The organism is Allorhizobium ampelinum S4 (genome assembly GCF_000016285.1).
Taxonomy (GTDB): Bacteria; Pseudomonadota; Alphaproteobacteria; order Rhizobiales; family Rhizobiaceae; genus Allorhizobium; species Allorhizobium ampelinum.
Window position 1 is genome coordinate 2522822 of sequence record NC_011989.1, and the last position, 113203, is coordinate 2636024.

The following is a 113203-nucleotide window of genomic DNA, read 5'->3' on the forward strand; positions in this document are numbered from 1 at the left end:
ACCACTTCAAGCAGTTGGTCAATCGGGATTTCGAGTGGGACGATGAGTGATTTCATGCCGCGTCACCTCCATCTGGCGGAGGGCGGTGAGACGGTTTCGGGCGGGGCCGAAATAGGATGACCTTCTCGTCCAATACGATTGGCGGTGGCGAGGCTGGGTGTGTTGCCCGTTCAGCCAGTTCCTCAACATCATTCGAAATTTTGGCGATAACTCGGAGGTATTCGGCTATCGTAGCAATGAAGCCCGGATGCATATTGATGCCCAGCGCAACAACCTTTTGAAGCCTTGCTTCCAGCCTTCTTAGGAGTTCTGACGGCTTGCTCGATACGGTCATGACCGCCCCCCAAAATCAGGGCGGATGATCTTGCTATCGGCATCCTTCACCAGCCCGGCGAATTGCTCGGTTGCCAGTCGGTCAACGATCGCACGACCCGCCTTCCCGGCTTCGGCAAGCCGATGAACGGCGACCTCGTCTTCCAGGTTCTTTGCGAGATCGGCCAGAGTGCCAAGCAGCGTGGCGAACTGTTCGAGGTCTCGTAGAGAGATCAGTGTCCGCCCACACATTGCCTGGATAGACGCGCTCACGTTTCGGAGTTCCGTGGAGAGGATCATGCCATGTCCTCCACGTCGCGGTTCTTCCAGGCGGCCTGAATGTCCTTTAAGCCAACCTCGGTCCCTGCCCCAAGCGCCACCATCAAGGCCATGCGCATTGTCTTTTCGATCTGCCGGAAGGCACCGCCCTTCAAGCCGATGCCCATCAGAAACTTGATGCAGGCCGGATCGGTTACATTCCAGGCGGCAATGTAGGTTTGCAAGTCATCCGGATAGGGCTGCACCCGTTGCAGGCGCTTACCGATGCGGCTTTTCAGCTGGGCATAACTCGGCCCCTTTTTGTTGCTGGCAAACCGGCTATAGACCTCCGAGTTGCCAACGACGGCCACACCGCATTTGTACACATCCACGAAATGGCGAAGCTGGTTGAGCGCCTCGTCGTTAAGGTGCTGGCCCTCGTCAACGATCAGCAACGTCCCGTCACCGGTCCGCTTCAACTTGGTCCCGATCGCCCGCGCCAGACGCGCCGGGTTGTTCTCCTGAACCGCGAGCTGCTCGGCCAGCTCCGTCAACATGCCGTGAACCGTCTTGGTGCTCTCAGAAACGGTGGCGTGATAGACATGCGGGCGCGTGTTGGTGAAATACTCACATGTCGCGGTCTTGCCCATGCCAGCGCCCAGCGTGATCATCACCAGATCGGGGCAAATCTGCGCCCACGTCAGCGTTTCCAGCACCTCCGCCGAACCGCGAAGCTTCATGAAGGGCGGCGATTGCGGAATCATCGCCGCAATGCTGGCACTGGCTTCCAAGGCATCCAGCCATTGTTCAATCATGGTGTTGTGACCGTCCAGCCGCCCTTCGTAGCGGCCGGAAAACCACTGGCTAAACGTGCCTTCCTTCATGCCCGACCGGCGGGTAACTTCCGCCTTCGTCCACCGGAACTGCCGGGCAACGGCAATAACGCGGTCAATCAGCTCCCACCACTTTTCGATATCGGCATCACTCTTGTTTGCAGAAACCTCAGGTGCCTGGACGGGGCGCTCCCAGGAAGCGCCGTTAAACTGACTTGTGTTGATGTGCTTGTTCATTTACAGATAGCTCCGTTGAATAGCCCATTCGGGCCAGTTATCGGGCAGTCTTCGGACTGCCCTTCTTTTTTCCGGAACCGTACGCAATACTCTTCGGCTCGTTCTTCCCGGTGTCCGAAACACGCGACACCGGGCTATTCCCTCTCGGGAATTCAATGACCCCACCGCCCTGAACCAGGCCCAGCGCGCGGGAAAAACTGTCTTCGAAATGTTGATCCGAAATCGCATCCACAGGTGCTTCCACCTGCTGGCTGCGGGTGATCAGGCGGGTCACAGCAGGACGGACTGTCTCCGGCACATCTGCTGGCTTTGGTGGTTTGGACCCCTTGTAATAGATCTCGCCCAGCTGCTGGGCCGACAGTGCGGCTTCCGCCTCGGCCTTGGCAGCAACGGCCTTGGTGTGGGTGCTGGCGAGGCGAGAATGCGCACGCGCATCGTCTCTGTTCTTGAAGCCAGCATCATCCACGCACGCTGCCTCGCAGATCAGCCGGTTTTTGAGGTCGTACACTTTGATCGGCTTGTGCAGAAAATCAGGGTCAAACCGGATAATGACCTGCTTCCCGGCCCATTGGTTCAGCTCCCCACTCCAATAGCGATTGCCTTGGAAATGTATCCCACCATTCGATTTCTGGGTCTTGATCGCCTCGGACGCCAGCAACCACAATGCTGCCTGCGCGTTGGATGGAACCCGAACAATTGTCGAGGGTGCCGCCATCGAGGCCGCAAAGGTCTCATCAAAACTACGCCCCTTGCAATTCTCGGCCCGGCGGCCAGCTTGCGCGTTATGCTCAACAATCTGAGCCGCCACATGCATCCGGAAGTCTTCCAGCGGAATAGCCCGCTCCATGTAGTTCCAGGGCTTGGCATCCGGTTTATTACCGCTGTACGCCCCCGCACAAAACGGATGTTTGGCAATGTTTTCCGCCAGATCACGCCATGCACGCTCAATCGGCTTGGACTGGCCCGAATATGGCCGGGTCCAATGCACCTCAACACCCAGCGTGGTCAGCAAGCCGCGCGGATCTTCTGGCTTCACTTTGAAACGGAAACGGTTGACTGTGCCGCCTGTTATCCACTTGCTGGCAAAAGCCCTGCCGTTATCCAGGTAGATGTCTTCAGGAATGCCGAAAGCCTCGACCATGTCACCAATGACCAGTCGCACGGCTTCCCATGTCTCGCTTTCCGATAGTCTCCAGGACAGGATTTTCCCGGAAAACAGATCCTGAATACCGATGATGAACATGCGGGTTGGCTCTTTTTTCCATGGCACGGACACGAACACATCGACTTTGTGTCCATCCATATTGACCATTTGCATCGCGTGCAGGTGCGCGCGGCTACGGCGCTGAGCTGGATAGAGCGCCTTTGCCTTGTCACGGCCCTCGCGCTTAAAGAGCGTCACGGCCTTGCCGACCTCACGCTCAAACCGGCGGCGCAAAGACCGCTCGGAAGGGATCGGAGCCCATTTCTCACGCTTCGCCACCGTCATCATCCGACGATAGCAGGCAGAAAATGCGGGCTTCTCCGGTCTCAGATAATCGGACTTGAGGAACGTCCATGCATCAGGATGGCAATCGGCCACATCGGCAACGACACCATCAACCGCAGGAGAAAACGATGGAGCCAAGGCAGCAAGCCAGTCGTCGCGATCAAGCCCTTCCGTCAGTCCTTTCCATTCGTAGTAGGTGGACTTCTGGACCTCCGCCTCCGACGTGGCGATAGCAATGGCGGCTGCCCTACTGACACCTTTCTGCGCCGCCAGCGTCTCGACCCGGCAAAGCACGCTCAAACGGGCTTTGCAGATGTCTCGATGTTCATTTGAAAGCCGTTCAAACCGCGCCCAAAGTTGATTTTTGCGGGTACGGATCGCGTCCCATTCTTCCGGGGCAACAGCCGACGCCGCCATTTCAATCCGCGTCCGTGCCGGAGCTGGCAACAGAGCGATATGATACAGCCAAACCGGCTTGGTCGGGCCTTTGACTTTTCGCGCATGAGTAGGATGTTCGCGCCAGTTTGCCTCCGTGGCGACCCTATGCAGACCCGCCATGTTATGAGGCAAATCGGGCAGCTGCATTTGCGCCAGTTCAGCAAGAGAGAACCATTCCTTCATCGATGTGCTCCTTTGCGGCTTTCCACAAAGGCGCGAACGGCAGGCTCATTGGTCTGTAACCACCTGAGGGTCTCGATGACCGCGCCGAGTTGCTCCTTGATCAACTGACGTTGCGACGCGCTACTGGCGACAATCGGGAACTGTCCGCAAACAACCGCGTCCACCGCTGCAATCTGGCTCTTGAGTGATACCTTGGCCATTACCGCCCCCTTGACGCGAGCGTGACAGGGCGCGCGCTCTGGCGGCGGATCTCCGCCTCAATGCGCTTGCGCTCCTGGCGAAGCCTGGAAAGCTCCGCAAGCCGGGCTTCGTCGCCGATCAGCACGGTGACGCCCTGTACGGAAGCAACCTCGTCCCAAAGCCAAAGCGCATCGGTGGCATGTACAAAGGCTGTGAACCTGATCAGCGTCACGTCGTGACTGTTGCGGCTTTCCGCCGTGTAGGCATCCAGCGTGGCCTTGCTGATATTCGGCAGGCCCAGATATTGCGCCATGCGGGCTGCAATAGTTGGGCGGTCATAAGCACACTCGCGGATAGCTCGGGCCATCGCCCGCTTGATCTTCACGCGGTAGCGATCGATATCGACATGCTGAGCGCCGTCGCGGACAGGGAAAACCGGCTGCGCGAAAAAGTCGAGCTGGGAAGGGTCTGGCTTGGTCATTCGGCAGCCTCCCGAAGATCATCCATCATGCCGATGGAGATCAGGAAGCGTGACCGGGTGGTATCATCCGCATCCTTCCACGCCTTTTGCAATGTGGTGAGAATGGCAGCCTGCTTGGTCGCCGGATCGGCCTGCACCTTGGGTTCTGCCATGTATGACAAAACCTTTTTGACGTCCGGTTCCGTCTCAAGTGCCTTGGCTATGGCGGCCTGTTCAGTCGGACCTTTCTTGGCAAGCTTCAAAAGCAAAGATTGGTCATCTGCAAAAGGCGTCCCACGGAGTGCCGCCCGCAATGGCGGATAGAGGTTCTGGCCAATGGCAGTCACATATTTATATGTGCGCTCACGAAAGCCGAGGCGTTCCTGCACCTGCTCTGAAAGCTCTTTGCCGGGAGCAAAGATCAAAGGGCAATCATTGCCCTTTGATTTTTTGTCACCACCACGCTGGATTTTGCCGTTTTTCTCTTCCCACAATTCGCGGAATGTCAGCACGAACACAGCACGATCCAGCTTGGATAGTTCGTTGCGGTAAAGGTTTTCAGACAGCTCAATCAACTGGCCTTCTACCGCATCGGCAGCAACGGCAATCGCGTCAATCTCGCTCCATTGGTTAAGCTCTGCTGCCCGCAAACGGTGCCCACCGGCAACCAATGTATAGGGTGTTGCACCCTTGTTGGCCGCAGGCGTCTTGCGCACGGTAATCGGGTTGATCAGCCCGCGCTCGGCCATGGATGCTGCGATAGCGAGGGCATGGTCTTCATCCACCGGGCGGGCACGAGTGCCAATGTGAATGCTGGATAGAGGAATACGGGCAAATTCAGCCATTCTTTTTGTCCTGCAAAAGCCTCGCCAGGGTGACGATGGTCCGCACGTCAGCAATCATCGCTGCTGACGCACGGCGGCCATGACCTTCAGTCAATCGCGACACCGCCTCAGAAAGTGCCTCTTGATCTTCTGTCCAGTGTTCGAAGGGATGCACCGCGTTTGGCATCAAATCGCCAACCGCCTTCCGCAGATCCGCCGCCGCAGCTTCCCGATCTGTGGGCAGACCGTCCGGGCCAAGATAAGTGCCATTACACATCATCAGGCAGCGTCCTCCATGCGGGCATGCAATGAGGCGCGGGCAGCCGCCGCCATTTTGCAGTAGTGCTGTTCAAAACGTGGGGTTTGCAGGCGCGTGTCGATGGTTCTCAGCGCCCGATTGACCGCTTCGCGGGACCGCTCCTGGTGTTCAACCACCCGACGCTTCGGGATCAGGAACACCCGAACCATCAGGTGGATGACGACTTGACGGGCAAGCGCCGCATCGAACCATTCGTGCGGCGGGTCGATAATCGATTGGACGGACAGATGCGGAAAACCATCCCGCACCGCCAGAATGCAGGCGTGATAGGCACCATCGTGCAGGGATGCTTGTGAATGCAGGTTCAGCATGGAAACCATGCCCGCCTCAAAGAGGCTTTCGTGACAATTTCGGTCTGACGTTTTGTCATTGTGGGGCTCGGAAATTTCGGGAATTGTTGGTGTGTGGCGCGGACAGCTGGACTGGACAGCCGGAACGAGAGCACTTCTGAAACGGGGAGCTTTTTGTTCTGCCGGTGAAAACCCGGATGCTAAAGGCTAGAACAGCGTGCCGTCCGCGCCACATCTCAGGCAGCCATCGAGTCGCTACGACGCGAATGGCGATAATTCTCAGCAGGTTGAGGGCTCAAGCGCCGCCCGTCTGCAAAATAGCGCGAGGGCCAGAGCATATGAGGACGTGTCTTGAGGGCAGCGGCAATCGCGCGCTCGCCCGCCAGATGTGGTTCATGAACAGCGTTTCCAGCCGTACCGCTGGGGAGATTGTAATTCTCATCGATCTTGGCAAGCGTCAGCTTGGCGACGATCAACTTGCTTTTAATACGGCCGATCTCTTCCAGGCGTTTGCGCTCGGCACGGCTGGGCTTGCCGGTGATAGGATCACGATGCATAAGTAATTCCTTGATCCAGATGAGGAGGCCCTGGCAGGCCTCCTTTTTTGGGGTGGCGTAATCTGTGAACACAGAAAGGTATAGCCAGAAATGGCCATTATATCAAATGCAAAATGGCCACTTCTGGCTATATCCACGTAAATGACTGAATTATCAGATAGAATTCGCTTGGCCGCTGAAAAGCTTGGAGGGTTAAACAAGCTTGCTCAGGAAATTGGTGTGCCACGACGTACGCTCGGGAACTGGTTGAAGGGTACCAATCCAAAGCCAAGCAACCTCAAACAGATTGCGGATGTGGCAAACGTCAGTCTTGAGTGGCTAATCAGTGGGACTGGCTCCCCTGAGCAAGATGGCCTATCGACGGCGTTGAACCGGCTCGTGGACGCAACCGGAAACCCTCATGGAATGTCAAATGATGAGTGGAATCAGCAGGCAAACGAGTGGTTTTCTGCTGGAATGGCTAACCTCGAACGCCAACCGAAGCCGCACACTTCAGATCCTGCACCATTTCTAGATACTGACCTGATGGAGAGACTCGCTAGGGTAGTTACATCAACTCATCGAGACTTGGGTATATCAATAGCGCCAGAAAAAGTTGTCGTTGAAGTTGCTATTTTAATGAATGACTTAGCTCGTACGGTGAGGATAAACGACCCGGATGCTATAACTCTGGCTCTTCCTGTTATCGAATACCGATTGCGCGAGCGTTTACAGGAGGCAAAGCGGGAACCAGGAACCGGCAAACGTTTGGCTTAATGGTTGTAAGGTGCGCCAACATCGCAACTATCGTCTTGAGTGTATTTACTCCACAGATCAATGGTTGCCGCTTTAAGTATGATGCATTTATTAATTGATTACGGTTTTTCAAATATAGGTATAGGGCAGTTTTATATTAGGGGGAATTGTAATGCAAAATTTGATAATTTTCGTGCTACTAGGCGTTCTGGCTGGATGTCAGAATGTTGACTCTTCATCTACAGCGTACGTAGCCAATTATCCGATCCGGCCTTACGCTATCGACAAAGAAGATGCCGCTGCCATCGAAATTGCTGTAAGGAACGAACTAAAAGACCCGTTAAGTGCCATACTGGGAGAGGCACGCGCAACCATTGACGGGAAAAATGTGGTCCATGTTTGCGGGATGGTAAATGCACGAAATAGCTTTGGTGGATACACTGGATTTGTACTTTATCAGGGCATATTAGCCACTAATGTGTACAACAAGAGAGTTTTCGCTGTGATCGGCATGGGTGGTTCGCCAGGAGATATTCCGAGCCAAAGCATAGCGATTATGTGCAAAAGGAATGGTATAAACTGACGTTGCCTTACTCTCTCTGCGATACGAGGATGAGAAGTATGGAAATCGATTGGAAACAGGCGCCAAAGGCTGCTCGATGGTGGGCTGTCGACGCAAACGGAGATGCACACTGGTTCTGTGCGCCAAATGTAGCCGCCTTCACTGACTTTTGGTTTTCAGAGCCGGTCAAAGCCCCACTATTTGGCTTTACCGGCGACTGGAGGAAAAGCCTTATTGAGCGGCCACCGTTGAAATTATCTAACACGTCATAAAAATCGGTAGAAAATTATATTTTTCAATATCTTATCATAAATACCAGAGATAATTTCAGCGTGAAATTATCTAAATTGGATTTTTGCCTACAATCTGTCGAATATAGGCAGCGCACCGGCAAACCGTGACAATCCCTCCAGCCTTGAGATTTCAATGATTTGAAGGCGCTCAAACCCCTTTTGAGGACACTTTGAGGGCCGACTTGAAGCCATGCCTGTTTTTGGTCTAAATGGCTGCCGAACGGACATCATGATCGTGCCATGCTGTCAAAATAGTGCCAACCGTCTCGCCGCACGATCCGCACCAAGCGCCTGAAAAATAAGGCGTTCCCGCGCATTCCCACATAATCCCGGATATTCCCGTATTTTCCAGATACTGGTGTCAGACAACACTCGCCGCACACTTCCGGAAGTTTGACACCCAAAACCGGAAAAATGAAATTTGAAAAATCGCTTATGGATCGTAAGCTATTGCGGATGATACGCCTCCTGCGAGAACCGCAGCTCCGGATTTCGTTTGCGTAAGTTCCAAAAGCCGAGACTTGGTCATCGACTATTTCATGCGTAACAGGATAACTCTTCGCTAACGCTGACGACTCATCTACCAATAGTTTACAAACAGTTGGTAAAATCGTTGTCGTAGCGGGGGGGGCTTATGACCGATTCACTTTTAGCCGATACTGACATAGAAGAAGGGGTTTCCAAGGCGTATGTTCATGCGGTCGCTGTCGCAGCCGGATACGTAACTTCCCTGAAAGATTTCGACCGTGACGGAGTCGACGTGACTATCGAGGCCGGAAGCGTTTTTCGTCCAAAGATAGACCTACAACTGAAGTCGACCATTAATCTGCCTCTAGTCGATGGTAAATTAGTGCTCCCGTTGAAGGTGCGGAATTATAATCTGCTGACCATTAAGACCCAAACTCCACGCCTTCTCGTGGTGATGCACCTCCCGAAGGAAAAGGTAGACTGGATCAATATGCATCCCGAGCAGTTGGTACTCCGAAATTGCGCATATTGGCACGTACTTGAAGGAATGGCTGAAACTACCAACAGCACGTCTGTCACTGTCTACATTCCGCAAGCCAATCGATTTAATAAAGACACCTTGGTTGAACTCATGGAGAAGTCTCGAAGTGGAAGCCTCCTATGAACGCACCTTTCGTTGACCTTTCGGCTGTTAGGGCTGTATCGCCCACATCATTAAGCGCCTACGTGCGAGCCGAAGGTTGGACCAAGCAGGAGCGGTTTGGCGAACACAGCGATGTTTATGCCCGCGACCTTGCACCTGAACTGATCATACCTGGAACGACAAAATTGGGTGATTATCCCGAAGTCGTATTGGCAATTATTCGCACACTCGCAAAGTTCGAGGGCCGAACGGAGGCCCAAGTATTTAAAGATCTTTCAGTCTCTGACCGCGATGTGGTTCGCATTAGGGCGCCAGAGGCATTCGATGACGGCTCCTTGCAGGTCGATGCCGGCGTGAACATCTTCGCATTCGGTCGCGATCTTCTTCTTTCTGCGGCGTGCTCCGCCATCGAGCCGCGCACTGTGTTTCGTGCAGGAAAGAATAAGGACGCCGTCGAATATATGAATCGTGTTAGGTTGGGGCAGACCGAACAAGGCAGTTTCATCATTACCTTACTCGCTCCGGTTCCACCATTATTGGAACCGGCACAGCCCGACCTGTGGCCAGTCACCGCCGAAGAACCCTACGATCGGATGGTAACTCGGTTCCTCGCTGACGGTGTCGAGGCCGCTAGCCACGCTGCGGAGCAGGTAGCCCGTGGAGACAGCGTTGATGCGTTCAATCGGGCGGTGAAGCATGGGGTCAGTGCCAATCTGTGTGAAGCCCTATCAAGCCTGATAAATATTGGTCATGGTCTTGACGTGTCGGTCACCTGGTCGCGTACCCGCCCAACTCCTGAGCCGCGCCGCACAGTAAGGTTCACGAGAGAGGAAGGCGAGGTCCTCAAAGAAGCCGCCCGAGTTTTACGTACGCAGGAGCCTCGCCTTGACGAGGAACTCCAAGGTTACATCGTCGCAGCAGGACGCAGCCTAGCACAGGTAGATGGACAAGTTACCCTTAAGACATTTGTTGACGGGAAGCCCGTTTCGGTCAAAACAAAAGTTCCAGCCGAAACCTATAGTCTTGCCTTGACTGCGCACGACGATAAAGTGGCGGTAGCTATTACTGGTGATCTTCGCCGTGAAGGCCAGCGCTGGCGGTTAGATAATCCACGCAACTTGGCTCTGATGCCTGACGAAGCTGCTTCGGCCTAGAATTTTACATTCCTCCCAGAGCGTGAAGCTCCCACAGAAAATGGCGCCAGCAGTCGCTTGAAGCAAAGAACGCCACGAGACCAAAAACTCGCTGCGCAGGCTCTTCGCCACGCAAATTGCTGAACTGGGCGTTCAATTTGAAAGTCAAATTTGGCTCTCCGATGACGTGGGGACCCATGACCGCATTACAAGAGAGTGTTGGTTTCCACGCAGAACTGAGCCGGTTAGGCGGATAATTTCCATTGAGAATTGAGCCATGTGAACCTTCCCCCAACGCGGTGAGCGACGGGGGCAACGGAGTGATCCACATGGGACTTTTAAACATCATCCGTCGGATGGCGCTGCGTGAGAAGCAGTCGATCCGCGAGATCAGCCGGCGTACTGGGCTGTCACGTAACACGATCGCAAAGTATTTGAACGCTGGCACGATCGAGCCGACGTTTACGGTACCGGAGCGACCGAGCAAGCTTGATCCTTTCGCCGACAAACTTTCTGGCTGGCTGAAGACCGAGGCAGGGCGGTCGCGCAAGCAGCGCCGAACGCTGAAGCAGCTTCATGCCGATCTTGTGGCTCTCGGCTTTACCGGCTCTTATGGCCGGGTCGCCGCGTTCGCCCGTGAGTGGCAGGCTGAGCAGCAGACGGCGGGCCGCGGCATATTCGTACCGTTATCATTCCGCCCAGGTGAAGCATTCCAATTCGATTGGAGTGAAGATTATGCCGTGATCGCTGGCGAGCGTGTGAAGCTTCAGGTCGCACATATCAAGCTATCGCACAGTCGGGCCTTTCTGGTCAGGGCTTACCTGCTGCAAACGCACGAGATGCTCTTCGATGCTCACTGGCACGGCTTCCGGGTCTTCGGCGGTGTGCCTGCGCGAGGGATTTATGACAATATGCGCACAGCCGTTGATCGGGTCGGCCGTGGCAAGGAGCGGCAGGTCAATATCCGTTTCCTGGCGATGACGAACCACTACGTCTTTGCGCCCGAATTCTGCAATCCAGCGGCCGGTTGGGAAAAGGGTCAGGTCGAGAAGAACGTCCAGGATGCCCGACCACGCTTGTGGCAACAGATGCCAGACTTTCCAAATCTGATGGCGTTGAATGACTGGCTGGAGCAACATTGCCAGGAGCTGTGGCGGGAGACGCTGCATGGCACCTTGTCAGGCACGATCGCGGATGTTTGGGCCGATGAGCGGGCAGCATTGATGGCGCTCCCTGCCATGTTTGACGGCTTCGTCGAGCAGAGCAAGCGCGTCTCACCAACATGCCTGATCACCTTCGAGCGTAATCGTTACAGCGTGCCAGCATCATTTGCGAACCGGCCCGTCAGCCTGCGGATATACCCAGACCGACTGGTTGTTGCGGCCGAGGGAAACATTCTGTGTGAACACGCGCGGATTATTGAGCGCAGCCACAAGCTACCGCGAACGATCTACGACTGGCGGCATTACCTTGCCGTCATCCAACGCAAGCCCGGAGCCCTACGCAATGGCGCACCGTTTTTAGAATTACCGTCTGCCTTTCGACAACTACAGGAGCAGATGCTTCGTCGTCCTGGCGGTGATCGTGAGATGGCCGATATCCTTGCCCTTGTCCTTCATCACGACGAACAGGCCGTACTCCGTGCTGTGGAGTTGGCTCTGGATGCGGGCGTGGCGACCAAGACGCATGTAATGAACCTGCTGCATCGGTTGATTGACGGCAAGACCACCGATGGTCCCGATATCGACACGCCACAGGCGCTAACCTTGTTGCGTGAACCCAAGGCCAATGTCGAACGCTATGACGGTTTACGTGTCCGCATCGTGGGAGGTCGCCATGCGTCATGATCCTGCCAGTGCTGCCGTCGTCATCATGCTGCGTAGTCTGAAGATGTATGGCATGGCCCAGGCCGTCACGGACCTGATCGAGCAAGGTGCTCCGGCTTTCGACGCTGCCGTGCCGATCCTGTCCCAGTTACTGAAAGCCGAGGTGGCCGAGCGTGAGATCCGCTCCATCGCCTATCATATGAAGGTCGCCCGCTTTCCTGCCTACAAGGACCTCTCCGGCTTCGACTTCGCCACCAGCGAAATCGTTGAGGCGACGGTGCGCCAACTGCACCGATGCGACTTCATGGACGGAGCACAGAACATTGTCCTCGTTGGCGGGCCGGGCACAGGCAAAACACACGTCGCGACCGCGCTTGGTGTCCAGGCCATCGAACATCACCGCCGAAAGGTCCGCTTCTTCTCGACCATCGAACTGGTCAATGCGCTTGAGCAGGAGAAAGCAAAGGGCAAGGCAGGTCAGATCGCCGAGACCTTGGTTCGCCTCGATCTGCTGATCCTCGATGAACTCGGATACCTTCCGTTCAGCGCCTCAGGTGGAGCGCTGCTGTTCCACCTGTTGAGCAAGCTTTATGAGCGCACCAGCGTCATCATCACCACCAACCTCAGCTTCAGCGAATGGGCGACCGTCTTCGGCGACGCCAAAATGACGACCGCGTTGCTCGACCGCCTGACCCACCGTTGCCATATCCTGGAAACAGGAAACGACAGCTTCCGCTTCAAGGCCAGTTCGGCCGCAGCAGCACAGAAGAGAGGAGAAAAGACCAGCACCTTGACTAAAGCCTGAGCAGAAAACCATACTCAGAGGTGGCTCACTTCTCGGTGGAAAAACCGGCTCAGTTCCGCGTGGAAACCAACAGTCGAACACATAGAGGAGCGCACCGTCGCGCCGATCGCGCAGCACCGCCCTTGGTCGGCTGAGATGGGCAGGCAACTGCCTGAGTGCCGCCATATCGACAGTCTTGCCTACCCCTGCTTTAGCGTCGCGGATCATATGCAGGGCTGCCTGCTGGGTCAGGGTAATGGCACCCGACTGCGGCGTAAGCCCGCCCTGGGCAAGCGAGGCCAGAACATCTTCCGAGAGAGCACCAACCACGACAATGGAGCGATCGACACGCCCGCCAGCCGTCGCCGCATCGAGCCAGCGGGCAAAGTCATCGCCGAGCGGCCTGATCAGCCAGTCGGGATCCTTGTTGACCTGGGCGGCCATGATCGGCGGCGCATCGATCAGCTTTTCCGCCGCATCAAAGGCCCGAAAGCCAGCCTTGCCGGGATTATGATCCCAGCCTGGATCGATGCCGCGCGGGATCATCCGGATTTCGCCCGTGCGCTTGTTGGTAAACGCCACGAAATCATCATCAGGCGGCGTGAACGTCAATTCACCCCGCATGCGCTCGACATCGCGATCCGACAGGCTTTGCAAGGTGCAGCGGCAATTCCAGCCACATGGTGGCGCCCAGGTGTCCCAATAGGGATGATCGACGGGCAAGCAGAGATTATGCCGCTTGCGATGTTCCGGCCGGGTCCGATCATCGAGAATACAGACATAACGCAGCCACGGCCGGCGCGCCTTGTTGCGCTCGAAGGCCGCCCAATGGCCGGCGGCATAAGAGACACGAAGGTTCGCGTTGAAGATCAGCTGCAGACGGCGAACCGATCCAAGCTGCGCCGGCCCCTGTTTGCCGGTCAGCGGATCAGTCACCTCCTGGACGCCCCACCATCCCTTGGCCTGCAGGATGGGTGTGATGTCCTTGACCGCTTTATCGACGGATATGCCGTCTTCAACGACGGTTTGAATGCCATTGAACAGGTCAGTCAGGATGTCGAAGCCAGCGGATTTGGCAACAGTGAACTGATTGGCATGTTCCTCGCCGTAAGTGTCCTGCCAGGAAAAGGACGGCGAGAGTGTTTCACCGCGTGCCTTCAGCGCCTTGATGGCGTCTTCGGGTTTAAGGGCGGCAATCGTCGCCGTCATGAGAGCGCCTCATCTGCCTCGCCCGAAATCCTGGCTGAGAAAGCGGCGCGCGCGAGCTGCTCGACAAAAGCGTTGACGCCCATGGCGCTCACCTGGGCTGCCAGGAGCGCCTGGGTTTCCTCCAGCGTCGTCACCTTGCTCAAGGCATCGGCCAAACCATCGACGACAGGCGGGGTCATTTCCCTCCAATCCTCGGCCGCGATCTTGGCAGCTGCGACATCGATCGCGTCCCGATCGCCCCCCGCCATCTGACTTTGCGCAGCGACCTTTGGCGGTGGAGCATCTTCCTGGTCGGACGATGGTGCCGGCGTTGCCGCCTTTGGCACGAGCAGCTCCTCGTCCGCGTCCGGATCCGGCAGACCCAGCTTGTCACGCATCGTTGACATGCCAACTTTGAGGCCAAGCGGCACCAACTTGACGACGTTGGCAACGAGATCATTGACGTCGGTTTCATCCGGCCGGCCGATGCGGATCTTCGGGTATTTTTTGCGCGAGCCCAAATTGAGCGCGACCAGCGGAATGACGAGGTCGCGGTTGAGTGTCGAGGCCAGTTGCCGGGCATCGGCCCGCTCGATATCGTCACGCACGCCGTCATGCACCTTGCCGACGGCATAACCGCCAGCCTGCGCATCCGTCGTCGCGGTCTGACCAAGCACGAGCTTGGAGATCTGACGGTCGAGCCAATCGGCGCGCCGCTCATAAAGATCGATGCTGCCGAAGAGCTGAGCCTGTACGAACTCGACCGCCATGCTTTCCGGGATGGTCGCGGCAAAGTCGGCCGCAATGCTGCTGACGGCGCGCAGCAGGACTTCCTTGTCCTTTTCGGAAGCGCTCAAGCCATATTTGCCGAGGCGCAACGGCTGCCCGTAGGCCTCGCAGAAAATCGCCCAATCTGTCGCCGTGAAGGTCTTGAACAGATACGCCCAGGCCGCCGAGCGCGCCAAGCCGCCTCGGATCGGAAGGCCGGACTTGATCTTGGCTTTGTGCACGATCCACTTCGCCGGCCAGAGATCCTCATCGCCTGCGGCACCACGCAGCCGAAGTGTCTCACCATCGTCGCGATCAAACACGAACCAGCGCGGATCGCGCCACTTCAGTGCCTCGATCGTCCACTGGCCCTCGGATGTATCCCAAATGATTTCGGTGGCGGAAAAGCCTTTACCGACCGCATCGAGTATATCGAACAGCTCGTCTTCAAGATCGTCGCGGCCGATGACGTCACGCACCAGATCGGCCGCTGCGACATCATCGGCGCTATCGCTTGCGGCCTCGACCGTAATCTCCAGGCCCGCGACCTGGCGCTTTCGAACGCCAAGCACGCCGGCATAATGCTCGTTGCGTTCCTCCATGTCTTCGGCAAGCTCGAGATAGCGCTCTGGGTCGCCGTCGATCGACTCCCTGAGGATCCGCGCCAGCTTCGGCGGTGTCAGCCCCGGTGCCTGATGATTGCCGACAGGACGGCGAACACCGGTCACCGTAGGTGCCGCCTGCTCTTGTCTGATCTGGCCGCTGCTGATCGGATTGCCGTATTGGTCGAGGATCTGGGCCATCAATAGCCTCCACGTCTGTTGCGCATTGAGGAGACGCGGTAGGGCTCATCGTCACCCTGCTGTTCTGAGAACTTGGATGGTGGTGCCGGCGCTGGCTGATAGGCGTATTCACCCACGATGCCGTCGGCAGCATGGATGCCCAGGAACGCTGCCCAGGTGCGGTCGGCGTGATCGTCATCGCGCTCGGCCACAAAGCGTGGCGCGCCAGTGGCAGACGCCACCTTGCGCAGTTTGTGAAGATCAGCGCGCAGCTTCTGATCGCCCTGGCTGATGCGCACGGTGCGATCCTCGAACCGCTCCTTGCCGCGCGTTGCCATGACCAGCTTGTTCGGGCCGGTAAACAACACGCCTTCAACCCGGCTGCCATAGCGGATCTGTGCGTCTTCCGTGACTTTCTCGCCCATGCCGGTCTGGTCGATACATGCCCGGCCGACGCGGTAGCGGGTCATGACATCATCGAAGGCTTCGTCCATTTCGGCAAAGGTGGCGCGCTTCTGCTCGATCCGCTCACGCTCCCAAAGCACATCGCCGATCTGCTCCCAGACCCAGATGACATGCAGGTCCTCGCGTCGGCCGATATCGCGGCCGACGAAGCAAACATTGCCCTGATAGCCTTCAGGGTCTCCGGCACGCTCATCCTCGCAAGACGAAATCAGATCGTAGGATAGCCAGGCGCTTGCCTCGTCCAACCACTTCAGTTCGAACTCCTGCGCCCAGCTATCCTCATCTGCCAGACCGGCGCGCAGCTCTTCGATGTCGCGCGGCAACCCATCCCGCACCGCCTGATAGATATCAACGACGTGGCGGCTCCAGGGATCATCGATTGGCCCGGTTGCCAGCTCATAGAACTTATTGCTTTTGCCGTTCGGTGTGGACGTGACGCGGATATTCCAGCCCTTGGAAATGACTGGAAACAACGCCCGCCAAATTTGCTGGCTGTCTTTGTGGAAAGCGAATTCATCGAGAAAGACATTGGCGGAAAAGCCGCGTGCCGTGTCCGGATTAGCAGGCAGCGCTGTGATCTTGGAGCCATGAGGCAACGTGACCTCCAGCGCCTTATGGGTGCCGCTCTCGCCTTCCCAATCGAATTCAGCCTCCTGAAACGCCAAGTCATAGGCCTTGCAATGGACCTTGATGCCCTCGTTCATGGCTTCCCGCGCCTGGCGTTCACCACGCGACAGGATCACCCAGCGTTCGCGCTTGCCGGAGACAGCCGCTTCAAAGCAGGTGTCCACGGTCTCCAGCGTCGTCGTAAAGGTCTTGCCGGTCTGGCGGGCAAACATGCCGAGCTTGAAGCGCGAGCGATCGAGCAGCCAGCGCTGCTGATAGCCATAAAGCGGGACGGCAGGCGACTTCATTTCTCAAAAATCCCGTAGATGTCTTCGCGGATCTTGCGCAGAACCTCCTGCCCATCAGGCTTGCCCTGGGCTTCCATCTGGTTGGAAACCGTCGCAAAGACCTTGTCGGCCTTTTGCTTGAAATCAGCCTCGACCTTGCGCCTGCGATCCGAAGACACGGTTTGCGCCTGGGTGGAAGCGCGCAGCGCATTGGCCAGAGCCATCGCGCCCTTCGGATCGATGCCGCTTTCGCCCTTGCTGGTGAGCAGTTCAAAGATCAGTGTCTTGATTGCCTCGGCCGCGATCAAGGTCAGATCGTCGCTGGACTGGGCATCGAACTTGCCGGCAATTGCCGTGGCGATCTCGCGGGTCTCATCCAGCCGTCGGGTCATCGATGCCAGGCGCACGGAGTACCGATTGAAAGAGCTGAATGACGGGATACAGATCTCCAGCTCGCCGCGATATTCCCGATCGAGCGCCTGGAGCTTGGAGACGAACTCCTTATAAAGGTCAGTCTGCGTCCGGTCGCGGTCCTGCAGGGCGTCGGATGCCCAGGCAACGATCGGTCCGCATTCTTCCGGCAACAGTTCGATACCGCTTAAGCGCCCGCGCCCCATGATCAGATCCCCGGCCGGCGCGGGCGCGCAACGCCCTCGATGGTGATTTCACGATCCAGGTGCCGCTTGCCATGGTCGGACAAAGTGGCGAGCTTGATCTCGTCATCGATATCGATGACTGTCAGCGCACCGAGGTTCCGCAGATATTCGATCTGCTGGTTGAGCCAGGGCCGATCCTGATAGATAGCATTCAGGCGCAATGCCGGAGCCAGCAAGGCAGACGAAAGGCTTTCGCTTTGCTGCTTTGCCAGCTCCTGGAGAATGACCAGACGGGCTTTCTCCCTGGTCAGCTTTTCATAATCAACCGCGATGCTGCTCATTCTTTGCTTGCTCCAAAAGGACTTCGTTCAGCCGCTCGCCCATGGCCTGGATGGGGGCTAGTTTTTGCTCCATGGCCGAAAATCGGCCTGCTTGTGCGACTTCGATTGTGTTGAGACGCCCGGCGATTTCCGCCATCGACAGTTCGAGGCGATGGGTCGTGCCGCGATCAGGAAGGTGCTTCAGCTCACTTTCGAGCGACTGGATACGCCGGTCGTATTCAACCAGCTTGGCTTCCGCTTTCACCATGCGCTCTTCGAGCTTCTTCTCGCCGGTCGACATCATGGTGCGAAACTGCGTGAGCAGGTTGATGCTGTTGAGCGCCAACGAGATCAGAACGCCGATGGCTGTCATATCGAGGATCATCGACAGTAGACCTCACGCTCAATCGAAACCTGGCAGTCGAAGCACCGGATGGCGGATGGATAGGCAAACCGGCGCGCCTGCGGAATGGCTCGGCCGCAATCCAGGCATTCCGTTGCACCGGCCTTCTTCAGGTCGGCGCGGGCCGCTGCCACCTTGGCGTCACGCTCTTGTTCGATCCGCTCTTCGGCCAGTTCGAAATGAAGGTTACTGAGCATGGGTTCCCCCCGAAACAGCGGCAGCCCGGCGCGCTTCGCAGGCCCTGAGAGCCGTCCTGTCCTTGCCCCAATAGGATGCGCTTTCCGGCTCGCTCAGCCTTCGATCCGGCAGTGGAACCGGAGGATCGCACGGCAACTTGGCGGCGGCGGGAACGTCACGCTCGACATAAACGGTCTTGACCACGGGCGGGGTCTCAGCGTTGGTTGAGCAGCCGGACGCGGTCGCGGCCAATGCCACCAGTGCCATCATCCGGCAGAGACGCATTCTGTTTCTCCAGTGCATCGGCACGCTGATTGGCGGCCTCGATCTGATCACGGGCGGCGTCCTGCGCTGCCATGGTTTGCTTGAGGGTCTCGGCAATCTTGGCCTGGGCCTGCGCGTTCGATGTCTCGATCTCGCCTTTCCAATAAGCATCGCGCTCGTTGCGGGCAGCGCTGGCGGCCTTATCGATCATGCCGTCGATTGTGCCGATCGCAGCCACTCCGCCCCAGATGATGGCGGCAAGAGCCGCAAGGGCAGCCAGGCCGGCGATAACGTAACGGCTCATGACTGACCTCCGGCGGGAGGCTCAAGGCACGGCGGATCCGGCTTTACACCCCGCGTCATTGCCCGCATGTCCAGAGAGCCGAAGGCACGATGCACACCCAGCAGCGCAACGATCAGGCCGACCATGCTTGGCACTGTGACATTTCCGAACGCCACGGCCTGGTCAGAGCCAAGGCAAGCGGCGATGGTGAGCGCCAGGATGACAGTCCAGGCCAAGGCACCGGAACACCAGAGCCATTGCTTGGACGTGGTGTAGGACGGCTTTTGCATCAGTCGTCACTCCATGTCTGGCTGACCATCCAGGCGAAGGGGATGGCCAGCAAACCGCAGGCAACCGCGTGCAAAAAGCCTGTGCCGATGACCCAGCCTGAAGCGACGGAGACAAACAGGTAGACGGCGACGAACAGCACCGTCATCCCGATCTTGCGTTTGAGGCTGATCTTCATACGATCGCCGCCTGAAAATGCATGCCGTCACGGCGTTGCGGCGACCAGCGTCCACCCCAGATCCAGTTCTCGGCTTCAAAGGCTTCGACAACGCGCGGGTCCATGTCCGGCGTCGGATCGCCAAGCGCATTGTGTGTCGGGTCCATATCGACGGCGCAGCCATAGGCATGCATGGAGAGAGCGGCCTTGCCCCGCATCAGCCGCCAGTTATAGCCACCACCGATCAGATGCAGGTTCTTGGCTTCAATGGTCTTCTGGGACTTGCCGAACACATCCCAGATATTGCCGAGGACGCGACCGAGGCTGCCAGCGACCTTGGTGTGGACGCGGAACGATTTAAGCGGGATGGTTTTGTCCCAGGCCGCTACGGCCCTCCACGGGATTGGAACAAGGACCAGGCTTGCCCTTTCCCAGGCTGGATCAGGTCCGGCAACGCCTTTGGAGATTTTGAGGTTCTTGCCGTAGAAATCGGCAGCGGCAGACTGTTGAGGCCAATTGGTCATGATCGTTCCCAGCATAAGAAAACAGCCGGGCAAGACCGGCTTTGCTGAGGACGATTCTGATCGTTATGGGCGCATCAAAACAGCCGCAAGGGTTTGCGGGTCAGAGGCCGAAAAGGTCGAGTTGAGAGCTTTCGCCGGCTTTAAGCCAGTTGCGAATGGTGACATCGGTGGTGTGAAGTTCCCGGGCGATGTCGTTGGTGGTGAAGCCCTTATTATACTTTAAATGGGCGGCAATAAAGGGCTTTCCGGTCGGGCAGCGGAACCCGCCGGGACCGATATGTCGGGCAAGTTCAGTTGCCGCCACCTTGCCGATCGCCCGCGCCACCGGCGAACGATCCTGCGGGTTTTCCGAGAGATAGACGTAGGACCCGCCGAAGGCCAACAGGAACTGAACGGTCTTTTCGATACCGATCGCCGTCACATAGGGCTGGATATGGGCGGGGACGCGGATCTCAGCCACGGACCTGGTCTCCTCGATCCCGGATGCGCTGGCCCAGTGCATTCATCACCATCTGCCAGTGGCTTGCCTTGAGATCGCCAATCCAGCTCACCTGTTCACCAGCAAGGGAGATAATCTCGGCATCAAAGCCCTGGCGAACCATCAGGCTGCAGCCGGGATGCAGGATCTTCCACTGCGCCCAGGCGATCTTTGCCCCGTCGCTGGCCAGCCAATCATACCCATTGGTATTCCCAAAGCCGACGCCAGCTTCACGGGAGAGCCAACGTTTCAGACCCTCGATGGCCGATTTCGCATCGTCGGCATGGTGCAGGAACCGGACGTGATCCAATCCGGTCTGACGGGTCACAAAGGCGATAAGGGCCGTATCCTCCCGGTTCTCAACAACACCGAGGTTCCAGCCCGCGATCCACAACGCCTGGAGCTTCTTTGCGTACCGGCCAGCAAGCGGCTTGCGCCTGCCTGCTGCGGCCGGAGCCGGAGCAAAACCTTCACCCCGGAACACCTTCAGCACCTTCTGGCGCTCGGCCTCTGTCATGTCTTTGGCGGATGGCTTGCCGGTGATGTTTTTGAGCTTGGCCCGGTAGGTGTCCTCATCCAGGCCGAGCTGCTTCTTGGCGACGTGAATGGCGGCGATGGAGGAGGTCATGCCGCCCCCGCTAAATCCGCTTCCACCATCAAATGGGCCGCCGCGACCTGCGACGGCGTCGGGCATGGCTCGTTAGCGTTGATGACATTGAGGATGCCGCTCACCCCGAAGGTCGCCCCGCATTCATAGCGCACCAACAGCATACGTTCCTGCTGTTCGGTAACGGGCATGGCGGGCTGACCGCAGACCGGGCAAGTCTTTTCACCCTTCAGCTTTGTATAAAGAGCCATCATCGCTATTCTCCTCACACCTTCGCCAGATCGATCGTCACCGCCTGCCAGCCATCGGCCGCACTCTGGCGCGTGTAGAACCGCACATATTCTTTGGACCCGGTCACCGTGATCGAGTTCCGGATCGCCTCCATCGCCCGCTTCCAGCGCTGATCTTCAATGTCGAGGCGCAGAAGCATGAACAGCTCCGATTTGTTGATCTGGCCTTCCTTGTCGGTATTGAAGGCGCGCGTCACGATGGCCTGGATTTCCGGGCGGCTTTCCGCCGACCATTCCGTCAGGCATTCGTCGATCAGGCCCTTGGCGATCTGGAGCTGCGGCCCAAAGCTGATCTGGTCGGAAACCTGCACCACGACTTTCATCTTGCCATCGACGGTCTGGTAGGTCCGGTTGCCCTTCTGCCCACCAATCTTGGCACCGTATTCCTGGGCGAGCAGCGCATCGAACGCGCCGAGATCAGCTACCGTATGCCCCCGAAACCTCGCAATCCGGGCTGAAAGCTCGATGGCGTATTTCATGATCTTGCGGACGGTCTCGTCCTGCAATTTGTCTTCCGGCTTGATATTGGCGGTCGGCAGAAGATTGCCCTTGGCATCTTCCATGAACGGCCGGCCGTTGATGATGGTGATGCCGTAATCGCTGGTTTCTTCGAGAATAATCGCTTCCATGTTGCTAATCCCTGATGGTTTTGACGGCGTTTCGAACGCCTTTTGAAGCCGCCAGGAGGGCGTTTAGCGCGCGTCTTTCATCGCGTGTGCCTTCGCTGGCTTCGTAGCGGTTAAGAGCGTGCCAGAGTGTGCGGCCCGCCTGGATCAATGCCTGTATAGGAGGGCGGCGCAGAACGGCCGCCTCGTCCTCGCGCTCTGCCGCCCGCAGGGCCTTGATCACCAACGGACCGACGGCATCGGCCAGCTGATCGACAGGGATCTCTACGGGAACGACGAGCTTTTTCATGCGGCGTCTCCACCGTCATATGGCCCGCTGCCGCAGGGATCGATGACACGAACCCGGGTTGGAAAGCGCACCACGTTACCGGCAGCGATATCGATCATCGGGCCGGGCTTGCGCCGATCCGATCCCCCCTCGCCGGCCGTCTGAAGGCGATGCTCGAGAATGCGCATTTCCTCTTCCATATCGCGCGACAGTTCTCGAACTGTCCTGAGATTGGTCAGGAGCTTGGTGACATGATCAGGTGCCAGTTGAAGACCGGTCTGCTCGAATTCGCGCAAGCGCTGGCAGATCGAGTGGATCAGATCCGAAGGACGTGGAGCGCAATTCATGAGCGGCCTCCGAAATCCGGCCGGATGATCTTGGCATCGGCATCCTTGGCCAGACCGGCGAACTGTTCGCTGGCCAGTTCATCGACAATCTGTCGCCCTGCTTTGCCAGCCTCCGTCAGCCGGTGAACGGCAAGCTCCTGTTCCATGTTTCTGGCAAGCCTGGTCAGGCCATCGAGAAAGTCGGCTTCCAGCAGCAGTTCCGTGGTCTGGATCGACGGCCAGTCTGCCATACGACGAATGCGACCGACGGCAGCGTGAAGTTCCTTGTGGAGGCTGATCATGCCATATCCTCCACATCGCGGTTCTTCCAGGCGGCCTGGATGAACTTGAGGCTGACCTCGGTCCCCTCACCCGTTGCCACCATCCGGGCCATACGCATGGTCTTTTCGATCTGGCGGAATGCCCCGCCCTTCATGCCAATGCCCATCAGAAACTTGATGCAGGCCGGATCGGTCACGCTCCAGGCGGCAATATAGGTTTGCAGATCCTCGGGGTATGGCTGCACCCGTTGCAGACGCTTGCCGATTCGGCTTTTCAGCTGGGCATAGGATGGCCCCTGCCTGCCTCGGGTAAAGCGGCTGTAGACCTCGGAATTGCCGACAACCGCCACCCCGCATCTGTAGACGTCAACGAAATGACGCAGCTGGTTGAGCGCTTCATCATTCAGATGTTGGCCCTCATCGACAATCAACAAAGTGCCGTCGCCGGTGCGTTTCAGCTTGCCGCCAATGGCACGGGCCAGCCGGGCGGGGTTATTCTCCTGAACGCCCAATTGCTCGGCCAGCTCGGTCAACATGCCATGCACCGTCTTGGTGCTTTCCGAGACGGTGGCGTGATAGACATGCGGGCGCGTGTTGGTGAAATATTCGCAGGCCGCCGTCTTGCCCATGCCTGCACCCAGCGTGATCATCACCAGATCCGGGCAAATCTGCGCCCAGGTCAGGGTTTCCAACACTTCGGCAGAGCCGCGCAATTGCATGAATGAGGGCGCTTGCGGGATCATCGCGGCCACGCTGGCAGCGGCCTGCAATGCATCCAGCCATTGTTCGATCATCGCGTTGTGGTTATCCAGCCGCCCTTCATAACGCCCGGAAAACCACTGGCTGAACGTTGCGTCCTTCATGCCTGAACGGCGGGTGACCTCAGCCTTTGTCCAGCGGAACTGGCGGGCAACGGCAATCACCCGGTCGACCAGCTCCCACCATTTTTCGATATCGGCCTCGCTCTTGTTGGCCGAGACTTCCGGGGCCTGCAATGGCCGCTCCCACGATCCGCCATTCAGCTGACCGGTCGGGGGGCTTGTGAAAACATGTTTGTTCATCTAACTATAGCTCCGTCAAATAGCCCATTCGGGCCTGTTATCGGGCAGTCCTAGGACTGCCCTTCTTTTTTCCGGAACCGTACGCATTACTCTTCGGCTCGTTGTTCCCGGCATCCGAAACACGCGACACCGGGCTATTCCCTCTCGGGAATTCAATGACCCCACCGCCCTGAACCAGGCCCAGCGCGCGGGAAAAACTGTCTTCGAAATGTTGATCCGAAATCGCCTCGACCGGCGCTTCCACCTGCTGGCTGCGGGTGATTAACCGCGTCACGGCGGGCCGGATCGGCTCTGGGGTGTCCACTGGCTTGGGCTTGGATCCCTTGTAATAGATCTCGCCAAGCTGCTGGGCGCTGAGGGCTGCTTCCGCATCGGCCTTAAGGCGCACCGCCTTCTTGTGGGTGTTGGCAAGACGAGAATGCGCACGCGCATCGTCCCTGCTGTTGAAGCCCGCATCATCCATGCAGCCGGCTTCGCAGATCAACCGGTTCTTCAGGTCATAAACCCTGATCGGCTTATGAAGTGCATCGGGGTCAAACCGGATGATGACCTGCTTTCCAGCCCATTCGTTCAGGGCTGGATCAAAATAGCGGTTCCCCTGGAAATGAACCCCGCCATTCGATTTCTGGGTCCTGATCGCCTCAGATGCCAACATCCAAAGCGAGGACTGCGCCTTGGATGGCACCCGAACAATTGTGGTCGGCGCGGCCATGGAGGCGGCAAAGGTCTCATCAAAACTGCGGCCTTTGCAGTTCTCGGCCCGGCGTCCCTCCTGCGCATTATGCTCGACAATCTGCGCCGCCACGTGCGCGCGAAAATCGTCAAGCGGAATGGCCCGCTCCATGTAGTTTTCCGGCTTGGCATCAGGCTTGTTGCCGGTATATGCCCCGGCGCAAAACGGATGCTTGGAGATGTTTTCCGCCAGATCGCGCCAGGCGCGCTCGATCGGCTTGGACTGGCCGGAATATGGCCGCGTCCAGTGAACTTCGATGCCGAGCGTGGTCAAAAGACCGCGCGGATCCTCCGGCTTCACCTTGAAACGGAAACGATTGACCGTGCCACCGGTGATCCACTTGCTGGCAAAGGCCCTGCCATTGTCGATGTAGATGTCTTCCGGGATACCGAAGGTCTCGACCATGTCGCCGATCACCAGCCGCACCGCTTCCCATGTTTCGGCTTCCGACAACCGCCATGCAACGATCTTGCCTGAGAAGAGATCCTGAATGCCGATGATGAAAAAGCGCACCGGCTTTTTCGACCAGGGAACCGAAACGAACACGTCGATCTTGTGGCCATCCATATTGACCATCTGCATCGCATGTAGATGCGCGCGGCTGCGGCGCTGGGCCGGATAGAGTGCCTTCGCCTTGTCCCTGCCCTCGCGCTTCATCAGCGTCACGGCCTTGCCGACTTCGCGGTCGAAACGGCGGCGCAGCGACCGCTCGGACGGGATAGGTGACCAATGTTCGCGCTTGGCGACCTTCATCATCCGGCGATAGCAGGCGGCAAAAGCAGGCTTTTCAGGCCGCAGATAATCGGACTTCAGAAACACCCAGGCTTCAGGATGGATGTCAGCCATGTCAGGCATGATCTCGAAGCTGGGCGAAAGAGACGGAGCCAAAGCCGCCAACCAGTCTTCGCGGCTCAGATCCTTGGTGAGCGCCTTCCAGGCATAATAGGCTGACTTCTGGACACCGGCATCGGCCGTGGCAATGGTGATCGCGGCGCCTCGGGTCACACCCGGCTGGGCAGCCAGCGCTTCCACCCGGCAAAGCACATCCAGACGGTTTTTGCAGATCTCTCGATGCTCGTTTGAAAGCCGTTCAAACCGCGCCCAAATCCGGTTTTTACGAGCCATGATCGCCTGCCATTGTTCGGGCGTTTGCGATCCCTCAGCAATCGTCAGCCGTGTCTGCGCAGCATGCGGCAGGAGGGAGACATGATATTCCCAGACCTTTTTGGTTGCGCCTGCGACCTGCCGCGCCAGGCCGTCGTGGCCCCTCCAATATTGGCTGGTGGCAAGCCGATGCAGGCTCGCAACATTGTGCGGCAGATCCGGCAGCTTCAGCTCCGCAAGCTCGGCTAGCGAAAACCACTCCTTCATGACCGCCCCCTGGAAACCAGCGTCACCGGGCGCGCACTTTGGCGGCGGATTTCCGCCTCGATGCGCTTGCGCTCCTGCCGCAGCCTGGAGATCTCGGCCAATCGCGCCTCGTCACCGATCAACACGGTCACGCCCTGAACAGAGGCAACCTCATCCCAAAGCCAGAGCGCGCCCGTGGCATGAACAAAGGCCGTGAAGCGGATCAGCGTCACATCGTGACCATTGCGGCTTTCGGCGGTATAGGCGTCCAGCGTGGCCTTGCTGACATTCGGTAGGCCGAGATAGTGCGCCATGCGGGCGGCGATGGTGGGTCGGTCATAGTCGCATTCGCGGATGGCGCGGGCCATCGCCCGTTTGATTTTGGCGCGGTAGCGATCAATATCGACCTGCTTTGCGCCATCGCGCACCGGGAACACCGGGTGGGCGAAAAAGTCGAGCTGGGAAGGGTCCGGCTTGCTCATTGGGCAGCCTCTTGAACATCATCCAGAAGACCGATGGATTGCAGGAAGCGCTGGCGTGTTGCCTCATCGGCCCCCTTCCAGGCCGTCTTCAGCTGATGAAGAACGATCGCCTGCTTGTCGGCCTCCGAGATCGGCGGTGCTGGATCTTTCGCCCAGGCCAGAACCTTTTTGATATCCGGTTCCTTCTCCAGCCCGGCAACAATCCCGGCCTGCTTGCTCGGACCAGCTTTGGCGAGCTTGAGCAGCAGCGATTGGTTGTCGGCGGCAGGGGTGCCGCGAAGCGCGGTACGAAGTGCGGGGGAAAGGCTTTGTGCGATCCTGTTGAGGCGCTCTATGGACCGCTTTGAAAAGCCAAGGCGTTCAGCCACATGTTCAGAGAAGCCTTGGCCAGCCTCTTCTTGAAACAAAAGTGCTAAATTTGCTCATCCCCGACCGAAGCGACAACTTGTCGCTTCGATTGTTTGAGGTTATTGGCGGGATCAATTTTCCCATACTTCTGCTCCCACACATCGCGGTAGCTCTGCACAAAAATCGCCCGGTCAATCACCGAAAGCTCGTTGCGAAAAAGGTTCTCGGTAATCTCAAGCAACTGCGCCTCGGCCTTGTCGGCCTCAACCACCATGGCCTCGATTTCGCTTTCGTCATTCAGCACCATGGCCCGCAGGCGATGAGCGCCGGCGACAAGCGTATAGTTTCCGCCCTTGGCAGCCCGGGTGCTACGCACGGTGATCGGGTTGAGCAGCCCATGTTCGACAATGCTCTTGGCAATCGCCAGGGCATGATCTTCCTCGACAGCCCGCAGGCGCTCTGGAACCACGATCTGGTCAATGGGAATGGTTTTGAACTCGGCCATCAGGCAGCGTCCTCCATGCGGGCAGTCAGCGAGCCGCGGGCCGCAGCCGCCATCCGGCAATAATGCTGTTCAAATCGTGGGGTCTGCAGGCGGCGGTCGATCGTTCGAAGCGCCCGGTTGACGGCCTCGCGGGAGCGCTCCTGATGCTCCACCACCCGCCGTTTGGGGATCAGAAACACCCGAACCATCAGGTGAATAACCACCTGCCGGGCCAATGCCGCATCGAACCATTCATGCGGCGGATCGATGATCGCCTGGACTGTGAGATGCGGAAAACCGTCATGCACAGCCATCACGCAGGCATGAAACGCCCCGTCATGCAGCGATGCCTGGGAGTGGAGGTTCAGCATGAGCACCCCCCGATTTTCGCGGTCACCCGGTAACCCAACCGGCTGTTTTGAATTGGGTAAACACGCCAATAGTCGTGACGCATCGGCTGAAATTTCGCCTGGGTATCAAGCAGATCGCGCAAATGCCCCCACAAACCCTTGTGGCTGTTTTGGACCGGACGAATCAGTGGAGCATAGCGGTCTCGGAGCTGCCCAAACGCAGCGCCGAGACCTGTCATCACCCCGCAACAAGGATACGAGGAGACGATCCGAATGAAGAGAACGAAAGAAGAGCGTATTGCAGCGATCATGAAAGGTGTTCGCGAGGCCGATGCTCGGCTTTGGCGGCATCCTTTGGCCGAAGCGACAGTGAGCCTTCTTAAAGACGGCACGCCAGTCACGGTCGAAAACCTGATTACCCGTCTCAAGGTCACCGGACACACCGGGGCCGCGATACTCAGACGAGAGGTGTCAGAGGCGGCCATTGAGCGCCTCCGCGAGATTGTCGTGAAGAAGGATTGACGAAAGAAGCTGCGCGGCGATGGCCTCATCTTGCTTGTAAGGCAAAGCTTCAAGGGCAAGCTCAACAAGCCGGGCAGTGGTTTCATCTTCACCGGCTGCACCAATCAGCTTCCGAAGGACGGCATCAGCGGCACCCTCCGAGATGAAGGGGTTTTCGGTGACAATTTGAGCGTGTCGATTTGTCATTGTTCGTCTCGATGTTCTGGGTGAATGTTTGCGTGTGGCGCGGATCGCTGGACTGGACAGCCGGAACGCAGGAGCTTCTGAGAGGGAGTGCTTTTGCTCTGCCGGTGAAAACCCGGATGCCAAAGGCTAGAACAGCAAGCGATCCGCACCACCTCAGGCAGCCTCGCGGGTGCCGGAGCTTTCCAGGCGGCGCTTTTCCATGTTGGGCGGGCGCTGATAGTTTTCAGGCGGCTGCGGAGCGCGGCGTTGGCCATCAGGATGGTATCGGCTGCGCCACAACAAATGCGGGCGTGTCTTCAAGGCAGCGGCAATCGCCCGTTCGCCTGCCAGATTGGCCTGCTGCAACGTGTTCCCGGCCGTGCCGCGCGGCAAGCCATATTCCCGGTCGATCGCCAGCAGCGTGAGACCGGCCACATTGAGCCTGGCTTTTATGCGATTTATCTCATCAAGGCGCAGTTTCGCTGCCTTGTCCGCAATACGGGCACGGTGCATAATAGTTCCTCGTTGTGAACGGGGAGGCCCTGACTGGCCTCCTTTTTCATGGGTGATTTGGTCTGTATTTATAGAGAGGATAAAACGGATTTCCGTCTTTGTAAAGCGGATTTACGTTTTATTGCGTGTTACGATTTGGCAAGACCTGAAGTCGATCCAAAAACGCCCATGGCTGCGCGTCTCCGCGAATTTCGCAGAGCGATCGGAGATCCAGATCGTGAGGAGTTTGCTCGCTCTATAGGTGTCAGTAAAACCACCTTGGCGTCTTATGAACGCGGAGAGTCTGAACCTACCGCCTCAGTGCTATTTGCCTATCGCGAAAAGCACGGCGCTGATGTTCTTTGGCTTGTTGGTGGCGAAGGCGAAATGCGCGGATCGCAGTTATCTAGCGCTGCCGTTGCAGAACGCGACTTCGTATTAATGCCACAATACGACGTCTGCGCCTCAGCAGGAACGGGCCGCCTCCCCGTCAACCAGATGCCAACCAGCGAAACAGCCTTCGAGCGTAAATTCCTCCGAGATCTCGGCGGCGCCCCCGACCACTGCTTCCTCATGTGGTCCACCGGCGACAGCATGCTGCCCTCAATCCCCGACAACGCCCTCCTCATCGTCGACGCCAGCCAAACCACCGTCGACCACGGCCGCATCTACGTCTTCAGCGTCGGCAACGCCGTCCTGGTCAAACGCGCAAATTGGCGGATGGATGGAAGACTAGACCTGATCTCCGACAACACGGCCGGGAAGTATCCGGTGGAGACGTTCGACGCGAACCGGGTTGAGGATTTGGCAGTGGTTGGAAGGGTGATTTTTGTGGGGCATCCACCGTGATCCGCTGAAAAGCGACAGTTCAGCTTGACCATTTTTGGTTGTAATTAACGCCAAAGTTGCTCAAACATAGACAAGATAAGCTCTCCCTGATTTAGTATAATTCTAATTTAGGGGGCATCAATGAATCTCAGAAAATTTGCCGCTGTGGCCATTGCTACAGCGTTCGTTTCGTCGTGCGGAAGTGTCTCTCGCGGCACCACGGAAGATGTAACCATCCACGCCTTACCAGACGACGCATCGATCCGAACCTCCCTCGGCCCCGGCTGTCCCCGTTCGCCCTGCACATTTCCAGTGAAACGAAAAGACGCCTTCACCGCATTTGCGGAACGCGAAGGCTATAAGCCCGGATCGATCCAAATCAAAACAGAGATCAGCGGTGCAGGCGCTGCCGGCTTCGCAGGCAATGTCCTCCTTGGCGGCGTGATCGGCATGGGTGTCGATGCCTACAACAAGTCGAGCTATGACCACAAACCAAACCCGGCTTATATCGTACTCGAACCTATCAACCCGAATGATCCGAAGACGCCACCTCAGAAAGCCCCCATGCTGCCAAAGAAGACAGCTGGTGGGTCATCCACTAAGCCGACGAGTTAAAACATCCAAAAGGCCGCTTAATAGCGGCCTTTTGGATACATTGAATGGCGAAGGGACAAATTGTCCAGACACGATTAGGCAACTATCATCGACAAAAGGCTGAACGGAGCTCAAAACTGAATAAGACTTTGGGAAAACTCGTCCCCTTTTTAGTACGTCGATTGGCCTCAACTGATTTCTGCAAGTCACTAGCTGGGGTGCTCGTCATGAGCCTAATAGATGAGCAAGTTCAACGATTTTCGCACCGCTTACTTCCATAGAAACTCGGTTATTGATGATACCCCGGATGGCTCCGCGTAAGCCATCGAAATCACCCGCGTCGATTCTAGCAACGCCTTCCATCACGAGCTGCTTGTGAAGCGCCTCGTCAACCGCAAGGTAGTCTTCGTGAGCGATCTCTTGGAAGAGACCTATGAGGAACTCCGGCTGACTTGAAACTATTTTAAAACGGATCGAACGCATCTCGTCGAGAGCGTAGCGAGCGGAATCAAAATCTCCTTCACGCACTGAGCGCCGCGCAGTAGAGACAAGGCGATCGTGCCGCTCGATCTCAACAGTCTCCGCCATGTCACGCAGTTCATCGAAACCTGTTTCAGCAGCCTCGACCTCTTTAGTTACGACTTGCTTTACATTCTCAGGACTAATTCTCAGCAGGGCAATCTCCTGCCTGATCTTGCGTGCCTCCTCGGTTACGGAACGGTGCGTGTCAGCGTCGATCGACACAGCGAGAGCTGCATGCTGGTCCTCGATTTTGTCTCGCAGGGGATTGATTTCCTGCTCTGCCGTCGGAAGCATTTCATTGAGCACCCGCAACTCCTCCTCGGCCCGCGCCAAGAGTGAGGTCGCGACCTGCGATCCTTGCTCTCCCTCGAAATTTATATGGCCACCCTCGACAAAGTATAGCCTCGGAGCATCAATCACGCGACCAATACTTGGGATTTCGACAGCGAAGCTGAGTAGGCCGTTATCGCTTAAACGCCAATGGACGATTAACTCATCGCCGCGAGCGATTCGTTCTCCGCGCGAAAGATCATTTTCGGCGTCGAGCCTGAAGTCGCCGATATGCAGGTTCTTCTCTGGATCGTCGATACCGGTGGCCATGTCGAAGAACTCGAAATTGAGCGTGTCGGCTACGCCCCCACGCATTGTCTTTCCTGCACGAAACGCCTGACGTCCCTCAGCAGGCAATGCAGTGCCTTTTGAGACCAATGGCACCAATTTATTACGTTCGTAGCCGACCGTACCCGTTTGCGTCTTGACGGCGAGCGTGTAGGTCATTGGAACGCTCGCTGCCGTGGCAAGCGCCCGAGTTATCAAAATGTCGCGGGAAAGTGCTGGTACCGCGATGCCATTTTCTCCAGAAACTATGATCTTGAAGCGATGCTCACCGTCCCGGCGCAGCGAGAGTGGGATCTTCAACGGGCCATCAATCAATAGTCGTCCTGTCGTTGTACCCGTCTCGTCAATCACCTCGATCCAGAATTTATCGGCATTGGCGTCCTCTGGCCTCACACTCAGTCTGGTAGTCTCTGCTGTAACCCGTGCTTGGTACTCGAATGCGAGATTGATAGATCCGCACACCTTTTCCCTTGATCGCGAAACCTTTCGTGTGGAATGACTTTCCTGCCAGACTCGACTCTCCGCAAAGATTGCAGCACCCATGGCGACAGCCGTCATCGGATCGAGATTCTGCTCAACTTCGATAGCAAGTTCGCGCTGCAACATTTCCCGAATGAGCGGCATCTTGGAGGGACCACCGATCGGAACAACCTTGCTAACATCCTCAGGACGATATCCATTGTCGGAAAGAACCTTCCGGCAGAGAGTGATCGTATCCTCGACTTTGTCACGTACGATCGCAGCTACAGCATCGCGCGTTGTGTCGATACCAAGATAGATATCAGAGCCTTCAAGATCTCGCATCCGCACATCATCTTCGCTGGCGAAGATCGAGGCGCTGGCGGATGCCGAAAGTTGAATCTTGGCTCGTTCAATAGCATGATGGGAGACTGTGGTGAGAAACCGAAAGGCTGGATCCTTCTGGAAATGCTCAGGCAGTTTAAAGTTGGACATGAGCCATGGTCGGACGATGCTGTCAAAGATGCGACGGTCGAAATCGCGCCCGCCGAGCATGTTGATGCCCTCGTGAGCTATCACGTTGACTGAACCACCAGTGCTGATAACGAGCGCTACATCAAAGGTACCACCGCCGAGGTCATAGATGAGAAAGACGCCATCTTTTACCGAAGACTTTGCGACAGCCGCAATGGCTGCAGCGACTGGCTCCTGAACCAAGCTCACCTTGTTGAGCCCGGCGGCGTTCGCCGCACGGATCGTAGCTTCGCTCTGCATCTGATTGAAAGCAGCGGGAATGGTGATCACTACGCCTTCGATCTGTCGACCGCCCGATTCCGTAGTAGCCTGAGCAACTAACGTACGGATAATTTCAGCGCTGCATTCCTCAGGAGTCCATTCCTCGTCGTTGATCCTTATGGGGCTTCGAGTGCCCATTGATCTTTTGAATCCAGCCGCTACGCTCTGCGGTGAGGTAACCGTGCGGTCATAAGCACTTTTTCCAACAAACCTATGTCCCCTGCGATCGACATAGATCACACTCGGCAACACATCACTCCCATCTGAGGCCTTGAAGAGTCGAAGGTGACCATCAAGATAGCCTACTACTGCCGAGTTCGAAGTTCCGAGATCGATACCGAGATACATGTTGAGATCCACAAATTAGCTTTTGAGTGCCAGCAGGACACGACCCATCTGGATTACCCGCATATCCCGGACAATTGCGGGAGAAAGGGTTCGCTCCACAACAAGTCCGTCCTCACTGGGAAAGTCTTCTAGATTATCCGCTGTCGCGGGGCTTCCAGGCCCGAAAGGCTCACCATCAAGGCTGATGACTTTAAGGCCAGCTTCCGCTGCAAGCGCATGAAGCTGTATCTCCGAGTATTTGATCTGGGACGTGAGCCGATTTTTCTCCGCATCCGGTACAAGGCCAACGGTCTTCGCATACTGCTGGAGAAGTTTCCATTGCTCAACGCAAAGGCGAGCGACTATCGAAGATGTTTCTTGGTCGTGCGTCACATCACCATCCTTTTGCGACCGTTGCCGCATCACGCATGAATTGACTACCATTAGAGGACGCTTCGAGCTCCACTGCGGTCATGTCGCTCTGTCGGTACCTAAAGTTACTACAACGCAGATTAAAGTCTGCAACCAGACCGTTGAACTTGTCTATCGCGGAATTCGATTGCGCCATTGTTCGCAGAAGATCGAGACGTTTGCCCTGAAAAATGCAGTACCGGATTTCAGATCGGTTGAGGGTCGCACCAACTCTCGGTAATGGCTTGAATTCTGACTTGTCATCAACACTCGACGCCTTGGTTGAAGCTGAAGAACTGAGCGGAAGTGTGCCGTTTACTGTTGACGATGGCTTATAGGACGAAGAGGGTGAGCTCGAATAGGACGGACTCTTGTTCGAGTTGACGAATGCTACCGGAATAAAAACTACAGCAAGGACCAACACACTGACGACAAATTTCGTCCGATTTTGGCGCCGTTTGTCAATTAATACCGAGTATAATTCAGCTAATTCAGGCTTGACCCCCACGGGAGCTATGATCATAGCAGCCTCCACCACCGCTGTCATGCGGGAGAGGTTGCCCTTTTCTTTTTCGATCTCAGGGATCTTCCAGTTGCGGAAGATGGTCTCTACATATTCAGTAAAGCGTGCCTTGGTTTCATCCGAGATCTTAGGTTTCTGCAGGATGTAATCCACTCCCCTAAGGATTATATAAGCGACTTCCGGTTTCTGCTGGTCGTTGTTGAAGAAGAGTGCGAGATCACCCGCTGCTGCAGCCGCCAAATTAGGGTCACCGACTTCCATGTAAGCCTTAAGCGCTTGCGCGAAAGAACCTGCAGGAGACCGGGCTTCCGCTGTCAACCCGTACGCCTTCACAGACTTAGCAAATTCCTGGTGAGCTGCCTTCGCCGCATCGCAAGCATCAACCAATGGCTGGAAAAGCATCAACTCCTGACGTTCGTTGATCAATCCCTCGAGATCTAAAAGATCTTTCTCCGATAGGTTCTTTAGCTCTTCAGCATGTGCCAGCCATGAAGCTATTGCAAAAAGCAATTCCTTTGCCTCGTCAAGCCTGCCTTCAACGTTGGTGAGGTAAAGGACGTACTCCCGCATTTCTTCGAAGATTTTCTTTGTTCGAGGTTCGGCATGGCCACGCCAATTGTAAAACCCGATAACTGGCCGCGTGTAGTGGTTCCATTTTTTGAGCGCATTTCCGAGGCGTGAAGCAGCAGCGGCATTAGAAAGCGATCCAGATTTCGAACTCTCGATAGTTTCGTGTATTTCGTCTGCAATCCTCAACTGATCCTTTTCGCAGCGCTTCTCAAACTCCTTAACGAGCAAAGGAAGGAACGACGAGGGTGACCCGCTCAAAATTTCGGCGTCAAGAACATCGCTTAAATGAGATGATCCATCGGAACCATCCATCAATCCCCTGACCAAGGAAACTGCGTGACGCTGCTTCAGGTCATGGAGAGTGGACTGGAAGGTCGTCTGATCAGGTACCGGAAAACCCGCAGCTCGCCTCGTCTTGTGGAGAAAGCTGAAGACCGGCTCCGGCTCAAACCATTTCCAGGTGTTTAGGTATGCAGCAAGCGCATCCTTCGTGATGGTTCGACGCGAGGCCATGTCGGCGATGACGTTAACCTTAGCCAAGTCAGGAAAGTTCGCTATTGTCTGCAGCAAAATCTCCTCATCTGTGTTTGAAGACTGATCCAACACTTTCGCGACTTGCGTTTCACTTAGTTCAGGAAGCCAAGATAGCTCGGCCTGCAAACGAAGACGTGGCGTAACAAGAGCCTGCTGAGCCTTGTTAAGTACGTTCTCAGTTCTCGATGGACCAATTTCAGCGTCGTCGACGAGGTCAGCAATCTCCTGAGCAGTCGATTGAAACCGGGCTCCAAGTACATTGAAAGCGTTAGAACCAAGTGAAAATTCTTCGGTTTGCATAAGATCTACTTCGTCCGCGAGGTGCTAATTGTTTCCCCTATTTTCAATCTTGCATAGTGACACAACTTTAGAAACACATTTTTTAGCGTATTTATCGTTCATTTCTAGGTCTTTGGACGAAGAGATAACGGCGAACTGCATCTCCGCGTTTTCACCGCGTCTAACGACGAATAGCCAATCAGTCGGCACGATTGCCAAGATTGAGCTCATCCTTGACCGCCTCGCCATAGCCTCCTCAAATGCCCCTCTCTTGATCAAGCATGCGTCGCTACTAAATTGGTCAGCATGGGTACACTCATCGAAATGATCATCGGCAGCCTGTTTGGGGCGCCACCGGCAAAAACCAAGATCGGAAAGCGCATCCAGAACTACGGCTGGATCGTGCCAATTGTCATCGGCATCGGTTTGCTGATCTTCCAGCGGTGATGGCCAGTCTGCCCGCAATGGCCTGGCCGATTGTCAGATAAGGATCAAATATGGAACCTAAGCGGCGCTTCACTACAGCCTGGCGCCGAAGGCCCGCCGTGAAATTTTCTTCCAATGGCCAGCATCGAACAAGTCATTCATTTCCATGCATTTTTGGCTCGCAGAGGATAATTCCGGCGCGAAATTTTTACTGTCTGAGTTTAACGGCAAATGTGGCGAGGCGTAGCGACCTACGCTGGTGCAATGTTCCGGCAATATCAATCCGTTGAAAAACGTCACACCTGCTCTGAAGGGTTTTTGAAGGCACAGGTTAAGTTTGGTCATAAACTACGCTTACGCCCAGATCACACGCCCATCCCGCTTATTTTACTCGGGCAATGATGCAGTTCGATTGGCAAAATATCTTTTTGAAACAACCACTCCCACCTGTTCCCATGAAATTTCGCAAATTCCCGCCAATTCCACATCTGCCTGACTGACAACACTCGCCGCGAAGTTTCGGAATTTTGACACGAAGAATCGGAAAATTGAAAATTCCGAAATTGGTGTCAAAAGTTCGTATGTACACGCATACAGGCACGACAAGGCTATTGGTGCTCACTTCTTAAATACCAGCCTTTGATCAAGCATGCGCCGCTGCTAGATTGGTCAGCATGGGCACATTCATTGAGATGATTATCGGCAGTCTGTTCGGGGCGCCGCCAGCAAAAACCAAGATTGGAAAACGCATCCAGAATTACGGGTGGATTGTGTCTGTTGTCATCGGCATTGGCTTACTGATTTTCTGGCGCTCATCCCCGGCCTTTGGGCGTTGAGCAATAAAGCCTCCGCCCGACGGTGGAGAAGCCCTCAGGCCTCCGGCTCACCGTAGATGATGCTTGAATATTCCCTTACACTCTCCGGCGTCTGCTCTTCAATGTTTTTAAGATAGCGTAGAAAACTCTCTTTTGTCTTGAGAGAGAAAATCTCAGCCCGGTAACATAGAGCGGCCTTCAGCTCTTTTTGCTGAAGTAGTGCTTCTGACGCTTGATCTATGATCATCGCGTGCACGTAAGGGGCATAGCTTGAGATCATTCTGACATCGTTCATCATTCCTTTATTGAAAATCTTTTTGGCTTTCAATGTGGCTTCGCGGCCTAAAGCAGCAAATAGATAGGACGATAACCGAAGGTGCGGCAGGCTTTTGTAGTGCTCAGAGCCCCAAAACGCCGAAATATTTTCCAGCCAAGCAGACTTTGGAATCCCATTCTCTAGCATCTCCCTCTCAAGGTAATAAACTTCCTCTATTATCGGCGCGTTATGGCCTGAGTATGCCACTAAAGGATCACTATCAGACTGCTGACGAATAGCGGCGGAAAGGGTACTGAATTTCTCCTTCACCCACCCGTTGAGCTCATAGTCGAGTATTGCTTCGAAGCTTTGCTGAGACCATTTCTCTCTAAGTTTTTCGACCTGTGCGAAGAGCCGGTCTCTCTCGCCCCGAATGAGGTCTGATACCTCAGAATAATCGCGCTCAATAGTCACGTGCCATAATGGCAGCCAAACGTTCCTAGGCGTCTCTAAAGCATCGTCAATCGGAAATTCGGTGACTACTGGTCCACCATTAAAATACGAAACGGCCGCGTCGACGACCTGATTAAGGTCAATTTGCGTCGATTTGACGAATTGAATGTCTCCGCCAAAGTGCTCGATGAACTTGATCAATCCGATTGAGTCCCGACCGACAGCACTCTCATCGAGGTGGATATTAGAGTGAGGTAGGACAACCTGCTGCAGGCGAACCAACTTCTCTAGTTGGTCATAGAGTGATCTGAAAAAATCACCATGGTCTCTCGAACACCGTTCACCCGTGTAAATATTGAACAGCTCAGACCACGCAAACTGATCAAGGTAGATGACCTTCTTGTCTAAGTCAGGCAAACTATGTCGAGCGACGGCTCCACAGGAAGAGCAGCGAATGTGTAGGTGCTTGTGAAGAGGTCTGATCGGTTCGAGCACTCTACCATTGCATTTACTGCATTCGCCGAAAATCGGATGGTCTGACATTGTACCATTCATAATCAACTTCACCCCACTAGCGCGATGTAGCTGGTAGGATGAAGGTAAAACATCAAGAAGGGAAGTTTGTAATAACCACCTCCTTCACCGACTTGCTGTTGTTGCCCCCCGCAACAGAATAGGTGCAATCAACCTCCTCGATATGGAAGGCTTCGAACGTTTCGAAGACGCCTTGAACGGCGTTTAAGGACAGGATGAACCGCCCTCGAAGGGTCTTCAAACGCCCCGCAAGAACCTCAAACTGATCCCGTCCGAACAGCGCCTTGCCGTAATCATCCTCACAGCCAAAATACGGCGGATCGAGATAAAACAGCACGCCCGGTCGATCATAGCGATTGATAGAGGCCAGCCAGTCCAGGTTCTCGATGACGACGCCAGACAGGCGCTCGTGGACATCTTCCAGAAGCGGCGCGAGGCGGGTCAGGTTGAAACGTGCGCTGCCTTCGTGCTGAACGCCGAAGGTCTGGCCTGCGACCTTGCCACCGAAGGTGAGCTTCTGGAGATAGATGAAGCGGGCGGCTCTCTCCAGATCGGTCAACGTTGCCGGGTCGCAGGCCTTCAGATGCTCGAATTCGCGGCGGCTGGTGATCTGGAACTTCAGGATGTCGATAAACTGCGGATATAGAAACTCAAGTCCGAAGACGGCACGACCAGTTGTTGGTGCTGGCAATGCTAAAACCAGACGCAACACACGACAAAGCAATTGCCTCGCTGCGGACAGATGGCATTTGTCGTCGATCCAGATGTATGGGAAGAAAGGCCGTGCACTTAACGACCGGGAAAACACGAGCCATCGCTGTTCGCACAGGCTAAACGATCGGACCGAAAAGTGGTTGCCACTTTTCGGTCCGATGCTTTAGGAAAAGATCGAGGTAGGATAGGCGATTAGAATATCTTTTCGCCTTCTACTCGAGCATGTCGACAAATTCGAGTTCAAACCACGCAATACGTTTGTGCGCATCGCTGTGCAGTGAACGCGAGTCCGTCGTTAAAGCACGCTGACGTTTTCAGCCTTCGACTTCCCGGTCTTACGGTCCTGCCCGATTTCGAAGCTGACCTTGTCACCTTCTCTGAGCGAGTCACCGCGCTGCAGGGAAGACACGTGAACGAATACATCCGTTCCACCATTCTCGGGCGTGATAAAACCAAAACCCTTGTCGTCGTTAAAAAATTTCACAGTACCAGTAGGCATGACATTTCCTCTTGAATTCCCGTAGCCGTTTGACTCCGCGCCAGACTTTTATAGCGTGATCCCCTGTCGATCAACCACCAACACAGAGATAGAAAGCTAATTGGCAGAATTGATTGCTTCTTCCGGTTTTAAAATAGGTCTTAAACACCGCTTCGACCTGAGTGACGTTGCAAAAATTAACGCGGCACTCGTCATAGCCGACGGAACTGGCCTGCAACATCGCCTTATCCAAACACAGATCGGTGACGATCTGCGTCAGCTTGGCATTGTCCTTCTCCCACCGCAGCTATAGGGACCTGAAAGACCCAATGAACTCAAGAGTTCTGCCTTACCTCTGAGTTCACCTTTTCTCAACCAGACACAAATTTCTTTGCGCAATCAAGCGCTTCGGCGATGGAGACATCCATGTCGAGATATCGGAAAGTGCCGAGCCGGCCGACGAAGGTTACATTTTTCTCAGCTGCAGCCAGTTCCTGGTAACGGGTGAGGTTATCCGACAGACCGGTGAGGTGTACCGGGTAATAGGGAATGTCCTTCTCCGTGCAGGAGCGGCTATATTCCTTGTAGCAGATGGTTTTCTCATGCGTTTCCCAGGGCGAGAAATGCTTATGTTCAGTAATCCGGGTATAAGGCACGTCAGAGCCGCAATAATTGACCACTGCATTTCCCTGAAAATCGCCCTCCCCCCGCAGGATTTCGAAGTCCAGCGTGCGATAAGGAAGCCTGCCTTCGCGATAGTCGAACCAGGCATCCAGCGGACCACTATAGAAAACATGGTCGAAATCATCCTTTTCTGCCGGAGAAAAGGGCCTGTTCAGGTGAACTTCAACGCCATCGATATCCAGTATCCGCTCGACGATCTGTGTATAACCATGCTTTGGCATGCCCTGGAAACGATGATTGAAGTAGTTATCATCGTAATTGAACCGGACTGGAAGCCGTTTCAAAATACTGGCCGGCAACTGGTCCGGTTGCACACCCCACTGCTTGATCGTGTAACCCTTGAAGAATGCTTCATAGAGCTCCTTGCCGATAAATTTCAGCGCCTGCTCTTCAAAGGATTGCGGCTCCTGATCCATTTTCAGGCCCTTCGATTCGATAAAGGCGCGGGCCTCAGTCGGGTTGAAGGTCTTACCGAAATACTGGTTGATCGTATGAAGGTTGATCGGCAGAGAAAAGACCCGACCTTCGGTTATGGCCTTCACCCGGTTGGTATAGGGTTGGAAAGTATCGAATCCCGTAATGTAGTTCCAGACAGTCTCATTATCGGTGTGAAAAATATGCGGCCCGTAGACATGCACCATGACACCTGTTTCAGGGTCGCGCGCCGTGTGGCAATTGCCGGCGATATGGTCGCGCGCCTCGAATACGGAGACCTTGTGCCCCGCTGCGGCGAGTTCGCGAGCGATGACCGCTCCTGAAAGTCCTGCGCCGACAATTGCAATTTCTTTCATCAACCCCGATTCCCCATTGCTGTTCAAGGCGAATGGTAAATCATTGTGTTTGCGATAAGAAGGCCGAGATCAACAAGAGATCTACATCTCCACCAGATAACGCCGATCTCTGGAATTTGCTATTGTCAATAATCTATTTCCAGAGCAACACATTCAACAATTGCAATGTTTTTTGAGAATTGCGCCAAGAGAGACATCAGGGATCAAATAACGTTTCTAACAACAGAAGTTGCACCATCGCTCTACCGCAGCCCATTAAATGAAAATTAGTAATTCCTCGGGTACATATGATCGCATAAGTCGATCTCTCGTGCAGAACAGAGGTGGACTATGTTAAAGGCAAATTTTGGCGAAACGACATGCACCTTTGCAACACGTTATCGCCAATTGACGTAGGATCAGAGCTTCTGTGAGCTCTTATGCATGATGCGCTCCTAACGTGCCGGCTCATCCGAGCCATGTCCTGAGTAGCATTTTCTCTTCTGACGCGATTTGATTCGACGGTGCGACGTGTCGTGACCCGTTAGAATCCATGGTGGGAGGGTGATGTTGGCATTCCGTTAACCCAAGGGGCACATCTCAATGACTTCTATTGTTTCGTCGTTATCCATCACACAAATCAAGGCGCTGTCGACCACAGCGATCGCATCACTGAATACCGAAGATGCAGCTGCACTATCGACCACTCAGGTCGCCGCATTGTCTTCCAAGCAGATCGCCGCGATCGAAACGGTAGACCTGGCTGTGCTGGACTCCAACCAGATGGGCGCGATTTCCGTTACCGGCGTTGTCGGCCTGACGCTCAGCCAGCTGACCGCGTTGAGCTCGGGTCAGGAAGCCGCCTTGAGCACCAAGGCTGTGGCAGCACTGACGGCGTCCCAGATCGGCAATTTCGGCACGACGCAAACAGCCAATCTGTTGTCATCGCAAGTCTCGGTTCTGTCCGCGACACAAGTCGCTGCACTCGGCACCGATGATATCGCCGTGATGTCCTCCGACCAGATCCAGGCAATCAGCACCAAGGCTATCACCGGCCTGACCTCGTCGCAGCTTGGCGCCTTGTCCACAGACCAGGTCACTCAGCTGTCAACCGGTCAGATCTCCGCTCTCAGCGCCAAGCAGCTCGCCGGCCTGACCACCGACGCAGTTGCCGCCCTCTCCAGCACCCAGGTTGCTGCAATCAGCGCCAAGTCCATCAGCGGCCTGAGCACAAGCCAGATAGCTGCGCTGGAAACCGCGGATGAAGCCGCCCTGACGTCGACACAGATCGCCGCATTGTCCACTGCACAGGTCAAAGCCCTGTCTTCCGACCAGGTCTCGGCCTTGTCGTCCACGCAGATTTCCGGCTTCTCTTCGGCTCAGCTGGGCAGCCTCGACACAGCTGATGTGGCAACGCTCGACAGCGCCGATCTCGCCGCCATCAGCACCAAGACCATTGTCGGTCTGACGACCACGCAGATCGGGTCCTTGTCCACCGATCAGGTCAGCGCGCTGTCGTCCGGCCAGATCGCTACCCTCGGCGCAAAGCAAATCGCCGCCCTGACCACCGACGCTATTGCTGCCCTTTCCAGCACCCAGGTTGCTGCAATCAGCGCCAAATCCATCAGCGGCCTGACCACCAGCCAGGTGGCTGCACTGGAAACTGCAGATGGAGCTGCCCTGACAACGGCACAGATCGCCGCATTGTCCACTACACAGGTCAAGGCCCTGTCTTCCGACCAGGTCGTTGCCTTGTCGACAACCCAGGTCGCAACCCTGTCTTCAGCCCAGGTTGGGGTTCTGACCACCGATACCGTAGCCAGCCTGTCGACAGACCAGGTCGCATCGATCTCCACCAAGTCAATCGGCGGCCTGTCGACAAGCCAGATTGCGGCTCTGACGACCGCTCAAGCGGAAGCTCTGACAACCAGCCAGGTCGCCAACCTGAGCTCCAAGCAGATTTCTGCGATCGAAACCGCCGATATCGTCACCTTCTCCACCGGCGACATTGCTGCAATCAACGTCAAATCGATCAGCGGCTTGACCACCCAGGATATCGGCGTCCTGACCAGCGACCAGTTGCAGTCTCTCACCACTTCGCAGGTCCAGGCCTTCAACTCGTCGCAGGTTGAGGCCATCATTCTCGCATATCAAAGCATCTAACTGCTGACAGGCGCGGCTTAGGCCGCGCTTGCAAAACCTTCGATACAAAGACCAGATGCGGCGCCTCATACAGGCGCCGCATTTGCTTTTACAGGCTCCATTCCGCCCAAATGCAATGTTTTGCCCGTGTTTTTTGCTGGCAACCCTTCGTCAAGCCCGATGCAAGCTAATGCCGCTACCAAGGCCAAGCATGACATTGCGATCCAGTTTTACCGTGGAAAAGTGTTATGCGTCATGCCTCATGCCCATCGGCATAGGCCTGCTGTCGTTACCCGGCCTTGCGGCCGACTGTTCCTGGGGTGGATATGGACACTGGCATTGTAACATCGACTATCGCAACACCTGCTGCCGACTTCGTGGAGCAGGCACGCACTCAACAGCTCTCCCTGACAAAGTTGTTCGAAGTCGCCGAGCAATACGCCAGAGCAGGTCGGGTCGATCAGGCCATGGAACTTTACAAGGCCTGGATTGCCTATAACAGCGCCCATCCGCTGGCGCACATGGTCTATTTCAACTATTCCGTCACCTTGAGACAGCTTGGCGATATGGCAGGGGCGATCAATGCCCTGCGCGCCTGCCTGAAGATTGATCCGGAATTCGGCGCAGCCCATGTCAATCTCGGCCGGTCTCTGGAAGACAGCGGGCTGCTCAACGATGCCCTGCAACAATGGCGCAGCTTTGCCGAAATGACCACGGATATTTCGCCTGACCGGCTTGCCAATCGCATCATGGTGCTGGAGCATATTGGTCGCGTGCTGGAAAATGCCGGTCTGATGGAAGAGGCTGAAGCCTCCCTGTGGAAAGCAATCGAGCTGCGGCCCGACAAGACTGAGGCCGGTCAGCATTGGTCCGCCATACGGTTGCGCCAATGCAAATGGCCTGTCCTGCAAGAATCTCCCTATGTCACCATGCGCCAATTGCTGGATGCGGTGTCGCCGTTGACCATCTCTTGCTACTCAGACGATCCGCTGTTTCATCTGGCCAAGGCCTATCGCTGCAACAAAACAATGATCGGCCGTCCGGATCTCAGCGCCGTACCAAGCCAGTCGCCACGCCAAAAGACCGGAACCGGCCAGCGGTTACGTGTCGGTTATCTGTCATCCGACCTTCGCGACCATGCGGTCGGCTTTGCGCTGCGCGAAGTTCTGGAGTTACATGACAAGACCAGTATCGAAGTGTTCGCCTATTATTGTGGCGAACCGATAGCACTCGACGAAACCCAGCAACGTATCAAACAGGCGGTCGATGGCTGGCGCGATATTTTTGCGCTGAGTGACGTCGATGCAGCCCGGCTGATCGCAGCCGATGAAATCGACGTGCTGATCGATGTTAACGGCTACACGAAACATGCACGCACCCGGATTTTCGCCTATCGGCCCGCGCCTGTTATCGTCAATTTCTGCGGCTATCCCGGCTCAATGGCAAGCCCCTTCCATCAATATATGATCGCGGACAATCATATTGTTCCGCCTGAACACGAGATCTATTACTCGGAAAAAGTATTGCGGATCGCCTGCAACCAGCCGGTCGATCGCAAGCGGAAGGTGGCGCCGCGCCCGACACGCGCCGAAGTGGGCCTACCCGAAGACGCCTTTGTCTTTGCCTGCTTCAACGGCATGCAGAAGATTACGCAAAGCGGCTTTACCCGCTGGATGACCATCCTGCAGGCGACACCCGGCAGCGTGCTCTGGTTGTTGTCCGGCAACGAAGAGGTCAATCAGCGTCTGCGCGATACGGCAACCCGGTGCGGCGTTGATCCAGCTCGGCTGCTGTTTGCGGCCAAGGCTGGCAATGCGCAGCATCTTGCCCGCATCGCTGTTGCCGATCTCTTTCTCGATACCTTCCCCTACGGTGCGCATTCCACCGCCGCCGACGCCATCAATATGGGCTTGCCGGTCCTGACCTTCCCCGGCAAAAGCTTCGCATCGCGTTTCTGCGCCAGCGTCGTGGCATCGGCGGGAGCGCCGGAGCTGATCTGCCAATCTCCAGATGACTATGTGCGGCGCGCCATCGCCTTCGCTCAGGATCGCCAGAGTCTTGCGGCCGTCAAGGAAAGCCTGAGCCGGCAATTCGAAACCAGCGCCCTGCGTGACATGCCAGGCCTCGCCCGCCGGCTCGAAGAATTGTTCTGGCAGATGCAAGGCGAATGCGAGCGGGGAGAAACACCCAAGCCTGAGCTGCTCAATATGGAGGCCTATTACGAGATCGGTGTCGAATTCGCCATGGAGAATATCGATTTCGAGGACGATCACACCTATCGGCAGCGCTACCGGGAAAAGCTTGCCAAGTGGAATAGGCACACACCCTTGCTTCCCGACAAGCGGCTGTGGACCGGCATGGAAGACTGACACCACGGCTCGAAGACACCGGATAATTTCTTAAACCGGCGTCGATTTAAGAAGAAGATTATGCGGCACATATAAAGCGCTACAGCGCCGCCCGCCAAATCTGGCGGACGGCGCTGCTCTATTTTCTGCCGAAGACAAAATCGGCGGCCTCAGGGCCGGACCTGTTCCCATACACGCAGGAAATTGCCGCTATAGACATCGATGATCCGTTGCGCCGGCCAACCGGCGGCGACCATGGCTTCGGTCAGTTTCGGTAGATCGGCGCCGCTCTGCATGCCGGTCGGCAGGCTGGAAATGCCACCATCGAAATCGCTGCCAAAGGACAGGTGCTTCCAGGGATCCTCGACAATGTCCATACTGGCGATGAGCTGCGCGAACGCTTCATAATAGGCGATCACGAAGGCAATGTCGGCGTCCATGTCCGGCTTGCCATCCGCAAGATAGCGGTTCTGAAGGAAATACGGTGCTAGGATAACGCTGATACAGCCGCCGGTCCGGACAATGGCACGGATGGCTTCATCGCTGAAGGCCCGATCGAGATGACGTGAAGGTCTCTCCTCCCCGCCCCGTGTCACCGTGCGCGATGCGCCGTGCGAGGCCAAGACTGGAACATGGCGGCGAACACAAATCTCACAAGCATCGAGAATCCCCTGCGTGGATGTGTGGGTGACATCCACCAGCAGTCCGACATCGACGCAGCGCTCCACCACCTGCCTGCCGAAGGCAGACAACCCGCCACCCTCGATCTTGCCCCACGGATTGACAGGCGCATAACCGGCCTCGGAGATATCGGTATGGCTGAAATGGTTGAGGGTCAGATAGGCGGCACCGGCCTTGGCAATCTCTCCCAACCTGTCCAGCCGCAGGGCCTGGCTTTTAACCCCACCCGGCCCCAGCATATGCGCGCCTTCCATGGACAGGATCGCGCATCGCGCACCCTCCGCCTTGGCGACGCGGACCTCGTGGGCGTTGCGCGCCAGCCGCATCCGGCCCTGGCTCTGCCTGATAACCTCTTCCACATAGCGGTGATGATCCACCCAGTTTTTCCAGGGGTCAAGGAAGGGAGCCGGGATAAGATTTTCCCACAGGGCATGGGCGCTGAAACAGGCGCCACCATAACCGCCTTCCAGAAAATCAGGCCCGCTGACATGTTCGGACAATGGCCTGTTGCGCCCTCTGGGTGAGGTTTTGCGAATCAGCCAGACCACAAGGGAGCGCCGATGCGCCTTCCAGTCTCCCTTCCAGAAATCATATCCGGCCAGTCGCGATAGAAACAGCGAATCCAGATGGGTATCGATTGGATAGGCAAGCGCGTGAAGCGCGCTGACAGTCATATCGGTTATTTCAGAAATGGAATCTGTCGTATTTTCAGAAGAAAGCCTGTCCATTGAGACATGTCTCCAGCAACGAATTTTAAAAATGACTAAATATAAATATTGATGTGAATGTTACTCGCATCCTGTGTCCGGTTTATAAAAACACACATGATGCAGTAGGCTCTGAAATGCTTCGATCAGACCAAGCGACACACTCTATGACGTCGCCATTATCTCTCGTATCGATAGGACAGCGCCTTTTGATCTGATCCGTATCCATAGTCAGACGAATAAAACAATAAGTCCAGCGCGATTACAAATGTGCGATCACCAGACAAACGTAGATACGGCGCGCGTCCTGTCGGGACGCGCGCCGCCAATCATTTAAAATAACTCTTCAATTCAAGACCGGCTTCACAATCAATTCGCGAAGGGGCAGCCGGGGCGGTTTGCGAGAACGACGCGATCGTATTCGCCGTAGCGGATACCACCGACAATCACGCGGCGCGGCGTGACACGTTCGATATTCGGCCGGCGCAAGCCATCACGGCGGGCCTGACGGATCGCATCACCGGGCGAGCAAACGCCACCGTAACGCGGATCGGGACCATCCCAACGCCGTGGCGGCGGAGGCGGAGGGCCACCCCATGGTGGCGGTGGTGGCGGCGGGCCACCCCACGGCGGCGGCGGTGGTGGTGGACGGCGGTAACCGTCACCGTCCCAGGACTGCACCAGTTGCGGCGCATCGCCGCCGATATAGACGCCCAGGCGAACGTCCGGCTGGGCCGCGGCCGGGCCAACCGTGGCAACCACCGCGCCGATCAAGGCCAGTCCGGCCAGAGCTGTTTTCGCAAAAATGCTTCGCATTGTTTTTCTCCTCGAAGGACGGCATGGGTTTCTCTTTGAAAAACCGGCTCACCGCCCCGAAAACCCTTATCTAATCATGGGTTTGATTGATCTGCGCAGAACACCGACGCAGAAAAGCCAACCAAGATCTCGCGTCGGACAGCCCGTTTCCGTAAGCGATTGATTGAGAGATTAACGCCGCAATACTGAACGCCATCAGAAGCGCCCATTCAGTCTCGGTTCATTAATTTCAGCTTGTGGTTCAAGAGCTTAGATGCATTACTACCTGGCGCGTATGGGGTTGGTCGCGATGTTCGAACAGGTAAATACCCTGCCAGGTTCCAAGCAAAAGCCGTCCATTGGCCACCGGAATACCAATCGACACCTGCGTCAGGGCCGATTTTATATGGGCAGGCATATCATCGGGCCCTTCCTGGCGATGGGTGATCCATGCCATGGACGGATCGTTACACGGCGGGACCAGGCGCTGAAAAAACACTTTGAGATCACGCTTCACATCCGGATCGGCATTTTCCTGGATGATCAGCGAGCAGGACGTATGGCGCACGAAAACAGTCAATAGTCCTTCCTGGGCGCCCGCATGCCTGACAAAATCACCGACCTGATCGGTAAATTCGTACAGACCCTGGCCACGCGTGGAAATCGACAGGCTGGTTTGCGGCATGGCATGGTCCTCGAATTGCGCTCCGTCAAGGAAATGGCCCATAGAACGCCTGCGTCAAGGGCTCTTTCCAGCTGCAAGGCTTAGACGTTCCGGTTGCGAGAAACACAGCAAGTCTTCCAGAGGTGCCGGGCGGCCATAGAGAAAACCCTGATGTTTGCGGCATCCGGCTTCCACAAGCCAGCGTGCCTGCACCTCCGTTTCGATACCTTCCGCGACAACATCGATGCCGAGCGCCTGGGCCATTTGCAGCACGGCCTGAACGATAACCTGCCCAACTCGGTCGTCCCCAACCCGGCTGATCAGGCTACGGTCTAGTTTCAACCATTGGATCGGCAGGCTGCTGAGAGAGGAAATATTCGAATAGCCGGTGCCGAAATCATCGAGCGCAACCCGAACGCCGAGCCGCGAAAGTTCGGAAAGCTCGCGCCCGGCCCGCAGCAGGTCCGACATGATCAGGTCCTCGGTAATCTCCACCACCAATGCCGTGGCTGGAAAACCGGTCTGTTCCAGGATGGACGCGATGACCATCGCCAGATTACCGGACTTGAACTGGCTTGGAGAAATATTGACCGACACGTAGTTGAGCTTGCCAGCCTTGACCAGCGGCGCTGTTTGCGCACAGGCGGCGCGGGCGACCTGCGCAAACAACCGATCCAGAAGGTTGCGCTCTTCCGCCAGTGGCAGAAATACACCCGGCAGCACCAGACCGCGATAGGGATGCTGCCAGCGTGCCAGCACTTCCACCCCCAGTATCCGCTTGCTGGCTCCATCAACGATCGGCTGGTACCAGGGCATGATTTCATGGCGGTCCATGGCCAGCACCAGTTCCAGCTCCAGCAAGCGTCGCTCGTTGGCCTCGGCCCAAAGGTCGTCGTCAAAAGCGGTCGCCAGCGACAGCCCAGCTTTCTTGGAAACGTAAAGCGCCATATCGGCATGCCGCAGCAATTCGGTGGACGATGCGGCATGATCCGGCAGGCTCGCATATCCGATGGACGCCGAGACCTCCAGGCGCTTGCCGTTGAAGAGAACCGGCTCCTGCAAACTGGCGCGAAAACTTGAGACAAAGGCATGATCGGCCGTCACATCCGACAGATGGTCGAGAATCAATGCAAATTCGTCACCACCCAGCCGTGCCACCGTTCCAGGTCCAGCCGCAACCATCAGGCGGCGGGCAAATTCCCGCAGCACCGCATCCCCCGCCTCATGACCATAAGCGTCGTTGATCGCCTTGAACCTATCCATATCAACAAGAACAACCGTAACACGGTCGCCTCGAAGGCGGCTCTTCTGGCAAGCGTCGGTCAAAACCGCGGTAAAGCTGCGACGATTGGCAAGCCCGGTCAATTGGTCCTGCTGGGCCAGTGCAATGGCACGTTCGCGCTCCTGAACCAGCTCCTCCGTGCGCTGCATGACCCGCTGTTCGAGATCTTCCGCCTGTCGTGCCAATTGGCAATTGGCCATGTAAAGTTCACGCGCACGCGCTTCCAGCAATGTCTCGGCTTGGCGGCGGGCCGCGCGCTCGCGCTCCAGACGGCGGGTCAGCCGGTCGATCCGATCAGGCTCGGAAACCTCAAATGGCTGGTTTACCATCACGATGCGCTCTCGGCGATCACAAACAGAGTTGCCCCATCGTCGCGCGCGCTGCGTTCGACCTTAACAATGCTTCCAAAATGCCGGGCAGCCCCTTGGATCAGGCCTTCCGCCAAGGCCTCCATTTTCCGCCCGGACCGATAGAGCATGGACAGGGACGTACCGTCCTGGCTGAGAATTTCGAAGGAAGGCAATTCCGCGTCGGGATAGAGCTTTTTCACCTCGACATGAATATGGGCATCAATGCTGGCGAGAAAGCCGAAGAGACCGCCGCTGCGGTCGAAAAAGCCTGGAAACAACACGGCGAAACGTCCCGCAAGATGCAGTCCGAACGCCTGCATCAATGCATCGACACCAAGGCCGGAGCGTTGCGACAGCGCAGCCAGCAGCGCCATCATTTCACGATGGTCATAGGTGCCGACGCTGGTATAGGCTCCGCCACTGGCAAGCCCATTGGTCAGTAGAGAGGCTTCGATAATGTCGTCGGCCATGTCTTCATTCCAGGTCGCGGCGACGAATTCGAGCATTTCCGTAAAAACCATCCCTTTCATAGTCTATCCCAATGCCTCCCAGCTATCGACGCGAGGCAACAATATGAGGGAAAACTTAACAACAAAGCGTTGTACCATCCATCTCTACGACCCAAATATACTTTGTGGTGAATGCAGTCTTACCGCATTGATGGAAGTTTACGCGCCATGGGCAGCAAGCATTGGCGTGCTGCGGCAAGGACGCTTGCCGTTAGCGGATCGAGCGCCCGGCCCAGCGCCCTGCTCCAATGCCAATAAAGCGGCACGGCAAGCGGTTGATCCGGCCTCAGATCCACCAGCACGCCCTCGGCAATCAAGGGTGCCACCGAAACTGCCGGGTTCATGCCCCAGCCCAGCCCCAGACGCGAGGCATCGATAAAAGCCTGGCTGGAGGGCAGCCAATGGCAAGGGGGTGACAATCGACATCCGGCCACCTGCTCTATCCAGGCGGTTTGCAATCCATCCTTAGCGTTGAAAGTAAGGCAAGGGGCGACAGCCAGAGCCTCAGCGGTGACGCCCTGGGGAAACCATCTCGCTACAAAATCCGGGCTGGCCGTGGCGCGGTAGGTCAGCAATCCAAGCGGTCGGCAATCGCAGCCCTGAACGGGCGCGGCAAGCGAGGTCACCGCCGCCCGCACCTCACCGCGCCGCAGCCAATCGGCACTGTGGTCCTGATCGTCAAGCACCAGATCGAACAACAGGCCCTCCACCGCAGCCATGGCTGGCACGAACCATGTCGCGAGACTATCGGCATTGATTGCCAGCCGCACCGTCACCTGCGCCGCCTGCGCAAGGCCGAGATCTCCGATCACCTCGCGCTCCAGCAAGGCCACTTCCTCGGCATGGCGGCAAAGCCTCGCGCCCGCCGAGGTCGGCAAGCAAGGTTGGCCACGAATGATCAGCGCCGTGCCGGATCGCTCCTCCAGCAGCTTGATGCGCTGCGAGATCGCCGATTGCGTTACCCCCAATTGCCGGGCCGCCTTTTCAAAGCTGCCGCTGCGGAGCACAGCCACCAGCGCCGATAACTGCTCACCATCGAATGCCATTAGAATTTCTTATGACTGGTTATATTTGTTAATTTTTCTAATGAATTCATTTGCATTAGTCAAAGGGCCACAACCTGGAGACCTCTATGCAAAACGCCTATTTTTCCGGCCTGTTTCTTGGCCTGAGCCTGATTGTCGCCATTGGTGCGCAAAACGCCTTCCTGCTGCGCCAGGGCTTGCGGCGCGAGCATGTCTTTATCCTCTGCCTGACCTGCGCCGCCTCTGATGCCTTGCTGATCGTGCTTGGCATTTCCGCGCTGGCGACAGTAACCGCACTTCTGCCCGCTTTTGAGCCGGTGCTGCGCTATGGTGGCGCGGCGTTTCTTCTGGCCTATAGCGCCCGGCATGCCTTCGCTGCGCTGAAAACCGAAAGCGGCCTTGCGCCCGGCGAGGCAAAGCCCAGCACGCTCACCGCCAGCCTTGCCACCTGCCTCGCCCTTACCTTTCTCAACCCGCATGTCTATCTGGATACGGTGCTGCTGATCGGCTCTATTTCCAGCCGCTTTGCGGATCACAAGACAGCCTTCGGCCTTGGCGCGGTTTCGGCTTCCTTCCTGTTTTTCTTCTCGCTCGGCTTTGGCGCACGGCTATTGGTGCCGGTATTTGCGCGGCCCGTCTCCTGGCGCATTCTGGATGCAATCATCGCCGTGGTCATGGCCTGGATCGCCATCGGGCTGATCCGGCATTCGTAAGCGTCAATTCACCGGAAAACGCCGCGCCTGCCACTGGCTTTTCGGCACGGCGGCACCGAGTGAATAGCTGAAACTGGTGATCGCCTGGGTCTTGGCATCCGTTTCGCAATGATAGCCGATATCATACCATTGGCCCCGGCTGCGGAAGGCAGCGCCTGACACATCCATCAACCGAGCCGTAACGGTCTGTCGCGTCGTCGGAGATCCCGCGATCACATCCGGCACGGCACCGGGCACGGCGCGGCGGACCTGTTCCAGCATTTCAATGCTGCAAATCTGCACGATCCGGCGTTCCGGCGGCAGCGTGCCGAGGGCTTGGCGCACCCGCGGATCGGACAGCGTTGCCTTGGAATAGATCCGTTTGGCGGGCTTCAACGCGGCAACCGGTCCGGCTTTCTTGTCCGCCACAACAGGCGAAGGCAAGGCCTCCGGCTTCTGCTGCGGCTTCGTTGCACTCTCCTCATCCAGCGCAAAGCGTTGCTCCGTCACCAGCCCGCCGCCCGGCTTTTCCACCTTGTCCGGCGTCGGCAATTGCCCGGCCAGCCCGGCATCCGGCGGCGTCACATCCTTAGGCAGGGCGGGCGGCTGCGGCGGCTCAGTCTTTTGTGGATCACCTACGGCAGACTTGTCTGGCCCGGCCTTCGGGGCATCGGGGGGTGGTGACTGGGTTTGCGCTGCCGGTTCCTCGGCAGGCGGCGGCACAGGCGGCGCATCCTCCTTCGGGGCCTCCTCGTCCTTCGGGGCTGATTCCAGAGCTTGCGGCTTATCATCGGCGGGCTTTGGCGGCTCCTGCTGTGGCGCAGGTGCAGGCGGTTTGGCTTCCTGCTTTTCCTCTGGCTTCTTCTCTTCAGCTTTGGGTGCCGCAGGTGCCGGGGCTTCCTTTGGCTTGGCCTCCGGCTTCAACTCCAACTGCAATTGCTTTTCCGGTTTTGGCTTTTCAGGTTGAGGCTTCTCCTCTGGCGGCGGCTCAATGGAAACCGACACGACCTCTTCCTTCGGCGCATCCGGCGCCTGGGCGGGCCAATGGGCCAGGAATGCCAGAACCAGAAGCCCATGCAGCAGCACCGAGGCGGTGATGCCCCAGACAAAGCGCTTATGCATCGGTTGCGGCTTTTCCTGCATTGCCCGATCCATACACGGCGCTGACGCCCGCCGCAAACCCGCAAGGTCCACTTCGCCACTTCCAGGCAGACACAATGGCGTGCTAACAGACGCATGTCAGCCACGCCATTGCGGAGCCACCATGTTCCTCAGCCCTACCGATCTGCACGCACTCACCGCCATCCGCCAGGAGCTTCATCGCTATCCGGAAGTCTCCGGTGAGGAACAAGAGACAGCCCGGCGGGTCGTCGAGGCACTGACGCCGCTCCACCCGGACCGCATTCTGACCGGGCTTGGCGGCCATGGCGTAGCGGCGGTGTTTTCGGGTGCGGCACCCGGCCCGACCCTGCTGTTTCGCTCAGAACTCGACGCGCTGCCGATTACGGAAAAAACAGGCCTGCCCTATGGATCGACAATCCCGGGGAAAGGCCATCTCTGCGGCCATGACGGCCATTCCACCATTCTGCTGGCACTGGCGCTTGGCCTGTCGCGCCAGCCGCCTGCCACAGGCCTCGTTGTGCTGCTGTTTCAGCCTGCCGAGGAAAATGGGGCTGGTGCCGCCGCTGTGCTGGCCGATCCGCGCTTTGCTGAGATTGCGCCGGATCTGGCCTTTTCCCTGCACAATCTGCCGGGTCTTCCACTCGGCCATGTGGCGCTGAAGGCAGGCCCGGTCAATTGCGCCTCACGCGGGCTGAAAATAACGCTGACCGGCAAAACCGCCCATGCCTCGCAGCCCGAAACCGGCCTGTCGCCGATGCAGGCGATCAGCAGCCTGATGCCAGCCCTGACCGCCCTCTCCCACAGCGCCCCACCCGCCCCCGACTTCCGCCTCGCCACCGTGACCCACGCACAACTCGGCGAACCCGCCTTCGGCATCGCGCCCGGCGACGGCGAAATCTGGGTGACACTGCGAACCTTGACCGATGAGGGCATGGACGGGCTTTGCAGCCAAGCCGAAGCCCTCGCCCACGCAACCGCCGCACAACACGGCCTTGGCCTGACCCTCACCTATCACGACATCTTCCTGCACTGCGAAAACGCCCCGCAAGCCGTCACCGCCCTCACCACCGCCCTCGATGCCGAAGGCATACCCCACGACGCCCGCACCCTGCCCATGCGCGCCTCCGAAGACTTCGGCCGCTTCCGCACCATCTGCCCCACCGCCATGTTCTTCCTCGGCGCAGGCGAGACACATCCGGCGTTGCACAACCCGGATTATGACTTTCCGGATGTGTTGATTGAGGTTGGGGCAAGGGTATTTATGCGGGTCGTGCGGGGGAGATTGGCGGCGAGAGATTATATTTAGTGTCAATGAGACACGAAGTGAGATCAACCTGTTGCGTCCACTCCCTGGTTGAGGCCTACTATTGAATATGCCTTAGACATTAGGTCCCAAAATATGCAGAACCAGCACTATGTCCCCAAATTTTTGTTGAAGAATTTCGCCGACATTGATGGCCGGGTATATAGATACAATAAAAGCACAGACATAGTTGGGAAAGTGCCCCCGAAACATGCCGCTTCAATTATGAATTTCTACGAATTCGAAATTCGAGGAAAAAAGATAAGTTTCGAAGATCGGTTTCAAAACATAGAAACCAAGGCAGCACCTAGCTTCAGGAAGATTGCCCTCAACAACTCAGTCGCAAATCTCACTGAATCAGAGCGATCTAATATTGCTAATTTCATAGCTGCTCAAGCTTTTAGAACCCAAGCATTTCTCGGAAATCTTAAGGAACAACCGAACAGGACAGAAATAGGCGAGACACTTGAAAGGCTTTGGGAAAGCACGTTTATAACAGTTGACATAATAGAAAATCGACACTGGGTGCTGCTAAAAATTGAACATGACGATATATTATATCTTGGCGATCAACCGGTTGTTTTACAGCACACAAAAGACCCGGCTGGCGTTCGCTGCCTCGGCTTTGACATCTTAGGTGTCGAGGCATTTCTCCCAATCAGCCCGAAGCTTGCGATCTACTTACCATGCCGTTCGACGACAGAAGAAATCATTTCTTTTTATCGAAATGGTACCCAGATCTTGGAAAGCCTTTGGAAATCTGGGCTCGGAATGACCATTGACGCTTTCACAATTCAAAGAGATTTACGGCGCGCTCAACATTTGTATGAGGCAATCACAACTGGAAAACCTGCTCCCTGCGCGTCAGAGTCTGTACTAAACCTTAATTATTTACAGGCCGCGTGGTCCTACCAATGGCTCTTCTCCAACAAGGGCGATTTTACAACTGCGAAAATGGTTCTTTCTGAATCTCCACAATACCGAAAAGCACCTGAAACCAGCCTTGCTAAGCCTGCCTTCATAACTTGACAAGCAGCGAGATTTAACAAAAAACCCGGCGTTTCCGCCGGGTTTTCAACTCTTAGCTCTTCGCTAACCTTAGCTATCCAGGAAGCTGCGCAGTTTGCGCGAGCGGCTCGGATGCTTGAGCTTGCGAAGTGCCTTGGCTTCGATCTGGCGGATACGTTCGCGGGTAACCGAGAACTGTTGGCCGACTTCTTCCAGCGTGTGGTCGGTGTTCATGCCGATGCCGAAGCGCATGCGCAACACGCGCTCTTCGCGTGGCGTCAGCGATGCCAACACACGGGTGGTGGTTTCGCGCAGGTTGGCCTGGATGGCGGCGTCGATGGGCAGTAGCGCGTTCTTGTCCTCGATGAAGTCGCCGAGATGCGAATCTTCCTCGTCGCCCACAGGGGTTTCGAGCGAGATCGGCTCCTTGGCGATTTTCAGCACCTTGCGGACTTTTTCGAGCGGCATGGCCAGCTTTTCAGCCAGTTCTTCCGGGGTCGGTTCGCGGCCGATTTCGTGCAGCATCTGGCGCGAGGTCCGAACGATCTTGTTGATCGTTTCGATCATATGCACCGGAATACGGATCGTGCGGGCCTGGTCGGCAATCGAACGGGTGATTGCCTGCCGGATCCACCACGTCGCATAGGTGGAGAACTTATAGCCGCGCCGGTATTCGAACTTGTCAACCGCCTTCATCAGGCCGATATTGCCTTCCTGAATCAGGTCAAGGAATTGCAGGCCGCGATTGGTGTATTTTTTGGCAATCGAAATAACCAGACGCAGATTGGCCTCGACCATTTCCTTCTTGGCGATCCGGGCTTCGCGTTCGCCCTTCTGTACCATGGAGACGATACGGCGGAATTCAGCGATGGAAATGCCGGTTTCTGTGGCCAGATTCTGGATTTCCTGACGGATTTCCCGGATCGTGTTGTTTTCTTCGCGGGCGAAATCCTTCCAGCCTCGGGCAGCCAGATTGCCGACCGACTTCATCCAGTTGGGATCAAGTTCCGCGCCCTGATATTGCTCCAGGAAGCTGTCGCGCTTGACGCCGTAGCTTTCAGCCAACCGCAACAGGCGGCCTTCGTTCTGCATCAGGCGCTTGGAAATGTCGTAGAGCTGCTCGACAAGGCTGTCGATCCGGTTCTGGTTCAGCGACAGCGATTTGACTGCCGTGATCAACTGATCCTTCAGCTCCTTGTAGCGCCGCTCCTGGCCTGACGACAGCGTGCCGGCACAGGCCAGGCGCGCTTCCACCTGCTGGTCCTGCAACTTGCGCAGCTTTTTGTAGGTATCGGCGATCAGGTCGAGGGTTTCCATGACCTGGGGCCGCAACTCGGCTTCCATGGCGGCCAGCGAAAGATTGGACTCGTCTTCGTCCTCTTCCTCTTCTTCCGGCATCTGCATGTCGCCGCCGACATTGGTGATGTCGTCTTCGCTGGAGCGGACCCGGCGGGTCTTTTCCTTTTCCTCGGCAGCCTTGCGATCCGCCTCGATTTTTTCCGGGCTCTGGAATTGAGGCGCGGCCTTGGCCTCGGGACCGGAATAGGTGGTCTCGAGATCGATGATCTCGCGCAGCAGCGTCGTGCCTTCGTTCAACTCGTCGCGCCAGATAATCAGCGCCTGGAAGGTCAGCGGGCTCTCACAGAGACCGGCGATCATCGTTTCGCGGCCAGCCTCGATGCGCTTGGCAATGGCGATTTCGCCTTCGCGCGACAACAGCTCCACCGAGCCCATTTCGCGCAGATACATGCGCACCGGGTCGTCCGTGCGGTCGGTCGGCTCTTTCTTCTTGGCTGTGGCAACAGCGGTATTGCCAGCAGGCGCCAGTTCGCCGCCTTCGCTTTCGGCTTCTTCGTCGTTGTCGCTTTCTTCGGCTGCCGGATCTTCGGCGTCCTCGTCCTCGACGACGTTGATGCCCATGTCGGAAAGCATCGCCATGGTGTCTTCGATCTGCTCCGAGGTCACTTCCTCAGACGGCAGAACCGAATTCAACTCATCCATAGTGACGTAGCCGCGCTTCTTGGCGGCCTTGATCATTTTCTTGACCGCGTCATCCGAAAGATCGAGAAGCGGACCGTCGGTCGCGCCATCGCGCTCGTTCTCGGCTTCTTCGTTTTCCTTGACCTTGGTTGCCATGTATCTCGTCGCTTTCCCTGACGCTTCAATTTTCCGCAGTGCTGTCACGCGCCAGATGGGGCATAGCCTTGCACCGACCACTACGAATCACTGGTTATGACCTACAGCGCCATGCGCGGACCATACGCACGAAACACGCTGTAAAACCTTAAATGTGCAGCACAACTTCTCAAACCAGATGAGGCCGAAGAAAAACCATGCCTTAGATGCGAAACATTCCGTCAGCCTTGGTGCTTTCCTGAAGGAAATGGCACGTTGACCAAGCAATGTCTAATTCCCGGTTGACCACCACGGTTCCCGTCGATTGCGGTATAACTACACAAACAGGCGACGAAGCCCGCCAGCATAGACCCGGCGCAACCTGCGTCACCTTGTTTTTTCGTTTGACCGTGATTCCCACAATTTATCGATACGTCAAGCCTTTTAAAGCGATTGTGCCTGTTGATATCGCGAAAAAACCATTCATCTCGCTCTACGCTCCTTATCCAAACGCCTCCACACGCGCCACAAGTGGCAGGGAGCCATTTAATCGCCACGTCATTAACCTGTCCTTTTGGAACATCCTTTCGGGACAGGCACGGCCTCGATCTCAGGAACTTCACCCGGTTTGAACTGAAATCTAGGCACTCACGCCGCCGATACAAGGGGCGCGGTTGGTATCTGCCATAACAAAGCTTGCAAAACCGTTATGAATTGTGACCATAAGCCGGTCCCTTGACACGGCCCGACATCACGCCAAAGCCATCGATGATCGCTTCCTGGTTCTCCATCCGAACGATTTCCAGCTGCACTTCCTGCAAAACCGACATCAGCCCGTCGATCCGCCCGGCATCATCCGCCTCGGTCGCCTCGGCAATCTCACGTTCCAGTTCGATGCGCTGGCGGCGCAGCGCCTTGGCGCGCTTATGCAATGACAGCGCCTGTGTATAGCCCTCGCGGGCATCTTCCAGCGCCGCCACCGTGGTTGCCGTCCACAGCCTGGCATTGCGGATCTGCTGGTCCAGCGCCTTCAACAGCGCATCGAAACCGCCCGACATCAACCGCTCATATAGATCCTCACGGGTCAGTTGCGCCCCGGTTTGCGCAACAGCGGTCAGCACCGCAGGCCAAAGCCTTTGCAGATCACGGCTGTCGAAATCGATGCAGGAAATCTCGTCATAATCCTCCTGCAACAATTGCGGATGATTGACGATGGTCAGCGCCAGCACGCTTTCGCGCAGGCTGGGCTGGTCATGGCTGCGGCTGACCATGCCCGACCGCGTCAGCCGGTCGGAGGCCATCGTGCTGCCGGGACGCTGGCCAGCCGGTGCGCCGCGACCACCCGCATTGTTTTGAAAACGGCCATTGCCGGGCCGGTTGCCGGTAAAGCCACCACCACCACGCTCGAAATTGCCGCGCCCGGCACGGCCAGCGCCCTGCCCCTGCCCCCGCCCCTGGAAGAACCCATAGAGCCGGTCCCTGACATTCTGCTGATAGTGGCGGCGCACATTCTCATCGGCAATGATATTGACGATCTGCTTTAACCGCGCCTCAAGCTCGGCGCGCTGCTCCGGCGTGTCAAAGCGACCCTGGCCGGTTTCGCGCAGCCAGACCATTTCATCCAGAGAGCGGGCCTCGGCCAATACCCGGTCAAAGGGCGCGCGACCATCCTGCTTGACCAGATCATCAGGGTCCTTGCCATCCGGCAGCATGGCAAAGCGGACGCTTTTTCCGGGCTTCAGATGCGGCAGGGCGAGATCAACGGCGCGAAACGCCGCGCGTTGCCCAGCGCCATCGCCATCGAAACACAGCACCGGCTGCGGCGTCATTTTCCACATCAGTTCCAGCTGGTTTTCAGTCAGCGCCGTGCCCAGCGGCGCAACGGCATTTTCCACGCCCGCCTGATAGAGCGCGATCACATCCATATAGCCTTCGACGGCAATGATCGTCTCTGCCCCATCGGCGCCCTGAAGCGTCCGCCGGGCGCGGGAGTAATTATAGAGGACATTGCCCTTGTGAAACAGTTCCGTCTCGTTGGAATTCAGATATTTGGCCGGTGCATCCGGCGACATCGCCCGTCCGCCAAACGCAATCACCTTGTCGCGGGACGACAGAATCGGAAACATGATCCGGTCGCGGAAACGGTCATAGGATACCGGAATATCCGGCCCATGCACCACCAGCCCGCAGGCCTCGATCTGCTCCTTCGGCACACCTTTTCCGGCCAGATGTTCCTTCAGCGCATTGCGGCTTTCCGGCGCATAGCCCAGTCGGAAGGTCTCGATGGTGCGGCCCGACAGGCCACGCTCCCGAAGGTAAGCCCGGGCCTTGGCACCCTGGGCTGCCTGTAACTGATCCTGGAAAAACAGCGTGGCCATTTCCATGACGTCCTGAAGGCTGGTGCGCTCGCGCTCACGCTCTATGTCGCGCGCATCCACCTTGGGCATGGCGATACCGGCCATGTCGGCAATCCGCTCGACGGCTTCTGGAAAGTTCAGGCCTTCCAGATCGGTCAGAAAGCGAAAGTGATCGCCGGACACACCGCAGCCGAAGCAATGGTAACGGCCCTTGCGATCCTCACAGTGAAAGCTCGGGCTTTTTTCACCATGAAACGGGCAGCAGGCCCAGTAATCCCCGCGCGACACGTTGGTTTTCTTGCGATCCCACGGCACGCGCGCGCCAATCACGGCCGAAATCGGCACGCGGTCGCGGATCTCGTCGAGAAAGTCGTTTGAAAATCGCATTGGGCAACCTTGAGGAATGATCTGGTTATATAGGAGGTATGAAAGACAAGCGCCACGGCTTTCATGGAATGTACCCGCTATTCACAGCGCTTCCCCCTTTGCGCCTCCCAAGCTCCAGCGTCTCCAATCCCTTTCCGGCATTTCGCCCATCATAAGGGCACATCCCATTCGACAATGAGGGAAATCACCGGGCCTCAAAAAGAGACAACGGCTCCCGAGGAGCGAGTGTCGGGATTGACATTAAGCCCACGCCCGATATTTTATCGATAATTTTTCAAAATAGACAAAAAATTGGAGACAACATGGACACTTCTCTTCTTTCTCGAGTCCATAAGAATAAATTTTCAATTTTTATCGATAAAATAATAGTTGTTTCAGCCGGCGTGCTGCTGATGACCTTGGCTGCCAAAGTGCAAATCCCCTTCTGGCCGGTCCCAATGACACTGCATACCTTTGCGGTGATGGCGTTCGCGCTGATGCTTGGGCCGCAGATGTCGCTGACCATCTTCACCACCTACCTGGCCGTCGGTGCTGTTGGTGCGCCCGTGTTTTCCGGCTCCCCGGAACGCGGCATCGGCCTTGCCTATATGGTGGGGCCAACCGGTGGCTATCTTGCCGGATACTGGCTTGCGGCGTGGCTAACCGGTTTGATCGGCCATGGACGCGGGCTGGCGATGCACCTTGTTGCCAGTTTTGCCGGTCTGGCATTGGTCTATGCCGCAGGTCTCGTCTGGCTTGCCTTCTTCGTTCCTGCCGCAACACTGCTGTCCGTTGGGCTCCTGCCCTTTCTGGGTGGTGACCTGGTGAAATGTGTTCTTGCGGCGCTGATCGCCAGCCAGTGGCCATCAAAGGCAAAACGCCAGCAGGAGACGGAGCAATGAGTGAGGCTGCGGGCGAAATTCGCAACGACTGGAGCGTGGAAGAGATCGTTACCCTTCACAATCTACCCCTTCTGGAACTGATCGGCCATGCCAACGCTGTCCATGGCCGTCACCACAACCCGAATGTCGTGCAGAAGGCAAGCCTGCTGTCGATCAAGACCGGCGGTTGCCCGGAAGACTGCGCCTATTGCCCGCAATCGGCCCATCACCGGGAGGTGAAGCTGACGAAAGATCGCCTCATGCAGCCAGAAACCGTGCTGGCGCTTGCAAAGCGGGCGAAGGATGCCGGTGCCGAGCGCTTCTGCATGGGAGCCGCATGGCGGCAGGTGCGCGATGGCAAGGAGTTTGACGCCGTACTGACCATGGTGCGCGGCGTTCGCGATCTCGGCATGGAAGCCTGCGTGACACTTGGCATGCTGGAAAAGCATCAGGCTGAGAAACTGGCCGAGGCCGGACTGACGGCTTACAACCATAATCTGGACACCAGCCCGGAATTTTACGGTGAGATCATCACCACCCGCAGCTATGCAGACCGGCTGGAAACCCTGTCCATCGTCCGCTCTTTCGGCATCGACCTCTGTTGCGGCGGCATTATCGGCATGGGCGAAACCATCCGCGATCGCGCCTCCATGCTCCAGGTGCTGGCATCGATGCGCCCACATCCCGAAAGCGTCCCGATCAACGCGCTGGTGCCTGTGGAGGGGACGCCGCTTGCCGCCATGCCGCGGATCGATCCGCTGGAACTGGTGCGCATGGTGGCAACGGCGAGGATTGTCATGCCGAAATCCACGGTCCGTCTGTCGGCCGGGCGCTCGACATTAAACCGGGAAGCGCAAATTCTTTGCCTGGTTTCCGGTGCCAACTCGGTCTTCTACGGTGATACGCTGCTAACCACGCCCAATGCCGGCATAGGTGAGGACGAAGCGCTGTTTGCCGCCATCGGCGCATTGCCACACGAGGCTGCGCCACTCGCCGCAGAATAAACAAAGCAGGAAGCCGCTATAGATATAAAGCGCAGTAGCGACTTGTTGTGCGCCATCCATGGCGCACAACGCTGTATACGGAGGCTTCAGCCTTACTTCGTCAGCAATTCCTTCACCAAGCCGGACGCCTTGGCGAAATCCATCTGACCGGCATAGCGTTCTTTCAAAGCGGCCATCACCTTGCCCATGTCGCGCACGCCTTCGGCGCTGATTTCGGTGATAATGCCGGAAATCGCTTCGCGGACTTTATCGTCATCCATCTGCTCGGGCATGAAACCCTTGATGATCGCCACTTCCTCGCGCTCCTGGGCGGCAAGCTCGGGGCGGGCATTGTCTTCGTAAATCTTGGCCGATTCCTCGCGCTGCTTCACCAGCTTGGCCATCAGCTGGAGGATGTCGTCATCGCTGGCCTCATCCTTGCCCTCACCGCGATTGGCGATATCGCGGTCCTTGATGGCCGATTGCACCAAGCGGATGGTGGAAAGCCGGCGGCTATCCTTGGCTTTCATCGCTTCCTTCAGCGCAGTCGTCAGATCCTCGCGTAGCATGTCTTCATCTCCTTGGGTGACTGTGGAGCCCCTGGCCGCCGTTCGAACGGCACCGTGGCTCGCTTCAGGCGTGGTGATACCCCTCCCGGAGGCTCCGCGCAATGCGGGGGTCTTTCAAGACTTCAAGGGAAAACACCTCTTTTACCTGAGGAACAATTGACCCGGCCTACGCTTCTCGTCTATGTACCATCGCCTGCACAGACATCGACATCAGGTTCCCGCACGCGCATCTTTTGCTGCGCGAGGAGCCTTGGCACACTTAGATACTGGCACACACAGATAGCCACGCGCCGCCGGTTTGCATCGGCCGGGGCAAGCGGCTGGAAAAGGAACGGATATGACCGCAACATCGCCATTGCCCACCGCAGCCTGGACAACAACCAAGCCGACAGCGCTTCTGGTTCTGGCTGACGGCACCGTCATCGAAGGTCAGGGCGTCGGCGCCACCGGCGATGTTCAGGCCGAGGTGTGCTTCAACACCGCGCTGACCGGCTATGAGGAAATCCTCACCGATCCCTCCTATCTCGGCCAGATCGTTACCTTCACCTTTCCCCATATCGGCAATGTCGGCACCAATGAGGAAGACATTGAAGACCTGACGCCTGCCGCCCGCCACGGCGCGGTCGGGGTGATCTTCAAGGCCGATATTACCGAGCCCTCCAATTTCCGCGCCACCAAGCACCTGGATACCTGGTTGAAGGCACGCGGCATGATCGGCCTGTCTGGCGTCGATACGCGGGCGCTGACCGCCTGGATTCGCGAAAACGGTGCGCCAAACGCCGTCATCGCCCATGACCCGAACGGCAATTTCGACATTGAGGCGCTGAAGGCCAAGGCCAAGGCCTGGAGCGGGCTGGAAGGTCTTGATCTTGCCAAGGTCGCTTCCTCCGGCCAGTCCTCGACCTGGGGCGAAAAGCCATGGGTCTGGAATGAAGGCTTTTCCGAACTGGCTGACAAGGATGCCGATTATCACGTCGTCTGCGTGGATTTCGGCGTGAAGCGCAATATCCTGCGGCTGTTCACCGGCCTGAAATGTAAGGTCACGGTCGTGCCTGCCAATACCAGCGCCGAAGATATCCTGGCGCTGTCGCCGGATGGCATTTTCCTCTCCAATGGCCCTGGTGATCCGGCGGCAACAGGGGAATATGCCGTGCCCGTGATCAAGGAACTGATCGAGACCGATATCCCGTTGTTCGGTATTTGCCTTGGCCATCAGATGCTGGGTCTGGCGCTGGGCGCCAAGACTGAGAAGATGCATCAGGGCCATCACGGCGCCAACCATCCGGTTAAGGATTTCACCACCGGCAAGGTGGAGATCGTCTCGATGAACCACGGCTTCGCGGTGGATTCGAAGTCTCTGCCGGAAGGCGTTGAAGAGACTCATATTTCGCTGTTCGACAACACCAATTGCGGCCTGCGCCTGACCGGCAAGCCGGTGTTTTCCGTTCAGCACCACCCGGAAGCATCGCCCGGCCCGCAAGACAGCCATTACCTGTTCCGCCGCTTCATCAACATGGTGCGCGAGAAGAAGGGCGAACCGGCTTTAGCCGAGCGCTGAACCACAGATAACAGCCGATGAAAAACATAAGCCGACCAATCACTTGGTCGGCTTATTTGATTCTCATGCAGAGCCTTATGACAAGACCAGAAAGCTTTACCGGCTCATCATCCGCATCTCGTGGCGCAGGCGCAGCCAGAACCGCAGCCCCATCATCACGGCAGCGCTGGAAAGCCCGATCAGGAAACCGAACCAGACGCCAAGACCGCCCATCCCCAAGGGAAACGCCATGAACCAGGCCAGCCCGAAGCCAATAGGCCAATAGGAAATCAGCGCCAGGACCATCGGCACGCTGGCATCCTTCAGGCCGCGCAGCAGCCCAGTGGCAACCGCCTGCATACCATCGACCAGCTGGAAAATACCGGCGACCACCACCAGCGGCGCTGCATAATCCAGCACCGCCGCCGCATCACCGCGGCCACGGTCGAGGAACATTCCGCTCAATTCATTGGAGAAAAAGAAGAACAGCAACCCGCCGATCACCGAGATCAGGGCTGCCATGCTGACAACCGTGATGGACGCCCGCACCACATCGGTAAAATCGCCGCGCCCATGGGCAACGCCGATCCGCACGGTGGCGGCCTGCGCCAGCCCCAGTGGGATCATGAAAGCGATGGAGGCCAATTGCAGGGCAATGCCATGTGCGGCCAGTTCAATCGTGCCAATGCTGCCCATCAACAGGGAGGCAGCCGTAAACAGGCTGACTTCGGCCAACACCGTCACGCCAATCGGCAGGCCAAGCTTGATCACATCGCGCAACGCATCCCAATCGGGCCGCCAGAAGCGCACGAACAATTCGTATTTCCGGGTAACACTGTTGAAATGCAGATAGAGACCCATGGTGATCATGGCGAAGACATTGACCGAAACCGCCACCCAGGCAGCCCCCAGAATGCCGAAAGCCGGAAAGCCGAAATGGCCCAGCACAATGCAGTAAGCAAGGGCGGCATTCAGCACCAACGTGGCGATGGTGATATAGAGGACGATCTGCGCCCGCCCGATGGCGCTGACCAGCGCCCGCATCACCGCAAACATCAGCGCCACTGGCAGGCTCAGCCACATGATGCGGATATAGCTCGAGGCGAGCTCGACCACCTGCGGCACCTGCCCCAGGGCCAGCAACACATCACGCGAGTAATGGAAGAGCGGCCACGTCACCACGCTATAGGCCAGCGACACCCACAGACCCATGCGAATGGAGCGGCGTGCCAGACGCACATCGCCCTTGCCATAGGCATTGGCCACCATCGGCATGACGGCGATGGAAAAGCCGGAACCGAAAATGAACACCGTGAAGAAAAATTGCCCGGCCAGCACCAAAGCCGCCAGCGATTCGGCTCCCAGACGGCCGACAATCACCACATCGGTCGTGTGGATTGCCAGCTGCGCCAGTTGCGCCCCCGCCAGGGGAATGCCCAGCGCCAGCGTGGCGCGAACATGGCTAAGCCAACTTTCAATGGGCGCGCCAAGGCGCTGGGACGAGGCATAAGTCATGAGAACTTCCAAAACGAAAAAAAGCCGCTTCCAGTCTGGCTGGACGAGCGGCGGGATTTCAGCATCGTATACCGGACATGGCGCATACAGGTCAGCTGCAATGCATATTTTCTTCTCAACCGACGTTTTTCTGCTCAACCGACGGCGGCGTGAGGAAATAATATGCAATTGCCTCGGTACGTCAAAGCCGTGACGTTTTCAAGACACAAGCAGATGCTTCAGAAAAACTCGTCGTCTCATCACAGTTGTTGATGGGCGATCAACCGGGATCGCCATGCTGGCGGATATAATCGACGAAAACCCGCAAGGGTACGGGCATGTGGCGACGGCTATGATAATAGAGGAAGGGACCGGAAAACTCGTCCTCCCAATCGGTCAGCACCCTCTCCAGCCGTCCGGCATTCAAATCCTCGATCACGAAGTCCTCGAATGTGCCCATCATGCCAAGTCCGGCCCGCACTGCGGCCAGTTCGAGATCGACCGTCTCGGCGATCAACCGGGGTGGCGGGGAGACATTGATCGCCTCACCCTCGCGTTCGAAATGCCATTCATTCACCCGGCCACTGTTGAAACGATGCAGAATGGAGCGGTGATGGATCAGGTCGCGCGGATGTTCCGGTCTGCCGTACTGCTCAAGATAAGACGGTGCTGCCACGCAAACATAGCGCTGGCGGCGCGGGCCAATGGGAACCGCGATCATGTCCTGATGCAGCGCCTCTTCATAGCGGATGCCCGCATCGCAGCCTTCAGCCAGCACGTCGATCAAAGCATCGTTGACAGTCACCTCCAGCAAAATGTCTGGATAGGCGGCCAGAAAACCGGTCACAACAGGCGGCAGCACACAGCGGGCGACGATACCCGGCACGTTAAGCCGTAACCGTCCGAAGGGGCGCTCGCGAAACTGGTTGATATCGTCAAGTGCCAGCTCGATATCGGCCAGCGTCGGCGACAACCGTTCCAACAGCCGCGCTCCGGCATCGGTCAGGGTCACGCTGCGGGTGGTGCGGTTCAGCAGCCGCACGCCAACCCGCGCCTCCAGCCGCCGCATCGCCTCGCTCAATGACGAGGCCGAAACACCGCGCAACTTTCCGGCTGCCCGGAAGTTTCTCAACCGGGCAATGGTGGCGAAGGCATCGAGATCGGCGAGCGGCAGATCGTTCATTGTGCAGAATTCCAAACAACACATACGGAATAAACAGGATTATCGCACAAAGCCAAACAGCGTAAACCTGTTTTCAGACAGACAGCAGAAAAGGAAACTGGATATGCAAACGGTAAAACTTGGAAAATCCGGCCCTCAGACCTCGCGCCTTGGATTGGGATGCATGGGCATGTCAGGTATGTATGGGCCTTCCGACCGCACGGAAAGCCTCGCCACCCTGCACGCCGCCATTGATGCCGGGGTAACGCTGATCGATACCGGCGACTTCTACGGCATGGGCCACAATGAAATGTTGATTGGAGAAGGGTTGAAGGGCGGCCTGCGCGACAAAGTGCAAATCAGCGTCAAATTTGGCGCTCAGCGCGACCCGGCGGGCGGCTGGATCGGGTACGACGCACGCCCATCAGCCGTAAAGACGGCGCTGGCCTACACGCTGCAACGGTTGGGCACCGATCATATCGACATTTACCGCCCGGCCCGGCTCGATCCCAATGTGCCGATCGAAGAGACCATTGGCGCCATCGCAGAGATGGTCCAGGCCGGCTATGTCAGGCATATCGGCCTGTCGGAAGTCGGCGCAGATACCATCCGTCGGGCAGCAGCCGTTCATCCGATCGTTGACCTGCAAATCGAATATTCGCTGATATCCCGCGGCATCGAAGATCAGATCCTGCCGACCTGCCGTGAACTCGGCATCGGTATTACCGCCTATGGGGTTTTGTCGCGCGGTCTGATCAGCGGCCACTGGACCGCACCGACGGCACCAACGGATTTCCGCGCCCATTCTCCGCGCTTCCAGGGCGAGAATGCCAACCACAATCTGGCGCTCGTCGAAGCCCTGACGCAGGTTGCGTCGTCAAAAGGCATGACCACAGCGCAAGCCGCCATTGCCTGGGTGCTGGCCAAGGGCGAGGATATCGTCCCTTTGATTGGTGCTCGCCGCCGCGACCGGTTGAAGGAATCGCTTGGCGTGCTCGACTTTACCCTGTCACAGGAGGATATCGCCGCCCTCGAGGCGGCAGTGCCCAAGGACAGCGCCGCCGGTTCCCGCTATGCTGAAGCGCAAATGGCGCATCTGGACAGCGAAAAGTAGCCGCCCTCAAATCGGGCCGGAAAACGTGTCGCAGGCATCCATCCGGCCCTGGTCATAGCCTTTTTTGAACCATGCCATCCGCTGTGCGGCGGAGCCGTGGTTAAAACTCTCAGGCACAACATAGCCCTGGGACCGCTTCTGAATCGTATCGTCGCCAATCTGCCGGGCGGCGTTCAATGCTTCCTGCAGATCGCCCGCCGAGAGCAATCCCTGCTGATCGGCCTTCCGACCCCAGATCCCGGCAAAGCAATCGGCCTGCAATTCGACACGAACCGACATCCGGTTGGCATCGGCGGCATTCATCGAGCTGCGCATCTGGTTGAATTTCGGCAGAATCCCGGTCAGGTTCTGCACGTGATGGCCGACTTCATGGGCAATCACATAGGCCTGAGCAAAATCGCCAGACGCCTGAAACCGTTTGGAAAGCTCGGTGAAAAACGCGGTATCGAGATAGATACGGCGATCCCCAGGGCAGTAGAACGGCCCGGTCGCAGCGGATGCCGCACCACAGGCAGAGGGATATTGACCGGAAAACAGCCGCAGCTTCGGCATCTCATAGGTCGCGCCGCGCTCCTGAAATGCCGCGGTCCAGACATCCTCGGTGGACGCCAGCACGCGGCTGACGAAGACTTTCATCTCGTCCTGAGCCGGCGTCGTTTGCTCGGATTGCTGCTGATAGGAAGACGGGGCGGAGCTACCGCCCTCCTCCAGCAATTGCAACATATCGATGCCCATCAGCCGAAGACCGAAATAGATCAGCACCAGAACGATGATGGTTGAAAAACTCAAACCACGCCCACTGCTGCCAATCGGCAGCCGGATACCGCGCCGGCCAAAGCCGCCACCGCCTGATGCACCCCTGACATCCTCGAGATTTTCGGACTGACGACGCCCATCCAGTTCCATCGGTTCTCTCCCCGGCCGCATATGCAGAACGCTCATGTTCAGCAAAAACTGCCGCCGTGCAACAGCAACGGCGGCAGGCTGGTAACGGCTTGGGGCCAACAGTGTTCCAAACACTCTTAAGCTCAACAGTGTTCCAAACGCTGGGTTTGAAGAAAAAGCCGGTCAGGTCTTGGCGAACATATAGGCACCCCCACGTTCCAGGGCGCGCTGATAGGCCGGCCTGGCACGGATTGTGGAAAGATAGGAACGAAGGACTGTAACATCGCCCGTATCGCCGGAAATCGACAGCACCGATTCCACCGGGAAGCTCATGGCGATATCGGCGGCGGTAAAGTCCGGTCCGGCAAAATAACCGTCCTTGCGCAATTCCGCCTGCCAGAAGGCCAGATGTTCGCCGATCTGCGGATCGATCATCTTGCAGCAAACGCCATCGGAGATCCGCTGGGCCACACCGCGCAACAAAAACGGCATTTGCTTGGATAGTCTTGAGAATACAAGTTTCATCACCAGCAGGGGCATGGCCGAGCCTTCGGCATAATGCAGCCAGTAACGGTAGCGCAGGAAAGCGTCGCTGCCCGGTGCCGGACGCAAAACCGTCTTGCCATTGGTATCGGCGCCATAAGTGTCGATCAGATATTCGATAATGGCACCGCTTTCGGCGAAGATCCGGCCCTCGTCTTCGATGACAGGTGATTTTCCCAGCGGATGCACGGCCTTCAATGCCGCCGGTGCATGCATATCAGCACCGCGCTTGTAGGTTTTCACCTCATAAGACAATCCCAGCTCTTCCAGTAGCCAGAGAATGCGGTGCGCCCTGGAATGCTCCAGATAATGGACGGTAATCATCGGCAGGTCTCCTGGCTTATATCGGTTGCCTGGGCAGATAGGCCGCAGCCAGAGCATTTCCAGGATAAGTGTGAAACGGTTTTACGTCCGCAAAGGTGATGATTGAAAAAATGTCTCATGAAAATACCTTGGATTTTTAAAATCTGCTGTCATGCACCTGGCATTTGCCCGAACAGCCACGGGACATGACGAAAATCAGGCTGCACCCCTTGCCCTGGCAAGTCGATATCCAATTTTGCAACCCTGACAGTGCATTAAAAAATGCCATTCGCCTTGAAGGCGCCACTAAAAAGGGGCAGCTAGGGGAAATGGTCGAGGACGGCGTCCGTTTCCCATAAATTCCCGTGGGATCAAATAGTTAAACAGTCGTCTTGTTGAGAATTTCTAAAAAAAACCGAGGCCAGAGAAGCATAGGAATGTCGCAAAACGGCGGCAGACTCTGTTTGCGAAAAGCATAAAAACCCCATGGCTTCGATCTGGAAAAGCCAACAGGGTTTTAGATACCTGCGACGCGAAAACGGTACAATATCGTATTGCTTAACAGTCGTTTTTTTAGTCGATATTATCCTGCAATACGATCAGTTCTTCGAAATGTTTCATGTCGTTAAAGGCACAGAAAGCCGGAGGATCAAGGGCGATATCCTCAAATTGCTCCAGGAATTCTTCTCGCGCCGTCTCCAGCATGGCCTGCCACTGAAAAAGGGCCGCCTCGGAAAATGGCCTGATGACATAGGCAAAGGTGATATGAAATTCGTAAGTCTCATGGTCTGGATGGCGATAGCCGAACAGATCCGCCAACCTGTCACGCCACTGGGCCAATGCCCGGCGATCCGCCTCACCCACTGGCTCCAACCGAAGCCCCGTCGGCAGCATCCGGGCAATCTTCATGCGAAAATCTGGCCCGGGCGCAAAATATGTCAGCCGCTGCGCGAGGATTTCCGTCATGTCGTCGATTGGCGCATCCAGCGGCAGATCCTTTGGCCAGAAAACGGCGGTGCGCCGATATTCGATAATGCCCTGAAACAAGGTCATATGCAGGCTGGAGGCAGGGGTAACGGCCAGGTGGTCAGCCTCCGGCATTTGCTTGTAGCGCTCCTGCAAGGCGACAATCGCCTTCTGGCTTTCACTTCCTGCGCGAAGATGACAGACAATGGTGTTGCCCGGTTCGGGTAGGAAATTGCCTTCAGCATCGAAACGGATGCCGAGATGTTTCGATGGTCCAGAGCGGCCAGCCGCAGAGAAACGAATGAGGTCGGACGACAGTTGCGTCTGCGGCATGAGGGCCATCTCCTTTGAAACCGAACAGGTTTTCTACAGCGCCTGCGCAAATGGCATGTGACAAACCAGTCCATTTTTCACTGTAATGTCCCAGGGGAAATTGCCGGACCACATCCCCGCCGCGCCTGCCCTTCACTTATCCGTAGAAAAAGCGAAAACGGGGGTTCCGCTGATCGCCACAATTCCCTATAAGCCGCTTCTAGCCTGAAATACCATGGATCTGCGCCCGACCGGTGATGCCCCTCACCTTGGCCGGTTTTTCGCGCAGGTGAAGAGATCGGATAGAGACATGCCAAAGCGCCAAGACATTAAATCCATCCTCATCATCGGCGCTGGACCGATTGTCATCGGCCAGGCATGTGAATTCGATTACTCCGGCACCCAGGCCTGCAAGGCGCTGAAGGAAGAAGGCTACCGGGTCATCCTGGTCAATTCCAACCCGGCAACCATCATGACCGATCCGGGCCTGGCCGACGCAACCTATGTCGAGCCGATCACCCCGGAAGTGGTCGCCAAGATCATCGCCAAGGAACGCCCGGATGCACTGCTGCCGACCATGGGCGGGCAGACGGCCTTGAACACCGCGCTCTCCTTGAAGCGCATGGGCGTGCTGGACCGCTATAATGTCGAGATGATCGGCGCCAAGCCTGCCGCCATCGACATGGCCGAAGACCGCGCCCTGTTTCGGGAAGCCATGGCCCGCATCGGCCTTGAGACTCCGAAATCCATGCTGGCCAATGCCACCGAAATCAAGGATGCCGACCGCAAGACCCATGAAATTGCCCGCAACGAGGTAAAGGCCCGGCTTTCCGGCGACGCGCTCGACAAGGCGCTGGATGAGCTGGAAAACCAGTGGAACCTCGGCGAAACCGACCGCAAGCAGCGCTATATGAACCATGCCATGGCGGTGGCAGCCCAGGCGCTTGACGTTGTTGGCCTGCCCACCATCATTCGCCCGTCCTTTACCATGGGCGGCACCGGCGGCGGCATTGCCTATAACCGCTCGGAATTCTTCGAGATCATCGGCTCCGGCCTTGACGCCTCGCCGACCACCGAAGTGCTGATCGAGGAATCGGTGCTGGGCTGGAAGGAATATGAAATGGAAGTGGTCCGCGACAAGGCGGACAATTGCATCATCATCTGCTCCATCGAAAATATCGATCCGATGGGCGTCCATACCGGCGACAGCATCACCGTTGCCCCGGCCCTGACGCTGACGGACAAGGAATACCAGATGATGCGCAACGCTTCGATTGCGGTGCTGCGCGAAATTGGTGTTGAGACCGGCGGCTCCAACGTGCAGTTCGCGGTCAATCCCAAAGACGGTCGTCTCGTCGTCATCGAGATGAACCCGCGTGTGTCGCGCTCGTCGGCGCTGGCCTCCAAGGCGACCGGCTTCCCGATTGCCAAGATCGCCGCCAAGCTTGCGGTTGGCTATACGCTGGACGAGTTGGACAACGACATTACCGGCGGCGCGACGCCCGCCTCCTTCGAGCCATCGATTGATTACGTCGTCACCAAAATCCCGCGCTTTGCCTTCGAGAAATTCCCTGGTGCCGAACCGACGCTGACCACTGCGATGAAATCGGTCGGCGAAGTCATGGCGATTGGCCGCACTTTCGCCGAATCCTTGCAAAAGGCGCTGCGTGGCCTGGAAACCGGCCTGACCGGTCTGGACGAAATCGAAATCCCCGGCCTTGGCCAGGGCGACGACAAAAACGCCATCCGCGCCGCCATCGGCACCCCGACCCCGGACCGGCTGCGCATGGTGGCCCAGGCGCTACGGCTCGGCATGTCGGAAGCCGAAGTGCATGAAGGCTGCAAGATCGATCCGTGGTTCATCGCTCAGTTGAAGGCAATCACCGATCTGGAAGCCCGCATCCGCGAACATGGCCTGCCAGAAGACGCCGAAAATCTGCGGATGCTGAAAGCCAAGGGCTTTTCCGATGCCCGCCTTGCCAGCCTGTCGGGCAAGCGTCCAAAGGAAGTGGCCGAGCTGCGCAACGGCCTCAATGTCCGCCCGGTCTTCAAGCGCATCGATACCTGCGCTGCCGAATTCGCGTCACCGACGGCTTACATGTATTCGACCTATGAGACGCCGTTCGTCGGCGCACTGCGCTCGGAAGCGCACGTGTCGGATCGCAAGAAAATCGTCATCCTCGGCGGTGGCCCGAACCGCATCGGCCAGGGCATCGAGTTCGACTATTGCTGCTGCCACGCCGCCTTCGCCCTGAAGGATGCAGGTTTTGAAGCGATCATGATCAACTGCAACCCGGAAACCGTCTCCACCGACTATGACACCTCCGACCGCCTGTATTTCGAGCCCCTGACGGCGGAAGACGTCATCGAAATCCTGCGCGCCGAACAGGAAAAGGGCGAAGTTGTCGGCGTTATCGTGCAGTTTGGCGGCCAGACGCCGCTGAAGCTGGCCGAAGCCCTGGAAAAGAACGGCATCCCGATCCTCGGCACCGCGCCTGACATGATCGATCTGGCCGAAGACCGCGACCGGTTCCAGAAGCTGTTGATGAAGCTGGACCTCAACCAGCCCAATAATGGCATCGCCTATTCGGTCGAGCAGGCCCGCCTTGTCGCCTCTGAAATCGGCTTCCCGCTGGTGGTACGCCCATCCTACGTGCTGGGTGGCCGGGCCATGCAGATCATCCATAGTGAGAGCATGTTGCAGAGCTACCTGCTGGATACCGTGCCAGGCCTGGTGCCGGAAGCCATCAAGCAGCGGTATCCAAATGACAAGACGGGCCAGATCAACACCCTTCTCAGCAAGAACCCGCTGCTGTTCGATAGCTACCTCACCAACGCAATTGAGGTGGATGTCGATGCGCTGTGCGATGGCGAAAGCGTCTTCGTCTCCGGTATCATGGAGCATATCGAAGAGGCTGGTATCCATTCCGGCGACAGCGCCTGCTCGCTGCCATCACGCTCGCTGAGCACCGAAGTCCTTGACGAGCTGGAGCGCCAGACAGCCGCCATGGCCAAGGCGCTGCATGTTGGCGGGTTGATGAATGTGCAATATGCCATCAAGGATGGGGTTATCTACGTTCTCGAGGTTAACCCACGCGCCTCGCGCACCGTGCCGTTCGTGGCCAAGACCATCGGCGCGCCGATTGCCAAGATCGCCGCCCGGATCATGGCGGGTGAAAAGCTGGATGCGGCGATTGCCGCCTACGGCACCAAGCCCGATCCGCGCAACTTGAAGCATATCGCGGTCAAGGAAGCGGTGTTCCCGTTTGCCCGCTTCCCCGGCGTCGATACGCTGCTTGGCCCGGAAATGCGCTCGACCGGCGAAGTGATCGGCCTAGATACCAGCTTTGCGTTGGCCTTCGCCAAGAGCCAGCTCGGCGCCAGCGTCGAGCTTCCCCGCGACGGCGCGGTGTTCGTGTCGGTGCGTGATGAGGACAAGGTCCGCATTCTGCCCGCCATCAAGCTGTTGACCTCCATCGGCTTCAAGGTTCTGGCCACCGGCGGCACGCAACGCTTCCTCGCCGAACAGGGCATCGAGGCGGTCAAGATCAACAAGGTGCTGGAAGGCCGTCCGCATATCGAGGACGCCATCCGCAACCGGCAGGTCCAGCTGGTGATCAATACCACCGATAGCAACAAGGCGATCTCGGACTCCAAATCGCTGCGCCGCGCGGCCCTGATGCAGAAAGTGCCTTATTACACCACGATGGCCGGTGCGCTTGCCGCTGCCGAAGCCATTGAGGCGCTGAAAAAGGGCCAGTTGGAAGTTCGTCCGCTGCAAAGCTATTTCTGACAGCCCGCCCAATAATCGACGCTGTCCGTCAGCACATGGCCGTTCTTGAACAGACTGTGAGCGAATGCGACCGAAGGGTGAGGCTTTCCGCCTGACCCTTCAAAAGCCAGGGATGCTGCACCACGCTGATAATGCTATGAAAACCCCTTGATCTGGCAAGGGGACAGCGTGGGCAAAAACATCGTCATTCTGTTTGACGGCACGTCGAATGAAATTTCAGCCAGCCGCACCAATATCGTCAGACTGCTTGGCTGCCTGACCCGCAGCGACCAGCAATTGGTCTATTATGAGCCGGGCGTCGGCACGTTCGGTGCAGACGACAACTGGCTGCGACTTGCACGCCAATCCGCCGAAGTCTGGGGCCTGGCAACGGGCTGGGGTCTCGACCGCAATGTCAAGCGCGCCTACCGGTTTCTTGTTGAGAACTATCGGGCCGCACCGAGGGACGACGCCGGCAACACAATTGGCGAGGACGACAGGATCTACATCCTCGGTTTCAGCCGCGGCGCCTATAGCGCCAGGGTTCTGGCCGGCTTCATCAACAGCCTGGGCATTATTGCGCCGAATTTTCTCAATCTTGTGGACTACGCCTACCGGACCTATAAAACCATTCCCATAAGCGAGCGGCATGGCGAAACGGCTGACATCGTCAGCCACTCGGCACCCTCCGCCTTTGCCGCCATGCGTCTTTATGAGCGGACATTGCGCGGCTACCGTCCGGCGATTGCCTTTCTCGGCCTGTTCGACACCGTATCGACGGTGATCAACCAGACACAGAGAGGTCTCACATTCCAGACCTTTCCCTTCACGACCCGCAATCCAAGCGTCGCCGCTGTCCGCCAGGCCCTGGCCATTGATGAGCGGCGCACGATGTTTCGACCGGTCTATTGGAAGTCCGGCCAGCCATTCTGGGGCAGCCCGTTCAAGCCGGAGGACCCGCATATGATCAAGCCTCAGGATTTCAAACAGGTCTGGTTTGCCGGCTCCCATGGCGATGTCGGCGGCGGCTATAGCGAGACGCAGAGCGCGACGGCCAAGATTCCGCTGGCCTGGATGATCGCCGAAAGCAGGCCATTCGGGCTGCACTACGACGAAGACACCGTCCATGACATCGTCTATGGCGAGGATGACGACAACGACCATGTGAAGCTCGATCCACTGGCCCCGATCCATGATTCCATGACCTGGTCCTGGCTGCCGTTCGAGATCGTGCCGCGTCGCGTACCCTTTTCCTCCTGGCGCTGCCGGCCTCCCAAGGGCTGGTATCTGCCGCTCTGCGACCCTCGCTCTATCGAAAAAGGCAGCGTCATCCATCAATCCGTCATCGACCGGCTGGACCACCCATCGAGGACGACCCCCTACAGGCCACCCAATATGCCGCCGCCCGGCGATTACTCAATCGAGCCTTGGTCTACCAAGCCGATTGAAGATTGACCGGCAGAGCGCTCCATGAACCAAAACGAGACAGCCCCGCCTTCGCATTTACAAAAAATCATCCTTGATCGAAGGTTAACATCCACGCAGGCCGAATCATCGCATAGAGTTGAGCGTAGAACCGGCGATAGACGGCAGAGATAATGACCCCAAGGATGAAATACCTGCTTCTGGTCTTTGCGATTTCAATTGCGATGTGGCTTGTCGCCATTGCCCTTGTTAACGACATCTGGAAGCTTATATCAGCGCAGTGACACGGTTGCGCCTGGGCAGTTGTGCCGGATGGACAGATTGAAAATACGTCCATTCGAAATCTCTGGAAATTGACTGTTACAGTCTGCTATAATGTCACGAGTTGGATATGTGGCTGGTTCCGTAGCTTTGCTTCGGAACCTGTTTTATTTTCATGGCCACGCCATGCGGGCATGAAAGGTGAAGGAAGAGGACATGGTTGATAAGGTACCGATGACGCAGAACGGCTTCTCCAAGCTTCAGGAGGAACTGCGCTGGCGTCAACAAGAAGAACGTCCTCGGATCATTGAGGCCATTGCCGAAGCGCGCGCCCATGGCGACCTTTCGGAAAATGCCGAATATCATGCCGCCAAGGAAGCCCAGAGCCATAATGAAGGCCGGGTCTCCGAACTCGAAGATCTGACTGCGCGCGCGGAAGTCATCGATCTGTCGAAAATGTCCGGCTCGAAAATCAAGTTCGGCGCCACCGTCAAGCTGATCGATGAAGATACCGACGAGGAAAAAATCTACCAGATCGTCGGCGATCAGGAAGCCGATGTGAAGGCTGGCCGTATCTCGATTTCCTCGCCAATTGCCCGCGCCATGATTGGCAAGGAAGCCGGTGACAGTATCGAAGTCGTGGCTCCCGGCGGCTCAAAGGCTTACGAAATTATCGCGGTCAACTGGGGTTGATCTCCAGCCTCTGCTATTGAAAAAAGGCGCGCCTTGCAGGTGCGTCTTTTTTCTGTGAGTGCGTAACATCAAATGTAGCCATGATGGCGAAAGGTACCCTGTGCGTGCTTGATCCTGCTTCAATCCTTGTGGTGGCTCCTCATTTCAAGCGGCGACTCTCGGGCGTAACCTCCACCGTGGTGCAATTGATCCCGCAGCAGCGCCGCCGTGGGCTGGCCATTGCCACACTTGGTCCCGGCCTGCCGGAGACCATGCCCGCCCTCACCTTCGCACAAATGCCAGCCTTGTGGAAAAAGCCGCGCGGCGCTTCCCATCGCGTCTGGCATGCCCGGCGCAATCTGGAAATGTTGGTAGGCGTGGTGTTGCGCGATGTGTTGCGCATGCCGCTGAAACTGCTGTTTACCTCGGCGGCCCAGCGTCATCACAGCCGCTATACCCGTTGGCTGATCTCGAAAATGGATGCCGTGGTCGCCACCAGCGCCCGCTCCGGCTCATTTTTGCATGTACCGCATAGCGTTATCCGCCATGGCATCGACACCGAACTGTTTCATCCGCCGCAAGGTGCCGAGGACAGGATCGCAGCCACCAACCTGCCGGGCGATTATCTGATCGGCTGCTTTGGTCGGGTGCGCCATCAAAAGGGCACCGATCTATTCGTCAAAGCAATGATCGAACTTCTACCCCGCTATCCCGGCTGGACAGCCGTGGTCTCCGGCCGCGTCACCCCGGAACATAAAGGTTTTGCCGAGGGGCTGAAGGCGCAGATTGCCGCGGCCAGTCTGACGGAGCGGATCGTTTTTCTGGGCGAGGTCGAGGATATCAAGCCGTGGTATCGGCGGCTGACGCTCTATGTCGCGCCCTCGCGCAATGAAGGGTTTGGCCTGACGCCACTGGAAGCCATGGCGTCCGAAACCGTGGTGGTCGCATCGGATGCCGGGGCCTATGCGGAACTGATTGCCGAAGGGGCAACCGGCGCCGTGGTTGCCGCCGATGCCTATGCGCCGCTGCGTGATGCAATCGAGCCTTATCTGGCCGATCCCGGTCGCGCCTGCCTGCATGGCAAGGCGGCCGTTGCCCATGTGCGGGAAAATTTCGCGCTTGCCAGAGAAGCGGCAGGGCTGGAGGCGGTCTATAGCCGATTGCTCGGCAGGCCGGTCATCGCGCCGCCCGCGCCCCAACCATAAAGCCGACGCCATGCAGGTGCTGATCATCAATCTCGACCGCGCCCGTGAGCGTCTAGCCTTCCAGCAAGCGCAGATGCGCGCTCTTGGCCTTTCGTTTACCCGTATAGCAGCCTTGGATGCCGATCATCTTCCCGATCTGGGCGAGGCCTATTGGAACGGCTGGGAAAGACCGATTCGGCCTGCGGAACGGGCCTGCCTGCTCAGCCATCGCCAGACCTGGGAGACCATTGCCGCAGGCGCAGACCCCGTGCTGGTGCTGGAAGACGATGCGGTTCTGTCCGATAAAGTGCCTGCTCTTCTGGAAGCACTGCGCCATCGAACCGATCTCGACCATGTGACGCTGGAAACGCGCAGCCGCAAAAAACTTGTCGCTCGCGCCAGCCTCTCCGATCTGCCACTGCGCCGACTCTATCAGGATCGCTCGGGGGCCGCGGCCTATATTCTCTGGCCAACGGGAGCTGCCAAGCTTCTCCAGCGCAGTGCACGCCACGGTGCCATTGCCGATGCGGTGATCTGCGCGGCCTATGAGCTTGCCTCCTTCCAGGCCGATCCAGCGCTGGCCGTGCAACTGGATCGCTGCGCGCCCTATGGCCTGCCTAAACCGATTGCGACCCAGTCGTCGATTTCGCCCACTCAATCAGAAAAGCAGCGCCCCTCCCTCGCCTTTCGGCTCAGGCGGATCAAGGCCCAGTTGCGAATGGGCCTGCGTCAGCTTTGCCACAGCCAGGATGCGCAGCGACGGCAGGTGCCGGTCCGGCGCGAGGATTTCGACTATCTGAAGACCTTGGCGGTCACTCAGACCACCAGCCCGTCCGCCCCCGGTGATGCTGCGCCTTGAGGCGGGCAAAGGCGGTATCTTCCACCTGCAACCGGTCGAAGACGGTTTTCAGCATCAGTCCAACAGGGCCTTGCGCCATCAATCCGTCCAGCCGCCAGCGCATGTTGCGCAGGGTATCGTCGGTGCCGATGGTAAAGCAGGACAGGCCGGAAAACAGCGGAATCAACTCCGATTGCAGCCGCTCCAGCTTTTGCGCGTCGGCCGGTGCCGGAGCCGTCGCCAGCACCCGCTCGGTTTCATAGATTTTCACCGTATTGACCAGCAGCGACACCAGCATGGCTCTTGCCCGCTCCCCGGCATCCGGGTGATGATCGACAAAACTGTCAGCAGCCGAAACCAGCCAACGCAGATTGAGGTTTTCGCAAAGGAAATCAGCCTCCGCCTCCCACAGTGCCTGCAATTGTGCGAATGTCTGCTCCACCTGGAATTCGCGGCGCAGCAGCACGATCAGCCGGGCATGATGCCAGAGCAATTCCGGCTGGCCCGCAAATTCGCGGCGCAGGTTTTCCAGATGCAGATCAAGCGATTTTTCCGAGCCGCGCGTCTGCTGCGCAGCGTCACCCTCGACGATCTGATGTTTGAGCGCCTGATAATCCAGATCCCCCTCAGCATGGCGCGAGGCACCCCAGCGTTTGCGATGCTGATTAAGGGAAAAGAACCGCTCAAGCCGGTTTTTTTTGCGAGGCCGGGTTTTCTTGCCGAACATGCCCTATCCTGTCACGAAGGTCTCAGCAGCCTGATGAGAGGCAGCCACACAAAGCGCAACAAGGCGCATCACAGTCCCTGTAGCTGAAAACCAGGCAGAACGGAATGGGCAGGACTATGGCGCGCCTGACGGCTAACGCCGGCGCACCGCATGGCGAGAATAGGTGCAAACCGTTTCAACACATCCCCGGCGCGGATTTCGTCCAGCGTCCAGTGGGCATAAGCGATATCATAGAAAAGCTGCTCGCGTTCCGGCAAAGGCGGATCGACCACATCCTCGATCTGTTTGGAGCAAATCGGCGCGGCGATATTGAAGCGTGATAGCGTGATGACCGGCACGCCTTGCAGCAGGGAATCCAGCGAAAAAGACGAGGAATAGCATATGGTGCAATGCGCCCGCGCCAGTTCATCGACAACGGTGAGGGACGACAGGCCGGAAAGGTGCAGGCCGGAAACTGTCGCAAGCTCTGCCTCCAGCGCCGCGAAATCCTCGTTTTTCATGCCCGGATGTGGCCGCACGATGATGGGCCGATCCGTCAGCCTGCGCACGTGGCGAGCGGTTGCCACCAACCACTGCCGAACATCCATGCCACGCATGGCCGCGTCTCCGGGAATCTGCCCGATGATCAACACATGCTCACCAGCGCTGCGATAGGGCTTCAGTCCAATGTTCAGTGCGGCGCTTTGCTGTTCCCAGCGGTCCGGCGGGCTATTGGCATTACAGAAATCACCCTCGCCGGGCAGGGAACCGTCAAGGGCGATCCGGTAAAAATTATGCTTGAATTTATACAGGCTGCGGCGATGTCCAAGCAGGGTATGATACCAGTTAAACGATCGCTTGCTGGTCTCACGCCCCCAGAATCCGACTTAGACCGTCAGCAACGGCCCCTTATGCTGAACGGCAATAGCGGTGCGCAAGGCATGGACCGGCGTCGAGTCACGCCCGAAAGATCCGAAGATCACGGCGACGTCGCAGGGTTTATAGCTCGCGTCCTCCACGAGCGACACGCGAAGAGACGGATGAGAATGTTTCGCAAAGGCCTCGAAGGGGAATTCCTTCTTGGTTGCCCGAAACACATTGACGTTTATCGCATCAGATACCTGCATTTCGGTGTCCTTTTGCCCGTCACACGGCAATCTCCAGGCTGTAAAGTACCGGGATTCCAAACTACCGATCATAAACCCGTGATTGTCACAGGACCAATCAATTCGTGTTTGTATTCACTGGACAACAGCGATTTCTCCCAGTTTTCCCTGAAAAGAAACGCGGATACACCCGTATTTTTGAACAGGCCTTCCCAGCCCCGGACGAACTTGTGATTTTTTTAAAAAAACCCTGGCGCGAATCAGTAACTTATTGGTTACTACAATATCAGAGCATTCTATCCTCCAAGCGCCGCATCTGGCGCAAAGCGGATGACGTCAGATGTAGGGATCAAGATGAACTTGATCCCTCTATCGATGCGGGATTGTTGTGCCGTTATACGGCATCAGGAATCGCGCAGCAGATTGGGAACATTACAGCATCATGCATTTGAGAAAATGCATGGATGTTGAGGCGCTGGGACAGCGCTATCACTTCAAAAGGGGGGACCATGACGGTCGTTGCGCCAAACTTTGTCTTTGTACATGTTCCGAAATCCGCCGGGAGATCCATCACCAGGGTGCTGGGTGGCGAGACACAGGGGGTTCCGACCCATACGCCGTACACGAAGCTCGCCAATTTCGGCATCGACAAGCGTTTCAGCTTCGGCTTCGTTCGAAACCCATGGGACCGAATGGTATCCCTTTACTCGTTTCTTTGCCAGAAACGGCTACAAGCCTATGAGTGCCCCGATTACCAGCAGTATATTCGCGATATCGGCTTCAAAGCCTGGCTGCTTGAAGATGAATATTATTCGCGGCATGACGAACATTGGCCAGATGAAGCCCTGCCTCCTCTTCAACGCCGCTCGCAATTGTTCTGGTTGTCCGGCTGCGACTTCATCGGAAAGATCGAAAACATCAATTCGGATTTCCGCCATATCCGCAAACGGATCGGATTGAAGCCGACCTTGATGGAAAGACTGCGTCTGACCAGCCCCGTCCCGAAGAAGAACAGCTCGAAACGCGGCAATTATACCCGCTATTTCGATGAGGAAACCAGAGCCTTTGTTGAGGCCCATTTCCAGGAGGAAATCCGCGTGTTCAACTATACATTCGGCTCCTGATACCCAATCTCGAAAATGTGAGCCGCGCCCTCGCCGTGAAGGCACGCAAATATCTCAAACGCTTGCATCGCTTGAGATATTTGCAAAAATGATGGGTGCGATCATTTTCAATGACTCTTCGTAGAAAATCTGTTTGAGATAAAATCAGGGCGCTGACCGTAAGCAGAACAGCGTCGGATTTCGAGGAGCCACACGTGATATCTGCCCCCTTACACAACGCGCGACTGAAAGTCGTATGCATTGGCTTCTGGGCAGATTACGAAGACTATTTCTGGACCAGGGCCGATACCACGCGCTTTGATGTCGCAGTCGTCAACGTCAAACAGCAAGCGCGCCGTCAGCTGATCTTCAAGATCCTGCCGCGCTTCTGCCGGAAATACGTTTACGAGAAGATACTCACGGATCATATTGCCCGCCATCCCGACGCCTTGTTCATCGTCAACGAGCGCGAGGAGATCGTGGATTATCTTCACCGCACGCGCCCCAAGGCCTCTATTGCCGTGGTCGTGCGCAATCCAATTGCCACAAAAAACGGCATGGGACCTCTGTTGCGCGATCTTCATGCCGCCGGCTATCCGGTTCTGTCTTTCGACCAGGCCGATTGCGAGCGCTACGGCTTTGAATTCTACAGGCAATTTATCGCCGCGGTAGACGGTGTCCGCTCGGTCAATCCAGTCTACGACTTCGCCTTTCTGGGCAAGGACAAGGGACGCAAGGATCTGATAGAGACACTCAGCGATCAGTTGACACAAAAGGGCTTTAGCACCTCTATCCGCTTCACCGAGGTGAAAAAACACCGCAAGACACTGACCGAACGTCTCGCCAAGAAACCTGTCAACAAGCCCTATCCCGCCTATCTCGCCGAAAATCTTGCCGCACGCTGCATCATTGATATCGTCCAGAACGGCCAGAAGGGCTTGACGCTGCGACCGCTGGAAGCCGCTCTCTACGGACGCAAGCTCATGACCAACAATCGGTCTGTGCGCGACGAGGAATTTTATCATCCAGACAATGTCTTCATTCTCGGTGAGCATTCAAACCGCCCACAGGGCCTGGAAGGAATAGAGGATTTCTGCAAGGCGCCCTTCGTCAAAATCTCGCCGCAGATTATGGCGCTCTACTCGGTCGATGCGCTGATCGACCAGATCATTGGCCTGACCAAGCCCACATCAAATCTTGAGAGATAACAACGCAAATCAGGGACGATGATTTTGCGGCAAGGCGCAATCAAATATCCACCAGCGTCAAATATCCACCAACCCAAGCCGCTTGATCTGCCGGATCGTCAACAGGGTTTTCACCGTATCGACATGGCTATTGGCTGTCAGAGTCTCGATGACGAAATCCTGGAAACTGGTAAGGTTATCGGCCACGCAATGCAGCAGGAAATCGCTTTCGCCATTGACCATCCAGGCCTGGCGCACCAGCGGCCATTGTTCTGTGGCGGCGGCGAAACTCTTCAGATTGGCTTCCGACTGATGTTTCAGGCCTACCATGCAGAAGGCAACCAGATCGAATCCCAGTTTGGGGCCGCTTAAAGCCGCATGATAGCCTTGAATAATGCCCGTCTCTTCCAGCTTGCGCACCCGGCGAAGGCAGGGCGGTGCGGAAATACCGACGCGCTCCGACAGTTCGACATTGGTCATCCGACCGTCGCGTTGCAACTCTCTTAGAATTTTGATGTCGATGGCATCCAAATCAGCGCGAAACACGCGGTCACCCTTTTATCAAACTCCATGCGCGCTTATGACCCTGACCGGGTTCCAACGCAAGAAAATGTCCGTTTGCCGCAGTAAAATTACGGTGGATGGAATTGCCCTGTTATAAACGCAGAGCTGCCCTTGAATAAATGCATGGAGCCTTCATAAATGAAATGAAGAAAAGGCGAGGCAGGCATCCTATATGCCGCACACCACACGTCCCTCGCCACGGAAAGGAAAGACCATGTCCGCCCGCCATACCAAAGTGCTGATTATCGGCTCTGGTCCCGCCGGTTATACCGCCGCCATCTATGCAGCCCGCGCCATGCTGAAACCGGTGTTGATCGCCGGCATGGAACAGGGCGGCCAGCTGATGATCACCACCGATGTGGAAAACTATCCCGGCTTTGCCGATCCGATCCAGGGCCCCTGGCTGATGGGCGAAATGCTGAAACAGGCAACCCATGTCGGCACGGAAATCGTCAACGACCTGGTGACCGAGGTGGAAACCACCCGCCGCCCCTTCACCGTGAAGACCGATTCCGGCGCAGTCTGGACCGCCGATACGCTGATCATCTGCACCGGCGCCAAGGCGAAGTGGCTGGGCATCGAGAGCGAGCAGCATTTCCAGGGTTTCGGGGTTTCGGCCTGCGCCACCTGCGATGGGTTTTTCTATCGCAACAAGGACGTGATCGTGGTCGGCGGCGGCAATTCGGCGGTCGAGGAATCCCTCTACCTGTCGCATATCGCCAAGACCGTCACCGTCGTGCATCGCCGCGACAGTTTCCGCTCGGAGAAGATTTTGCAGGAGCGGCTGTTTGCCAAGGATAATGTCAAGGTCCTCTGGAACACCGTCATCGATGAAGTCACCGGCATCCCGGCCAAGCCGCCAATGCCGCCATCGGTGACCGGCGTGCGGCTGAAGAACCTCGACAGCGGCATCGTCACCGATACCCCCATCGACGGCGTCTTCGTCGCCATTGGCCATGCGCCGGCGGTGGAACTGTTCACGGGCAAGCTGAAATTGAAGCCAAATGGCTATCTGTGGACCGCCCCGGATTCGACCGCGACCGACGTGCCCGGCATTTTTGCCGCCGGCGACGTGACGGATGATATCTACCGCCAGGCTATTACTGCTGCCGGCATGGGCTGTATGGCCGCCCTTGAGGCAGAACGTTATCTTGCCGCGGAGATTATCCCGGCTCAGGCCGCGGAGTGAGGGCATGATGCGAGGCAGCAGCAATATACCGCTGGATTGGGACAAATTGCGGATTTTCCACGCCGCAGCCGAAGCCGGGTCCTTTACCCATGCGGCAGATAAGCTGCATCTCTCACAATCGGCAATCAGCCGACAGGTGAGCGCGCTGGAGCAGGATGTGGGGGTGAAGCTGTTTCACCGCCACGCCCGGGGCCTCATTCTGACCGAACAGGGCGAATTGCTCTATCGCACCGCCCATGACGTGCTGCTGAAGCTGGAAACAGTGAAAATGCAGCTGACTGAGACCACCGAAAAGCCGAGCGGCAAGCTGCGCGTCACCACCACGGTCGGGCTTGGCCAGGGCTGGTTGACTGACAAGGTGCAGGAGTTCCTGCAACTTTACCCTGATATGTCGATCCAGCTGATCCTCGACAACGAGGAACTGGACGTCAACATGCGCCACGCCGATTGCGCCATCCGGTTGCGCCAGCCGCAGCAATCGGACCTGATCCAGCGCAAGCTGTTTACCGTGCATATGCATGTCTATGCCGCGCCCTCCTATATCAATCGCTATGGGGAGCCGCAGACCATCGAGGATCTCGATAACCATCGGATCATCAGCTTTGGCGAACCAGCGCCCAATTACCTGCTTGACGTTAACTGGCTGGAAGTGGCCGGGCGCTCCTCCGACAATCGCCGGATTCCCCATCTGCAAATCAACAGCCAAACCTCGATCAAGCGCGCCTGCCTGCTGGGCATAGGGGTCGCCTGCATGCCCGATTACATTGTCGGACGCGATCCGGGGCTAATTCAGTTGCCGATCAATGCCGAAGTTCCGTCCTTTGATACCTATTTCTGCTATCCGGACGAGATGAAAAATGCGGCCAAGCTAAAAGTTTTCCGCGACTTCATCGTCAGCAAGGCGCGCAACTGGAATTTCTGAATCCGTCAGATCGTCTTATGCGCATCTATGCATAGGCCTTACTGAGCAGTCGCAGCAAGGTCGCTGATCATCGTTAAATCGTTTTTCAATTGCGACGCAAATAGCAGACATGCGACATTTGCATGCCTCCTATGCACAAAAAAGCATTGTTCACTGCACAAAAAACCACCATATCGCTCATAGCTGATGCACACGGTGGCTTCCTCCCAGTTCCCACCGCACCAGCTGTTCCCCTCTGGAGGTTTTTAACCTTCACACTTTAAGGGCCCTGGAGTAATCCGGTGGCCCCTTTTTTTTGGCTTTTTTCTTTTTGGGTCCTCGTTTTTACGGGGAGCAAACTTTTGCACGCACCCTTGAAAGTTCTAAGGATTGATCTATATAATTGCATAGTTGCGGAGAAACTATCATTGGTAGTTTTTTGTAGCTGTTCCCCTCTGGAGGTTTGACGACCTTCACACTTGAAGCATCCGTTCGCGGGTGCTTTTTTTTGGCCGCTCCAAAAACAGAGGTCACCTCTCTTGATATCGGATTTTTACGATCCATATATCGTTCATGGACGATATGAATTCTGACACGCTGGAAGATCTTGGCAAGCCGGACATGGATGACGCGCTGAAAGCGCTGTCGCATCCTGTTCGGCGTGAGATCTTGCAATGGCTGCGCGAACCGGAAAAGCATTTCAGCGATCAGGCTCATCCGCTGGAAATGGGCATTTGCGCGGGGCAGTTCGAGCGCTGCGGCCTGTCGCAATCCACCGTATCGGCCCATCTCGCGAGCCTTCACAAGGCCGGACTGATCACCTCACACAAGGTCGGACAATGGATTTTCTACAAGCGGGACGAGGCAGCCATTGCTGCTTTTCTATCCCGGCTATCGTTGGAACTCTGACCTCCCCCATCACACTCTCATCATGACCCTCAGAAGGACATTTCAATGGCCACTCTTTTCGACCCCTTGCAAGTTGGCGATATCGCCGTTGCAAACCGCATCGCCATGGCGCCACTGACGCGCAACCGCTCTCCCAATGCCGTTCCAAAGCCAATCACCGCCACCTATTACCAGCAGCGCGCCACCGCCGGTCTGCTGATCACCGAAGCCACGGCTATTTCTCATCAGGGCCAGGGTTATGCCGATGTTCCGGGTCTCTACACGCCTGAAGCCCTTGAAGGCTGGAAGGCCGTCACCAAGGCGGTGCATGAGGCGGGCGGCAAGATCGTCACCCAGCTCTGGCATGTCGGTCGCATTTCCCATACGTCGCTTCAGCCAAATGGCGGCAAGCCGGTTGCACCTTCGGCGATCACCGCCAAGGGCAAGACCTATGTGATCAATCCGGATGGCAGCGGTGCGTTTGTCGACACTTCCGAGCCCCGCGCCTTGGAACTCTCGGAAATCCCCGGCCTGATCGAGGATTACCGCAAGGCCGCGCGCGCCGCCATTGATGCCGGTTTTGACGGCGTCGAAATCCATGCCGCCAACGGTTATCTGCTGGAACAGTTCATGCGGCTGAGCAGCAATCAGCGCAGCGATGCCTATGGCGGTTCGATTGAAAACCGTATCCGCCTGACGATTGAGGTCGTCCAGGCCGTGACCCGCGAAATCGGCAGCGGCCGCACCGGCATCCGCCTTTCGCCAGTCACGCCCGCCAATGACGTTTCAGATCCCGATCCGCAATCGGTCTATACCACGCTGGTGGAAAAGCTGGCGGCCTTCGATCTGGCCTACATTCACGTGATCGAGGGTGCGACCGGCGGCCCGCGTGATTTCAGCCAGGGCGACAAGCCCTTCGACTGGGATGCCTTCAAGGGCGCCTACAGCAATGCGGGCGGCAAGGCCGTCTGGATCGGCAATAACGGCTATGACCGGCAGATGGCCATGGATGCCATTGCGTCAGGCAAGGTCGACATGGTCGCCTTCGGCAAGCCCTTCATCGCCAACCCGGATCTGGTGCGTCGCCTGAAGGAAGATGCACCATTGAACGAAGCCGACCAGAGCACATTCTACGGCGGCGGAGAAAAGGGCTATATCGACTATCCGACACTCGACGACTGATCGTAGACCTTAATATAGACCCCGCCGCCATCCGGCGGGGTCTTTTTGCATTATTGCGGCGCGGTTTCAGATGCCATCGAACGGCTTCCGTCAGGGTGAACCGCAGAGGTTTGCAAGCACTTCAGGCTCTTCAAGGTCGTCGCAACCGCCACGTCCAGCCTCGTCCTAGGCTCCTCCCCAAGCACCTCGACAAGACGACGATTATCCAGCGCAATGGGTTCGCGCCACAGGTAGCGCATTTCCAGCAATTCCCTGAACACCGGCAGGATGGGTGACAACAGCGGCACCATCCACCAGGCAAAGCGCTTGAACCGGACAGAATCGCTGCCACTTACCCGCTGGATCGCCTGTGCCATGGCATATCCGTCCGTATCGACATGGCCCTGCATGTGAAAACGGGCGAAGGCTGGCATATCAGGCACGCGTTCCAGTAGCCGGATAAAGGTTTCCGCGACATCAGGCAGATAGGCCCAGCTATGGCTGACGCCCGGCTTGCCCGGCAGGTTAACCTGGGTCACGGGCTTGCCGGGGGTAATCAGCCCTTGAGCAAACCAATTATTTCCCGCCTCAGGCCCGAAGAAATCACCAGCCCGGACAAGAATGACCCGCACCCCCTCGCCTGCCGCCTGTTCCAGCCGCCGCTCCAACTCTACCCGGATCTCGCCCTTGACCGTCCGCGGATGTTGCGGGCTCTCCTCATTGAGCAGCGGGAAGGCATCCGGGCCATAATTATAGATCGTCCCCGGCATCAGGATACAGGCACCGCTGGCACGGGCGGCGGCAATAGTGTTGTCTATCATCGGCAGCACCAGTGTCCCCCAGTTGCGATAGCCGGGCGGATTGACGCCATGCAGGATAACTGAGGCGTCTTTGGCCGCGTAGATGACATCGTCGCGGTTCATCGCATCGCCCTGCACCCATTCCAGTACTGGCTCCAGTGCTGGCTGCCGTTCTTTCTGTTTTGCAGCCATTCGGGCCGCATCGCGATGCAAAGCCCGCACATGGTATCCCCGACCGGCCAGCGCCCGTGCGACGGCACCCCCGACACCTCCCGTTGCACCGAGCACGAGGGCAATCGGGCCAGGCTGCGGAATGAAACCCGTGATATCGTCGATCTCTGTCATAGCAATCTCCAGGCTTGTGCTGTTTCGATTGCCGATCATCCCTCATGACTGATGTATTCGAAATTGTATATTTTCTTATCCATGCTATACAAAAATGCATGAACGCAGATCAACTGAGTTGGGATCTCTACCGCAGTCTTCTCGCCGTAATCACGGAGGGTTCGCTGTCTGGCGCAGCGCGTCAGCTCGGCCTGACCCAGCCGACAGTCGGTCGCCATATCGAGATGCTGGAGCAGGCTTTTGGCACGCCCTTGTTTGTGCGCAGCCAGCGCGGCTTGCTGCCAACGGAAACCGCCCTCGCCATGCGCGGCCACGCTGCCCTGATGGCGGCCACCAGCACATCGCTGGCGCGCATCGCAGCCGGGGAGCAGGGAGAGGCAGGAGAATTGCGCGGACCGGTGCGGATCAGCGCCAGCGAAATGATCGCCGTGGAAGTGCTTCCCCCAATTTTCACCCCCTTACAGGAGCAGTTTCCCGGGCTGGAAATCGAGCTATCGGCCACTGACCAGATGGAGGATCTGCTCCACCGAGAAGTGGATATTGCCGTGCGTATGGTCGCGCCGACCCAGCTTGCTCTGATTAGCCGCCATATCGGGGCGATTGGCATCGGCTTTTATGCCCATCGGCGCTATCTCGAGCGTCATGGTACGCCATCAAGTCTGGCGCAGCTCGCCGAGCATCGCCTCATCGGTTTCGACCGGCAATTGGCCTATATCAGGGACCTGCTGAGAACCCGCCCGGATCTGGATGCCCTGCATTTTCAGTTCCGCAGCGACAGCAATCTGGCACAATTTGCAGCCATCCGCGCCGGATTGGGGATCGGCATGTGTCAGCCCGGCCTCGCCCGCCGCCATGCGGATCTCATCGAAGTCCTGCCCGGAACCCTCGATATCGCGCTCGACACATTCGTGGTCATGCATGAGGACCTGAAGCTCAGCCGCCGCTGCCGGACGGTGTTCGACGCCGTGGTAGAGGGATTATTGGCCTATCTGCGCGAATGACGTTGACCGCTCAATGCAGTCCTGGTTCGCAAGCGAACCTGGATTGCGTAACCTGTTAAGCCAGTGCGGGCCGTTCAGGCGGTACAGGCCGTTCAGGCGGTGCGGGATTGGTCGTAGTGGTCAAGGATTTCCACCTCGGGCCGATCATCGCCATTGCTCATTTCTGCCCGCCACTTGCCGCTCTCATCCTGATAGACGATCCGCACCGGCTCATCGGCCTGGGCGATTTCCTGCATGACGATCCGCGCCGCTTCCAATGCCTGGTCATGGCTGTCGAAGCGTTCGGAATAGGCACCATTCAGCCGATAGGCCCAGCCTTCATCATGCGGAACGATTTCATAGGTAACCTTGACCATGATGTATCTTCTCCCTGTGCAATGAATGAGCTCCCTGTCCCGTAACATCAAGGCTCGAAGATGCTACCGCATCCTCACCTTGAAGGCGTTTCGAATATCTCAAATGCGTCAAAGGCTTGAGATATTCGAAAAAGGAACACCAACGGCCATTTTCAATGCCGTTGGTGTAACTATCGCATCTTGAGGACGGAACTGCAAATTGCCTCGGCACGTTGCAGGTGCGAAAGAGAATGGACGCACCGCAATAGCGAATCGCTTTACGGAAATCCCATATTTATCCCCTGAGTGGCCCTTGCTTGCCGCAATACCTTACTAGAATGACAAATGCCGCGCCTGCGGTTTCAAAGGATGAAGAGACGTGACAGTTTTGCTCCGGGAAAAGTCCCTGCTGATCCCCATCGCCTTGGCGATCGCCGTGTTCTTCCTCGAACATTCCCTGATCGAGGCCGGGCCAACCATCAGCCTCATCGCTGCCGCAGTGTTGATTGGCGGCATATTGGTAGCCTCGATCCGAGTCGCGCATCACGCGGAAATCCTGGCTCGCCGGGTTGGCGACCCCTATGGCACAATGATTCTCACCCTGTCAGCCGTGGCCGTGGAAGTGCTGATCCTTGCCATCATGATGCAGGGCGAAAGCTCACCTACCCTGGTGCGCGACACGATCTATTCGGCTGTCATGCTGGATATCAACGGTATTCTGGGCCTTGCCGCCCTGCTGGGCGGGCTGAAACACGGCGAACAGCCCTATAATGACGATAGTGGCAAGACCTATGGCGTGATGATCCTGACGGCGATGGGCATCTCGATGATCGTGCCAGAATTCATTCCCGTCGATAAATGGACCTATTATTCCACCTTCACCATCTTTGCCATGCTGGCGCTTTATGGGCTGTTCTTGCGCATGCAGGTCGGGCAGCACAGCTATTTCTTCAGTTATAGCTATACCGGCCGCGCCGCGCCCAAAACCACGAAGGTCCCATCCGCTGGCATCGACACAGGAACAAGCGCCGCAGAACCACAGCAGGCCCCGCATGAGAGCGAAGCCCATGACGAGGAAGAAGGAAGCATCGCATCCTCCATCGCTGTCATCCTGTTCGGTGTGGTGTTGATCGGCGTTCTCGCTGAATTCATGTCCGCCCTGATGACGGAGGGCCTGCGTGACACCGGCGCGCCACCAACTATCATGGCCATCGTCGTTGCCACCATTTCGGCTGCCCCCGAAATCATGACCGCCCTGAAGGCGGCTTTGCGCAACCGTATGCAGGCCACCGTCAACATCGCCATGGGGGCATCGCTGTCGACCGTTATCCTGACAGTGCCGGTCATGGAGGCCATCGCGCTTTACACCGGCCAGCCCTTCATCATGGCGATGACCCCGGTGCAGACGGTGATGGTGCTGATCACCCTTGTTGCGGCGGCCATCAACCTCAACGATGGCGAGACCAATGCCATCGAGGGCATGACCCATTTCATCCTGTTTGCCACCTTCATCATGCTGTCTGCTCTGGGCCTTTGATGGCAGCGGTTTCCGGTCAAAATCCAGTCACAAGATTTTGATGCCGGAACCTTTCTTGCAAACACTCGTTGCGGTTATGTGATCGGGTCGTTACCCGGTCCGCCGCATTGTCACCACGATGAAGGGCAAAAACCGACCTGCTGGGCAGGACGCGAACCGGGAGCCGGGACCTTGAAAAGATTAGATGTCCTAGACGGAATGCGGGGATATTTCCTCGTCTTCATGATGTTGAACCACCTGATCTTCACGGGCGGCTATCTGCTGGTAGAGGTCAATCACCGCAACCTGACATTCGTCGAGGATGCGCAGGGCTTCGTGTTCATGTCCGGCCTGCTGGTCGGCATGGTCTATGGCCGCAAGATGCTGAAAAGCGGCTATGAAGCGGGGCGCGAGCGGATCTGGGCGCGGGCGCTGGAACTTTACCGTTACGCCATGGGCATTATCCTGCTTGTGCTTGCAGCAAGGCTTGTGCTTCCCGGTGCTATAGGGATCTGGCACGACTGGCTGGGCGAAGTGTCGCTCAGCGATCCACTGCGCCTCGCCTCAATCGCCACATTCCTGTTCCAGCCGACCTATATGGATATCCTGCCGCAATATATCATATACATGGTGTTTGCGCCTGTGTTGATCTGGCTCTGCATTACCGGTCGCTGGGCCAGCGTCGCTATCGGCTCATTGGTCGTCTGGATGGCAGGCCAGCTTGGTCTGCACCGCCTGATTACCTATCCGCTGGATGCCTGGCTGGGTGCCGCCGAAAAGGAAGGCATTCGCGCCAGCTTCAACCTGCTGGGCTGGCAGATCGTATTTTTCGGCGGCCTGATTGTCGGAAGCCTGACGGCGACGGGCAATATCAACTGGAGCAAGGTGTTCAGCCCGGAAAAGACGCTGATCCCCAAGACGGCGCTTGCCATCCTCATCTTCTTCCTGCCACTGCGCATCATGACCGCCCATGGGCTGATGCCTGACGTCGTGCTGCAAAAGTTCGGCACAATGGAAGTGCGCGCCGATTTCGGCCCGGTCTATCTGCTGAATTTCGCCGCCATGGCCAGCCTGGTTGCCTGGTTGCTGATCGCTGGTCCGAAATATGACAGCGCTATCGTCCGCAAGACCGCAAGCGTGGTCAACAGTGTCTTCAGCCTCAGCTTCCTGCAATTGCTGGGCCGTCACTCCCTGCATGTCTATCTCTGGCATGTTCTGGTCGTGTTCGCTGTGCGCTATATCGACGGCCGGATCGGACCGTTCTCGGAACTGTCGAAAACCGCGATTGCCGTGTTCTGCGTGTCGCTTCTGGCTCTGCCAGCGCTTTACCGCGAACGCGACATCCATTTTGCCCCGGCCCCGCAACCAAAACCGGTTCCGGCCCCTGCCCCTGCCCCAGCAGGAAAGCAGATGCAGAATGCTTGATCGGTGCCGCCGATAGATCAATAGAAAAAGGGCGGGATGGTATCACCATCCCGCCCTTTTATGTGCTGTCTTGCTATAGCTTACTTGCAGGCGGCGCAGAAGCGCTGAATGCGCTTGCAGGCTTCTTCCAGCAGGGCTTCCGAGGTCGCGTAGGAAATGCGGAAATTCGGGCCAAGACCGAAGGCGCTGCCATGCACCACGGCCACGCCTTCGGTTTCCAGCAGTTCGGTGACGAAATCCTCATCGGTTTCCAGAACCTTGCCCGACGGCGCGGTCTTGCCCATCAGCCCCGCGCAAGACGGATAGACATAGAAAGCCCCTTCCGGCGACGGGCATACGATACCCTTGGCCTGGTTGAGCATCGAGACCACCAGATCACGGCGGCCCTCGAAGATCTTCTTGTTTTCCGGAATGAAGTCCTGGGTACCGTTCAACGCTTCCACAGCCGCCCACTGAGCGATTGAGCAAGCGCCTGATGTCTGCTGGCCCTGGATCATGTCCATCGCCTTGATCAGCGGCAGCGGGCCTGCGGCATAGCCGATCCGCCAGCCGGTCATCGCATAGGCCTTGGACACGCCGTTCATGGTCAGCGTGCGGTCATAGAGCTTCGGCTCCACTTCAGCTGGCGTGGTGAATTTGAAGTCACCATAGACCAGGTGCTCATACATGTCGTCGGTCAGCACCCAGACCTGCTCGTGGCGCAACAGCACATCGGTCAGTGCCTTCAGCTCGGCCTCGGTATAGGCAGCACCTGAGGGGTTGGACGGCGAGTTGAACAGAAACCACTTGGTCTTCGGCGTGATGGCCTTTTCGAGATCTTCAGCCGTCAGCTTGAAGTTATTCTCCTGCGTGGTGGCAACGAAGACAGGCATGCCGCCGCACAGCGCCACCATTTCCGGATAGGAGACCCAGTAAGGCGTCGGAATGATCACTTCATCGCCGGCGTTCAGCGTCGCCATGAAGGCGTTGAATAGGATCTGCTTGCCACCGGTGCCGACAATCGTCTGCTCCGGCTTGTAGTCCAGATTGTTCTCGCGCTTGTACTTGTCGGCAATCGCCTTGCGCAACTCCGGAATACCTGAGATCGGCGTGTACTTGGTCTCGCCGCGATGGATGGCGTCGATGGCGGCCTGCTTGATGTTGTCGGGCGTATCGAAGTCCGGTTCGCCCGCGCCAAGGCCGATCACGTCACGGCCTTTCGCTTTCAGTTCACGAGCTTTCTGCGACACGGCAATGGTGGCGGAAGGCTTAACACGGGAAAGGGCGTCGGCAAGAAAAGCCATGAAATTATCCTGAAGCTGTTGATCGATTGCAAACCTTGGTTTGCCCAAGGCTTCAGGTTACAGCTGTATGACAATTCTGCCTGCCCGGATCAAGCGGAAACGGCCAGTGCCGATGCTTTTCTTGTCACCGTGACAGGAGCGCCCAAAAACCACCGCCAAGGATGCTGGCCAGGACGACGGAAAGCGCCGTTAACCGGTCGGAATGGCCAAATGTTAACGCGCCACAATATCGCCTCAATTTTTGCAGTGCAGTGCCGCAATTCGGTCCCTTTGCCGACGATTTCGACCGGCTTTTATCATCCTGCGGTTGGGCAGAAGGAAGCGGCGAGATGAGACGGAACAGGACGGAAAATACCCCCTCTAAACCCTGGGATTTTAGCCGGAAAACCATGTTCGCGGCCTGGATTGCGCTGGCGGCTTTGACCCTGCCGACCGCATGGGTTTCGGCGGCCCCCGCAAGCGGGCAACCGGCCCCTTCAGTGGCGGCAAGCACGACGCCCGGCCAACCATCCGTCGATACGATGGAAACCGGCAGCATTGCCCTGCCGATCGCCCAGAAAGATCTGCTGACCAATACACTTGCCCGCAACAACGGCGTCGACCGAGCCGTCGCTGGCACCGTCTCCTCCGTGCATGTCCCGGGCTATCTCTCGGTATTGGCCGACCGCCGCGTTCTTGCCCTGCTCAGCCTGTTCGGTCTGCTGGTCGTCTGGCTTAACCGGGCACCGCCAAAAAACAATCAGGATCTGTAGATCGTTTCCGCAGGGAAGTTTCGTATTTTTTGAAACACCTGAAAACAACCCTGGGATGGTCCAAAACAGCCATCGCTGTTCTTGCGGCCATTGATGACGCCTGATAGAGGCACCGCATTGCCTGCGTAGCCAAAATACCAGCCGCAGGGCAGGATCAGGATGTTTCAGTGACCCGTATTCAGGCCAATCTCCTTCTTCTTCTGGCTGCCGCCATCTGGGGCGGTGGGTTCGTGGCGCAGTCCACCGCCATGGATCATCTGGGCGCCAACTGGTTCAACGCCCTGCGATTTGGCATTGCAACAATTGTCCTGCTGCCTTTTGCCGTGCTCGAAAGCCGGCGTGCCCGAGACAGATTGTCGGTGGGTGACGTGAGGATGTTCGTCATTATCGGCGTCCTGCTGTTTGCCGCCCAGACCGCCCAGCAATTTGGCCTGAAAACAACCACCGTGACCAATGCCAGTTTTCTCACCGGTCTCTATGTGGTGATCGTGCCGGTCATGGCAGTGGTGTTTCTTCGGCACCGGCCCCATTGGATCATCTGGCCAGCGGCTTTGGCCGCCCTGCTCGGCATCCTGCTGCTCAGCGGCGGCAGCCTGTCAGCCCTGAGTACAGGCGACGGCCTGACCATCCTGTGCGCCGGGTTTTTCGCGGTGCAAATCCTGCTGACGGGCCGGATTATCCAGACCCTGTCGCGGCCCTTGGCGCTTGCCGCCATCCAGTTTGCCGTTACCGCCCTGCTCTGCACGCTCGCCGCCCTCAGCCTGGAGCCGATCAGCCTTGCCGATATCGAGAATTCGATGACGCAGATCCTTTATGGCGGCCTGCTGTCGAGCGGATTGGCCTTCAGCCTGCAAATCATCGGCCAGCGCTACACATCCTCGTCTCAGGCGGCGATTTTCATGTCGTCGGAGGCGCTGTTTGGTGCGCTCCTGGGCGCTGTCATCCTGCATGAATCCTTGGCGCCAATCGGCTATCTCGGCTGTGCCCTGATGTTTCTCGCCATGCTGGCGGTGGAAATCGTGCCCGAATGGGGCAAACAGCGCATTGTCCGGCAATAAATTTTAAGTCACGCCTTATTTTACAACTTTGAAAAACTTTACCGCTGCAACCGGCATATTGAGGATGAATTACATCGTCCACGATGCAGTTTCCGCAATTTTCGGCGAAATCAGCACAGATTTGGCCCGGAAAGGCACGAATTGCTCCGGCTTGAACCATGCCAGATCATAGATTGGTAAAAAAACTTTTGCTTGCCAATTTCCCACAAACCAAGCACTCTTGAAGGGTTCGGGCAATTTAAAGGCGCGGAAAGATCTAAATTTCGACTGGCACCGGAGACGCAGAAGTTCCGGGCATCCATAAGGGGATACGACTGGCGTCGTTCACAGCTTGTGGCTGCGGTAACAGGGACCTTTCCTCACAATTTAAACTTGCTCGCCTAGACCCCTGCCTCGACCCTGGGCGGGATTGAGCAATGCTGTCCGCCGATCCCGGACAGAGACAAAAGGACCTGACGCATGGCCGAAACTGGCATTGTAAAATTCTTCAACAACGACAAAGGCTTCGGCTTTATCAAGCCGGACAATGGCGGTGCGGATATTTTCGTCCACATCTCCGCCGTTCAGGCTTCCGGTCTGAACGGATTGAGTGAAAATCAAAAAGTAAGCTTCGATACGGAACCGGACCGCCGCGGCAAGGGACCAAAGGCCGTCAATCTGCAAATCGCAGGCTGAGACCCTCGTTCACACATTTCATTTCGCCCAGCGGCCCGGCAAGTTTTGCCGGGTTTTTTCTACCCTTCAAAGACCCTTTCAAAGGCCTTTCAGAAACGGATTGCTGCGGCGCTCGTCGCCGATCCGACTGCCGGGGCCATGACCGCAAATGAAGCCAACATCGTCTCCCAGCGGCAAGACCTTATCGCGGATCGATGCCAGCAATTGCTGAGGATTACCGCCCGGCAGATCTGTGCGTCCGATAGAACCGTTAAACAGCACATCGCCCAGATGGGCGAAATTCTGGACGCGATTGAAAAACACCACATGGCCAGGTGCATGGCCGGGGCAATGCAGCACCTCGAATTCATGACCGGAAAAGCCAACGACGTCGCCTTCTTCCAGAAAGCGGTCGGGCGTCACATTGCGCAGCTTGATGGGAAGATTGAAGCGGGCGCTCTGCCCTTCCAGCGCGTCCAGCAAAGGCTTATCGTCGCGATGCGGGCCTATGATCTGGATGCCGAGCGCGTCCTTGAGGTCTTCGGCGCCACCAGCATGATCGAGATGGCCGTGGGTCAGCCAGATCTCCTTCAGGGTAATGCCGTTTTCCTGCACCATGCGCAGGATTTCCTCGACATCGCCACCCGGATCGACCACCACGCCTTCCTTGGTCTCGCTATCGAAGAAGACTGTGCAATTCTGCTGAAATGGCGTCACGGGAATAATCCCGGCCTGAAGCTGTCCCATACCTAAACCTCTGACTATCGGCGTGCCGCGAACCAATGGCGACCTTTACAGACCATATACAGCATAGGGCTGAAAAGTGGACAGCGGTCTTGCGGAAATTCCTATAGCGGCAAAAGGCTAGAAACCTCGCATCGAGCGACGGCGACAATGCGTCTCAGACCATCGAAGAGGATCAGGGTACGGCGACCATTTCGGCTTCGGCAGAATGAAGGTTCGGCATCATTACATTGCCGACCAGAAGCGCTGCCACGGCGATTTTTAAGGTGAAAACCAGGATCATCACCGGCTTAAGGGTGTTTTCGACGGCCTGTGCGACAGGAATGTCGGACGAGAATTCCGGTACGGTCTCCGACGCGAGATTTGATGACATTGCAGTCAGCCTCTTGTTCTACCAGTGCATGAAAACGCCAAAGCATCCTCATCGCTTTGAAGGGATCGCGACTGTCTCCATCGACAATCGCCACCCCGTTCCCCATCTATTGTCCTCATAAAGCCTTGAGCGGAGCTTTGGTTGCATGGCCTTGAAAATATTTCTCAGGCAGAAAAGCCTCTTTTGACGGCATCTTTGGAAAACCGGCTTTTTTAATAGCGTTTTGATCGCACTCGTCATAGTTTTGCACCGAATTTCAAGTGCATGGACCACGCCGAAGCACCGCTCCGGCGCTATACCGGTAGAACAAGGAACTGAAACACGTGCAGAAAACGTCATCGGTGAGAACGGCGAAAAAGCAGCTGCCGGACATGCCGCATATCGACGATAAAAGCATCGATTTCGAAACGATCGAAGCCTTCTTCTTCGCCTATCGTGATTTCATTTCCGATCCGGACGAGATTCTGGCCAAGCTGGGCTATGGCCGCGCCCATCACCGGGCGGTGCATTTCGTCAACCGCCAGCCGGGCATGACAGTGGCCGACCTTCTGGGGTTGCTTCGCATCACCAAGCAGAGCCTCGCCCGGGTTCTGAAGGAATTGATCGACGAGGGCTATATTCGCCAGATGACCGGCCCCGCCGACCGGCGTCAACGCCGCCTCTATCCGACATTGGCCGGGCGCGAACTGGCGCTGGCACTGTCGGACCCGCAATCGCGCCGGATTGCCCGTGCCTTCGAAGGGTTTTCCGGCGAACAGAGACAGGCGGTTCGTACTTTTCTGGCTGCCATGCGCAGTGAGAATGGCGCGGCACCCCCGCTAGATCAGGAGCCTTGAGCAGTATGAAGCGTATTGACCTGACCGACGATGCCCCGCACCTCCTTGTTGTCGATGACGATACACGAATCCGCGATCTCTTGCATCGCTACCTGACCGAGCAGGGCTTTCGCGTCACCGTCGCTGCTGAAGCGCAGGAAGCCCGCCGCAAGCTGGCGGGCCTGGCCTATGACCTGCTAATCGTTGATGTGATGATGCCGGGCGAGAACGGCCTGTCGCTGACAAAATCGCTAAGCGGCGAGATCAATGCGCCAATCATTCTTCTGACGGCCCGCACGGAAGCCGATTCGCGCATTGCCGGGCTAGAGGCAGGTGCCGACGACTATCTTGCCAAGCCGTTCGATCCGCGTGAACTGGTGCTGCGCATCAACAACATCCTGCGGCGCAACACCAGCGCCGATACGCCGAAAATCGAACAGGTGATGTTCGGCCCCTATACATTCTCCATCCTGCGCAAGGAGCTGAAAAAGGGACCAGAGGTCATTCACCTGACCGACCGCGAGCAGGACATCATGCTGCTGTTTGCCAACCGGGCGGGTGATACCATTCCGCGTCACGAACTGGTGGGCGAGGATACCGATGTCGGTGAACGCACCATCGACGTGCAGATCAACCGCCTGCGCCGCAAGATCGAGGACGACCCGGCCAATCCGGTCTGGCTGCAAACCGTGCGCGGCATCGGTTATCGCCTCAGCCGGGATTAGAGCATCGGACCGAAAGTTAAGAACCGGTTTTCGGATGAATCCGATGCGCAAACAAAAATTTAGAGCATCGTTCTGATGCTCTAAAGGCTGCATCCGACCAGCAGCGGTCAACCATAACGGATACGACCATGACGTTCAGGCAAGCCTTCAGCCGATTGAAATACCGGCGCATTTCGTGGATCGACCTGCGCTGGTTCAGCCGCTGGCTGCGCCGCCAGTTTCCGACCGGCCTGTTTGCCCGTGCCCTGCTGATCATCATCCTGCCGATGCTGATCCTCCAGACCGTCTTGCTGTTCGTGTTCATGGAGCGCCACTGGCAGATGGTGACGCAACGCCTGTCCGCCGCCGTCACCCGTGACATTGCCACGGTGATCGTCTTGCTTGAAACCTATCCCCAGGACGCAGCCAACACGCTGAAAATTGCCAATTCCAAGCTGGGTCTGGTCGCCTCGCTGGAAAAGAACGGCGAATTGCCCGCCCCTCGCCCCAAGCCATTCTTTTCGATTCTCGATCAATTGCTCAGCGATGAATTGCGCAACCAGATCAAGCGGCCCTTCTGGATCGATACCGTCGGCGATTCGCCGTTGATCGAGATCCGTATCCAGTTGAATGGCGAGGTTCTGCGGATTTTCGCCCGGCGCAACCAGGCCTATGCCTCCAATACTCATATCTTCCTGTTGTGGATGTTCGGCACGTCGCTGGTGCTGATCGTCATCGCCACACTGTTCCTGCGCGGCCAGATCCGCCCGATCCTGTCGCTGGCCGAGGCTGCCGAAAGCTTTGGCAAGGGGCAAAAACCCGCCAAGGACTTCAGCCCACGCGGAGCCGATGAAATCCGCCGGGCAGGTCTCGCCTTCATTCTGATGCGCGAGCGGATCGAGCGGCAGATGGAACAGCGCACCGCCATGCTGACCGGCGTCAGTCACGACCTGCGCACCATCCTCACACGGTTCAAGTTGCAATTGGCGCTAGCGGGCGACAATCCCGATCTTGAACCGTTAAATGAAGATGTCGAGGCCATGCAATCCATGCTCGAAGGCTATATGGCCTTTGCCAAGGGTGAGGCCGAGGAGAATTTCGGCCCCTTCAGCCTGAAGGACATGCTGGAGAAAATCAGCGCCGATTACCGGCTGCACGGCAAGACCTTCAGCTATGTGATTGAGGGTGACGAGCAGATTCGGGTGCGTCCCAATGCCTTCTGGCGGCTGGTGGGCAATCTTGCCGCCAATGGCCGCCGCTATGCCAATACCATGCATGTCGAAGCCCGCCACGGAGCCAAATGGCTGACCATCGTCTTCGATGATGATGGTCCCGGCATTCCCGCCCAATCCCGCGACGATGTGTTCAAGCCGTTTTTCAGGCTGGATGAGGCCCGCAATCAGGATGCGTCAGGCACCGGACTTGGCCTCGCCATCGCCCGCGACATCGCCCGCAGCCATGGCGGCAATGTCACACTTGGCGACAGCCCACTGGGGGGCCTGCGCGCCACGATCCGTATTCCGGTTTAACACCGTAGGCCGGTTACGGAACGCCCGAGCGCGGCACACTACATCATTTTGCGCCCATTCGGAACGCCGCGCTCCACCGAAGCCAGCACGATGGCTCCGGCCTCATCCTCGAAACCAAGGGTGAGAACCTCGGACCGCACAGACCCGATCTGGCGCGGCGGAAAATTGACCACGCCGAGCACTTGGCGACCAACAAGGCTTTCCGGCGTATAATGTACGGTGATCTGCGCCGATGACCGCTTGATGCCGATCTCAGGGCCGAAATCAATCCGCAGCTTGTAGGCTGGCTTGCGGGCCTCAGGAAAAGGCTCTGCCTCGATGATCGTCCCGACCCGGATATCGACTTTTTCGAAATCGCCATAAGTGATCTCGTCGGAGGATTTTTCCGTCCCGCTCAAGAGGCAAGCTCCTCGGCCCGGCGTTTCGCGGCGGCTATCGCCGTGTCGAATAATGGCTGCATGCCCTGGTCAGCCATCAGCACGCCAAGGGCCGCCGCCGTGGTGCCGCCCGGCGAGGTGACATTCTTGCGCAGCGTGGCGGCATCGTCCGGGGACTGGTGCAACATTTCACCAGCCCCCGCGACGGTTTCCCGTGCGAGACGCATGGCGAGGTCCGCTGGCAGACCAGCTTTACGGCCTGCCTCAGCCATGCACTCGACGAGATAAAACACATAGGCCGGACCGCTGCCCGAAACGGCGGTGACCGCGTCGATATCGCTTTCGCTAGCAACCCACTCCACTGGACCGGAAACGGCCAAAAGCGCCGTCACCCGAGCCCGCTGATCTTCACTGACCTCGCTATTGGCATAAGCGCCGGTCACGCCACGTCCGACCATGGCAGGCGTATTGGGCATGGCGCGGACCATGGCCGCAACCCCCAAATGGGTTTCCATGAAAGACAGGGTCTTTCCGGCAGCCACGGACACCACAACCGTATCGGCATCGACCAGGGGCTTGAGCGGCGCAAGCACCGCTTCCATCACTTGCGGCTTGACGGCCAGAAACAGCAGACCAGCCACGAGATCGCCCGGCGCCTGCGTGACATGGCGCACGCCAGCCTGGGCAAACCGGTCCTTGGCGGCATCACTCGCGCCGGGATCAATAACGATCACCGAGGCCGGATCAACGCCATTCTTCAGCCAGCCTGACAGCATGGCACCGCCCATATTGCCGGCGCCGACAAGAACGATCGGACCCGAGGTCTGCGAACTGGCCATGCTCAGGCCTCGCCAACCGTGGTGAACAGCACCGCATCCATCGCCGATTTGGCGTCGAGCCCCGACCAGACGACGAACTGGAACGCCTGAAAATAGGTCTCGCAGGCCTCGACCGCGCTGGACAGCAGCACTTCAACCTGCTGATTGGTCGGCTCGGCACCGCCCGCCAGGATGAGCGACTGACGGAAAATCACCACGTCTTCCTGTCGCCACAGATCGAAATGGCCCATCAGCACCTGACCATTGATATGAGACAGAAGCCGGATGATCTCGTTGACCCTGGGTTCGGGAACCCTGATATCGAAGGCGCAGGCCAGATGCAGCGCCTCGCATTCCTCCATCCAGGAGAAGGACACGTGATAGGCAGCCCAGCGGCCATCCACGGTCATGGCGATTTCATCTTCGCCGGACCGCTCGAAAGACCAGTCATTATTGGAGGCCACATACTCGATCGTATCGACCGGGTTGGACTGACGTTCAAATTGAAATTCCATTAGGCTCATGCCGCACCTTCTAAACCGGGAATGCCCTTGTGACGACGACACGCTGACACCATCGACACACCACAACGCACTGACCGGAAATACGCTTCGAATGACACCCGATAGCCCCAGAATGCTTGCGGCACCCTGCCCGAAACTGGTCGGGTTCGTTTCGAATCATCATTTAAAATCAGTGTATAGCGGGCACTGCCCCAAACCAGCCCCTCCCCGCCGATTTCACGAGCGTCACTGTGGACAGCGCGTGTATCAACACCCAGGTCCAAGGGCTTAACTGACTCATGGAATTGCCTTTTTTGAAACAATCCACATGTGGAAAAAAATAGTAAGCAATCATTAACCACAACACCCCGCCGAGGCTGGATTGGCTCCAGACGCGCAATAAAAAACGGCTGCGCGTGAGCGCAACCGCTGGATAGCGTGATTGATGATTTGCAAGTCTATCTACGGGCAAACAGGCCGAAGCCTGATTGTTCCGTATATGTGATCAGTGAGTCGAATCAGGGATCGCAGTCGCGCCAGCTTGCGCTTCCAGCGCTTCGATGCGGGCCTTGAGGGCTTCGTTTTCTTCCAATGCCTTCAAGGCCATTTCGCGCACCACGTCGAATTCCTCGCGGCGCACGACGTCCAGGCTGTTCAGCCAGCGCTCGGCCTGGGCGTGCAAGGCGGTTTCCGCTTCCTTGCGCACACCCTGGGCGGCGCCCGCGGCATCGGTCATCAACTTGGCGAATTCATCCATGATACGGCTTGTTCCGGTGCTCATGATCGTGTTCCTTACGCTCCACCACAAGGCGCCCGACTGGGGCGCGGCATTCTCTGGAGGTAGGGATTCGAGGCAGGCTATGCAAGAGAAAACGCCCTGGGGATGATCGGTCTTTGCATTCACCGCCTCAACACAGGGCAGGACGTGCCAAACATCGCTCAAAAGCACCTGACCGCCCTTTGCACAGATCATTCCGGATCTCATGTCTTTTTTTAAGCTCTCGGTGCAATTTTCACCTTAATCAGAGCGGATCACATCCGTCAGGCAGATTCACCTTGACCAGCGCAAGCCTGCCCGCCATTTTTCGGAGAAATCGAATGAAAGCATATCCTTGAACACAGTAGCCAGCCTTTTCGCCATTCTGCCCTATCCGCAGATCGACCCGATTGCGCTCAGCATCGGCCCCGTTGCCATTCGCTGGTATGGACTGGCCTATGTTACGGGCATTCTCATCGGCTGGTGGCTGGCGCGCCGGATGATCGCCAATCTGTCGCTCTGGCCCGGCAACACCACGCCGATCACCGAAAAGCACCTGGATGATTTTCTGGTCTGGGCGGCGATCGGCATCGTGCTGGGCGGGCGGATTGGCTACATCCTGTTCTATGATCTGCAACCAGTGCTGGACAATCCGCTGGTGGCGCTGGAAATCTGGCGCGGCGGCATGTCCTTCCATGGCGGCCTGACTGGCGCGACGCTGGCAATGATCGTCTTTGCCCGCCGCAACGGTCTGCCCGTGTGGATGCTGTTCGACCTCGTAGCCTGTGTTGCACCCATCGGTCTGTTCTTTGGCCGGATCGCCAATTTCATCAACGGCGAATTGTGGGGCCGAGTAAGCGATGTAGCCTGGGCCATGCAATTCCCGACCGGCGGTCCCTTCACTCGCCATCCAAGTCAGCTTTATGAAGCAGCACTGGAAGGCCTCGTGCTGTTTGTGCTGCTGCAAGTGCTTGCCCGCCAGTTCCACGCGCTGAAAACCTCAGGCGTTATCAGCGGCGTATTTATCTGCGGCTATGCGTTGGCGCGTATTTTTGTCGAATTTTTCCGGGAACCAGATGAGCAGCTTGGCTATCTGGTAGGTGGCTGGTTAACCATGGGCATGCTACTCTCGCTGCCGATGCTGGCGCTGGGACTGTGGGCTATCTGGCGGGCAAGACGTGCCGGGCGCAGCCAAGAGCCGTCAGGACTAAAGGGATGAATCGGGAAACGCTGACCATGACCACCACGCTTGGTGACAAGATCAAGGCGCTCATCCGGTTGAACGGTCCGTTGAGCGTCACGGATTACTTTGCTCTCTGCCTGGCCGATCCGGAATTCGGCTATTACAAGACCCGTGAGCCGTTCGGCACCTCGGGCGATTTCATCACCGGGCCGGAAATCAGCCAGATCTTCGGTGAGATGATCGGGGTTTTCATTGTCCATGCCTGGCAGCGCCATGGCCTGCCCGCCCCCGTGCGGCTGGCCGAGGTCGGCCCCGGACGCGGCACGATGATGAGCGATATGCTGCGGGTGATCGCCCGGCTTGCCCCTGATCTCTACCGGGATTCCACCGTGCATCTGGTGGAAACCAGCGACCGGCTGCGCCAGATCCAGCGCAACAGCCTGGAACCGCATATCGAAAAGATTGACTGGCATGACAGCTTTGGCGATGTGCCGGAAGGCTTCGTGCTGGTGGTGGCCAATGAGCTGTTCGACGCCATTCCCATCCGCCAGTTCGTCAAGCTCGGCCCGCACTACCGCGAACGCATGGTCAGCCTCGGTTTAGACGACGAGCTGATCTTCTCGACCGGGGTTGCGACACTCGATCCGGCACTTTTGCCGCCGGGCGCCAGCGCCCAGCCTGATGGCACTGTGTTTGAGTTTTCACCTGCCCGCCGCGCGGTGATGGCGGCCATGTGCGAGCGGCTGAAGGCCGAAGGCGGGGCGGCACTGATCATCGATTACGGCCATATCTCCACCGGTTTCGGCGATACGCTGCAAGCCTTGCGCGCCCATGATTACGATCCGCCGCTGGCCAATCCCGGCATTGCCGACCTGACCAGCCATGTCGATTTCGAGGATCTGGCCCGCACCGCCCTTGCCGCCGGGATCACGCCCAGCGGTTGCCTGCGCCAGGGCGATTTCCTGCTCGGCCTTGGCATCAAGGAACGAGCCGGAATTCTGGGACGCGGCAAGGACGAGGCCACCCAGCTTGAACTGGCCGAGGCCGTCAACCGTCTGGCCGGTGCCGGGGTCGGGCGGATGGGCGAATTGTTCAAGGTGCTTGCCCTCTCCAGCCCCACCCTGTCGCTCGCCCCGTTCCGGCCCCTGCCCCAGACGGATCTTTAGCTCAGGCCGAGCTTTGACCCTGGCCGAGCTTTGACCCTGGATTGACAGATTACCGCAGTGATGGTCACATCCGGCCAAATCGCCGGATCTGACCACGCTGCGGGCAAAATCCTGGACATAATGCCGATTGATTCGGATTAAGACATGCGAAAGGGACACCGATGCCGTCCTCGACACACGATGTGGCCCACCTTCAGTCCGAAAACAAACCATCCCCCTTGCAGAGCACCCTTCTGGCTCCCTGCGGATCGGCCGGAGTCGTTCACGGCTTTTTCACCCGGCATGGCGGCGTCTCCACCGGCATTTACGCCGGGCTGAATATCGGGCTCGGATCAAATGACAATCCGGCGTATGTGCATGAAAACCGCGCCCGCGTCGCTGGCTGGTTTGGCCGGAAAGAGGCGGATCTTGTCACAGTTCATCAGGTCCATTCTCCTAATGTGGTGACGGTGACGGCACCTTTCGGTTCCGAACGGCCACAGGCGGATGCCATGGTCACAAATCAAACCGGCCTCATTCTGGGCGCGCTTGCTGCCGATTGCGGACCGATTCTGTTTGCCGATCCGGTCAACCGTGTCATCGGGGCTGCCCATGCCGGATGGAAGGGCGCGCTGACCGGCGTGCTGGAAAATACCATCGAGGCAATGATCGCGCTTGGCGCTGCCCGCGCCAGCATCGTCGCCACGCTTGGCCCGTCGATCAGCGCCAAAGCCTATGAGGTCGGCCCGGAATTCGTTGAACGGTTTCTGGCCCATGATCCGGCCTATCAACGGTTCTTCACGCCTTCGACCAAACCCGGTCATTCAATGTTCGACCTGCCGGGACTGACCGTGAAGCGGCTGACGGATGCCGGGATTGCCGCCGACATGCTCGGCCTCTGCACCTATGGCGACCCGGATCATTTCTTCTCCTATCGCCGCACCACCCACGCCAGCGAGCCGGACTACGGCCGCCAGATTTCCGCCATCATGCTTCAGGGGCCTCGTGTATGACATTGCATTTTTCAACTGCCGAATACGCCGCCCGGCTGGACCGCCTGACTGACAGGATGCGCGAACAGAAGCTGGATGCCATGCTACTGTTTGCCCAGGAAAGCATGTATTGGCTGACCGGCTATGACACGTTTGGCTATTGCTTCTTCCAGACACTGGTGGTGAAGGCCGATGGCTCGATGACGCTTCTGACCCGTTCGGCGGATCTGCGCCAGGCCCGCCAGACCTCAACCATCGATAATATCCTGATCTGGGTTGACCGTACCAACGCCGATCCGACCAGCGACCTGAAGGATCTGCTCAACGATCTCGACCTGCTCGGCTGCCGTCTTGGCATCGAATACGACACCCATGGCATGACCGGACGGGTCGCTCGGCTGCTGGACAATCAATTGCTGAGCTTCGGTGAATTGATCGACGCCTCGATGCTGGTCAGCGAATTGCGGCTGATCAAGAGCCCAGAGGAAATCGCTTATGTCGAAAAGGCCGCCAGCCTTGCCGATGACGCGCTGGATGCCGCCCTCCCGCTGATTTCAGCCGGGGGCGATGAAGCTGCCATTCTCGCTGCCATGCAGGGTGCGGTCTTTGCAGGTGGCGGTGATTATCCGGCTAATGAATTCATTATCGGCTCCGGCCAGGATGCGCTGCTGTGCCGCTACAAGGCAGGCCGCCGGACGCTGTCGGCCAATGACCAGCTGACACTGGAATGGGCCGGTGCTTCGGCCCATTACCATGCCGCGATGATGCGCACCGTGCTGGTCGGCGAACCATCGCCTCGCCACCGCGAGCTTTATGCCGCCTGCCGGGAGGCGATCCAGGAAATCGAAACCGTGCTGCGGCCCGGCCATACATTCGGCGACGTGTTCGAGACCCATGCCAGAGTGCTGGACGAACGAGGCCTGACCCGCCACCGGCTAAATGCCTGCGGTTATTCACTGGGCGCCCGCTTCTCCCCGTCGTGGATGGAGCACCAGATGTTCCATATCGGCAATCCGCAGGAGATCCTGCCCAATATGTCGCTGTTCATCCACATGATCATCATGGATTCCGAACGCGAGACCGCGATGACGCTCGGCCACACTTATCTCACCACCGAAGGCGCGCCACGCGCGCTGTCGCGTCATCCGCTGGATCTGATCGTCAAGGCGTGAGCATCTTCGATGCCCTGACATCAAAGATGCAATTCTGTCGATAAAAGGCGACATATAGGTCGCGTTTGAAGCAAAATTTAACGTTTTAGGAAGATAATCGCGGGATTCTCATACGAACGCAGCCGTTAAGGAGGCAGCCAATGAGACGTCCCGCTTCCAGCATTGGCTCCGCGCTCGTTCTGGCCCTTGGTGGTCTGGCCTGCGCTGGCTTGGCCAGTACGGGTCTGGCCGGTTGCAGCGTCTCCGACACGCTGACGCCACCCGTCGATGTCGGCACCAGCGGCTCGATCAGCAAGCCGCTGACCGGTGAAGACATGCAGACGGCCATGCGCCAGAATGAGGATGTCCCTCGCCGCCCGCATCGCACGATGCGTGAGCAAGCACCGGAACAGGCCTACTCCCCCTATCCGCAGTCGGAAAGCCAGTCCCAGCCACAAAATTCGCTGGAAGCCCAGGCGCAAGCCCTGCAAAACGGCTATAATCCTGTTGCCTCTGAGCCTCTGGACGGGCAGCCCCGCCGCCAGCAAAGCTGGCAGCAGCCCGAACGGCAACAGAACCGGATGCACGAGCAGGCCGGGTCATCGGTAAGCCAATCGGAGCCTGAGGAACAGACCGCTCTCGCGTCGCAAACCGATGAGGAGGCCGCCGCCACCGCCTCGCCCGCACCCTCACAGCAAGCCTCGCTTGCACCGGCTGGCGATGCCGGACCGGACTCGATCCGGTTCCTGCCAATCATCGGCGCGCCAGTTGAGGCCGTGACCCCGCTATCGCGCCAGTTGGGGGCCGAGGCCCGCGCCAAGGGCCTGATGATGCGCAGCTCCAGCGGCGAACAGGCCCGCCATATCCTCAAAGGCTATTTCTCCGCCTATGGCGAAGGCGGCAAGATTACCGTCGTCTATGTCTGGGATATTCTCGACGCCAGCGGCAACCGCCTGCACCGCATCCAGGGCCAGCAAACCGTACCAGGTAAAGCCCAAGACCCCTGGGCCGCCGTCCCCGCCTCCGTCATGCAGATCATCGCCAATAAGACGCTTGAGGAATATGTTGACTGGCGGGCGAAAAATACGGGGTGACGGTGGAAACAGGCGGGTTAATTTGGTGGGAAGTGAGACCATGGAGTGGAGATGGCCGGGTTTAGGCTTTTGGTGCGTTCCAGCCGTGACTATTATTGGTTCAAATTAGACATATTTGGTCCACAGCGCGAGATGGATGCCCACTGGGATAGCGACCGAATTCGGAACCGTTGTAAGAAAAACAATAGAAAAAATTTTATTATTACATTTCAATTGCTTGTTGACAATTTCAATTAAATTTGCTACCAAATTATTAAGACTGAGCTTGGCACTAATCTTTCCGTCCAACCTCTTCTGCCTTGTATGGGCGTGTCCATTCATTCAAGACCTCTGCAAAGATCTGTCAATTACAATAATAATCGACCTTCTCAAGGAGCTGCGAATGAATAAGTACGTAAAATTTGGTGTTTTCCTACTCACGGCACTGCGGGCGTCTTGAGAACAACGAGTGGGCACGCCTCTATCATCAAGGTCGCGGTCGGAAAGAGCTGGAGATGCCGTAAGGCGGGTCACTCCCGCCACCCGCACCAATACATAGCCTCGGCATTTCGTCACCCTCGGGCTTGTCCCGAGGGTCTGCTGTCGCTCAATAAGCCATTGACGTTGCTGAATTAAATTAATGTGCTTAGATGCTCGGCACAAGGCCGAGCATGACGTCGAGGATAAACGCAGGCGTTGTCAGCAGTCTGAACCATTTTCAATGATCTTTTGTGTTAATCATCGTGTGCAACAGCGGCTGCCGAGCTTGGCGGGCAACATTGGTCAAAGCTTCAGCGGTGATCCTAGCAAACGTCCATCAATAGCCCATTTCACCATGTCCATCAAATCCGCTCTTTTGCGCTCCCAATCCCGGTACATCTGGACCACCACTTGCAGGAAAATCACTTCGTTTACGAATTTCCGTGAGAACTGTCGCAAACCACTTGCATTCAGGGGCAAGGGCGCTAAAAAGCCCGCATTGCAGCGCCGCGCATGAAACAAGTGTGCTGGGGTCGGTTGTAACAGTTTTAATCCGGTGTGTGATGCCCAAGCGGGGTCGCGCATCGGGATGCAAACAGGCGGGCACAAATGAAGGTCTTCGCAGGTAATTCGAACCGGCAACTTGCTGAAGCGGTCTGTAAATATCTCAATGTTCCCCTTGGAAAAGCCAGCGTTCGCCGCTTTGCGGACCAGGAAATCTTCGTGGAAATCCAGGAAAACGTCCGTGGCGAGGATATCTTCATCGTCCAGTCGACGTCGTTTCCGACCAATGACCACCTGATGGAACTGCTGATCATGATCGACGCCTTCCGCCGCTCCTCGGCGCGGCGGATCACAGCCGTCATTCCCTATTTCGGCTATGCCCGCCAGGACCGTCGCGCCTCTGGCCGCACACCGATCTCTGCGAAGCTGGTTGCCAATCTGATCACCGAGGCAGGCGCCGACCGTGTACTGACGCTTGACCTGCATGCCGGCCAGATCCAGGGGTTTTTCGATATACCAACTGACAACCTGTTTGCGGCGCCGGTCCTCGCCCGTGACGTCAAGGAACACTACGACCTTGCCAATCTCATGGTCGTTTCACCTGATGTCGGCGGCGTGGTGCGTGCGCGTGCGCTTGCCAAGCGGCTGGACTGTCTTCTGGCCATCGTCGACAAGCGTCGCGATCGCCCAGGCGAATCCGAAGTGATGAACATCATCGGCGATGTCGAGGGCAAGGACTGTATTCTGATCGACGACATCGTCGATAGCGGCGGCACGCTCTGCAACGCGGCGGAAGCGATGCTGAACATGGGCGCGGCCAGCGTTACCGCCTATATTACCCATGGCGTACTCTCGGGTGGCGCAGTTACCCGCGTCACCTCCTCCAAGCTGCGCGAATTGGTGATCACAGATTCCATCCAGCCGACAGTCGCAGTGCAATCGGCCCATAATATCCGGGTGTTGAGCACCGCCACCCTGCTAGGCGAAGCCATCAACCGCACCAGTGCCGAAGCCTCGGTTTCCAGCCTGTTCGATTGATCGTCGCGACACGACTGCATTTCCATTCAGAAATGTGAAAAACAAAAAATAGAGCGTTTTCACATTTCGATGACAAACGGAAGCGCTCTGCGCGTTTTGCGATCGCGCCTTATTTCCTTCGGTGTGTGAAGGACAGCTTTTTCACGTCGATGCATAGCTTTTCGGTCGAGCGGGAATTGAGCATCGAGTCTATGTGACATTCTACACAAAACACCTAGGATCAAAACAGAATGGTTGCAGGCCGCTATTCCATTGATGAAAGGTTGAGCTTCGGATACCCTTCTATTTGCATTGAAAAAATGGCTCGGACACCATGACCTGCACGCAAGCTCAAGACGATATTCCTGTACAGCAACCGAAGCACCAGGCCATGCCTTTCACATCCGGCGCCATGCTATCCCATCCGCGGATTCATCCGATCATCCGCCTGCAGGCGGAGGCCTTTCTGAAACGGTTCGAGGAGCACCCTCAGATCGCCAGGGTTTTTGCCAGTCACCAGCGCTGGCTTCTCGGACAGATTGCCCTGATGCAATATTTTGAGGCGGGCCAGATCCTGCCTGCCCGCTATTTCGACTTTGTCGAAGCCACTGGCGTGGCCAGCCGCAATACGGCGGATGCATTTCTGAAGGAAATGGAAACCTACGGCATCGCCCGCGAAACAACCACCACCGACCGGCGCAGCAGACCGCTTGTGCCGAGCGAGGCCAGTCTCGGCAGTGCGGCGGGCTGGATGGAAATCCATCTGCGAAGTCTGGACGGGTTTGACGATGGCGCACGGCTGCAAAACTTCGAGGCCAATGGCCGGGACATGAGCAAGCTGCATCCGCTTGTCGCCTCCGCCTTCATGCAGACCCCTGAACTGCGCGAGCAGCCGAAGATTTTTGATCCCTTCGTCTGGTTGAACAACGGCAATATCATCATCGACTGGCTGATGGCCAAGAGCCAGGACACCGAGGCCGACGCTGAGCAGATTTTAATCGGCACCGTATCGATCCAGACCATGGCCGAGACATTCCACCTGTCTCGCTCACACCTCACCCGCAAACTGCTGGATGCAGCAAACGTCGGGACCATCGGCTGGAAAGGACGGCGCGGGCGCTCGGAACTCTGGGTTTCCAACCAATTCCGGCGAGAATATGAAAGGGCGCAAACCGTGAAGCTCGAGATTATCGACGCCGCCTGCGCCAAATGCGGCTTGCTATAGAGCGAGATGTCAACGCTTCGGCTAAATTATGAGCGGGCAGGCAAGGCGCAGACCTCACCCCCAAACAGCTTAGAGCGGGTCAGAAAGCGTTTTTCGCGGCCATTATCCAGTGAAAACATGCCCCCTCGCCCCGGAACGACATCGATAATCAACTGGGTGTGTTTCCAGACTTCATACTGGCTCTGATGGATATAGAAGGGCACGCCATCAATCTCGCCCAGCTTCACATCGGTGTCCCCGACGATATAATCATCGACAGGATAACACATCGGCGATGACCCATCGCAACAGCCCCCGGACTGATGAAACAGGATCTGCGGGTGATCCCGGCGGATCTCGCCGATCAAATCGATGGCCGCCGCTGTCGCGACGACCCTTGGTTCACCATCCAAAATCGTGTCCATAACTGCCTCGTTTCAAAGTGAAAGAAGTCCGTCTTGGCTTCGCCCCCCCCTCTTGCCTCTGCCGCCACTTTCTCCCCGCTGGGGAGAAGAATGCAAGAATCGCAAACCTTCGCGAATCCCATAAAACCAAGAACTCGACGGCTAAACCCGATTGGAAATTCGCCCCACTGTGGTGAAAATGGCTTCCGGCGAGAACCAGCGCGGAGCGTACATTTAGTACGTGAGCACTGGAAGCGCAGGCGGAAGACATTTGCAGCCCAGCGGGGCGGATTTACAACGGGTTTAGAAGAAGCCGAGAGCTTTGGGGCTATAACTCACCAGCATGTTCTTGGTTTGCTGATAATGGTCCAGCATCATCTTGTGGGTCTCGCGGCCAATGCCCGATTGCTTGTAACCGCCGAAGGCTGCGTGGGCGGGATAGGCGTGGTAGCAATTGGTCCAGACGCGCCCGGCCTGGATATTGCGACCGAAGCGGTAGCAGGTATTGGCATCGCGGCTCCAGACGCCGGCACCCAGGCCGTAGAGGGTGTCATTGGCGATTTCCAGCGCCTCGGCCTCGTCCTTGAAAGTGGTGACAGAGACGACCGGGCCAAAGATTTCCTCCTGGAACACCCGCATCTTGTTATGGCCCTTGAACACGGTGGGCTTGACATAATAGCCGCCTGCGAGATCGCCGGACAGGG

122 protein-coding genes and 1 pseudogene (2 of these 123 cut by a window edge) are annotated in these 113203 nt (G+C 57.3%); 48 read left to right on the top strand and 75 right to left on the bottom strand.

Annotated features, from left to right (window positions below; genetic code table 11):
- From AVI_RS11955 to AVI_RS12005, 10 genes are all read right to left on the bottom strand, one after another.
- Positions 1–56: the beginning of a hypothetical protein gene (locus tag AVI_RS11955; RefSeq protein WP_041696856.1), read on the bottom strand. It extends 232 nt beyond the left edge of the window; 56 of the gene's 288 nt are visible here — the first part of the coding sequence; it begins with the start codon at positions 54–56; its stop codon lies beyond the left edge, outside the window.
- Positions 57–330: 274 nt separating this feature from the next.
- The gene (locus AVI_RS11965; RefSeq protein ID WP_041696860.1) at positions 331–612 is read right to left on the bottom strand and encodes a hypothetical protein; all 282 of its coding nucleotides are present in this window, start codon (positions 610–612) and stop codon (positions 331–333) included.
- Positions 609–1640 carry an AAA family ATPase gene (locus AVI_RS11970; protein WP_015916603.1) on the bottom strand — a complete coding sequence of 344 codons (1032 nt, stop codon included), beginning with the start codon at positions 1638–1640 and terminating at the stop codon, positions 609–611. The genes AVI_RS11965 and AVI_RS11970 overlap by 4 nt, the downstream gene beginning before the upstream one ends.
- A 37-nt stretch (positions 1641–1677) precedes the next feature.
- Positions 1678–3750, bottom strand: coding sequence for a transposase domain-containing protein (locus tag AVI_RS11975; RefSeq protein ID WP_015916604.1), 2073 nt, complete (start codon positions 3748–3750; stop codon positions 1678–1680).
- The gene (locus AVI_RS11980) at positions 3747–3950 is read right to left on the bottom strand and encodes a hypothetical protein (RefSeq protein ID WP_041696862.1); all 204 of its coding nucleotides are present in this window, start codon (positions 3948–3950) and stop codon (positions 3747–3749) included. The genes AVI_RS11975 and AVI_RS11980 overlap by 4 nt, the downstream gene beginning before the upstream one ends.
- On the bottom strand, positions 3950–4411 hold the full coding sequence (locus AVI_RS11985; protein ID WP_015916605.1) for a hypothetical protein: 462 nt from the start codon (positions 4409–4411) through the stop codon (positions 3950–3952). Before AVI_RS11985 ends, AVI_RS11980 begins: the two co-directional genes overlap by 1 nt.
- Positions 4408–5235, bottom strand: a complete 828-nt coding sequence (locus AVI_RS11990) for a ParB N-terminal domain-containing protein (protein WP_015916606.1) — start codon at positions 5233–5235, stop codon at positions 4408–4410. Before AVI_RS11990 ends, AVI_RS11985 begins: the two co-directional genes overlap by 4 nt.
- Positions 5228–5494: a hypothetical protein gene (locus AVI_RS11995; RefSeq protein ID WP_041696864.1), complete on the bottom strand. Its 267-nt coding sequence runs from the start codon at positions 5492–5494 to the stop codon at positions 5228–5230. Before AVI_RS11995 ends, AVI_RS11990 begins: the two co-directional genes overlap by 8 nt.
- A complete protein-coding gene (locus AVI_RS12000; protein ID WP_015916607.1) occupies positions 5494–5853 on the bottom strand; it encodes a hypothetical protein in 360 nt (119 codons plus the stop codon). The genes AVI_RS11995 and AVI_RS12000 overlap by 1 nt, the downstream gene beginning before the upstream one ends.
- A 206-nt stretch (positions 5854–6059) precedes the next feature.
- Entirely contained in the window at positions 6060–6380 is a 321-nt protein-coding gene (locus AVI_RS12005; protein ID WP_015916608.1) for a helix-turn-helix domain-containing protein, read from the bottom strand.
- 141 nt (positions 6381–6521) lie between these two features.
- On the opposite strand from AVI_RS12005, the gene AVI_RS29120 reads away from it, so the two are divergent.
- From AVI_RS29120 to istB, 6 genes are all read left to right on the top strand, one after another.
- On the top strand, positions 6522–7136 hold the full coding sequence (locus tag AVI_RS29120) for a helix-turn-helix domain-containing protein (protein ID WP_049777207.1): 615 nt from the start codon (positions 6522–6524) through the stop codon (positions 7134–7136).
- Positions 7137–7287: 151 nt separating this feature from the next.
- Positions 7288–7698: a hypothetical protein gene (locus tag AVI_RS12015; protein WP_041696866.1), complete on the top strand. Its 411-nt coding sequence runs from the start codon at positions 7288–7290 to the stop codon at positions 7696–7698.
- A gap of 906 nt (positions 7699–8604) precedes the next feature.
- Complete coding sequence (locus AVI_RS12025) at positions 8605–9102, top strand: DUF4365 domain-containing protein (protein WP_015916609.1); 498 nt, start codon at positions 8605–8607, stop codon at positions 9100–9102.
- Entirely contained in the window at positions 9099–10235 is a 1137-nt protein-coding gene (locus AVI_RS12030; protein ID WP_015916610.1) for a hypothetical protein, read from the top strand. Before AVI_RS12025 ends, AVI_RS12030 begins: the two co-directional genes overlap by 4 nt.
- Before the next feature lie 308 nt (positions 10236–10543).
- Complete coding sequence (gene istA / locus AVI_RS12035; RefSeq protein ID WP_015914912.1) at positions 10544–12061, top strand: IS21 family transposase; 1518 nt, start codon at positions 10544–10546, stop codon at positions 12059–12061.
- Positions 12051–12845 (top strand): IS21-like element helper ATPase IstB, encoded by a 795-nt coding sequence (gene istB / locus AVI_RS29625; RefSeq protein WP_015915598.1) that lies wholly within the window; start codon positions 12051–12053, stop codon positions 12843–12845. The genes istA and istB overlap by 11 nt, the downstream gene beginning before the upstream one ends.
- A gap of 639 nt (positions 12846–13484) precedes the next feature.
- Here istB and AVI_RS31425 read toward each other — a convergent pair.
- From AVI_RS31425 to AVI_RS12150, 25 genes and pseudogenes are all read right to left on the bottom strand, one after another.
- Positions 13485–14033 (bottom strand): annotated as a pseudogene (locus AVI_RS31425) (phage head morphogenesis protein); the annotation flags it as partial.
- Positions 14030–15583, bottom strand: coding sequence for a DUF935 domain-containing protein (locus AVI_RS12050; RefSeq protein ID WP_015916611.1), 1554 nt, complete (start codon positions 15581–15583; stop codon positions 14030–14032). The pseudogene AVI_RS31425 and the gene AVI_RS12050, both read right to left, overlap by 4 nt.
- Positions 15583–16941, bottom strand: coding sequence for a terminase large subunit domain-containing protein (locus AVI_RS12055; protein ID WP_015916612.1), 1359 nt, complete (start codon positions 16939–16941; stop codon positions 15583–15585). Before AVI_RS12055 ends, AVI_RS12050 begins: the two co-directional genes overlap by 1 nt.
- Positions 16938–17537, bottom strand: a complete 600-nt coding sequence (locus AVI_RS12060; protein WP_015916613.1) for a DUF3486 family protein — start codon at positions 17535–17537, stop codon at positions 16938–16940. Before AVI_RS12060 ends, AVI_RS12055 begins: the two co-directional genes overlap by 4 nt.
- Before the next feature lie 2 nt (positions 17538–17539).
- Positions 17540–17857 (bottom strand): hypothetical protein, encoded by a 318-nt coding sequence (locus tag AVI_RS12065; RefSeq protein WP_041696869.1) that lies wholly within the window; start codon positions 17855–17857, stop codon positions 17540–17542.
- A complete protein-coding gene (locus AVI_RS12070; RefSeq protein ID WP_015916614.1) occupies positions 17838–18221 on the bottom strand; it encodes a DUF2730 family protein in 384 nt (127 codons plus the stop codon). The genes AVI_RS12065 and AVI_RS12070 overlap by 20 nt, the downstream gene beginning before the upstream one ends.
- A complete protein-coding gene (locus AVI_RS12075) occupies positions 18218–18436 on the bottom strand; it encodes a TraR/DksA C4-type zinc finger protein (RefSeq protein ID WP_015916615.1) in 219 nt (72 codons plus the stop codon). Before AVI_RS12075 ends, AVI_RS12070 begins: the two co-directional genes overlap by 4 nt.
- A complete protein-coding gene (locus AVI_RS29630) occupies positions 18426–18620 on the bottom strand; it encodes a hypothetical protein (protein ID WP_234627339.1) in 195 nt (64 codons plus the stop codon). Before AVI_RS29630 ends, AVI_RS12075 begins: the two co-directional genes overlap by 11 nt.
- 10 nt (positions 18621–18630) lie before the next feature.
- On the bottom strand, positions 18631–18984 hold the full coding sequence (locus AVI_RS12080; protein WP_015916616.1) for a hypothetical protein: 354 nt from the start codon (positions 18982–18984) through the stop codon (positions 18631–18633).
- The gene (locus tag AVI_RS12085; RefSeq protein WP_015916617.1) at positions 18981–19253 is read right to left on the bottom strand and encodes a hypothetical protein; all 273 of its coding nucleotides are present in this window, start codon (positions 19251–19253) and stop codon (positions 18981–18983) included. The genes AVI_RS12080 and AVI_RS12085 overlap by 4 nt, the downstream gene beginning before the upstream one ends.
- Positions 19253–19429 (bottom strand): hypothetical protein, encoded by a 177-nt coding sequence (locus tag AVI_RS31110; RefSeq protein WP_156753215.1) that lies wholly within the window; start codon positions 19427–19429, stop codon positions 19253–19255. The genes AVI_RS12085 and AVI_RS31110 overlap by 1 nt, the downstream gene beginning before the upstream one ends.
- Positions 19426–19932: a M15 family metallopeptidase gene (locus tag AVI_RS12090; RefSeq protein WP_080517022.1), complete on the bottom strand. Its 507-nt coding sequence runs from the start codon at positions 19930–19932 to the stop codon at positions 19426–19428. The genes AVI_RS31110 and AVI_RS12090 overlap by 4 nt, the downstream gene beginning before the upstream one ends.
- Before the next feature lie 100 nt (positions 19933–20032).
- Entirely contained in the window at positions 20033–20392 is a 360-nt protein-coding gene (locus AVI_RS12095) for a hypothetical protein (protein ID WP_041696871.1), read from the bottom strand.
- Positions 20385–21038 carry a regulatory protein GemA gene (locus AVI_RS12100; protein ID WP_015916619.1) on the bottom strand — a complete coding sequence of 218 codons (654 nt, stop codon included), beginning with the start codon at positions 21036–21038 and terminating at the stop codon, positions 20385–20387. Before AVI_RS12100 ends, AVI_RS12095 begins: the two co-directional genes overlap by 8 nt.
- Complete coding sequence (locus AVI_RS12105) at positions 21035–21271, bottom strand: hypothetical protein (protein WP_041696873.1); 237 nt, start codon at positions 21269–21271, stop codon at positions 21035–21037. Before AVI_RS12105 ends, AVI_RS12100 begins: the two co-directional genes overlap by 4 nt.
- An 11-nt stretch (positions 21272–21282) precedes the next feature.
- Complete coding sequence (locus tag AVI_RS12110; protein WP_015916620.1) at positions 21283–21936, bottom strand: DUF3164 family protein; 654 nt, start codon at positions 21934–21936, stop codon at positions 21283–21285.
- A gap of 4 nt (positions 21937–21940) precedes the next feature.
- A complete protein-coding gene (locus AVI_RS12115; protein WP_041696875.1) occupies positions 21941–22222 on the bottom strand; it encodes a hypothetical protein in 282 nt (93 codons plus the stop codon).
- Positions 22219–22548, bottom strand: a complete 330-nt coding sequence (locus tag AVI_RS12120; RefSeq protein WP_041696877.1) for a hypothetical protein — start codon at positions 22546–22548, stop codon at positions 22219–22221. Before AVI_RS12120 ends, AVI_RS12115 begins: the two co-directional genes overlap by 4 nt.
- On the bottom strand, positions 22545–22829 hold the full coding sequence (locus tag AVI_RS12125) for a hypothetical protein (protein ID WP_041696878.1): 285 nt from the start codon (positions 22827–22829) through the stop codon (positions 22545–22547). Before AVI_RS12125 ends, AVI_RS12120 begins: the two co-directional genes overlap by 4 nt.
- Complete coding sequence (locus tag AVI_RS12130) at positions 22826–23869, bottom strand: AAA family ATPase (RefSeq protein ID WP_015916622.1); 1044 nt, start codon at positions 23867–23869, stop codon at positions 22826–22828. Before AVI_RS12130 ends, AVI_RS12125 begins: the two co-directional genes overlap by 4 nt.
- 37 nt (positions 23870–23906) lie before the next feature.
- Entirely contained in the window at positions 23907–25973 is a 2067-nt protein-coding gene (locus AVI_RS12135) for a transposase domain-containing protein (protein WP_015916623.1), read from the bottom strand.
- Entirely contained in the window at positions 25970–26434 is a 465-nt protein-coding gene (locus AVI_RS12140; RefSeq protein WP_015916624.1) for a hypothetical protein, read from the bottom strand. The genes AVI_RS12135 and AVI_RS12140 overlap by 4 nt, the downstream gene beginning before the upstream one ends.
- A complete protein-coding gene (locus AVI_RS31115; protein ID WP_187152358.1) occupies positions 26431–26802 on the bottom strand; it encodes a hypothetical protein in 372 nt (123 codons plus the stop codon). Before AVI_RS31115 ends, AVI_RS12140 begins: the two co-directional genes overlap by 4 nt.
- A 44-nt stretch (positions 26803–26846) precedes the next feature.
- Positions 26847–27287: a ParB/RepB/Spo0J family partition protein gene (locus tag AVI_RS31120; RefSeq protein ID WP_187152359.1), complete on the bottom strand. Its 441-nt coding sequence runs from the start codon at positions 27285–27287 to the stop codon at positions 26847–26849.
- Positions 27287–27637, bottom strand: coding sequence for a hypothetical protein (locus AVI_RS12150; protein ID WP_015916625.1), 351 nt, complete (start codon positions 27635–27637; stop codon positions 27287–27289). The genes AVI_RS31120 and AVI_RS12150 overlap by 1 nt, the downstream gene beginning before the upstream one ends.
- A 252-nt stretch (positions 27638–27889) precedes the next feature.
- On the opposite strand from AVI_RS12150, the gene AVI_RS30545 reads away from it, so the two are divergent.
- Positions 27890–28138: a hypothetical protein gene (locus AVI_RS30545; protein ID WP_139192495.1), complete on the top strand. Its 249-nt coding sequence runs from the start codon at positions 27890–27892 to the stop codon at positions 28136–28138.
- Here the strand turns inward: AVI_RS30545 and AVI_RS12155 are convergent.
- Positions 28088–28324, bottom strand: coding sequence for a hypothetical protein (locus tag AVI_RS12155; protein WP_041696880.1), 237 nt, complete (start codon positions 28322–28324; stop codon positions 28088–28090). The two genes, AVI_RS30545 and AVI_RS12155, sit on opposite strands and share 51 nt — an antisense overlap.
- A gap of 153 nt (positions 28325–28477) precedes the next feature.
- Positions 28478–28816, bottom strand: a complete 339-nt coding sequence (locus tag AVI_RS12160; protein ID WP_015916627.1) for a helix-turn-helix domain-containing protein — start codon at positions 28814–28816, stop codon at positions 28478–28480.
- Between the two features lie 48 nt (positions 28817–28864).
- Here AVI_RS12160 and AVI_RS12165 point away from each other — a divergent pair, with 48 nt between their 5' ends.
- Together AVI_RS12165 and AVI_RS12170 are read left to right on the top strand one after the other, a co-directional pair.
- A complete protein-coding gene (locus tag AVI_RS12165; RefSeq protein WP_234895326.1) occupies positions 28865–29644 on the top strand; it encodes an XRE family transcriptional regulator in 780 nt (259 codons plus the stop codon).
- 120 nt (positions 29645–29764) lie between these two features.
- The gene (locus AVI_RS12170) at positions 29765–30238 is read left to right on the top strand and encodes a hypothetical protein (protein ID WP_015916629.1); all 474 of its coding nucleotides are present in this window, start codon (positions 29765–29767) and stop codon (positions 30236–30238) included.
- Positions 30239–30442: 204 nt separating this feature from the next.
- Here the strand turns inward: AVI_RS12170 and AVI_RS12175 are convergent, their stop codons facing one another.
- The 3 genes from AVI_RS12175 to AVI_RS12185 are packed head-to-tail and all read right to left on the bottom strand — an operon-like array spanning position 30443 to position 35276.
- A complete protein-coding gene (locus tag AVI_RS12175; protein ID WP_015916630.1) occupies positions 30443–32959 on the bottom strand; it encodes an Hsp70 family protein in 2517 nt (838 codons plus the stop codon).
- 15 nt (positions 32960–32974) lie between these two features.
- Entirely contained in the window at positions 32975–33331 is a 357-nt protein-coding gene (locus tag AVI_RS12180; protein ID WP_041696882.1) for a hypothetical protein, read from the bottom strand.
- A 1-nt stretch (position 33332) separates the two neighbouring features.
- The gene (locus tag AVI_RS12185; RefSeq protein WP_015916631.1) at positions 33333–35276 is read right to left on the bottom strand and encodes a hypothetical protein; all 1944 of its coding nucleotides are present in this window, start codon (positions 35274–35276) and stop codon (positions 33333–33335) included.
- A 285-nt stretch (positions 35277–35561) separates the two neighbouring features.
- On the opposite strand from AVI_RS12185, the gene AVI_RS31125 reads away from it, so the two are divergent.
- A complete protein-coding gene (locus AVI_RS31125) occupies positions 35562–35702 on the top strand; it encodes a hypothetical protein (protein WP_156753214.1) in 141 nt (46 codons plus the stop codon).
- A gap of 72 nt (positions 35703–35774) precedes the next feature.
- On the opposite strand, the gene AVI_RS30550 is transcribed toward AVI_RS31125, so the two are convergent.
- The 4 genes from AVI_RS30550 to AVI_RS12205 all read right to left on the bottom strand — a co-directional run bounded on the left by AVI_RS30550 (position 35775) and on the right by AVI_RS12205 (position 38952).
- Positions 35775–36026, bottom strand: coding sequence for a hypothetical protein (locus AVI_RS30550; RefSeq protein WP_139192496.1), 252 nt, complete (start codon positions 36024–36026; stop codon positions 35775–35777).
- 525 nt (positions 36027–36551) lie between these two features.
- Positions 36552–37406, bottom strand: coding sequence for a hypothetical protein (locus tag AVI_RS12195; protein ID WP_139192497.1), 855 nt, complete (start codon positions 37404–37406; stop codon positions 36552–36554).
- A gap of 406 nt (positions 37407–37812) precedes the next feature.
- Entirely contained in the window at positions 37813–38442 is a 630-nt protein-coding gene (locus tag AVI_RS12200) for a DNA adenine methylase (RefSeq protein WP_234895327.1), read from the bottom strand.
- Positions 38443–38748: 306 nt separating this feature from the next.
- Positions 38749–38952 carry a cold-shock protein gene (locus tag AVI_RS12205; RefSeq protein ID WP_015916634.1) on the bottom strand — a complete coding sequence of 68 codons (204 nt, stop codon included), beginning with the start codon at positions 38950–38952 and terminating at the stop codon, positions 38749–38751.
- Positions 38953–39052: 100 nt separating this feature from the next.
- On the opposite strand from AVI_RS12205, the gene AVI_RS12210 reads away from it, so the two are divergent.
- Entirely contained in the window at positions 39053–39244 is a 192-nt protein-coding gene (locus AVI_RS12210) for a hypothetical protein (RefSeq protein ID WP_139192498.1), read from the top strand.
- Between the two features lie 58 nt (positions 39245–39302).
- On the opposite strand, the gene glf is transcribed toward AVI_RS12210, so the two are convergent.
- Positions 39303–40406, bottom strand: coding sequence for a UDP-galactopyranose mutase (gene glf, locus AVI_RS12215; RefSeq protein ID WP_015916635.1), 1104 nt, complete (start codon positions 40404–40406; stop codon positions 39303–39305).
- 582 nt (positions 40407–40988) lie between these two features.
- Between glf and AVI_RS12220 the strand changes: the two genes are divergently transcribed.
- On the top strand, positions 40989–42548 hold the full coding sequence (locus tag AVI_RS12220) for a hypothetical protein (RefSeq protein WP_015916636.1): 1560 nt from the start codon (positions 40989–40991) through the stop codon (positions 42546–42548).
- A gap of 305 nt (positions 42549–42853) precedes the next feature.
- Positions 42854–44896: an O-linked N-acetylglucosamine transferase, SPINDLY family protein gene (locus AVI_RS12225; RefSeq protein ID WP_015916637.1), complete on the top strand. Its 2043-nt coding sequence runs from the start codon at positions 42854–42856 to the stop codon at positions 44894–44896.
- A 149-nt stretch (positions 44897–45045) separates the two neighbouring features.
- Here AVI_RS12225 and AVI_RS12230 read toward each other — a convergent pair whose 3' ends face one another.
- From AVI_RS12230 to AVI_RS12255, 6 genes are all read right to left on the bottom strand, one after another.
- Positions 45046–46230 (bottom strand): membrane dipeptidase, encoded by a 1185-nt coding sequence (locus AVI_RS12230; protein WP_139192499.1) that lies wholly within the window; start codon positions 46228–46230, stop codon positions 45046–45048.
- 402 nt (positions 46231–46632) lie between these two features.
- Positions 46633–47079 (bottom strand): hypothetical protein, encoded by a 447-nt coding sequence (locus AVI_RS31130; RefSeq protein WP_015916639.1) that lies wholly within the window; start codon positions 47077–47079, stop codon positions 46633–46635.
- Between the two features lie 241 nt (positions 47080–47320).
- Complete coding sequence (locus AVI_RS12240) at positions 47321–47743, bottom strand: secondary thiamine-phosphate synthase enzyme YjbQ (RefSeq protein ID WP_041698118.1); 423 nt, start codon at positions 47741–47743, stop codon at positions 47321–47323.
- Positions 47744–47797: 54 nt separating this feature from the next.
- Complete coding sequence (locus AVI_RS12245) at positions 47798–49333, bottom strand: putative bifunctional diguanylate cyclase/phosphodiesterase (protein ID WP_015916641.1); 1536 nt, start codon at positions 49331–49333, stop codon at positions 47798–47800.
- Positions 49333–49884, bottom strand: coding sequence for a heme NO-binding domain-containing protein (locus AVI_RS12250; protein ID WP_015916642.1), 552 nt, complete (start codon positions 49882–49884; stop codon positions 49333–49335). Before AVI_RS12250 ends, AVI_RS12245 begins: the two co-directional genes overlap by 1 nt.
- A gap of 119 nt (positions 49885–50003) precedes the next feature.
- Entirely contained in the window at positions 50004–50909 is a 906-nt protein-coding gene (locus AVI_RS12255) for a LysR family transcriptional regulator ArgP (protein WP_015916643.1), read from the bottom strand.
- Positions 50910–50995: 86 nt separating this feature from the next.
- Here AVI_RS12255 and AVI_RS12260 point away from each other — a divergent pair, with 86 nt between their 5' ends.
- Positions 50996–51601, top strand: coding sequence for a LysE/ArgO family amino acid transporter (locus tag AVI_RS12260; RefSeq protein ID WP_015916644.1), 606 nt, complete (start codon positions 50996–50998; stop codon positions 51599–51601).
- A 3-nt stretch (positions 51602–51604) separates the two neighbouring features.
- On the opposite strand, the gene AVI_RS29135 is transcribed toward AVI_RS12260, so the two are convergent.
- The gene (locus AVI_RS29135; protein ID WP_015916645.1) at positions 51605–52702 is read right to left on the bottom strand and encodes a DUF930 domain-containing protein; all 1098 of its coding nucleotides are present in this window, start codon (positions 52700–52702) and stop codon (positions 51605–51607) included.
- Positions 52703–52844: 142 nt separating this feature from the next.
- On the opposite strand from AVI_RS29135, the gene AVI_RS12270 reads away from it, so the two are divergent.
- Both AVI_RS12270 and AVI_RS12275 read left to right on the top strand, forming a co-directional pair.
- Entirely contained in the window at positions 52845–54008 is a 1164-nt protein-coding gene (locus tag AVI_RS12270) for an amidohydrolase (protein WP_015916646.1), read from the top strand.
- A gap of 93 nt (positions 54009–54101) precedes the next feature.
- Positions 54102–55034, top strand: coding sequence for a DUF4238 domain-containing protein (locus AVI_RS12275; RefSeq protein WP_041696892.1), 933 nt, complete (start codon positions 54102–54104; stop codon positions 55032–55034).
- A 69-nt stretch (positions 55035–55103) separates the two neighbouring features.
- Here the strand turns inward: AVI_RS12275 and rpoD are convergent, their stop codons facing one another.
- Both rpoD and dnaG read right to left on the bottom strand, forming a co-directional pair.
- Positions 55104–57149 carry an RNA polymerase sigma factor RpoD gene (gene rpoD / locus AVI_RS12280; RefSeq protein ID WP_015916648.1) on the bottom strand — a complete coding sequence of 682 codons (2046 nt, stop codon included), beginning with the start codon at positions 57147–57149 and terminating at the stop codon, positions 55104–55106.
- Positions 57150–57835: 686 nt separating this feature from the next.
- Positions 57836–59872, bottom strand: coding sequence for a DNA primase (gene dnaG, locus AVI_RS12285; protein WP_015916649.1), 2037 nt, complete (start codon positions 59870–59872; stop codon positions 57836–57838).
- Positions 59873–60309: 437 nt separating this feature from the next.
- Here dnaG and AVI_RS12290 point away from each other — a divergent pair, with 437 nt between their 5' ends.
- Positions 60310–60753: a biotin transporter BioY gene (locus AVI_RS12290; protein WP_234617733.1), complete on the top strand. Its 444-nt coding sequence runs from the start codon at positions 60310–60312 to the stop codon at positions 60751–60753.
- Positions 60750–61736, top strand: coding sequence for a biotin synthase BioB (bioB, locus tag AVI_RS12295; protein ID WP_015916651.1), 987 nt, complete (start codon positions 60750–60752; stop codon positions 61734–61736). Before AVI_RS12290 ends, bioB begins: the two co-directional genes overlap by 4 nt.
- 92 nt (positions 61737–61828) lie before the next feature.
- Here the strand turns inward: bioB and AVI_RS12300 are convergent, their stop codons facing one another.
- On the bottom strand, positions 61829–62284 hold the full coding sequence (locus AVI_RS12300; RefSeq protein WP_015916652.1) for a GatB/YqeY domain-containing protein: 456 nt from the start codon (positions 62282–62284) through the stop codon (positions 61829–61831).
- Positions 62285–62621: 337 nt separating this feature from the next.
- Here AVI_RS12300 and carA point away from each other — a divergent pair, with 337 nt between their 5' ends.
- A complete protein-coding gene (gene carA, locus AVI_RS12305; protein ID WP_015916653.1) occupies positions 62622–63842 on the top strand; it encodes a glutamine-hydrolyzing carbamoyl-phosphate synthase small subunit in 1221 nt (406 codons plus the stop codon).
- A gap of 96 nt (positions 63843–63938) precedes the next feature.
- On the opposite strand, the gene AVI_RS12310 is transcribed toward carA, so the two are convergent.
- Positions 63939–65336 (bottom strand): MATE family efflux transporter, encoded by a 1398-nt coding sequence (locus AVI_RS12310; protein WP_015916654.1) that lies wholly within the window; start codon positions 65334–65336, stop codon positions 63939–63941.
- 259 nt (positions 65337–65595) lie between these two features.
- Entirely contained in the window at positions 65596–66498 is a 903-nt protein-coding gene (locus tag AVI_RS12315; protein ID WP_015916655.1) for a LysR family transcriptional regulator, read from the bottom strand.
- A gap of 103 nt (positions 66499–66601) precedes the next feature.
- Between AVI_RS12315 and AVI_RS12320 the strand changes: the two genes are divergently transcribed.
- A complete protein-coding gene (locus tag AVI_RS12320) occupies positions 66602–67591 on the top strand; it encodes an aldo/keto reductase (RefSeq protein ID WP_015916656.1) in 990 nt (329 codons plus the stop codon).
- A 6-nt stretch (positions 67592–67597) separates the two neighbouring features.
- On the opposite strand, the gene ypfJ is transcribed toward AVI_RS12320, so the two are convergent.
- From ypfJ to AVI_RS12335, 3 genes are all read right to left on the bottom strand, one after another.
- Positions 67598–68497: a KPN_02809 family neutral zinc metallopeptidase gene (gene ypfJ, locus AVI_RS12325; RefSeq protein ID WP_015916657.1), complete on the bottom strand. Its 900-nt coding sequence runs from the start codon at positions 68495–68497 to the stop codon at positions 67598–67600.
- 162 nt (positions 68498–68659) lie between these two features.
- Positions 68660–69343: a glutathione S-transferase family protein gene (locus tag AVI_RS12330; RefSeq protein WP_015916658.1), complete on the bottom strand. Its 684-nt coding sequence runs from the start codon at positions 69341–69343 to the stop codon at positions 68660–68662.
- A gap of 552 nt (positions 69344–69895) precedes the next feature.
- A complete protein-coding gene (locus AVI_RS12335) occupies positions 69896–70630 on the bottom strand; it encodes a DUF1868 domain-containing protein (RefSeq protein ID WP_015916659.1) in 735 nt (244 codons plus the stop codon).
- 280 nt (positions 70631–70910) lie between these two features.
- Between AVI_RS12335 and carB the strand changes: the two genes are divergently transcribed.
- The 5 genes from carB to AVI_RS12360 all read left to right on the top strand — a co-directional run bounded on the left by carB (position 70911) and on the right by AVI_RS12360 (position 78773).
- Entirely contained in the window at positions 70911–74393 is a 3483-nt protein-coding gene (gene carB, locus AVI_RS12340) for a carbamoyl-phosphate synthase large subunit (protein ID WP_041698122.1), read from the top strand.
- Positions 74394–74561: 168 nt separating this feature from the next.
- On the top strand, positions 74562–75827 hold the full coding sequence (locus AVI_RS12345; protein WP_041698123.1) for a DUF2235 domain-containing protein: 1266 nt from the start codon (positions 74562–74564) through the stop codon (positions 75825–75827).
- Between the two features lie 447 nt (positions 75828–76274).
- Positions 76275–76751 carry a transcription elongation factor GreA gene (gene greA / locus AVI_RS12350; RefSeq protein ID WP_015916662.1) on the top strand — a complete coding sequence of 159 codons (477 nt, stop codon included), beginning with the start codon at positions 76275–76277 and terminating at the stop codon, positions 76749–76751.
- 80 nt (positions 76752–76831) lie between these two features.
- Complete coding sequence (locus AVI_RS12355; RefSeq protein ID WP_015916663.1) at positions 76832–77935, top strand: glycosyltransferase family 4 protein; 1104 nt, start codon at positions 76832–76834, stop codon at positions 77933–77935.
- A gap of 10 nt (positions 77936–77945) precedes the next feature.
- Positions 77946–78773 (top strand): glycosyltransferase family 25 protein, encoded by an 828-nt coding sequence (locus AVI_RS12360; RefSeq protein ID WP_015916664.1) that lies wholly within the window; start codon positions 77946–77948, stop codon positions 78771–78773.
- On the opposite strand, the gene AVI_RS12365 is transcribed toward AVI_RS12360, so the two are convergent.
- The 3 genes from AVI_RS12365 to AVI_RS30555 form a co-directional block, all read right to left on the bottom strand.
- Positions 78727–79479, bottom strand: a complete 753-nt coding sequence (locus tag AVI_RS12365) for a hypothetical protein (RefSeq protein WP_041696895.1) — start codon at positions 79477–79479, stop codon at positions 78727–78729. The two genes, AVI_RS12360 and AVI_RS12365, sit on opposite strands and share 47 nt — an antisense overlap.
- 68 nt (positions 79480–79547) lie before the next feature.
- Positions 79548–80075: a hypothetical protein gene (locus tag AVI_RS12370; RefSeq protein ID WP_139192292.1), complete on the bottom strand. Its 528-nt coding sequence runs from the start codon at positions 80073–80075 to the stop codon at positions 79548–79550.
- A 270-nt stretch (positions 80076–80345) separates the two neighbouring features.
- Entirely contained in the window at positions 80346–80585 is a 240-nt protein-coding gene (locus tag AVI_RS30555) for a hypothetical protein (RefSeq protein ID WP_071203903.1), read from the bottom strand.
- 104 nt (positions 80586–80689) lie between these two features.
- Here AVI_RS30555 and AVI_RS30560 point away from each other — a divergent pair, with 104 nt between their 5' ends.
- The 3 genes from AVI_RS30560 (at position 80690) to AVI_RS12385 (ending at position 82875) form a co-directional block, all read left to right on the top strand.
- Positions 80690–81016, top strand: coding sequence for a hypothetical protein (locus AVI_RS30560; RefSeq protein WP_139192293.1), 327 nt, complete (start codon positions 80690–80692; stop codon positions 81014–81016).
- Between the two features lie 57 nt (positions 81017–81073).
- The gene (locus AVI_RS12380) at positions 81074–81688 is read left to right on the top strand and encodes a sulfotransferase family 2 domain-containing protein (protein WP_041696901.1); all 615 of its coding nucleotides are present in this window, start codon (positions 81074–81076) and stop codon (positions 81686–81688) included.
- A 194-nt stretch (positions 81689–81882) separates the two neighbouring features.
- A complete protein-coding gene (locus AVI_RS12385; protein WP_015916668.1) occupies positions 81883–82875 on the top strand; it encodes a WaaS/CpsH family glycosyltransferase in 993 nt (330 codons plus the stop codon).
- A 57-nt stretch (positions 82876–82932) separates the two neighbouring features.
- Here AVI_RS12385 and AVI_RS12390 read toward each other — a convergent pair whose 3' ends face one another.
- Positions 82933–83400, bottom strand: a complete 468-nt coding sequence (locus AVI_RS12390; protein WP_015916669.1) for an Lrp/AsnC family transcriptional regulator — start codon at positions 83398–83400, stop codon at positions 82933–82935.
- Between the two features lie 232 nt (positions 83401–83632).
- Between AVI_RS12390 and trxB the strand changes: the two genes are divergently transcribed.
- The 4 genes from trxB to AVI_RS12410 all read left to right on the top strand — a co-directional run bounded on the left by trxB (position 83633) and on the right by AVI_RS12410 (position 87578).
- On the top strand, positions 83633–84607 hold the full coding sequence (gene trxB, locus AVI_RS12395) for a thioredoxin-disulfide reductase (RefSeq protein WP_041696902.1): 975 nt from the start codon (positions 83633–83635) through the stop codon (positions 84605–84607).
- Positions 84608–84632: 25 nt separating this feature from the next.
- Complete coding sequence (locus tag AVI_RS12400) at positions 84633–85529, top strand: LysR family transcriptional regulator VtlR (RefSeq protein ID WP_041698126.1); 897 nt, start codon at positions 84633–84635, stop codon at positions 85527–85529.
- A gap of 561 nt (positions 85530–86090) precedes the next feature.
- Complete coding sequence (locus AVI_RS12405) at positions 86091–86417, top strand: ArsR/SmtB family transcription factor (protein WP_049777305.1); 327 nt, start codon at positions 86091–86093, stop codon at positions 86415–86417.
- Between the two features lie 45 nt (positions 86418–86462).
- A complete protein-coding gene (locus tag AVI_RS12410) occupies positions 86463–87578 on the top strand; it encodes an alkene reductase (RefSeq protein WP_015916673.1) in 1116 nt (371 codons plus the stop codon).
- A gap of 50 nt (positions 87579–87628) precedes the next feature.
- Here AVI_RS12410 and AVI_RS12415 read toward each other — a convergent pair whose 3' ends face one another.
- Positions 87629–88702: an NAD-dependent epimerase/dehydratase family protein gene (locus AVI_RS12415; protein ID WP_049777306.1), complete on the bottom strand. Its 1074-nt coding sequence runs from the start codon at positions 88700–88702 to the stop codon at positions 87629–87631.
- Between the two features lie 98 nt (positions 88703–88800).
- On the opposite strand from AVI_RS12415, the gene AVI_RS12420 reads away from it, so the two are divergent.
- Positions 88801–89703, top strand: a complete 903-nt coding sequence (locus AVI_RS12420; protein ID WP_015916675.1) for a LysR family transcriptional regulator — start codon at positions 88801–88803, stop codon at positions 89701–89703.
- A gap of 92 nt (positions 89704–89795) precedes the next feature.
- Here the strand turns inward: AVI_RS12420 and AVI_RS12425 are convergent, their stop codons facing one another.
- Complete coding sequence (locus AVI_RS12425) at positions 89796–90059, bottom strand: DUF2188 domain-containing protein (protein WP_015916676.1); 264 nt, start codon at positions 90057–90059, stop codon at positions 89796–89798.
- A gap of 367 nt (positions 90060–90426) precedes the next feature.
- Here AVI_RS12425 and AVI_RS12430 point away from each other — a divergent pair, with 367 nt between their 5' ends.
- Together AVI_RS12430 and AVI_RS12435 are read left to right on the top strand one after the other, a co-directional pair.
- Positions 90427–91575 carry a calcium:cation antiporter gene (locus tag AVI_RS12430; protein ID WP_156555251.1) on the top strand — a complete coding sequence of 383 codons (1149 nt, stop codon included), beginning with the start codon at positions 90427–90429 and terminating at the stop codon, positions 91573–91575.
- 171 nt (positions 91576–91746) lie between these two features.
- The gene (locus AVI_RS12435; protein WP_049777213.1) at positions 91747–92979 is read left to right on the top strand and encodes an OpgC family protein; all 1233 of its coding nucleotides are present in this window, start codon (positions 91747–91749) and stop codon (positions 92977–92979) included.
- 80 nt (positions 92980–93059) lie between these two features.
- Here AVI_RS12435 and AVI_RS12440 read toward each other — a convergent pair whose 3' ends face one another.
- A complete protein-coding gene (locus AVI_RS12440; RefSeq protein ID WP_015916679.1) occupies positions 93060–94262 on the bottom strand; it encodes a pyridoxal phosphate-dependent aminotransferase in 1203 nt (400 codons plus the stop codon).
- 329 nt (positions 94263–94591) lie between these two features.
- Here AVI_RS12440 and AVI_RS12445 point away from each other — a divergent pair, with 329 nt between their 5' ends.
- The 3 genes from AVI_RS12445 (at position 94592) to AVI_RS12455 (ending at position 96747) form a co-directional block, all read left to right on the top strand.
- The gene (locus AVI_RS12445; RefSeq protein ID WP_139192294.1) at positions 94592–95014 is read left to right on the top strand and encodes a hypothetical protein; all 423 of its coding nucleotides are present in this window, start codon (positions 94592–94594) and stop codon (positions 95012–95014) included.
- Positions 95015–95181: 167 nt separating this feature from the next.
- Positions 95182–96072, top strand: a complete 891-nt coding sequence (locus AVI_RS12450; protein ID WP_015916681.1) for a DMT family transporter — start codon at positions 95182–95184, stop codon at positions 96070–96072.
- 459 nt (positions 96073–96531) lie between these two features.
- Positions 96532–96747, top strand: a complete 216-nt coding sequence (locus AVI_RS12455; protein WP_015916682.1) for a cold-shock protein — start codon at positions 96532–96534, stop codon at positions 96745–96747.
- A 78-nt stretch (positions 96748–96825) separates the two neighbouring features.
- On the opposite strand, the gene AVI_RS12460 is transcribed toward AVI_RS12455, so the two are convergent.
- Both AVI_RS12460 and AVI_RS12465 read right to left on the bottom strand, forming a co-directional pair.
- Positions 96826–97473, bottom strand: coding sequence for an MBL fold metallo-hydrolase (locus AVI_RS12460; RefSeq protein WP_015916683.1), 648 nt, complete (start codon positions 97471–97473; stop codon positions 96826–96828).
- A gap of 172 nt (positions 97474–97645) precedes the next feature.
- On the bottom strand, positions 97646–97843 hold the full coding sequence (locus tag AVI_RS12465; protein WP_041696906.1) for a hypothetical protein: 198 nt from the start codon (positions 97841–97843) through the stop codon (positions 97646–97648).
- 371 nt (positions 97844–98214) lie between these two features.
- Here AVI_RS12465 and AVI_RS12470 point away from each other — a divergent pair, with 371 nt between their 5' ends.
- The 3 genes from AVI_RS12470 (at position 98215) to AVI_RS12480 (ending at position 100891) form a co-directional block, all read left to right on the top strand.
- Positions 98215–98679 (top strand): MarR family winged helix-turn-helix transcriptional regulator, encoded by a 465-nt coding sequence (locus AVI_RS12470; RefSeq protein ID WP_015916684.1) that lies wholly within the window; start codon positions 98215–98217, stop codon positions 98677–98679.
- A 5-nt stretch (positions 98680–98684) separates the two neighbouring features.
- A complete protein-coding gene (locus AVI_RS12475; protein ID WP_015916685.1) occupies positions 98685–99383 on the top strand; it encodes a response regulator in 699 nt (232 codons plus the stop codon).
- Positions 99384–99511: 128 nt separating this feature from the next.
- A complete protein-coding gene (locus tag AVI_RS12480) occupies positions 99512–100891 on the top strand; it encodes a sensor histidine kinase (RefSeq protein WP_080516992.1) in 1380 nt (459 codons plus the stop codon).
- 38 nt (positions 100892–100929) lie between these two features.
- On the opposite strand, the gene AVI_RS12485 is transcribed toward AVI_RS12480, so the two are convergent.
- The 4 genes from AVI_RS12485 to AVI_RS12500 all read right to left on the bottom strand — a co-directional run bounded on the left by AVI_RS12485 (position 100930) and on the right by AVI_RS12500 (position 103370).
- Positions 100930–101289 (bottom strand): tRNA-binding protein, encoded by a 360-nt coding sequence (locus AVI_RS12485; protein ID WP_015916687.1) that lies wholly within the window; start codon positions 101287–101289, stop codon positions 100930–100932.
- Complete coding sequence (gene proC, locus AVI_RS12490; RefSeq protein WP_015916688.1) at positions 101286–102107, bottom strand: pyrroline-5-carboxylate reductase; 822 nt, start codon at positions 102105–102107, stop codon at positions 101286–101288. The genes AVI_RS12485 and proC overlap by 4 nt, the downstream gene beginning before the upstream one ends.
- A 2-nt stretch (positions 102108–102109) precedes the next feature.
- Positions 102110–102610 (bottom strand): type III secretion system chaperone family protein, encoded by a 501-nt coding sequence (locus AVI_RS12495; RefSeq protein WP_015916689.1) that lies wholly within the window; start codon positions 102608–102610, stop codon positions 102110–102112.
- Positions 102611–103094: 484 nt separating this feature from the next.
- The gene (locus tag AVI_RS12500; RefSeq protein WP_015916690.1) at positions 103095–103370 is read right to left on the bottom strand and encodes an accessory factor UbiK family protein; all 276 of its coding nucleotides are present in this window, start codon (positions 103368–103370) and stop codon (positions 103095–103097) included.
- Between the two features lie 331 nt (positions 103371–103701).
- Between AVI_RS12500 and lgt the strand changes: the two genes are divergently transcribed.
- The 7 genes from lgt to AVI_RS12540 all read left to right on the top strand — a co-directional run bounded on the left by lgt (position 103702) and on the right by AVI_RS12540 (position 112116).
- The gene (gene lgt, locus AVI_RS12505) at positions 103702–104565 is read left to right on the top strand and encodes a prolipoprotein diacylglyceryl transferase (protein ID WP_015916691.1); all 864 of its coding nucleotides are present in this window, start codon (positions 103702–103704) and stop codon (positions 104563–104565) included.
- 17 nt (positions 104566–104582) lie between these two features.
- A complete protein-coding gene (locus AVI_RS12510) occupies positions 104583–105695 on the top strand; it encodes a class I SAM-dependent methyltransferase (RefSeq protein WP_041698131.1) in 1113 nt (370 codons plus the stop codon).
- Positions 105696–105856: 161 nt separating this feature from the next.
- On the top strand, positions 105857–106687 hold the full coding sequence (gene pgeF / locus AVI_RS12515; RefSeq protein WP_015916693.1) for a peptidoglycan editing factor PgeF: 831 nt from the start codon (positions 105857–105859) through the stop codon (positions 106685–106687).
- Positions 106684–107838, top strand: coding sequence for a M24 family metallopeptidase (locus AVI_RS12520; RefSeq protein ID WP_015916694.1), 1155 nt, complete (start codon positions 106684–106686; stop codon positions 107836–107838). Before pgeF ends, AVI_RS12520 begins: the two co-directional genes overlap by 4 nt.
- 140 nt (positions 107839–107978) lie before the next feature.
- On the top strand, positions 107979–108911 hold the full coding sequence (locus tag AVI_RS12525) for a hypothetical protein (RefSeq protein ID WP_015916695.1): 933 nt from the start codon (positions 107979–107981) through the stop codon (positions 108909–108911).
- 1068 nt (positions 108912–109979) lie between these two features.
- Positions 109980–110912 carry a ribose-phosphate pyrophosphokinase gene (locus AVI_RS12535; protein ID WP_015916696.1) on the top strand — a complete coding sequence of 311 codons (933 nt, stop codon included), beginning with the start codon at positions 109980–109982 and terminating at the stop codon, positions 110910–110912.
- Positions 110913–111225: 313 nt separating this feature from the next.
- Positions 111226–112116: a hypothetical protein gene (locus tag AVI_RS12540; protein ID WP_049777214.1), complete on the top strand. Its 891-nt coding sequence runs from the start codon at positions 111226–111228 to the stop codon at positions 112114–112116.
- Positions 112117–112142: 26 nt separating this feature from the next.
- On the opposite strand, the gene AVI_RS12545 is transcribed toward AVI_RS12540, so the two are convergent.
- Both AVI_RS12545 and adh read right to left on the bottom strand, forming a co-directional pair.
- Positions 112143–112511: a DUF779 domain-containing protein gene (locus tag AVI_RS12545; RefSeq protein ID WP_085946636.1), complete on the bottom strand. Its 369-nt coding sequence runs from the start codon at positions 112509–112511 to the stop codon at positions 112143–112145.
- A gap of 291 nt (positions 112512–112802) precedes the next feature.
- On the bottom strand, positions 112803–113203 hold the end of the coding sequence (adh, locus tag AVI_RS12550) for an aldehyde dehydrogenase (protein WP_015916699.1). The gene runs 1114 nt beyond the window's last position; the window shows 401 of its 1515 coding nt (coding positions 1115–1515); its start codon lies beyond the right edge, outside the window; it ends in the stop codon at positions 112803–112805.

Coding starts and splice junctions, on each gene's coding strand:
- AVI_RS11965 (WP_041696860.1), bottom strand. CDS start 612: ATGATCCTCTCCACGGAACTCCGAAACGTGAGCGCGTCTATCCAGGCA.
- AVI_RS11970 (WP_015916603.1), bottom strand. CDS start 1,640: ATGAACAAGCACATCAACACAAGTCAGTTTAACGGCGCTTCCTGGGAG.
- AVI_RS11975 (WP_015916604.1), bottom strand. CDS start 3,750: ATGAAGGAATGGTTCTCTCTTGCTGAACTGGCGCAAATGCAGCTGCCC.
- AVI_RS11980 (WP_041696862.1), bottom strand. CDS start 3,950: ATGGCCAAGGTATCACTCAAGAGCCAGATTGCAGCGGTGGACGCGGTT.
- AVI_RS11985 (WP_015916605.1), bottom strand. CDS start 4,411: ATGACCAAGCCAGACCCTTCCCAGCTCGACTTTTTCGCGCAGCCGGTT.
- AVI_RS11990 (WP_015916606.1), bottom strand. CDS start 5,235: ATGGCTGAATTTGCCCGTATTCCTCTATCCAGCATTCACATTGGCACT.
- AVI_RS11995 (WP_041696864.1), bottom strand. CDS start 5,494: ATGATGTGTAATGGCACTTATCTTGGCCCGGACGGTCTGCCCACAGAT.
- AVI_RS12000 (WP_015916607.1), bottom strand. CDS start 5,853: ATGGTTTCCATGCTGAACCTGCATTCACAAGCATCCCTGCACGATGGT.
- AVI_RS12005 (WP_015916608.1), bottom strand. CDS start 6,380: ATGCATCGTGATCCTATCACCGGCAAGCCCAGCCGTGCCGAGCGCAAA.
- AVI_RS29120 (WP_049777207.1), top strand. CDS start 6,522: ATGACTGAATTATCAGATAGAATTCGCTTGGCCGCTGAAAAGCTTGGA.
- AVI_RS12015 (WP_041696866.1), top strand. CDS start 7,288: ATGCAAAATTTGATAATTTTCGTGCTACTAGGCGTTCTGGCTGGATGT.
- AVI_RS12025 (WP_015916609.1), top strand. CDS start 8,605: ATGACCGATTCACTTTTAGCCGATACTGACATAGAAGAAGGGGTTTCC.
- AVI_RS12030 (WP_015916610.1), top strand. CDS start 9,099: ATGAACGCACCTTTCGTTGACCTTTCGGCTGTTAGGGCTGTATCGCCC.
- istA (WP_015914912.1), top strand. CDS start 10,544: ATGGGACTTTTAAACATCATCCGTCGGATGGCGCTGCGTGAGAAGCAG.
- istB (WP_015915598.1), top strand. CDS start 12,051: ATGCGTCATGATCCTGCCAGTGCTGCCGTCGTCATCATGCTGCGTAGT.
- AVI_RS12050 (WP_015916611.1), bottom strand. CDS start 15,583: ATGGCCCAGATCCTCGACCAATACGGCAATCCGATCAGCAGCGGCCAG.
- AVI_RS12055 (WP_015916612.1), bottom strand. CDS start 16,941: ATGAAGTCGCCTGCCGTCCCGCTTTATGGCTATCAGCAGCGCTGGCTG.
- AVI_RS12060 (WP_015916613.1), bottom strand. CDS start 17,537: ATGGGGCGCGGGCGCTTAAGCGGTATCGAACTGTTGCCGGAAGAATGC.
- AVI_RS12065 (WP_041696869.1), bottom strand. CDS start 17,857: ATGAGCAGCATCGCGGTTGATTATGAAAAGCTGACCAGGGAGAAAGCC.
- AVI_RS12070 (WP_015916614.1), bottom strand. CDS start 18,221: ATGATCCTCGATATGACAGCCATCGGCGTTCTGATCTCGTTGGCGCTC.
- AVI_RS12075 (WP_015916615.1), bottom strand. CDS start 18,436: ATGCTCAGTAACCTTCATTTCGAACTGGCCGAAGAGCGGATCGAACAA.
- AVI_RS12080 (WP_015916616.1), bottom strand. CDS start 18,984: ATGAGCCGTTACGTTATCGCCGGCCTGGCTGCCCTTGCGGCTCTTGCC.
- AVI_RS12085 (WP_015916617.1), bottom strand. CDS start 19,253: ATGCAAAAGCCGTCCTACACCACGTCCAAGCAATGGCTCTGGTGTTCC.
- AVI_RS31110 (WP_156753215.1), bottom strand. CDS start 19,429: ATGAAGATCAGCCTCAAACGCAAGATCGGGATGACGGTGCTGTTCGTC.
- AVI_RS12090 (WP_080517022.1), bottom strand. CDS start 19,932: ATGACCAATTGGCCTCAACAGTCTGCCGCTGCCGATTTCTACGGCAAG.
- AVI_RS12100 (WP_015916619.1), bottom strand. CDS start 21,038: ATGACCTCCTCCATCGCCGCCATTCACGTCGCCAAGAAGCAGCTCGGC.
- AVI_RS12105 (WP_041696873.1), bottom strand. CDS start 21,271: ATGATGGCTCTTTATACAAAGCTGAAGGGTGAAAAGACTTGCCCGGTC.
- AVI_RS12110 (WP_015916620.1), bottom strand. CDS start 21,936: ATGGAAGCGATTATTCTCGAAGAAACCAGCGATTACGGCATCACCATC.
- AVI_RS12115 (WP_041696875.1), bottom strand. CDS start 22,222: ATGAAAAAGCTCGTCGTTCCCGTAGAGATCCCTGTCGATCAGCTGGCC.
- AVI_RS12120 (WP_041696877.1), bottom strand. CDS start 22,548: ATGAATTGCGCTCCACGTCCTTCGGATCTGATCCACTCGATCTGCCAG.
- AVI_RS12125 (WP_041696878.1), bottom strand. CDS start 22,829: ATGATCAGCCTCCACAAGGAACTTCACGCTGCCGTCGGTCGCATTCGT.
- AVI_RS12130 (WP_015916622.1), bottom strand. CDS start 23,869: ATGAACAAACATGTTTTCACAAGCCCCCCGACCGGTCAGCTGAATGGC.
- AVI_RS12135 (WP_015916623.1), bottom strand. CDS start 25,973: ATGAAGGAGTGGTTTTCGCTAGCCGAGCTTGCGGAGCTGAAGCTGCCG.
- AVI_RS12140 (WP_015916624.1), bottom strand. CDS start 26,434: ATGAGCAAGCCGGACCCTTCCCAGCTCGACTTTTTCGCCCACCCGGTG.
- AVI_RS31120 (WP_187152359.1), bottom strand. CDS start 27,287: ATGGCCGAGTTCAAAACCATTCCCATTGACCAGATCGTGGTTCCAGAG.
- AVI_RS12150 (WP_015916625.1), bottom strand. CDS start 27,637: ATGCTGAACCTCCACTCCCAGGCATCGCTGCATGACGGGGCGTTTCAT.
- AVI_RS30545 (WP_139192495.1), top strand. CDS start 27,890: ATGAAGAGAACGAAAGAAGAGCGTATTGCAGCGATCATGAAAGGTGTT.
- AVI_RS12155 (WP_041696880.1), bottom strand. CDS start 28,324: ATGACAAATCGACACGCTCAAATTGTCACCGAAAACCCCTTCATCTCG.
- AVI_RS12160 (WP_015916627.1), bottom strand. CDS start 28,816: ATGCACCGTGCCCGTATTGCGGACAAGGCAGCGAAACTGCGCCTTGAT.
- AVI_RS12165 (WP_234895326.1), top strand. CDS start 28,865: ATGGGTGATTTGGTCTGTATTTATAGAGAGGATAAAACGGATTTCCGT.
- AVI_RS12170 (WP_015916629.1), top strand. CDS start 29,765: ATGAATCTCAGAAAATTTGCCGCTGTGGCCATTGCTACAGCGTTCGTT.
- AVI_RS12175 (WP_015916630.1), bottom strand. CDS start 32,959: ATGTATCTCGGTATCGATCTCGGAACTTCGAACTCGGCAGTAGTAGGC.
- AVI_RS12185 (WP_015916631.1), bottom strand. CDS start 35,276: ATGCAAACCGAAGAATTTTCACTTGGTTCTAACGCTTTCAATGTACTT.
- AVI_RS31125 (WP_156753214.1), top strand. CDS start 35,562: ATGGGTACACTCATCGAAATGATCATCGGCAGCCTGTTTGGGGCGCCA.
- AVI_RS30550 (WP_139192496.1), bottom strand. CDS start 36,026: ATGACCAAACTTAACCTGTGCCTTCAAAAACCCTTCAGAGCAGGTGTG.
- AVI_RS12205 (WP_015916634.1), bottom strand. CDS start 38,952: ATGCCTACTGGTACTGTGAAATTTTTTAACGACGACAAGGGTTTTGGT.
- glf (WP_015916635.1), bottom strand. CDS start 40,406: ATGAAAGAAATTGCAATTGTCGGCGCAGGACTTTCAGGAGCGGTCATC.
- AVI_RS12220 (WP_015916636.1), top strand. CDS start 40,989: ATGACTTCTATTGTTTCGTCGTTATCCATCACACAAATCAAGGCGCTG.
- AVI_RS12225 (WP_015916637.1), top strand. CDS start 42,854: ATGGACACTGGCATTGTAACATCGACTATCGCAACACCTGCTGCCGAC.
- AVI_RS12230 (WP_139192499.1), bottom strand. CDS start 46,230: ATGACTGTCAGCGCGCTTCACGCGCTTGCCTATCCAATCGATACCCAT.
- AVI_RS31130 (WP_015916639.1), bottom strand. CDS start 47,079: ATGCGAAGCATTTTTGCGAAAACAGCTCTGGCCGGACTGGCCTTGATC.
- AVI_RS12240 (WP_041698118.1), bottom strand. CDS start 47,743: ATGCCGCAAACCAGCCTGTCGATTTCCACGCGTGGCCAGGGTCTGTAC.
- AVI_RS12245 (WP_015916641.1), bottom strand. CDS start 49,333: ATGGTAAACCAGCCATTTGAGGTTTCCGAGCCTGATCGGATCGACCGG.
- AVI_RS12250 (WP_015916642.1), bottom strand. CDS start 49,884: ATGAAAGGGATGGTTTTTACGGAAATGCTCGAATTCGTCGCCGCGACC.
- AVI_RS12255 (WP_015916643.1), bottom strand. CDS start 50,909: ATGGCATTCGATGGTGAGCAGTTATCGGCGCTGGTGGCTGTGCTCCGC.
- AVI_RS12260 (WP_015916644.1), top strand. CDS start 50,996: ATGCAAAACGCCTATTTTTCCGGCCTGTTTCTTGGCCTGAGCCTGATT.
- AVI_RS29135 (WP_015916645.1), bottom strand. CDS start 52,702: ATGCATAAGCGCTTTGTCTGGGGCATCACCGCCTCGGTGCTGCTGCAT.
- AVI_RS12270 (WP_015916646.1), top strand. CDS start 52,845: ATGTTCCTCAGCCCTACCGATCTGCACGCACTCACCGCCATCCGCCAG.
- AVI_RS12275 (WP_041696892.1), top strand. CDS start 54,102: ATGCAGAACCAGCACTATGTCCCCAAATTTTTGTTGAAGAATTTCGCC.
- rpoD (WP_015916648.1), bottom strand. CDS start 57,149: ATGGCAACCAAGGTCAAGGAAAACGAAGAAGCCGAGAACGAGCGCGAT.
- dnaG (WP_015916649.1), bottom strand. CDS start 59,872: ATGCGATTTTCAAACGACTTTCTCGACGAGATCCGCGACCGCGTGCCG.
- AVI_RS12290 (WP_234617733.1), top strand. CDS start 60,310: ATGACACTGCATACCTTTGCGGTGATGGCGTTCGCGCTGATGCTTGGG.
- bioB (WP_015916651.1), top strand. CDS start 60,750: ATGAGTGAGGCTGCGGGCGAAATTCGCAACGACTGGAGCGTGGAAGAG.
- AVI_RS12300 (WP_015916652.1), bottom strand. CDS start 62,284: ATGCTACGCGAGGATCTGACGACTGCGCTGAAGGAAGCGATGAAAGCC.
- carA (WP_015916653.1), top strand. CDS start 62,622: ATGACCGCAACATCGCCATTGCCCACCGCAGCCTGGACAACAACCAAG.
- AVI_RS12310 (WP_015916654.1), bottom strand. CDS start 65,336: ATGACTTATGCCTCGTCCCAGCGCCTTGGCGCGCCCATTGAAAGTTGG.
- AVI_RS12315 (WP_015916655.1), bottom strand. CDS start 66,498: ATGAACGATCTGCCGCTCGCCGATCTCGATGCCTTCGCCACCATTGCC.
- AVI_RS12320 (WP_015916656.1), top strand. CDS start 66,602: ATGCAAACGGTAAAACTTGGAAAATCCGGCCCTCAGACCTCGCGCCTT.
- ypfJ (WP_015916657.1), bottom strand. CDS start 68,497: ATGGAACTGGATGGGCGTCGTCAGTCCGAAAATCTCGAGGATGTCAGG.
- AVI_RS12330 (WP_015916658.1), bottom strand. CDS start 69,343: ATGATTACCGTCCATTATCTGGAGCATTCCAGGGCGCACCGCATTCTC.
- AVI_RS12335 (WP_015916659.1), bottom strand. CDS start 70,630: ATGGCCCTCATGCCGCAGACGCAACTGTCGTCCGACCTCATTCGTTTC.
- carB (WP_041698122.1), top strand. CDS start 70,911: ATGCCAAAGCGCCAAGACATTAAATCCATCCTCATCATCGGCGCTGGA.
- greA (WP_015916662.1), top strand. CDS start 76,275: ATGGTTGATAAGGTACCGATGACGCAGAACGGCTTCTCCAAGCTTCAG.
- AVI_RS12355 (WP_015916663.1), top strand. CDS start 76,832: ATGATGGCGAAAGGTACCCTGTGCGTGCTTGATCCTGCTTCAATCCTT.
- AVI_RS12360 (WP_015916664.1), top strand. CDS start 77,946: ATGCAGGTGCTGATCATCAATCTCGACCGCGCCCGTGAGCGTCTAGCC.
- AVI_RS12365 (WP_041696895.1), bottom strand. CDS start 79,479: ATGTTCGGCAAGAAAACCCGGCCTCGCAAAAAAAACCGGCTTGAGCGG.
- AVI_RS12370 (WP_139192292.1), bottom strand. CDS start 80,075: ATGCGTGGCATGGATGTTCGGCAGTGGTTGGTGGCAACCGCTCGCCAC.
- AVI_RS30555 (WP_071203903.1), bottom strand. CDS start 80,585: ATGCAGGTATCTGATGCGATAAACGTCAATGTGTTTCGGGCAACCAAG.
- AVI_RS12380 (WP_041696901.1), top strand. CDS start 81,074: ATGACGGTCGTTGCGCCAAACTTTGTCTTTGTACATGTTCCGAAATCC.
- trxB (WP_041696902.1), top strand. CDS start 83,633: ATGTCCGCCCGCCATACCAAAGTGCTGATTATCGGCTCTGGTCCCGCC.
- AVI_RS12405 (WP_049777305.1), top strand. CDS start 86,091: ATGAATTCTGACACGCTGGAAGATCTTGGCAAGCCGGACATGGATGAC.
- AVI_RS12410 (WP_015916673.1), top strand. CDS start 86,463: ATGGCCACTCTTTTCGACCCCTTGCAAGTTGGCGATATCGCCGTTGCA.
- AVI_RS12415 (WP_049777306.1), bottom strand. CDS start 88,702: ATGACAGAGATCGACGATATCACGGGTTTCATTCCGCAGCCTGGCCCG.
- AVI_RS12420 (WP_015916675.1), top strand. CDS start 88,801: ATGAACGCAGATCAACTGAGTTGGGATCTCTACCGCAGTCTTCTCGCC.
- AVI_RS12425 (WP_015916676.1), bottom strand. CDS start 90,059: ATGGTCAAGGTTACCTATGAAATCGTTCCGCATGATGAAGGCTGGGCC.
- AVI_RS12440 (WP_015916679.1), bottom strand. CDS start 94,262: ATGGCTTTTCTTGCCGACGCCCTTTCCCGTGTTAAGCCTTCCGCCACC.
- AVI_RS12445 (WP_139192294.1), top strand. CDS start 94,592: ATGAGACGGAACAGGACGGAAAATACCCCCTCTAAACCCTGGGATTTT.
- AVI_RS12455 (WP_015916682.1), top strand. CDS start 96,532: ATGGCCGAAACTGGCATTGTAAAATTCTTCAACAACGACAAAGGCTTC.
- AVI_RS12460 (WP_015916683.1), bottom strand. CDS start 97,473: ATGGGACAGCTTCAGGCCGGGATTATTCCCGTGACGCCATTTCAGCAG.
- AVI_RS12465 (WP_041696906.1), bottom strand. CDS start 97,843: ATGTCATCAAATCTCGCGTCGGAGACCGTACCGGAATTCTCGTCCGAC.
- AVI_RS12470 (WP_015916684.1), top strand. CDS start 98,215: ATGCCGCATATCGACGATAAAAGCATCGATTTCGAAACGATCGAAGCC.
- AVI_RS12475 (WP_015916685.1), top strand. CDS start 98,685: ATGAAGCGTATTGACCTGACCGACGATGCCCCGCACCTCCTTGTTGTC.
- AVI_RS12480 (WP_080516992.1), top strand. CDS start 99,512: ATGACGTTCAGGCAAGCCTTCAGCCGATTGAAATACCGGCGCATTTCG.
- proC (WP_015916688.1), bottom strand. CDS start 102,107: ATGGCCAGTTCGCAGACCTCGGGTCCGATCGTTCTTGTCGGCGCCGGC.
- AVI_RS12495 (WP_015916689.1), bottom strand. CDS start 102,610: ATGAGCCTAATGGAATTTCAATTTGAACGTCAGTCCAACCCGGTCGAT.
- AVI_RS12500 (WP_015916690.1), bottom strand. CDS start 103,370: ATGAGCACCGGAACAAGCCGTATCATGGATGAATTCGCCAAGTTGATG.
- AVI_RS12510 (WP_041698131.1), top strand. CDS start 104,583: ATGACCACCACGCTTGGTGACAAGATCAAGGCGCTCATCCGGTTGAAC.
- pgeF (WP_015916693.1), top strand. CDS start 105,857: ATGCCGTCCTCGACACACGATGTGGCCCACCTTCAGTCCGAAAACAAA.
- AVI_RS12520 (WP_015916694.1), top strand. CDS start 106,684: ATGACATTGCATTTTTCAACTGCCGAATACGCCGCCCGGCTGGACCGC.
- AVI_RS12525 (WP_015916695.1), top strand. CDS start 107,979: ATGAGACGTCCCGCTTCCAGCATTGGCTCCGCGCTCGTTCTGGCCCTT.
- AVI_RS12535 (WP_015916696.1), top strand. CDS start 109,980: ATGAAGGTCTTCGCAGGTAATTCGAACCGGCAACTTGCTGAAGCGGTC.
- AVI_RS12540 (WP_049777214.1), top strand. CDS start 111,226: ATGACCTGCACGCAAGCTCAAGACGATATTCCTGTACAGCAACCGAAG.